79 protein-coding genes and 3 pseudogenes are annotated in these 82,479 nt (G+C 41.2%); 30 read left to right on the top strand and 52 right to left on the bottom strand.

The genetic code is table 11. The annotated features are described in order from the left end of the window. Nucleotides 1–307 precede the first annotated feature (307 nt). Together V7K44_RS24600 and V7K44_RS24595 are read left to right on the top strand one after the other, a co-directional pair. A complete protein-coding gene (locus V7K44_RS24600) occupies nt 308–1,012 on the top strand; it encodes a mobilization protein (RefSeq protein ID WP_322638385.1) in 705 nt (234 codons plus the stop codon). A 155-nt stretch (nt 1,013–1,167) separates the two neighbouring features. Further along, nucleotides 1,168–1,890: a class I SAM-dependent methyltransferase gene (locus V7K44_RS24595; protein ID WP_334935289.1), complete on the top strand. Its 723-nt coding sequence runs from the start codon at nt 1,168–1,170 to the stop codon at nt 1,888–1,890. 112 nt (nt 1,891–2,002) lie between these two features. Here V7K44_RS24595 and V7K44_RS24590 read toward each other — a convergent pair whose 3' ends face one another. The 3 genes from V7K44_RS24590 to V7K44_RS24580 all read right to left on the bottom strand — a co-directional run bounded on the left by V7K44_RS24590 (nt 2,003) and on the right by V7K44_RS24580 (nt 4,206). Next, a complete protein-coding gene (locus V7K44_RS24590; protein ID WP_334935287.1) occupies nt 2,003–2,560 on the bottom strand; it encodes a YidH family protein in 558 nt (185 codons plus the stop codon). Nucleotides 2,561–2,752: 192 nt separating this feature from the next. Further along, nucleotides 2,753–3,415, bottom strand: coding sequence for a hypothetical protein (locus tag V7K44_RS24585; protein ID WP_334935285.1), 663 nt, complete (start codon nt 3,413–3,415; stop codon nt 2,753–2,755). Nucleotides 3,416–3,495: 80 nt separating this feature from the next. Further along, nucleotides 3,496–4,206 (bottom strand): cadmium resistance transporter, encoded by a 711-nt coding sequence (locus tag V7K44_RS24580; protein ID WP_334935283.1) that lies wholly within the window; start codon nt 4,204–4,206, stop codon nt 3,496–3,498. A 192-nt stretch (nt 4,207–4,398) separates the two neighbouring features. On the opposite strand from V7K44_RS24580, the gene V7K44_RS24575 reads away from it, so the two are divergent. Further along, complete coding sequence (locus V7K44_RS24575) at nt 4,399–5,385, top strand: LysR substrate-binding domain-containing protein (RefSeq protein WP_334935281.1); 987 nt, start codon at nt 4,399–4,401, stop codon at nt 5,383–5,385. Nucleotides 5,386–5,458: 73 nt separating this feature from the next. Here V7K44_RS24575 and V7K44_RS24570 read toward each other — a convergent pair whose 3' ends face one another. The 3 genes from V7K44_RS24570 to V7K44_RS24560 all read right to left on the bottom strand — a co-directional run bounded on the left by V7K44_RS24570 (nt 5,459) and on the right by V7K44_RS24560 (nt 6,791). Beyond that, entirely contained in the window at nt 5,459–5,827 is a 369-nt protein-coding gene (locus tag V7K44_RS24570) for a pentapeptide repeat-containing protein (RefSeq protein WP_094350904.1), read from the bottom strand. Next, entirely contained in the window at nt 5,817–6,131 is a 315-nt protein-coding gene (locus tag V7K44_RS24565; RefSeq protein WP_334935279.1) for a hypothetical protein, read from the bottom strand. Before V7K44_RS24565 ends, V7K44_RS24570 begins: the two co-directional genes overlap by 11 nt. 129 nt (nt 6,132–6,260) lie before the next feature. Beyond that, nucleotides 6,261–6,791, bottom strand: a complete 531-nt coding sequence (locus V7K44_RS24560) for a hypothetical protein (protein ID WP_334935277.1) — start codon at nt 6,789–6,791, stop codon at nt 6,261–6,263. Between the two features lie 230 nt (nt 6,792–7,021). Here V7K44_RS24560 and V7K44_RS24555 point away from each other — a divergent pair, with 230 nt between their 5' ends. The 5 genes from V7K44_RS24555 to V7K44_RS24535 all read left to right on the top strand — a co-directional run bounded on the left by V7K44_RS24555 (nt 7,022) and on the right by V7K44_RS24535 (nt 16,333). After that, nucleotides 7,022–7,426 (top strand): hypothetical protein, encoded by a 405-nt coding sequence (locus tag V7K44_RS24555; RefSeq protein WP_334935275.1) that lies wholly within the window; start codon nt 7,022–7,024, stop codon nt 7,424–7,426. 85 nt (nt 7,427–7,511) lie between these two features. Beyond that, nucleotides 7,512–11,114, top strand: a complete 3,603-nt coding sequence (locus V7K44_RS24550) for an AAA-like domain-containing protein (protein ID WP_334935273.1) — start codon at nt 7,512–7,514, stop codon at nt 11,112–11,114. Nucleotides 11,115–11,325: 211 nt separating this feature from the next. After that, complete coding sequence (locus tag V7K44_RS24545; RefSeq protein WP_334935271.1) at nt 11,326–12,303, top strand: ABC transporter substrate-binding protein; 978 nt, start codon at nt 11,326–11,328, stop codon at nt 12,301–12,303. Nucleotides 12,304–12,312: 9 nt separating this feature from the next. Continuing rightward, nucleotides 12,313–14,976 carry a hybrid sensor histidine kinase/response regulator gene (locus V7K44_RS24540; RefSeq protein WP_334935269.1) on the top strand — a complete coding sequence of 888 codons (2,664 nt, stop codon included), beginning with the start codon at nt 12,313–12,315 and terminating at the stop codon, nt 14,974–14,976. Continuing rightward, the gene (locus V7K44_RS24535; protein WP_334935267.1) at nt 14,966–16,333 is read left to right on the top strand and encodes a diguanylate cyclase domain-containing protein; all 1,368 of its coding nucleotides are present in this window, start codon (nt 14,966–14,968) and stop codon (nt 16,331–16,333) included. Before V7K44_RS24540 ends, V7K44_RS24535 begins: the two co-directional genes overlap by 11 nt. A gap of 294 nt (nt 16,334–16,627) precedes the next feature. Here the strand turns inward: V7K44_RS24535 and aat are convergent, their stop codons facing one another. Next, nucleotides 16,628–17,203 carry a leucyl/phenylalanyl-tRNA--protein transferase gene (gene aat / locus V7K44_RS24530; protein WP_334935265.1) on the bottom strand — a complete coding sequence of 192 codons (576 nt, stop codon included), beginning with the start codon at nt 17,201–17,203 and terminating at the stop codon, nt 16,628–16,630. A gap of 101 nt (nt 17,204–17,304) precedes the next feature. Here aat and V7K44_RS24525 point away from each other — a divergent pair, with 101 nt between their 5' ends. Continuing rightward, nucleotides 17,305–17,634, top strand: coding sequence for a hypothetical protein (locus tag V7K44_RS24525; RefSeq protein ID WP_012410384.1), 330 nt, complete (start codon nt 17,305–17,307; stop codon nt 17,632–17,634). Nucleotides 17,635–17,705: 71 nt separating this feature from the next. Here V7K44_RS24525 and rpsN read toward each other — a convergent pair whose 3' ends face one another. From rpsN to V7K44_RS24470, 11 genes are all read right to left on the bottom strand, one after another. After that, complete coding sequence (gene rpsN, locus V7K44_RS24520; protein WP_012410383.1) at nt 17,706–18,008, bottom strand: 30S ribosomal protein S14; 303 nt, start codon at nt 18,006–18,008, stop codon at nt 17,706–17,708. A 76-nt stretch (nt 18,009–18,084) separates the two neighbouring features. Then, entirely contained in the window at nt 18,085–18,774 is a 690-nt protein-coding gene (nth, locus tag V7K44_RS24515; protein WP_334935263.1) for an endonuclease III, read from the bottom strand. Continuing rightward, on the bottom strand, nt 18,750–19,850 hold the full coding sequence (rseP, locus tag V7K44_RS24510) for an RIP metalloprotease RseP (protein WP_334935261.1): 1,101 nt from the start codon (nt 19,848–19,850) through the stop codon (nt 18,750–18,752). The genes nth and rseP overlap by 25 nt, the downstream gene beginning before the upstream one ends. Nucleotides 19,851–19,945: 95 nt before the next feature. After that, nucleotides 19,946–20,077 carry a hypothetical protein gene (locus V7K44_RS24505; protein ID WP_334935259.1) on the bottom strand — a complete coding sequence of 44 codons (132 nt, stop codon included), beginning with the start codon at nt 20,075–20,077 and terminating at the stop codon, nt 19,946–19,948. A 21-nt stretch (nt 20,078–20,098) separates the two neighbouring features. After that, the gene (locus V7K44_RS24500; protein WP_334935257.1) at nt 20,099–21,085 is read right to left on the bottom strand and encodes a hypothetical protein; all 987 of its coding nucleotides are present in this window, start codon (nt 21,083–21,085) and stop codon (nt 20,099–20,101) included. 18 nt (nt 21,086–21,103) lie between these two features. After that, nucleotides 21,104–21,283 (bottom strand): hypothetical protein, encoded by a 180-nt coding sequence (locus V7K44_RS24495; RefSeq protein ID WP_334935255.1) that lies wholly within the window; start codon nt 21,281–21,283, stop codon nt 21,104–21,106. 55 nt (nt 21,284–21,338) lie between these two features. After that, a complete protein-coding gene (locus V7K44_RS24490; RefSeq protein WP_334935252.1) occupies nt 21,339–22,361 on the bottom strand; it encodes a hypothetical protein in 1,023 nt (340 codons plus the stop codon). Then, the gene (locus V7K44_RS24485; RefSeq protein WP_334935250.1) at nt 22,318–24,600 is read right to left on the bottom strand and encodes a hypothetical protein; all 2,283 of its coding nucleotides are present in this window, start codon (nt 24,598–24,600) and stop codon (nt 22,318–22,320) included. The genes V7K44_RS24490 and V7K44_RS24485 overlap by 44 nt, the downstream gene beginning before the upstream one ends. Nucleotides 24,601–24,803: 203 nt before the next feature. After that, the gene (serS, locus tag V7K44_RS24480; protein ID WP_334935248.1) at nt 24,804–26,084 is read right to left on the bottom strand and encodes a serine--tRNA ligase; all 1,281 of its coding nucleotides are present in this window, start codon (nt 26,082–26,084) and stop codon (nt 24,804–24,806) included. 153 nt (nt 26,085–26,237) lie between these two features. Then, on the bottom strand, nt 26,238–26,438 hold the full coding sequence (locus V7K44_RS24475) for a hypothetical protein (protein ID WP_194044275.1): 201 nt from the start codon (nt 26,436–26,438) through the stop codon (nt 26,238–26,240). 234 nt (nt 26,439–26,672) lie between these two features. Continuing rightward, nucleotides 26,673–27,251 (bottom strand): DUF3611 family protein, encoded by a 579-nt coding sequence (locus V7K44_RS24470; protein WP_334839129.1) that lies wholly within the window; start codon nt 27,249–27,251, stop codon nt 26,673–26,675. A 668-nt stretch (nt 27,252–27,919) separates the two neighbouring features. On the opposite strand from V7K44_RS24470, the gene V7K44_RS24465 reads away from it, so the two are divergent. Both V7K44_RS24465 and V7K44_RS24460 read left to right on the top strand, forming a co-directional pair. Next, nucleotides 27,920–28,267, top strand: coding sequence for a PadR family transcriptional regulator (locus V7K44_RS24465; protein ID WP_334935246.1), 348 nt, complete (start codon nt 27,920–27,922; stop codon nt 28,265–28,267). A 52-nt stretch (nt 28,268–28,319) separates the two neighbouring features. Further along, nucleotides 28,320–28,850, top strand: coding sequence for a cofactor assembly of complex C subunit B (locus tag V7K44_RS24460; RefSeq protein ID WP_334935244.1), 531 nt, complete (start codon nt 28,320–28,322; stop codon nt 28,848–28,850). A gap of 451 nt (nt 28,851–29,301) precedes the next feature. Here the strand turns inward: V7K44_RS24460 and V7K44_RS24455 are convergent, their stop codons facing one another. Beyond that, entirely contained in the window at nt 29,302–29,619 is a 318-nt protein-coding gene (locus V7K44_RS24455) for a DUF3155 domain-containing protein (RefSeq protein ID WP_041566316.1), read from the bottom strand. 286 nt (nt 29,620–29,905) lie between these two features. Here V7K44_RS24455 and V7K44_RS24450 point away from each other — a divergent pair, with 286 nt between their 5' ends. Further along, nucleotides 29,906–31,255: a GAF domain-containing sensor histidine kinase gene (locus tag V7K44_RS24450; protein ID WP_334935242.1), complete on the top strand. Its 1,350-nt coding sequence runs from the start codon at nt 29,906–29,908 to the stop codon at nt 31,253–31,255. A 100-nt stretch (nt 31,256–31,355) separates the two neighbouring features. On the opposite strand, the gene V7K44_RS24445 is transcribed toward V7K44_RS24450, so the two are convergent. From V7K44_RS24445 to V7K44_RS24430, 4 genes and pseudogenes are all read right to left on the bottom strand, one after another. Further along, the gene (locus V7K44_RS24445) at nt 31,356–32,597 is read right to left on the bottom strand and encodes an S-layer homology domain-containing protein (RefSeq protein ID WP_334935240.1); all 1,242 of its coding nucleotides are present in this window, start codon (nt 32,595–32,597) and stop codon (nt 31,356–31,358) included. Nucleotides 32,598–33,009: 412 nt separating this feature from the next. Next, nucleotides 33,010–33,639: pseudogene (locus tag V7K44_RS24440) on the bottom strand (S-layer homology domain-containing protein); the annotation flags it as partial. A 1,647-nt stretch (nt 33,640–35,286) separates the two neighbouring features. After that, nucleotides 35,287–36,003 (bottom strand): conjugal transfer protein TrbI, encoded by a 717-nt coding sequence (locus tag V7K44_RS24435; protein WP_334935238.1) that lies wholly within the window; start codon nt 36,001–36,003, stop codon nt 35,287–35,289. Between the two features lie 404 nt (nt 36,004–36,407). Further along, a complete protein-coding gene (locus tag V7K44_RS24430) occupies nt 36,408–38,774 on the bottom strand; it encodes an NACHT domain-containing NTPase (protein WP_334935236.1) in 2,367 nt (788 codons plus the stop codon). Nucleotides 38,775–38,936: 162 nt separating this feature from the next. Between V7K44_RS24430 and V7K44_RS24425 the strand changes: the two genes are divergently transcribed. Beyond that, a complete protein-coding gene (locus V7K44_RS24425; RefSeq protein ID WP_334935234.1) occupies nt 38,937–39,128 on the top strand; it encodes a hypothetical protein in 192 nt (63 codons plus the stop codon). 330 nt (nt 39,129–39,458) lie between these two features. Further along, nucleotides 39,459–42,485 carry an SMC family ATPase gene (locus tag V7K44_RS24420; RefSeq protein ID WP_334935232.1) on the top strand — a complete coding sequence of 1,009 codons (3,027 nt, stop codon included), beginning with the start codon at nt 39,459–39,461 and terminating at the stop codon, nt 42,483–42,485. Here the strand turns inward: V7K44_RS24420 and V7K44_RS24415 are convergent. The 4 genes from V7K44_RS24415 to V7K44_RS24400 all read right to left on the bottom strand — a co-directional run bounded on the left by V7K44_RS24415 (nt 42,482) and on the right by V7K44_RS24400 (nt 46,870). Then, nucleotides 42,482–43,903 (bottom strand): peptidoglycan-binding domain-containing protein, encoded by a 1,422-nt coding sequence (locus V7K44_RS24415; protein ID WP_334935229.1) that lies wholly within the window; start codon nt 43,901–43,903, stop codon nt 42,482–42,484. The genes V7K44_RS24420 and V7K44_RS24415 overlap by 4 nt on opposite strands. 184 nt (nt 43,904–44,087) lie before the next feature. Continuing rightward, a complete protein-coding gene (locus tag V7K44_RS24410; protein ID WP_334935295.1) occupies nt 44,088–44,597 on the bottom strand; it encodes an SH3 domain-containing protein in 510 nt (169 codons plus the stop codon). Nucleotides 44,598–45,055: 458 nt separating this feature from the next. Continuing rightward, nucleotides 45,056–46,567 (bottom strand): AAA family ATPase, encoded by a 1,512-nt coding sequence (locus V7K44_RS24405; RefSeq protein ID WP_334935226.1) that lies wholly within the window; start codon nt 46,565–46,567, stop codon nt 45,056–45,058. 117 nt (nt 46,568–46,684) lie between these two features. Continuing rightward, complete coding sequence (locus V7K44_RS24400; protein ID WP_334935224.1) at nt 46,685–46,870, bottom strand: hypothetical protein; 186 nt, start codon at nt 46,868–46,870, stop codon at nt 46,685–46,687. A gap of 138 nt (nt 46,871–47,008) precedes the next feature. On the opposite strand from V7K44_RS24400, the gene V7K44_RS24395 reads away from it, so the two are divergent. From V7K44_RS24395 to V7K44_RS24385, 3 genes are all read left to right on the top strand, one after another. Beyond that, entirely contained in the window at nt 47,009–48,220 is a 1,212-nt protein-coding gene (locus V7K44_RS24395; RefSeq protein WP_334935222.1) for a protein NO VEIN domain-containing protein, read from the top strand. A gap of 339 nt (nt 48,221–48,559) precedes the next feature. Next, a complete protein-coding gene (locus V7K44_RS24390) occupies nt 48,560–48,781 on the top strand; it encodes an AbrB/MazE/SpoVT family DNA-binding domain-containing protein (protein ID WP_029637898.1) in 222 nt (73 codons plus the stop codon). Then, nucleotides 48,781–49,209, top strand: coding sequence for a putative toxin-antitoxin system toxin component, PIN family (locus tag V7K44_RS24385; RefSeq protein ID WP_334935220.1), 429 nt, complete (start codon nt 48,781–48,783; stop codon nt 49,207–49,209). The genes V7K44_RS24390 and V7K44_RS24385 overlap by 1 nt, the downstream gene beginning before the upstream one ends. On the opposite strand, the pseudogene V7K44_RS24380 reads toward V7K44_RS24385, so the two are convergent. The 8 genes and pseudogenes from V7K44_RS24380 to V7K44_RS24345 all read right to left on the bottom strand — a co-directional run. Then, a pseudogene (locus V7K44_RS24380) lies at nt 49,199–49,330 on the bottom strand (IS982 family transposase); the annotation flags it as partial. The gene V7K44_RS24385 and the pseudogene V7K44_RS24380 overlap by 11 nt on opposite strands. A gap of 145 nt (nt 49,331–49,475) precedes the next feature. Then, entirely contained in the window at nt 49,476–49,994 is a 519-nt protein-coding gene (locus tag V7K44_RS24375; protein ID WP_334935216.1) for a YceD family protein, read from the bottom strand. A gap of 225 nt (nt 49,995–50,219) precedes the next feature. Beyond that, nucleotides 50,220–50,747 (bottom strand): Jag family protein, encoded by a 528-nt coding sequence (locus V7K44_RS24370; protein ID WP_334935214.1) that lies wholly within the window; start codon nt 50,745–50,747, stop codon nt 50,220–50,222. After that, the gene (yidC, locus tag V7K44_RS24365) at nt 50,744–51,895 is read right to left on the bottom strand and encodes a membrane protein insertase YidC (RefSeq protein ID WP_334935212.1); all 1,152 of its coding nucleotides are present in this window, start codon (nt 51,893–51,895) and stop codon (nt 50,744–50,746) included. Before yidC ends, V7K44_RS24370 begins: the two co-directional genes overlap by 4 nt. 151 nt (nt 51,896–52,046) lie before the next feature. After that, complete coding sequence (locus V7K44_RS24360) at nt 52,047–52,439, bottom strand: PH domain-containing protein (protein WP_334935210.1); 393 nt, start codon at nt 52,437–52,439, stop codon at nt 52,047–52,049. Then, entirely contained in the window at nt 52,426–52,848 is a 423-nt protein-coding gene (gene rnpA, locus V7K44_RS24355; protein ID WP_334935208.1) for a ribonuclease P protein component, read from the bottom strand. The genes V7K44_RS24360 and rnpA overlap by 14 nt, the downstream gene beginning before the upstream one ends. A 26-nt stretch (nt 52,849–52,874) precedes the next feature. Then, nucleotides 52,875–53,009 (bottom strand): 50S ribosomal protein L34, encoded by a 135-nt coding sequence (gene rpmH, locus V7K44_RS24350; protein WP_084227158.1) that lies wholly within the window; start codon nt 53,007–53,009, stop codon nt 52,875–52,877. A 113-nt stretch (nt 53,010–53,122) separates the two neighbouring features. After that, nucleotides 53,123–53,635 carry a DUF2808 domain-containing protein gene (locus V7K44_RS24345; protein ID WP_334935205.1) on the bottom strand — a complete coding sequence of 171 codons (513 nt, stop codon included), beginning with the start codon at nt 53,633–53,635 and terminating at the stop codon, nt 53,123–53,125. Nucleotides 53,636–54,401: 766 nt separating this feature from the next. Here V7K44_RS24345 and V7K44_RS24340 point away from each other — a divergent pair. From V7K44_RS24340 to V7K44_RS24330, 3 genes are read left to right on the top strand one after another with little or no spacing between them, the layout of a single operon-like run. Next, a complete protein-coding gene (locus V7K44_RS24340) occupies nt 54,402–55,568 on the top strand; it encodes a Re/Si-specific NAD(P)(+) transhydrogenase subunit alpha (RefSeq protein WP_334935293.1) in 1,167 nt (388 codons plus the stop codon). Nucleotides 55,569–55,599: 31 nt separating this feature from the next. Next, a complete protein-coding gene (locus V7K44_RS24335; protein WP_100900811.1) occupies nt 55,600–55,893 on the top strand; it encodes an NAD(P) transhydrogenase subunit alpha in 294 nt (97 codons plus the stop codon). Next, nucleotides 55,890–57,296 (top strand): NAD(P)(+) transhydrogenase (Re/Si-specific) subunit beta, encoded by a 1,407-nt coding sequence (locus V7K44_RS24330; protein ID WP_334935203.1) that lies wholly within the window; start codon nt 55,890–55,892, stop codon nt 57,294–57,296. Before V7K44_RS24335 ends, V7K44_RS24330 begins: the two co-directional genes overlap by 4 nt. Nucleotides 57,297–57,447: 151 nt before the next feature. On the opposite strand, the gene V7K44_RS24325 is transcribed toward V7K44_RS24330, so the two are convergent. After that, on the bottom strand, nt 57,448–58,170 hold the full coding sequence (locus tag V7K44_RS24325) for an HNH endonuclease (protein ID WP_334935201.1): 723 nt from the start codon (nt 58,168–58,170) through the stop codon (nt 57,448–57,450). A 61-nt stretch (nt 58,171–58,231) separates the two neighbouring features. Further along, nucleotides 58,232–58,534, bottom strand: coding sequence for an HNH endonuclease signature motif containing protein (locus V7K44_RS24320; protein WP_334935199.1), 303 nt, complete (start codon nt 58,532–58,534; stop codon nt 58,232–58,234). A 231-nt stretch (nt 58,535–58,765) separates the two neighbouring features. Here V7K44_RS24320 and V7K44_RS24315 point away from each other — a divergent pair, with 231 nt between their 5' ends. Then, a complete protein-coding gene (locus V7K44_RS24315; RefSeq protein ID WP_334935197.1) occupies nt 58,766–59,665 on the top strand; it encodes a DUF4351 domain-containing protein in 900 nt (299 codons plus the stop codon). Nucleotides 59,666–59,761: 96 nt separating this feature from the next. Here V7K44_RS24315 and V7K44_RS24310 read toward each other — a convergent pair whose 3' ends face one another. The 6 genes from V7K44_RS24310 to petN form a co-directional block, all read right to left on the bottom strand. After that, entirely contained in the window at nt 59,762–60,199 is a 438-nt protein-coding gene (locus V7K44_RS24310) for a type II toxin-antitoxin system VapC family toxin (RefSeq protein WP_334935195.1), read from the bottom strand. A gap of 8 nt (nt 60,200–60,207) precedes the next feature. After that, nucleotides 60,208–60,486: a hypothetical protein gene (locus V7K44_RS24305; RefSeq protein WP_334935193.1), complete on the bottom strand. Its 279-nt coding sequence runs from the start codon at nt 60,484–60,486 to the stop codon at nt 60,208–60,210. A gap of 10 nt (nt 60,487–60,496) precedes the next feature. Next, nucleotides 60,497–60,757, bottom strand: coding sequence for a hypothetical protein (locus tag V7K44_RS24300; RefSeq protein ID WP_334935190.1), 261 nt, complete (start codon nt 60,755–60,757; stop codon nt 60,497–60,499). 140 nt (nt 60,758–60,897) lie between these two features. Continuing rightward, a complete protein-coding gene (locus tag V7K44_RS24295) occupies nt 60,898–64,047 on the bottom strand; it encodes a GAF domain-containing protein (RefSeq protein WP_334935188.1) in 3,150 nt (1,049 codons plus the stop codon). A gap of 152 nt (nt 64,048–64,199) precedes the next feature. Continuing rightward, on the bottom strand, nt 64,200–64,361 hold the full coding sequence (locus V7K44_RS24290) for a hypothetical protein (protein ID WP_094350864.1): 162 nt from the start codon (nt 64,359–64,361) through the stop codon (nt 64,200–64,202). A gap of 7 nt (nt 64,362–64,368) precedes the next feature. After that, complete coding sequence (gene petN / locus V7K44_RS24285; protein ID WP_012408302.1) at nt 64,369–64,458, bottom strand: cytochrome b6-f complex subunit PetN; 90 nt, start codon at nt 64,456–64,458, stop codon at nt 64,369–64,371. A gap of 258 nt (nt 64,459–64,716) precedes the next feature. Between petN and V7K44_RS24280 the strand changes: the two genes are divergently transcribed. The 5 genes from V7K44_RS24280 (at nt 64,717) to V7K44_RS24260 (ending at nt 70,522) form a co-directional block, all read left to right on the top strand. Further along, on the top strand, nt 64,717–66,627 hold the full coding sequence (locus V7K44_RS24280) for an ATP-binding protein (protein WP_334935186.1): 1,911 nt from the start codon (nt 64,717–64,719) through the stop codon (nt 66,625–66,627). A gap of 140 nt (nt 66,628–66,767) precedes the next feature. Beyond that, nucleotides 66,768–68,030, top strand: coding sequence for a sensor histidine kinase (locus V7K44_RS24275; protein WP_334935183.1), 1,263 nt, complete (start codon nt 66,768–66,770; stop codon nt 68,028–68,030). 125 nt (nt 68,031–68,155) lie between these two features. Continuing rightward, entirely contained in the window at nt 68,156–68,590 is a 435-nt protein-coding gene (locus V7K44_RS24270) for a hypothetical protein (protein WP_334935291.1), read from the top strand. Between the two features lie 375 nt (nt 68,591–68,965). Then, nucleotides 68,966–69,529, top strand: coding sequence for a 3'-5' exonuclease (locus V7K44_RS24265; protein WP_334935181.1), 564 nt, complete (start codon nt 68,966–68,968; stop codon nt 69,527–69,529). 735 nt (nt 69,530–70,264) lie between these two features. Next, on the top strand, nt 70,265–70,522 hold the full coding sequence (locus tag V7K44_RS24260; RefSeq protein WP_334935179.1) for a hypothetical protein: 258 nt from the start codon (nt 70,265–70,267) through the stop codon (nt 70,520–70,522). Nucleotides 70,523–70,865: 343 nt separating this feature from the next. Here V7K44_RS24260 and V7K44_RS24255 read toward each other — a convergent pair whose 3' ends face one another. Then, nucleotides 70,866–71,030 carry a hypothetical protein gene (locus tag V7K44_RS24255; protein ID WP_334935177.1) on the bottom strand — a complete coding sequence of 55 codons (165 nt, stop codon included), beginning with the start codon at nt 71,028–71,030 and terminating at the stop codon, nt 70,866–70,868. Nucleotides 71,031–71,482: 452 nt separating this feature from the next. Here V7K44_RS24255 and V7K44_RS24250 point away from each other — a divergent pair. Further along, nucleotides 71,483–71,656 (top strand): annotated as a pseudogene (locus tag V7K44_RS24250) (superoxide dismutase); the annotation flags it as partial. A gap of 110 nt (nt 71,657–71,766) precedes the next feature. Here the strand turns inward: V7K44_RS24250 and V7K44_RS24245 are convergent. The 4 genes from V7K44_RS24245 to V7K44_RS24230 all read right to left on the bottom strand — a co-directional run bounded on the left by V7K44_RS24245 (nt 71,767) and on the right by V7K44_RS24230 (nt 76,520). Beyond that, on the bottom strand, nt 71,767–73,113 hold the full coding sequence (locus tag V7K44_RS24245; protein WP_334935175.1) for a hypothetical protein: 1,347 nt from the start codon (nt 73,111–73,113) through the stop codon (nt 71,767–71,769). Between the two features lie 112 nt (nt 73,114–73,225). Further along, entirely contained in the window at nt 73,226–73,924 is a 699-nt protein-coding gene (locus V7K44_RS24240) for a hypothetical protein (RefSeq protein WP_334935173.1), read from the bottom strand. 1,291 nt (nt 73,925–75,215) lie between these two features. After that, on the bottom strand, nt 75,216–75,488 hold the full coding sequence (locus tag V7K44_RS24235) for a GlsB/YeaQ/YmgE family stress response membrane protein (RefSeq protein WP_104909288.1): 273 nt from the start codon (nt 75,486–75,488) through the stop codon (nt 75,216–75,218). 531 nt (nt 75,489–76,019) lie between these two features. After that, nucleotides 76,020–76,520, bottom strand: a complete 501-nt coding sequence (locus V7K44_RS24230) for a DUF4174 domain-containing protein (RefSeq protein ID WP_334935171.1) — start codon at nt 76,518–76,520, stop codon at nt 76,020–76,022. Nucleotides 76,521–76,551: 31 nt separating this feature from the next. Between V7K44_RS24230 and V7K44_RS24225 the strand changes: the two genes are divergently transcribed. Continuing rightward, nucleotides 76,552–76,749 carry a hypothetical protein gene (locus V7K44_RS24225; protein WP_334935169.1) on the top strand — a complete coding sequence of 66 codons (198 nt, stop codon included), beginning with the start codon at nt 76,552–76,554 and terminating at the stop codon, nt 76,747–76,749. A gap of 172 nt (nt 76,750–76,921) precedes the next feature. On the opposite strand, the gene V7K44_RS24220 is transcribed toward V7K44_RS24225, so the two are convergent. After that, entirely contained in the window at nt 76,922–77,902 is a 981-nt protein-coding gene (locus tag V7K44_RS24220) for an aldo/keto reductase (protein ID WP_334935167.1), read from the bottom strand. An 882-nt stretch (nt 77,903–78,784) separates the two neighbouring features. On the opposite strand from V7K44_RS24220, the gene V7K44_RS24215 reads away from it, so the two are divergent. Beyond that, on the top strand, nt 78,785–78,967 hold the full coding sequence (locus V7K44_RS24215) for a hypothetical protein (RefSeq protein WP_334935165.1): 183 nt from the start codon (nt 78,785–78,787) through the stop codon (nt 78,965–78,967). Nucleotides 78,968–79,051: 84 nt separating this feature from the next. Here the strand turns inward: V7K44_RS24215 and V7K44_RS24210 are convergent, their stop codons facing one another. The 3 genes from V7K44_RS24210 to V7K44_RS24200 all read right to left on the bottom strand — a co-directional run bounded on the left by V7K44_RS24210 (nt 79,052) and on the right by V7K44_RS24200 (nt 80,222). Then, nucleotides 79,052–79,240 carry a hypothetical protein gene (locus tag V7K44_RS24210; RefSeq protein ID WP_334703386.1) on the bottom strand — a complete coding sequence of 63 codons (189 nt, stop codon included), beginning with the start codon at nt 79,238–79,240 and terminating at the stop codon, nt 79,052–79,054. Nucleotides 79,241–79,448: 208 nt separating this feature from the next. Further along, nucleotides 79,449–80,030, bottom strand: a complete 582-nt coding sequence (locus V7K44_RS24205; RefSeq protein WP_334935163.1) for an NADPH-dependent FMN reductase — start codon at nt 80,028–80,030, stop codon at nt 79,449–79,451. A 12-nt stretch (nt 80,031–80,042) separates the two neighbouring features. Further along, on the bottom strand, nt 80,043–80,222 hold the full coding sequence (locus V7K44_RS24200; protein WP_334935161.1) for a hypothetical protein: 180 nt from the start codon (nt 80,220–80,222) through the stop codon (nt 80,043–80,045). Between the two features lie 581 nt (nt 80,223–80,803). Here V7K44_RS24200 and V7K44_RS24195 point away from each other — a divergent pair. Beyond that, the gene (locus V7K44_RS24195) at nt 80,804–82,087 is read left to right on the top strand and encodes an MFS transporter (protein ID WP_334935159.1); all 1,284 of its coding nucleotides are present in this window, start codon (nt 80,804–80,806) and stop codon (nt 82,085–82,087) included. The last annotated feature ends 392 nt before the right edge of the window (nt 82,088–82,479 follow it).

The raw sequence follows: 82,479 nt of genomic DNA, 5'->3' as shown, positions 1-82,479 counted from the left end.
CTAATCTAAGCAATACCGTCTTGGCACGTCTCTTCTTAATAATATATTTGTACTATAAGGTTGCGATCGCACTGTGCCAGTTGCGTAAGTCCTGTCTCAATCAACTTACAACAAGGGGCTTAAGCCTCTTGTTTTGTCTTAGTCCGCGCAGACGGACTTTGCCTGTGTAAAATGAGACTGTTGGAATATATCCAAATCACGGTTATACTTTCTCGTAAAACCACCAAAATACTTGGGGGCAATGGCCAAAAAGTTCTTAGTTTGGGAAAGATATATCAGACTTTAATAACTATTAGAGGTGGCTGTAATGCCGACGATTCATTTTGTGGATGGTGAAAAAGGCGGGGTAGGAAAGTCTCTCTTTGCCAGGACAATGATTCAGTATTGTTTGGATAAGAGAATCCCATTTGTACCAGTGGAAACAGATAGATCGAATCCAGATGTCGCAGGGGTATATAAGGAGATATGTAAATATGCTGTGTTTAGCGAGAATGAACGACAGGCAAATAAGGCAGATAGAATATTTGAGTGGGCGATAGAGAAGCCAGTAATTGTGAATTTAGCCGCACAATCGCATAGAGCAGTACAAGGGTGGATTGAATCTAATCAATTACTTGAACTAGGAAGTTCGCAGGGAGTTCTGTTTTGCAAATGGTTTGTATCGACAGGAGGATACGACAGCATCAACCTGTTTGCTCAGTCAGTGAATACTTACGGTGATAAAATCCCTCATATTCTGGTGAGGAATTTAGGGCTGTGTGATGATTGGGAGCATTTAGAGTCAGACTCCAACTATCAGAACATAGTAAATAAATATCAGATAAAAGTTATAGATTTTCCGAAGTTAGCATACAGAGAAAGAAACATAATTGACCAAAATCGCCTGACTTTTGCAGAGGCTAGAGAGTATAAAGAATTTGGGATAATTGGGAAACAGAGAATAGTGAATTTTCTGAAGCTTGCTTATGGTGCTTTTGAGAAAGTAGGTATCTGGTATGAAAAGGTTGAGTAGTAGTCATTTGTCATTGGTCATTGGTCATTAGTACCAATGACCAATGACAAACCTTAGCAGGAGATTGGATGGGGGTGCGATGGCGTACCCGCCTGCTGTAGGCGATCGCTTTGCGAATTTGACTACAATTCTTAGAAAGAGTAGCAAAAACCTAAATGTCTAAAAAGTCCGATTCTCAGTTTCAAAATCTCTTTAGTTCACCCAAATCAAGCCACTGGGACGAAAGATTAGCCCAAATAGCCTATCGCTTTAACCGAGAGTATCAACGTGAAACCTTTGAACTTCCAGCAGAAGTACAGGCGATGCCGATATTCCACGAGTGGATTGCTGGGAGTTTCTCAGGGAGAATTGCTTCCCCCTTCTGGGAAATTGCTAAACCTCAAAAAAACCAACACTGTATAGATATTGGCTGTGGGATCAGCTTTTTAATCTATCCTTGGCGGGATTGGCAAGCATTTTTTCATGGGCAAGAAATCAGTAATGTGGCACGCGATACCCTGAATTCTCGTGGGCCACAGTTGAATTCTAAGCTGTTCAAAGGGGTTGAGTTGGGAGCAGCTCATCAGTTAAACTATCCATCAGAGCAATTTGATTTAGCGATCGCCACCGGATTTAGCTGCTATTTTCCCCTCGAATATTGGGATGCTGTACTAGCAGAAGTCAAACGGGTGTTAAAGCCAGGTGGACATTTTGTATTTGACGTTCTCAACCCAGAACAGCCCTTAGCAGAAGATTGGGCAGTTCTGGAAACCTATTTAGGGGCTGAGGTGTTTTTAGAGCCTTTGGCTAAGTGGGAAAAAACGATTAAGACCGCTGGTGCTAAAGTCGTAACGCATAAATCAGGGGAATTATTCGAGGTGTATAAGATCCGATTTTAAAAATATTACAGCAGATTTCAAATTGGTGATGTATACAAGCTAAGTCTGTTACCAAGCTGTAAAGCGTGTTTTACTCCTGAATTCTAAATTCTGAATTCTGAATTCTGATGTATTACTCAGGGATAAGTGGACTCATTGGATCTAAAGAAGTTGTAAAAACAAAATAGATTACCCCAGTTCCCAGAATCATCACAGCGAGACTGAACAGCAATACCCATCTGTCTGTTGGTTCGTAAGTATCTTCTTCGATATCACGACGGACAGCAAAATAGTGTGACGTTGAAAGCCACACCGTAATTAAACCCACTAGCGAGAAAACTAAACCTAACTTCCAGCCATTGCCAGGACGGGGTATCAAAGGTACTTGGAAGGCACGCAAACGCACAATAACGACACCAAAACCTAAAAGAGCGATCCCTGTCCGCATCCAAGCGAGGTAGGTACGCTCATTTGCCAAATGATCTCGGATTCTGGATGGATTCAGTCTTCCTGGCTTTTTTTTATCTTTATCTTCTTCTGTAGGTTTCAATTTTAACTGCATCAATAACACCTTTATCCCCAAAGCGGCTCTTATCAAAAAAATGCGGAGGTAGTAGGAAATATCTTTCCAGATTACTTGCACCCAGCGCAATAGTTGCGCTACTGAAATATGCCTGTTGTGATTGTACATTTTTTACAAAATTTATCTTAATGCAGATATGAAAATAAAACAAGCCTAAAATTTAGGATAGATAAACTCAAAAAAAATAGCCAAGATCGGAGAGATGTTTCACCAGTGTTTGTCCTGTTTTTCTCTGATTTTGGCTGTTACCCTATTTAAATTCAGAACAATCATTTCAAAAATAGACTATGCAGTTCTATTTCAAGACTGATTGCTAGGCGCATTAGGAACTCGTGTATTTATCAGATCCTGCGATATATCTGGGATAAACCAGTTAGCCTCTTTGCTGTTAAGAACTTTTACAGTCGGGACATTCAATTCAATCGCAGCAGTATCTAGATTCCTCTTAATTACCAACTGAGTTCCATCAAGGATCTTCAGAGCCGCCGCTCCTGTCAATTCTTCACCTTGCCCATTAGGACTAGAAGTGAAATTTGCTACCTGGGCATCATTCGGTAGATAGATGCCATCACAATCCCAGTTATTTTTTGTGGATTGACCATCAGCTAGAAAATATAGACTATTCTCGTATACGGCATCTTCATCTTCTTCATCATTTGGTCTTTTACCGTATACCGCTATGGTATTACCTGTTTGGTTGTTGCATTGACCCCAATTGATTCCCGTTTCTAAAGCATATTTTTGCAGTGTTAATTCCTCGGTTCTTTTTTTAATTTCTTCTGGTGTCAGGTCTTCAACTTGAGTTTGAGTATCTTTTGTCTGCGAGAGTTGCTGAAGTGCTTTAGTGACTTCGATGTAATCAGGGTTTTTGCTAAATTTCGGTCTATCAGCAAAAGAAGGTTGAGCAAAGGCTAGATTAGTGACAATCATTAAAACAATTAGCAGAGATTTCCAGATTTTCATGTTTTGATTCCTGTTGATGGATAAGATATTTTACCGTTTAGAATTCGTTTTGCTCAGAAAATTGATGATGCACCTCTTTATTAGACACTTAATTTTTCTTGTTCTTCACTCGACGGCTGAGTATTGAAACCTAAAATTAATGAGAATATATAACTAGAAACTACAGATAAAAGAGTCCAGGTAACATTTTCCGTGACAATAAACACGCCCAAACCAATTAATATACAAGGTACAAAAGTGTTACCATTTTCAGTTAAAAAGTTGGCGATCGCAGGTAAGTAGGTTAACTTATAAGCGGTATAACACCATACACCCACCATTGCAAAAAATACACTTAGGATCACCAGCAGACTATCTAATTCTGAGTTGGCAAACAGAGGCACGTAGACGCTGATATTATCACTACCATTGGCAAATGCGATCGCGGCTACATTGCAAGTTTGCGGAGAGAGAAAACTCTTAACGACAGATGGACAAGACGGCTCGGTTTCTTCTTCGGCTTCCTCTGGTGAATCCTCTTCGCGTTTTAGTAAACTGCTCATACCAATGATTATTGGCATTAACCCAAGTAGTCTAATCCAGTCCTGCGGGATGATTAGTCCACCGAAGAAACCAGGAAGACTAGCAACGATCAATGCTGCAAAACCGAGATACTGACCAGCAAGGATGTGACGACTGCGAAACGTTTTGCTTATTTGTGAAAAAAGCAACGTCAGTATGACAATATCATCAATGTTGGTGGCAGTGAATGCGGTAATCCCTGTGGTAATTGCAGTTGCTAAATCGTTCATTTGTGGATGTCCTTATTTTCATGCTTGGGCATTGGGCATTTCCCTCTGCTCTCTACTTGGCCGTTTGAGTCCGTGCCGAAGCCTTGATTTATACTTTAGTCAAATTAACCGATAGAATCAAATGCTTTTATTTGTCAAAATGATAAATGAAAGTGATTAAAATTTTGACATCAAGTTGTAGGGATACGATAAATGGCAGGAATGACGCTTGAGCAGCTAAAAATATTTCTGGCTGTGGCGCACAACTTACACTTTACTCGCGCAGCAGAGGAGCTTTATATTACACAACCTGCCGTCAGTGCAGCGATTCACAACTTAGAGCAAGAATACGGTGTGAAACTATTCCATCGGATTGGTCGCCATATCGAGATTGCTGAGGCAGGTAAATTACTGCAAGTGGAAGCGCAGAAAATTCTCGATCAGGTTTCCTTGACAGAAAGGGGATTGCGAGAATTGAACAATCTGCAACGGGGTGAATTGAAATTAGGGTCAAGTCTGACAATTGGCAACTACTGGCTACCAAGTAAGATTAGTGAGTTTAAGAGCCAATATCCTGGTATCCAGATTGACTGTACCCTAGCCAATGCAGAAACGATTTGTGTCGGTACAGCGATGGGGCAGTTTGATTTAGGTTTGGTGGAAGGAGATGTGAAGCCAGCGCTTCAGAATACTTTAGACTATGAAATAGTAGCTAGCGATCGCTTGCAAATTGTGGTTGGTCAAAAACACCCTTGGTTTGAGTGGGGAGAAGTTGATTTAAGCCAATTAACTCAGACTCCGTGGGTGATGCGAGTGCGGGAATCTGGAACACAACAAAGGTTTGAGGAAGCGTTGCAAAATTGGGGGATCAACCTCAGCGAACTGAATGTAATTTTAGTGTTCACCAGTGGTGAGATGGCAAAAGCCGCTATTGAAAATGGCGTAGGTGCAACTGGAATTTCTGAGTTGATGGTAAAAAAAGAAATCCAGTTAGGGAGTCTGCGGGCAATTCGAGTTATTGATAATCGAGAAAGCAACGGTGTGATACCTACGGCGGGCTACGCCTACGCAGAAATAATTCGACCTTTTTTCAAAATCAAACACCGTCAGCGTTTTCAAACTGCTCTTTCCAAAGTCTTTGAACAAATGTTGATATCGTCTGTGTTGGATGGTTCACATCAACATTTATCAGTTATTTAAAGGAGATTGGGGATTGGGCAGAGGGGCAGAGGGGAAAAACTATACTGCAACTGCTCCCCTGCTCCCCTGCTCCCTACACCTTCCGCATATTTCTACTGATGGGGTCAAAACCTCTAGAAAACCGCGTACTTTCATCATAGTAAGCGCCAGTTAGATTCGCTCCATACAACTTGGCATAGTTGAGTTTTGCTCCCCGGAGATTTGCTTCATTCAGATTGGCACCGCTCAAATTAGCTCTGGTCAAATTCGCTTTGGCTAAATTAGTACTACTCAAATCTGCTCCCCAGAGTTTAGCTTTAGCTAGGTTAACTCCACTTAAGTCAGATCCCCATAAATTAATTCCAGGCAAATCGGCTCCAATCAGCTTGTTACTACTCAAGTTGACGGCTGGAAAATATCTTTCTCCTGCGGCAAAACGCCTTTTTAATTCTTCAGCATTCATGCGTCGCGTTGACCTTCTTTAGCAATACAGAAGTTATTTGTTCCCATTCCTGGCTTAGTTCTCCTGAAAATGCTGGCTGACCACTGCGTTGATACCAGTAATGGGCATTTTTCAAATCGCCTTCTTTGCGGTGCAGATAAGCATGAACCCAGGCACTGTCAGCATCGCTGGCATCTGTAACTATTTCATGAGCTTTGTTCCAATCACCTTTATTGTCATACCACATTGCTTGCAGCCCTTTTGGTAGTGTCTGAGGACATGGGCGCTGCTTTTCGATCAATCGCAGGAATTCCTCTGTATTCACGATCGCCACCTAACAAGAATTAAACTTCTATTTCTAAGATACTCCTCAGTTTTAGGGGAGGATGGGGAGCAGGGGAGAAGTTGCAGTAAGTTTTTCCCCTCTGCCTCTTGTGCCCAATGCCCTTCATCTCTACTTAACTGGAATAACTTCAAACTGGAAAGTACCGATCAAACGGTTATCAATATAGACTTCTATTCTATGCTTACCAACTGGATCGCCAGGGGCGATTGTCCAAAAATTCTCAATTACACCTTCTGGAGCAGACTGTGTGCGTCGTGTTACAGATGTCTTGCCGTCTGCTGATATTGAGAAATCTTCACCATTATCTGTACCCCAAGTTTCTGGAGGTTTTGGTAAATACAAGACTTCACGCCATTTCACTTCACCTTGGTAGTTTTTGAGTTTAATCCGCCACCCGTAGGTGTTTCCTTCCTGAAGTGGCACTCTTGTTGTCTGGAAAATGGTAACGTTTCCTTTGGAGTCAACTCTCTTCAGACCAAACTCGGTGTTACTGACAGTAATCTGTTTTGCATTCGTTGGCGCCGGAGATGATATGGCATTTTCTACCAAAACAGAAGTAGCGTTGATTGGCTTAGAACCGATGACCCCAGATATTAGCCAAAAAGCAGCTAGCACAGCAGTAGTAGTCCAAATTCTCATTAGTATGGTTTTCCTATCAGACTTTTGGTACTTATTCAAGTAATCTGCCATGTTTTCCGGGTCAAGGTTAGCGATGGTTAGACAAAGACGAAATTGCTTTGATAAATTTGGCGGATTTAATCAACCCACTGACCTTGGTCAATATAACCTTGTTCCCAGTCTGAAGACTGGGATACGAGTTCCAAGAGGCTTTGCCTCTGGTCAAGAAAGAGGAGGCGGAGCCTCGCAAAATGGTTTCCCAGCCTGGAGGCTGGGAACGAGGCAATTGGGAAGCCCCGTCCGTCTTACGCCGGGGTAGTTCACAATCAGTAAATCATAATCTTGGCGAAAGGCAAACCATTGCGCCGCTGTTTCTCCATCCGCGCGTAGCCCGCACTTCTCTACGAGACGCTGCGCGTAGCTTGCTTCCACGGAGGGGTACGGCTGCGCCAACGGCTACGTTCAGGACAGGCTCAGTGACCGCCGCATCGCATCTACTACATAGCCAGTCTTCACCGTCTTATACCAATTCAATTAATGATTGCAACACACCCTTGGGTAAAGACGCGATGAATCGCGTCTCTACAAATGGTCTATTTGTCGCATCCTTTTTTCAAATTGGTATTACTCTACAAGACACTTCACGAACGGGATAGTGGGGCATGGATATAGTATTCTGAATCCTGAATTCTGAATTCTGACTCCTTCTTTATCTCTTCCTTTTCTAATCACACTTTGCACATGAGATACCAAGTTGGCGGTAGCCTCCACAGTGACGATCCCACTTATGTTGTGCGTCAAGCAGACGAAAAACTTTATACCAGTCTGAAAAATGGTGATTTTTGCTACGTCTTCAACTCTCGCCAAATGGGTAAATCATCCCTACTACAGCGAATAAGTCGTCGTCTCAAGTCAGAAGACTATAAATGTGTTTACTTAGACGTGACGCAATTAGGTAGCGAGGATACCACATCAGCACAATGGTATAAAGGGATCATTGTCAGCATATTCTACGGGTTAAATCTGGCGGAACACGTTAACTTTAAGCAATGGTGGAATATGCAAACAGGTCTGTCTCCTGTACAAAAGCTACACCAGTTTGTTGAGGAAGTATTGCTGCCAAATGTCAAGAGCGATTCTGAAGGCGGCGGCGAAGCTAAAGGCATTTTCATTTTAATTGATGAAATTGATAGTTTGCTAAGTTTGAATTTTCCGGTCAATGACTTTTTTGCCTGGATTCGTCATTGCTACAATCAGCAGGCACACGATCCTAATTTTCAACGCCTGGGATTTGCATTGTTTGGAGTCGCCAGTCCATCTGACTTAATTGCTGACAAACGCCGAACACCTTTTAACATTGGGACAGCTATAGAGTTATACGGTTTTCGATTGCATGAAGCTAGCCCATTGCTAAACGGGTTACAGGGAGCAATCAGTCAACCAGAAGTCGTGCTGCAAGAAGCGATCTATTGGACAGGGGGACAACCATTTCTCACTCAAAAACTTTGTCAATTAGTTCTCCAAACTGCCTTAAATACATCAGAGCGGAAAATTATCCTATCCCCAAAAACTGAGGCGTATTGGGTAGAAGAATTGGTGCGATCGCACATTATCCAACATTGGGAATCACAAGATGAACCCGAACACCTCCGCACGATTCGCGATCGCCTACTTTTCAACCAACAACAAGCCGGACGGTTATTGAGTCTTTATCAGCAGGTATTGCAAGCAGAGGAAATAGAGGACGCAAAGAATAAAAATACTAACGACTCTTGGTATCCTCTACCTCCAATATCTCCCGTGCCTACCGATGATAGCCAAGAACAGACGGAGCTTTTACTATCGGGATTGGTCGAGAAGCGCAACGGCTATCTCAGAATTAAAAATCCCATCTACCGCAGTATTTTCAATAGTGAATGGGTGTTAAGGCAGTTAGACAATTTGCGCCCTTACTCACAGCCATTCAATGCTTGGGTAGCATCGGGCTTTCAAGATGAGTCACGCCTGCTGCGGGGGAATGCCTTACAAGAAGTTTTGGACTGGACTCAGCGTAAAAGTCTCAGCGATTTGGACTATCGATTTTTAGCAGCCAGCCAAGAATTGGAACGTCGGGAAGTCCAGCAAAAAATGGAAGTAGAACGGCTTAAAGAAATTGAAGCGCGATTGGCGAGCGAACAAAAGAGCGCCCGCCTTCAGCGACGACTCCTGCTAGGGGTAAGTTTGGCCCTACTAGCAGTTATTGTCTTGGGGTTCACAACACTCTACGCCGATCGACAAGCATCACTGAGTGAGGTACGGGCGATCGCATCTGCTTCCAATGGGAGTTTTAATTCCAATCAACGCTTAGATGCACTGGTACAAGCAATCCGAGCCAGAGAGAAATTTCAACGGCTCGATCTGCAAAATTTGGCAGATGCCAATACCCTGGATCTCCAAACTCGCAAAGTATTACAACAAGCTGTCTACGGTGCTGATGAATTCAATCGCCTGTCAGGACATCAAGGGATCGTCTTAGGCGTTGATTTTAGCGCTGATGGTCAGTGGATTGTCTCATCTAGTATCGATCGCACAGTCAAGCTATGGAAGCGAGATGGAACACTGGTGAGAACAATACCACATACTGCAACCATACAAAGCGTTCGCTTCAGCCCCGATAGCCGTCTGATCGTTGCTGCCGGTATTGATGGCGCTATCCGTCTTTGGACGATCGATGGTAAATTGTTGACCATTTTTAAAGGGCATAAATCTGCGGTGTGGCGAGTTGCCTTTAGCCCAGATGGACAAACGATCGCTTCTGCCAGTGGCGATTTTAGCGTTAAGCTTTGGCAACTAAATGGCACTTTAATCAGAACTCTTAAACATGAGCGTGGTGTGTGGGGAATTGCTTTCAGCCCCGATGGTCAAACTCTCGCTTCTTCTATGGTAGGCGGCACTAATCAGCTTTGGCGATTGGATGGAACGCTGCTCAAAACATTCACAGCCGGAAGCGCAACTATTTGGAGTGTTGCTTTTAGCCCTGATGGACAAACTTTAGTATCTGGCGGTGCAGATAAGATAGTGCGACTGTGGAATCGAGAAGGCAATCTCCTGAGAACTTTTAAAGGGCACACTGCTGAAGTATTTGGTGTAGCCTTTAGCCCTGATGGGCAGACTATTGCTTCCGGCGGTTCTGATAAAACCGTGAGACTCTGGCGAATAGATGGTACTTTATTAAGAACTTTGCAGGGGCATACCTCAAATATTCAAACCATCGCCTTCAGTCCCGATGGAGAAACTCTCGCCTCTGCCAGTCACGACAACACCATCAAACTCTGGAGAGTCAACTCACCCTTAATAAAGCTACTCAATGGCCATCAAGAAATGGTCTGGCGGGTGGCATTTAGCCCTGATGGGCAACGGCTAGCTTCCGTTGCTGGCAAAGAAGTCAAACTCTGGAGACGCGATGGTTCTCTCGCCAAAACCATTGTTGAAGAAGATTCTCGAATGCTTAGTCTCGACTTTAGCCCCGATGGGCGAACTTTAGCGATCGTTGGTTCTAAGGGTGTTGTGAGACTGTGGCAACTAGACAGCAATCAGCGAACCATTCTGGAAGGCCCGGGTATCGGTCTTTTAGGTGTTAGCTACAGTCCTGATGGCAATCGGCTAGTGACTGTGGGTTTTGATTACAAGCTGAGACTCTGGCAACGCAACTCCAATGGAGAGTTCCAACTCCAGCAAATTATCCAGGCGCATACAGCCCGGATTTGGGACATTGTTTATAGTCCAGATGGGCAGTTTATCGCTTCTGCTAGTGCTGATGGCACTATCAAACTGTGGATTTCAGAAAATAGCGAACGCCTGTTAGATAAACCTTATCGCACCTTAGAAGGACATAAGAGTGAAGTTTTTGGGGTTGCCATTAGCCCGAATAGTCAATTTATTGCCTCTACAGGTGGAGATGGTCGTCTGCGACTTTGGAAACGTGATGGCACTCTGGTGAGGATCTTTGATGGTAAAAGTATTGGCTTAACGAGGGTAGCATTCAGTCCAGATGGTCAAATGCTGGCAGCCGCAGGTTTTGACAATACGATCAAAGTCTGGAAAATTGATGGTACTTTACTCGTCACCCTGAATGGACATACTTCTAATGTCAGCAGTGTTGCCTTTAGCCCCGATGGCAAAACCCTCGCCTCTGGCGGAGATGACCAACTTGTGATTATGTGGGATTTAGAACAAATTCTCCATCTCAACCTACTGAAATACAGTTGTGATTGGGTGCGGGATTATTTAAAGACTAATATAACAGTGGAAAAGAGCGATCGCTCTCTTTGCAATTACAGGCTTTTTCATTTATTTGAACCATAATACCTTGTTGGAGCGGCCGTAAAACAATACCTGTGAATTAAATTCTTAAGCCGCTCTTGCGGTCAGAATTTATCAATTTTGAAGCAAATCCAACAACCAAAACTCCTTTAATACAATTACTGACGAAATTTACACGGTAATTTAAATTTGAACAATTAGTTTGTTTGGCGGAATCTTTGATTAACAATAATTAAAAAACATCAAAAATTCTATGCTTAAACTACTCAGATACATTAGCATTTTCTTCATTACCGCCTGTTTACTACTTGCTTGTAATACTTCAGTACCAACTGAAGTAAAACGCCCTCCATTGAAAGTGGCATTTGCATCTTTTGTTGGAGAGCTTCCAGGCATCATTGCTCAAGAAAAAGGATTCTTCAAAGCCCAAGGGGTAGATGTGGAACTAATTCATAAACAATACGCCCAATTGGTACAAGCAAACTTCAATGCGGGTAAGTATGATGGGATTACATCGTCTTTGGGAAATTTTATCATCTTGAGTGCCACAAATCCAGATATACAAGGCGCGATCGTTATAGATGAATCAATAGGAGCAGATGTGGTAGTCGCCCAATCAAAAATTAAAACCGTAGCTGACTTGAAAGGGAGAAAGCTGGGTGCAAATCTAGGTGGTTTTAGCGAAGTTTTTGTGACTGAAATGTTAAAAACTGCCAATTTCACTAGTGATGATGTGAATTTAGTTCAATTAGAGGCTTCAGAAATTCCTCAACGCTTGAAAAATAATACTATTCAAGCCGGACACACTTGGCAACCCTATCTCTCTGAAGTGATTAAATTAGGGGGAAATATCCTATTTACTAGCAAACAAACCCCTGGCTTGATTTTAGATTTAATTATCTTTCGCGGTGAGACAATCCGCGATCGCCCCGAAGATATTCGGGCATTTGTGCGAGGATGGCTGCAAGCCTCGACCTACTGGAAAGCAAATGTTGAGGAAGGAAAAGCGATCGTCAGCAAAGCATTAAAAATTCCGATCGATACTCTCTCACTGGAGGGAATAGACCTAACTGATTTAAGTGAAAATCAAAAATATTTTCAATCTAGCAACCCTAACTCCATTTACAAAACTGCCAATATATATGCAGACTTTTTTATTCGCTCTGGAAACATGACGCGTATTCCTGAGCTAAAAAGTTTGTTCAATTCTTCCTTCTTGAATCCCCCCTAGTTTGAAGTTATGCAGCACTCCTTTTTGGGCGGCATCCGTACAAAGTTAATCGCCTCGTTTCTCGTTGTTGCTTTGATTCCGTTGCTGTTATTGGCATTTGTCAACAAACAGACAACCGAAAAAGCACTAACTGACAACGCCCGACAAGCTTTATCTGCGGCGGCTAACGAAACCGCTAACAGAATAGATGCCTTTATTGATGGAAATCTCAATGCCGTGCGCGTAGAGGCGATTTTACCAGGTTTGGCACGCTACCTCAGCCTAACTCCAAAACAGCGAGACGACAGCCCCGAAATGCAATTGGCGACAGAAACATTAATCCGTCTCAGTCGCAAAGATATGCTCAATATTCTCTCTTATGCTTTGCTCGACTTAAACGGGAAAAATGTATTGGATATACGTACACTAAATATTGGCAAAGATGAATCAGTTCAAGATTATTTTAAAAAACCGCTAGAAACTGGTTTCTCGTTTGTTTCTAGTATGAAGCGATCGCCGACAATTCCCGATCTTATTACCCTCTGTTTTAGCAGTCCGGTTCGCAATGCCAAGGGAGATATATTAGGTATATTACGTGTTTCATATAATGCTACTGTTGTTCAGCAGTTAGTAACTCGACAAACTGAACGAGCCGGGGCAAAATCTTTTGCGATTCTTTTAGATGACAATAATATTTATCTGGCACATAGCACTGCACCAGAACTACTTTTTAAATCAGTTGTGCCTCTGCCTGATGATATTGTAACTCAACTGCAATTGGAAGGTCGTTTGCCTAATTCTTCTGCCAAAGAATTGGCAACTAATGAGGCAAAGCTTAAACAAGCATTGGATAATAAACAGTCGTATTTAATTGCATCCTTGGAAGCAACAGGTAATCAGGTTAATCTGATTGCGATCGCTCGTTTGCAATATAAACCTTGGTCTGTATTGTTTGCACGACCCCTTGCTGTTGCCCTAGCACCTGTAGAAAAGCAAATTCGTAACACAATTTTTCTATTTGCATTTATCGCTGGAGTAGTGACAATCATCGCTTTTGCCATTGGGCAACTGCTAACAAAGCCAATAATTCACCTTACCAATATAGTTTCCCAGTTTACCGCAGGTAACTTAGATATCCGCGCCAAAAATAAATCAAAAGACGAAGTAGGTCAACTGGGAAAATCGTTTAACAACATGGCACTTCAGTTACAAACATCTTTGGAAACTTTGGAACAACGGGTACAAGAGAGAACAGCAGAATTAGTCATTGCTAAGGACAATGCCGAAGTAGCAAATCAAGCTAAAAGTTTATTTATTGCTAATATGAGTCATGAGTTGCGATCGCCCCTCAATGCTGTTCTAGGTTTTTCTCAATTAATGTTACGTGCTAACAACTTACCTGCCGAGCATTATGAAAATGCCGGGATCATTTATCATAGTGGTGATTATTTACTAACGCTCATTAATAATATTCTCGATTTATCAAAAATTGAAGCGGGTCAAACTACTCTTAACCCTAGAGACTTTGACCTGTATCGTTTGCTAGACGACTTAGAAGATATGTTACATTTACAGGCAAGTAATCAAGGCTTAAATTTAATATTTCAACGTAGTAAAAATGTTCCATCTTATATTTGCACAGATGAGTTAAAACTCCGGCAAGTATTAATTAATTTGATTGGTAATGCCATTAAGTTTACTCAAAAAGGAACAGTTAGTTTAACAGTAAATAATATTAGTAAAGAAATTGCAGATATTTTAACCCTTGATTTTCAAGTCTATGATACAGGAGTGGGAATTGCAGCCGCAGAATTACCCAAACTATTTAATGCTTTTTCTCAAGCACAAGCTGGAAAAGAGTCCCAAGAAGGAACGGGTTTAGGTTTAGCAATTAGTCACAAGTTTATTCAGTTAATGGGAGGAGCTATTTCTGTTGAAAGTAAATTAGGTGTAGGGACAACTTTTAAATTTTATATTCAAGCAAAATTAGGTCAGCCAACCAATATAAATACTTTAGAAATACATCCAAAAGTATTAGAACTTGCACCAGGACAACCTATATATAAACTATTAATAGTAGATGATAAACCTATTAATCGCCAATTATTAATTAAACTTTTACAACCGTTAGGGTTTGAAATGAAAGAAGCTAGTAATGGCAAAGAAGCGATTGCTATTTGGAATGAATGGGAACCCCACCTGATTTGGATGGATATGCGAATGCCTGTCATGGATGGTTACGAAGCTACAAAATATATCAAGTCCACTACAAAGGGGAATGCTACAGCTATAATTGCTCTGACGGCGAGTGTTTTAGAAGAAGAAAAAGCGATCGTTCTTTCAGCCGGGTGTGATGATTTTCTCCGTAAACCGTTTGCAGAACATACAATTTTTGATGCACTAGCCAAACATCTTGGTGTCAAATATATATTTGCTGAAAATAATTATTCAAATTTTGAAGATACAGAAAAAAATTATTTAACATCTAACAATCTAATGTGTATGTCTCAAGAATGGATTAATCAATTTCATGAAGCTGCTTTAGAAGCAAATACTAATCGTGTCATAGAATTAATTAGAGATATTCCCAAAACAGAAACATTTTTAATTCAATCTTTAACAAAACTTGCTCGTCAATTTGAATTTGAGGAATTGGTTGATTTAGCCGAACCCCTGAGAAGCAATGAATCTTGATTCTGATAAAGAAAATAAAGGTAATATTCTCTTAGTAGACGACAGTCCCAATAATTTACATTTATTAAGTGATTCTCTGGTCAAACTCGGCTACACTGTTCGCAGCGTTACAAGTGGGCGGATGGCACTAAAAACAGTAAAGGCGAAGCGACCAGATATCATTCTTTTAGATATCAAGATGCCAGAAATGGATGGCTATCAAGTTTGTAGAATTCTGAAAGCACATGAAGTTATACGCACCATTCCTGTTATTTTTATTAGTGCTTTAGATGATGTTTTCGATAAAGTGATAGCCTTTGAGTCAGGGGGCATAGATTACATCACCAAACCCTTTCAGATGGAAGAAGTTGTAGCGCGCCTAGAAAATCAGTTAACCATTCAACGCCAGCAAAGGCTTCTAGAACAAGAAAATATTAAGCGTAGGGAAACAGAAGAGATACTATATCAGTCTAGGGCAATGCTAGCCAGTATTTTGAATAGTTCGCTAGATGGTATAGCCGCTATGCAAGCTGTCCGCAACCTTGTAACTGGGGACATTGAGGATTTTCGTTGCTTAGTTATCAATCCTGTCATTGCTAGAGCCTTCGGAAGCAAGTGTGAAGAGATGATTGGCAAATTAGTACTAAAAAAACTCTTAGCCCATCTAGAACCAGAACTCTTTAATCACTTCGTTAATCTTGTTGAAACCGGGGAAGCTTTAAAACGGGATTTTTACCATCCATTAGGCAATTCTTGCTGGTATCACTTTGTTGCAGTCAAACTAGATGATGGTTTTGCTATTACGATACGCGACATCACTGGACGAAAACAAATTGAATTGGCCCTCCAAGATGCAAATCAGAAACTAGAACAACTGGCAAATTTAGATGGCTTGACTCAGGTGGCTAACCGTCGTTGCTTTGATGCACGACTCAAAGCAGAATGGAAACGCCTTGCACGAGAACAACAACCCCTGTCACTGATTATGTTTGACGTTGATAAATTCAAACTTTACAACGATTGCTATGGTCATCTTGCAGGCGATGATTGTCTAATGAGGATAGCGGAAACAGTGCAACAGACAATTCATCGTCCTGCCGATTTAGTAGCGCGTTATGGTGGAGAAGAATTTTTGGTACTCTTGCCCAATACTGACTTAGCGGGAGCGATAAAAGTAGCGCAAAGTATTCAGCAAGCAATTCATGCTCTGGCTATTCCCCATGTACAGTCTGATGTCAAGAATATCATCACCGTTAGTTTAGGAATTACCTCTCGCATACCCATTTGGAACATCAGGCCAGATACACTCATTGCTTCAGCAGATAAAGCACTGTACAATGCTAAACAAAATGGTCGCGATCGCTATTCTAATGATTGAAAGATTTTTATAAGTAGATGGGCGTGAATAAATATAATATGTATGTTCCGTCATTGCGAGCAAAGCGAAGCAATCGCAAAGTCTCTGGGATTGCTTCGCTTTGCTCGCAATGACATCTTATATTTAATTATGCCTACCTACTTAGCAATACCTTTATTATTAATTAAATAGATTGGCGTAAAAATTTGTCGTTGGGATAAGGCAGGAGCCACAATTAAAGAGGGTTATAGCCTCGTTTATCTTTCTTTATATAGTTTGGTTTGATTATGCCAAAATAATTACATCTGTAATTATTTATACTAAAATAGAATTACATTGCAATGCTTGCTTAAGTAGCATTTGATATTCTTCATCCCTAACCCTATAAGCCCCAAACCTCTCTAAATGGGGATTCATCATTTGGGCATCGAAAAACACAAATTTCCTCTGACGCAATCTTTCCACCAACTTAACCATCGCCACCTTTGAACCTTCCGGAATGCGGTAAAACATTGACTCGCCAATAAAAGCCCCACCAATCACAATCCCTAAAATTCCCCCGGCTAATTCGTCACCCTGCCAAGTTTCAAAACTATAAGCATAACCATTCTGGTAAAGTAGCGAATAAATCTCTCGTAATTCCGGTGAAATCCAGGTTGTCTCTCTGTCAGCACAGCCAGCCACCACAGCCTGAAAGTCTTGATTAATCGCCACAGTAAACCGTTCTTGATTCAGAACGCGCTGCAAAGACTTGGGGTAGCGAAACCGCTCATCCAAGGGAATCAAAGTCCGATCGCGACTTCCGTACCAACTCAGGCGATCGCGTTCATCAGCCATGAGAAAATAGCCTTGTGCATAGCCCTCAACAATAGCGGCGATATCATATTGCATAAATAAATAATAAAAAAACACTAGAGAAACGGAATTTGATGCTAACAGTCAACCTCAGCGTTCCTCTGCGTTTCCCTCCGCGTCCCTCTGCGTTTAAAAAAATGACACAACCAATTCCACCCATCACCCTACCACCGCCCGAAAACCCTCTACTCGAAGGTGAATGGTTACGAGAACGCTTACAACGGTGGCTAGATACAGAATTTATCCCCGAAGCAGTAAACCAAAATATTGCCCAACGAGCAGCACAGATTTTTGTGCGTCAACGGATGGAAGGAGAAAACGACCTTGGCTCTCTGGTAATTGCCATTGTCACAGAGATGCAGTCCTATGATTTTTCCAATAGCTTCTACGGAGAGTTTGCGATCGCCAACGCCGTCAGCGATCTACTCTTAGAAAGTCTGGGAATTGATAAGTGTTGTGGTCAATAATATTTTGTCATTTGTCCTTTGTCATTAGTCCTTTGATTATTTACCAATGACTAATGACTAATGACTCTTGACTACCAACTAGACTTAACAACTCCAGGCAAAAGACCTTCATGCGCCCATTCTCGTAGTACGTTCCGAGACAAACCAAAATCGCGGTAAACACCTCTAGAACGACCAGTCAACCAGCAACGGTTGCGGTGGCGAGTGGGCGCACTATTCCGGGGTAGCTGTTGAATCTTCCGGTGGATTTCTAGCTTATCCAAAGGAGATGCTGCACTTCTGAACTCTTCCAAAAGAGCTTCCCGCTTGTCAGCATACTTTTCTATCAACCTAGTGCGCTTTTTCTCGCGCTCAATCATGCTCTTTTTAGCCATATATTCTCTAACTTATTTAAAGACACCGTTTTCCATTCTACAGTCTCTCCATCAATTCTGGGGTTACTTATGTCGCTTATCCTACAACCACTGGCTGATTTGCAGCAGGACATAAATCGGCAAGCTCACAAGCAATGCAGACAGGAGAGCGGGCTTTACAAATAGCACGACCGTGATAAATCAGCCCAATTGACCAATTTTCCCAATCAGGCTGAGGCAATAAACCCATTAAATCTTGCTCAATCCGAACGGGGTCTTTTGCTTCTGTTAAACCCAAACGTCCGCTGAGGCGCTTGACGTGAGTATCTACTGTCACGCCAGCATTAATCCCATAAGCATGAGCTAGGACTACATTTGCTGTCTTGCGCGCCACACCTGGAAGCTTTAATAATTGCTCCATCTGGTTGGGGACAACAGAGTTAAACTCAGTGACAATCATCCGACAGGCGGCTTGAATGTTTTTAGCTTTATTGCGATAAAATCCGGTTGAACGCACCAAACTTTCTAATTCTACCAAGTCAGCGATCGCTAAACTCTCAGCATCAGGAAACCTACCAAATAAAACTGGTGTTACTTTATTCACTCGCTCATCAGTACATTGAGCCGAGAGAATCGTTGCCACCAACAATTGTATTGGCGTTGAGTAGTTCAAAGAGCAAGTAGCATCTGGATAAAGACGCTTCAAACGAGCTAAAATTTCTATTGCCCGTTGCTTTTTAGATAACGATTTGCGGGTAATGCTCACTGGAACAATTTTTGTACCCACTCCAATTGGCTAGTTAATTGAGTAGTTTCTTTGACTATCAGAAAAATTCCTAACCCTAAGAGTAACACCAAACCAGTTTGCATTACACCTTCTTGAATACGGGACGGTACAGGCTTACCGCGTAAACCTTCAATCAATAGAAAAGCGAGTTGTCCGCCATCCAAAGCTGGTAAAGGCAAAATGTTGATAATAGCCAAGTTAATGCTGATAATTGCCGCAAAAGACAATAGATTTACGCTATTATCCTCAGCTAACTTTGCACCTATTTTGACAATATTAACTGGCCCAGAAACTTGTCCAGCAGTTTGTTGAAAGTTGGTAATTAACTGACCAAAACCGCTGAGTGTACCAACAAATAATTGTTGAAATCTGTTAGCAGCAAGACCAAAAATTTCAAAAGGACTATTAGGACGCCGATAAACTGCTGTAGCATTTGGACTAAGTGCTACACCAACTACACCTTTGCCATCAGCTCCCAATTTTGGTGTTAATTTCAGGCTTTGTTGTTGATTTTCACGCAGAATTTTCAGTTCGATTTGCTGATTGGGATGAGTTTGAATTTCTTTAGTCAGCAAAGGAGTTGACTTATCAGAAGCCGGGAGTTCCTGACCGTTAACAGCCAGAATAATATCTCCTTCCCGAATTCCTGCTTGATAGGCAACAGATTCTTGATTAACAGGCTGTACAACGACACCAGCTTGATAGGTTAATTCCTTGGGAATGCCGACAATACCCAATTGCAGAGCCAACACCAAGTAGGCAAATATTAAATTGGCGATTACTCCTGCACTGATAACTATCGCCCGGTCTAAAACTGGACGGTTACGCAGCAGATTTGGGTCATTGGGTGGAACATCGCTATCGGGGTCATCATCGGGAAAGCCCACAAAACCGCCCAAAGGAAAGGCGCGGACAGCATATTCGGTTTGTGAACCTTGGTACTTTAAAAGCACTGGGCCAAAACCCAAAGAAAAACGGTTAACGAGAATGCCTTGAGAACGTGCTGCAACAAAATGCCCCAACTCGTGTACCAAGATCAAAACAGCCAAGACTGCGATCGCTGCTAAAACTGACATAGAGTAAATTTAGTGAAGATATTAAGATACGGTTATCTCCATTCTAATTGGGTATTGGGTATTGGGCATGGGGCTTAGGCATTGGGCATGGGGCATTATTTCAAGTCAAAAGATGCATTAACAGTTAGCCAGGTAACTGCTTGCGATCGTGGTGGCAATGATGGAAGGAAGTTGGTCAACTGCTTCACAGGCGAAAAAAGTGGCGGCAACACTAATCCAAGCTGCATCAAAATCTATAGACGATAGAGTTAAGGATTGTAGATAAACTGACTGTGAATAGCAACTCCGACCCAGGAAGCGGAACTATCCTGTTGGGAATTGTCTGTCTCTCCTAAAATATAAAGATGTTCGTAATCCCAAAAACAAAAGCGATAAAGTAACAATTTAGGAAACATAGTATTTAACAACTTGATTAAGTTAGTAACATTATCTTTATCAAAATCTCTATCATGAACAGAAAAGCCCCAACCTCCATTTCCTTGAATCATAAATTTTTTAACTTTATAAATTTCAACTAAGCCAGATTTCAACAAAGCATTGCTAATTGCTTCTTCTTGACTATTTTCTGATGCCAAAACGATACTGTGATGATGAAAATGATGATATCCACCATCATAGTAGCCATATATTCTGATATTGCCTAACTCTTTAATAATGTTATTAATTTTCCTCTCAATTTTTGACAATTTTTCTACTTCTAAATTAGATTGTTTTTCTTCTTTGTATGGTGAACAGTGAATCAGGTTATTAATAAATTTAGGTGTTTCTTGGGGAACAGTTGAAGAAAGACAAATCCAGCGTTGACTATCAGGTACTCTTCCCACAACCACAGATAGTGAATAATGAGAATTATAGCTGAAAGTAAAAGCCTGTAAATCATTAATTCTCTCTTCTAATAAACGTAGTAACTTAAAATATCGTTGATATCTTTTATTTTTACTAGGTTCATCCAGTAGAAATTTTTCTGGATCTTTATGGTAAACATAAATAAGACTCGATGCTAAACCATTCTGTTCTGGCAACAGCCAATTTGCCAAAGCAACTTCTGGGTCAATTTCTATTATCCAACCTTCAGATTTAATCAGATTTAAGGGTGTAAATTCACCTTTTATCGTTGCATCCCACGCATAGGGTTTTAAAGTTGCACCATCTTCATGACATGGAAGAGAGTAGCGTATTTCTTCCTCCAAAAGGACTTCCAGTATCCCTAAGCATTGCTCGGTTTCAGGTTTCATGAATTTTTTCTCCTATACTTAATTTAAACTTGCGATCGCTACTGCTCTGACAATTTGATTACTATCTTCGGTAAGCTGTTGTTTAATTTCTGTTGGTGTGGCGGGATTATCAGCCACTGCGTAACGTTCTAGCCAAGATGCTGATTGCGCCCCCTGTTGCAACACCTCAGCAGGGGTGAGAGGGTGCAGCAATGCCACCAAACGTACAAAAGGAACATCTGACTCGACATACTCCGATAATACTGTCTCTAAGTCATCTGTTTGGGGGTTGATTTACAACCGATTTGACTAAATCTTGCAGGGAAGCACGCACCGCAGCCGGGGTATGAGGATTTTTCGCTACAGCACGACGCACTTCTACTTTTTCATCACGGGCAAGTTGTTCGAGTTGAGCCGATGGTAAGTTAGGATTAGTCGCCACCGCAGCACGAATGGTTAAATCTTCATCTTGCGTCAAAGCTACTAATGCACTTGCTGGAGTCCGAGAATTTGTTACTACTTTCAGCCGCACTTCTACTTTTTCATCCCTTGATAAAAGCTCTAAAACCTGAGCCGGCACATTCCCACTAGCAGCAACAGCTTCGCGGACTGGTAAGGCTCTATCTCGGGCTAATTGTTGCCAATGAGCTTCGGTTAAGTTGGGATAGCGGACTAAAACAATACGCACATTTGCATTAGAATGCTGGATAAATTGAGTTAATAGTTCTGATGTTAGATTCGGGTTACGAGCAAGAGAAATTAAGACAGGTTCTTCTGATTCTGTAGCAATTATTTTTGCCATCAATTCTGGAGTGAGATTGAGACTTAATGCTACAACTTCACGAACATATTGGGACTTATCTTCTAACAACCTTTCCATTAAATTGACAGGGATTTCATTTCTTTCTACCATTGCACCAGCAACTTCTTCATCATTTTTATTCAGCAATTTCTCTAGCAATTGTGGTGAGCTATTAGGATTTCTGGCTATACCCCAAAGAACAGGTTCATAAGTATCATCTATCATTCTTTCCAATGCAGACAACGGAGTATTGCGATGATGGGCAACGTCTGATCTAATCCATGAAGTTGTGTTTGTTGCTAGTTTTTCGAGGGTACTGGCAGGCATTTGAGAGCCTTCCAGATTTCTGAGCAAATACTCGAAAACTTCCTTTTGTGTACGACTATCTCTTTTTAAAGTGTCCTCTACTACTGCGGCTAAGGCATTTCCTGGAGTTTTACGATTGTAAGCACTAGCAACTTTCTTTTCTACTCCCAAAAATTCGATTGTAAGCACTAGCAACTTTCTTTTCTACTCCCAAAAATTCGAGAACTTCTACAGGTGTATTCTGATTTCCAGTTAGTTTCTCCCACACTTTTCTACTGGAATCTTGAGCAAGTTGAGTTAATATTTCTACAGGAGTGTTTTTATTTCCTGCAACTTCTGCTCTAACCCAATCTGATTCGTCGTGAGCTAATCGTTCTAAAATTTCTATTTGATTGGAACGATGACGCACCAAGTTCAGGCGCACGTTTAGATTCTCATCTTGGGTGAGTTTCAAGAGAGCAGAAAGCGGTAAGTTACGATTTTGGGAGACAACTTGACGAATGGTTGCATCACTATCTTCTGCTAGTTGTTCAAGGATAGGAATTGGAGTTTTCTTGCTACCGGCTGCGATGAGTTTAGTATTTTGATCTCCAGTTTCAACAATTTGTGCTAAACCATAGGAACTGTTAAGACGATTGGCAAGGAGTTGATTTGCTTCTGCTATTTCCTGCTCTTGCTCAAGAACAACTAATAACCGATAGCGTTCTAAAGTAGGTAAGCTGGGATTATTTAAAACTATTTGACGCACTACTACTGGTTTAACTGGTTTAACTGGTTTAGCTGGTTTAACATTATTAATCGGTTTTTCAACAGGCTGTCTAGCAAGCTGAACTAATATCTCAGGTGGAGTGGCAGGATTTTTTGCTAAATGTGCATTTTGTGTTCCTAATGCTGCGATTTGCTCTAGAATATATATAGGAGAATATAAACTTCCAGCTATTGTATCTATATCTCTTGAGTTAATTTTATAAAAAAAGTCTCTTCGTTTATTTTCCTGCACAATGGGAATATCTTCATTAATTTTTAGAGCTATACATAGTTCTAAATTTCTATCATAATCTAAGTTGAGCAGATTGAAATGTTCTATGATTGTTGATTTTAAATCAATTGGAGTTTTAATATTACCAATTAATGCGGCACAGACTAAAATATCAGGTTCAGATTTAGATAATATATCTGATCCGATCTGTTCTATTAAATGAAGAGGAGTTTTACTCCAACCTGCAACTGCTGCCTGAATCATTGTCAACTCATCTGTTGCTAATTCCTCTAATAACTTTTCTCTCAAGCTAGTAGAAATATAAAAGCTTTGAGCAGCAGCTAACCTTACTCTAGAACTAGAATCTTCTGCAAGTTTTTCTAAAGTGTTGGTCGAAACATTTGGATGTTTTGCGATTTCTTTTTTCTGGTGATTATGTGATCTATTAACAATTTTTTCGAGAATTTCTCCAGGAGTTGCACGTTGTTGAATAATAAGATCAATATTTGATTCTGGTTTTCTTCTAGCAGCCAACTGCACATTTGTATTAGGATACTGTGGGAGCTTTTCTAAAATCTCTTCAGTAGCATTGTTATGTGCCGCCACCACAGCTTGAATTTCCTGATCAGAGTCTGCTAATACCGCCAAAACCTGGGCTGAGGTAACAGAATTTTTCGCCACAGCCAACCGAATTTTAAAGACTTTATCCGCTGCCAAAGCCAGCAGGGTTTCTTGAGAAGTTGAGGGATTTTTTGCCACTGCTAAACGTATGCAATCCCAACGGCTTTGTGCTAAATTTGCTAACTGTTCTGCATCAGTATCGCAATTACGCGCTATCTCATGCTGTCCTTGCACTAAGCGCACTAACTCCGGCGGACAACTGGGATTATATGACACAGAGAGACGAATAGCTAACTCCAAATCTCCCGCTAAGGATTCTAATAACGCCAAGGGGGTTTGAGGATCTTCTGCGACTTGTAAACGCGGTTCTAGGCTGGGTTCTTTTGCTAACCGTTCCAGTAACTGGAGATGATATCGTGGCGGTAAATAGGTATTGCTGAGGGCTTGAATGAGATATTGGCTAGGAACCCACTCACTGAGGAAGCAGGGGGGAACAGGGGCAATTTTGATCAGTTCGACTGCTAATTTGTCATTTTGCCCCAGATAGCGCGATTTTAAGACTTCCTCAACGGCATTCTGCCCATTTTCACTGAGTTCTCCTGCCCAGTTGATGTGCAATTGTGCGGCTTCGGAAATGGGCGTATGGGGGCTATGAACTAAGACTTCTAGCAAGGGGCGTGGGGTTTGGGAATAACTCGTCACTGCTAGTTGTAAGGCAACGGGTTGATTGTTAAGCTGTGTCGGTTCAGCTAGAAACGGTTCTAAATCTGAAATAGTGAGCGATCGCAATAATTCCATTATCCCACCCCAATCCTCATTGAAGGTCAACAGAATCTTATCCTGTTTGTTATTCCTTTAGGGTGTCCGCTTCGCCCTGGATAATCTATTTTCAAAAATTATTTATTACATTTACCTATGTATTGTTACATCAACACCCACCCAAAGTACTGGCTCGCCTTTGCATAAGACAAAAAATTATTTATGCAAGAAGCTATTGGTCAAATGACAAATGACAAATGACCAATGACTAATTACAAAACTTCACGCCCCAAGTAAGGTTGCAATACTTCTGGTATCTTCACCGTTCCATCAGGCTGCTGATAATTCTCCAAAATTGCTGCCATCGTCCGTCCCACCGCCAAACCCGAACCATTGAGGGTATGTACGAACTGAGTGCCTTTCTTCCCCGCCTCTTTGAAGCGAATATCAGCCCGTCGCGCCTGGAAATCTATAGTATTGGAACAACTAGAAATTTCGCGGTATTTGCCAGAAGAGGGCAACCAAACCTCTAAATCATAAGTTTTGGTAGAAGCAAATCCCAAATCTCCAGTACTTAGATTTACTACTCGGTAAGGCAACTTCAATGCCTGTAAAATTGCTTCTGCATTCCCTACCAATTTCTCCAATTCATCAAAAGAGGTGCTGGGTTCGACAAACTTCACCATTTCCACCTTGTTAAATTGATGCAGGCGAATTAATCCCCGCATATCGCGCCCATAGCTACCAGCTTCGCGGCGAAAACAGGGAGTAAAGGCACAGTGGTAAATAGGCAAATCTTCAGCAGCGAGAATTTCACCCCGGTAGAGATTTGTAACTGGAACTTCAGCTGTCGGAATCAGCCATAAGTCATCATCAGCGCATTTAAAGCTTTCTTCCGCAAACTTGGGTAACTGACCGGTCGCCGTCAAAGACTCGGTATTCACTAACAGCGGCGGACTAACTTCTACATATCCAGCCTGAGTATGGAGACTCAGCATAAATTGAATTAATGCCCTTTCCAATGCAGCACCAGCGCCTATCAATGTCACGAAGCGACTTTGGGCAACTTTTACAGCTCGTTCAACATTGAGAATACCCAGCTTTTCGCCAATTTCCCAGTGAGGGAGAATATTCGGATTTTGGGGAATGTACTCATCACCCCAACGGCGCACTTCTACGTTATCTTCTTCATTCTTGCCAAGGGGTGTAGAGTCACTTGGCAAATTGGGAAGTGCCAACACAAGTTGGGAAATTTGAGCTTTGAGTTCTTTTTCTTGGGGTTCCAGTTGACTCAACGTCGCTTTGACAGAGTTACCTTCATCCCGCAAAGCTTGAATTTCTGGGTCTTGAGGATTGATCCCAGATTTAATCTTCTGCCCGACAATTTTACCAATTTCGTTGCTCCGGGCTTGGAGTTGACTACGCGTCCCCTCAAGTTCCCGTTGTTGCCGATCTAACAGTAATATCGGTTCGATGTCGTATTTACCACTACGACTATTCAATCGTTCTTGAACTAATTGCGGATTTTCCCGTATTTGCTTGATATCCAGCACAGATTTTTCTCAGTTTTTAGCCTATTATCTACCTGCCAACACATCAGCATATACTGATTTTGGCTTTGTATGAGCAGAAAAGCAACCATTTAAATTTTTCTAGCCCTGGCAGGATTGGCAGGTCTAGAAAAATTTAAAACCCAAAATTTGGGATTAATCTTCAGATTTTCTGGACTCCTGAGTGTTTGCAGGTGAGGGTAGCCAGTAGGCAAGTACACCTGATAAACCACTCCAGTAGACTGCCTGGTTTTGGCTATTATCGCGTTCCATAAAGATTAGGGAACTACATAATCCAATCATCAATGTGCTAAAAAGTACTTGTATCCCAAACTTCCATATCTCTAGTTTTTTCATAGTGTCAGACCTCCAATAAAGATTAATTCACCCTGATAACGGTTTTAATATCACTCTTTAGATGGGTGTTAATATAAGTAACTCGTATTAGTCTTCACGCTGTAATTTGATAATTTCGGAAAAGTACAATCAACATATTTGAGTTATTGCCATATAACCTCTGAAAAAGAGGGGAAAAGAAGTCAAAAGAATTGCTGATTTTTGACTTTGTAGCTTTTCTTCCAACTTCCCTTTCTAAGGTCGGTTAATGCGATTGAGTAACCAAAGTGACGCCACCAGCCCTGCAAAGTGGGCTGAGACGGTGTTGGTGTTTGCCTGTACTACAAGCATATCTAGACCGCTAATAATCCGGGTAGGGTCAAAAAATTGGGTAGTTATCGCTTGCGGAGATATGGATCGTGCTACGAGTGTTCCAACGATCGCTTGCGCCCCCAAAAGAGTCACTAGCGTTCCCCCTAAATTCACCCACACCCCTAAGCGTAATACTTGCACAGTCTCGCTTTTCCGAGGGCGGTTACTGGGATTGGAGGATTCCAATTGCTTGCCAATCCTTGTGTAACGGTAAGCTAAATAAATCCCCCCACCTAAAACAACCAGTCCACAAATTGCTAAAAATACACCAAAGCCAGTCCCAGGATTATTACTAGAACTGCCAGTTCTTTGATTAAAGATGGCGAACAGCAGCACAATTATGCTAGAAACAACGCCTAGTACTAGCTGAATCCAGAAGCTAATCCAACCTGTAAGGCGAAAAGTTTGGGCAATTGCCCTAAGAGTTGAGGAAGATGATGGGGCATCGGGAGTTTGTGACATAGCGATCGCTAATATGCTGAGTGCTTGATAAAAGAAGGCGAGGACGAGAGGACGAAGGGATGCGAGGACACGGAGAGTTCTTTCCCTACGTCTCCCCTCTCCTGTCTTTTTTCCCCTAGTATTTAGCGCCTTCTTTGATAAATTTACTATTACACTTGCCAAATAAGACAAGAAATTCTGCGATCGAGGAAATCAGAAATGGTTACTGCTTAAGTGTGTCCACTGACATAGCAGATCGATCCCAGATATATCCCTTAGCTTAAGCTTTTAGAATTTGCATTGGGAAAATCACTGTAAAAAAAAGTGTTTATTAAGTTTTACAGACAAAACAGCATTTTACCTGTAAAATTTCTTCGATGGCATTTTATTGCTTAAGCAGTTCTAAGCAGCTCGGCATCAGTTAGCACCAAGATAGTGACTCTCTCACTGTCTGTTCGCTCCTCACCACACCGTATCGAGCTTGAGTGGGGGTACATTGTTTTGTACTCTTAAAACTCGCAAACTCGCCCCACAACTTCACAGGCGTGGGTAACTGTTTGATGTTTACGCAATGGATATCTAGTCTAAGTAGCTTTATATGTATTACTCACGTAGTAGTAGCACTGTATACTGACTACAAGGATTATAGAATTTACCCTAATGCATTTTTTTTAGCCATTCACCTAACCATGAAACTTGAGGATATATATCAATTTTTTGAGAATCCTCCGCCAACTTACCTTTGTCAGGAACTAGCAGTTTGTTACATACTGTCTGTTTTATTACAAGGTGAATCCTACGGAACCGAGTTGATTGAGCAATTAGAAACTGAGTATCCCGTCTATCGGCTTTCAGATACCGTACTTTACAGTGCAATCAAATTTCTGGAAGACCAAAGGGCAATCACTGGATATTGGAAGAAACTCGAAGGACGGGGACGCCCCAGGCGGATGTACCAAGTTTCTCCCGAATGGCAAGTTCAAGCTCAGGATTTAGCTTTTCAATGGCTTCACTATATCAACGGGAGGAAAAAGTAACGAATCATTGATAATGAATAAGTCTCCTCCAGTCAAACACTAACAATTAGTTATGGATACTGCTATTCTGCCATCTACGTTCCTGCTAACCTTGTTGTTATCGGTTGGGCTGTTTTTCTTTATTCGTGCCTCGACTAAAGACCGCATAGAAATGGCGCAACTGGTATCTGAGCAAGATGAAGCTGTTTTAATGTCTCAATTAAAAGAGTACTTTCGATCGCGGTCTTACCGAGTGGCAGCGGTAGACCGAGAACAAAATCAGGTAATTTTTGAAGGTAATGTTCGTCCCAGCTGGTTCTTAGCTATATTTCTAACTTTACTGGCAGCGACTGGGATTGTTTGTCTATCTCTAGTTACATACCTGCTTTTTCCTAGCCTCAGTACCCTTGTTCTGGCGATGGTACTGCTGTCGCCTTTAAGTGGTCTATTTTATTGGAAAAAATCTGGAAGACTTGAGAAGGTGTCGCTCAAAGTCGAAACAACTCAGAGCGAACAAACCTCCTCAAGTAAGATAACTGTAGTCGCCCATCGAGATGAACTCAGTGAGTTGCAGAGGACTCTACAGCTCAAGCCTGGGAAATAATTGTTGATTTTTGCGACCATCTCTTAACTATGATATGCAGACTTCTGACCTAACCTACTCTTTAGGCAATGGAAAGTAGTCAGGAGAAAATCAAGATTGCTGCTTTGTCACTTTTCCCCACGACTTTAGTCGTGGGGAAAAAATTTAAATTCATTAACTTAAATTCATTGACAGAGCAAACTTTAACCATCTACGGCATAAGAGCGCAACTTCACTCTTCCTTTTAGACGCGCTTGGCTCTATACCCACTCCCTTCTGCATCATCAAATTAGTATCAACCCATGCAATCTAGCGTGGTTTGAAACAAGTTCACTTTCCAACTACCTGGACTAGATTTACTGGCAAATCAGCTACAAACTAAAAAAAAATTAAATTTTGCATAAACTTAGCAATTTTGCCAGTTAATAATAGTCAGGAGCCACATTCAATGCTCAAGATGACCATCTATGGTTTACCGACTAGCTAAAGCAAGAGGTTCTTGACCTGGTGAAGGTTCTAACACCCTCAAACTAGGAAACAAGAAATGGTTTTCCTCTACGTATTGAGCACCAAACAGTCCCTTTTCTGCCCAGAAATAACGATCTGTAGTGTGTTCATTTCGCTTTACAAGTAGCAACGCTGGTGGCAAAATTCCTTCAGCTTGAATGAATCTTCTAGCTGCTGTTACAGGCTTTTCTTCGCCACTTTCGATGCTATATTGAGGCACGTGCTCCAAAATGCGCCGTCCTTCCTGACGACGACGACTCTTCCTTTTGCGTCTCCTTGCCAATCTATTGTCCTCCTCTTTCAAGCTATAGATTGTAGTAATAGCTACAAAATCCGTCGTCATTATATAGGTTCTAGTTCAGAATATCAATAGTTTTTAACCTTTTAATATAAGAAAGTTAATATCTTTGAAACATCGAGAAAATAAAATCACGTAAGAATATAATCCCCTAGTAGAAACCATCTCTAAGAAAATTTTAGTTAAGCTTTATGAAATGAGTGAGGTAAAAATTAAGTATCCTCTCTTACATCATGCCTCAAAATCTATAATCTTGAGCAAGAGCTAAAAAATGTTAATGTCTGCCAGTTCTGATTTTCTTGCTCTGTGTCGAGAGCAAATAGCGCTACTAACCCAAGGGCTAGGAGCAACTTTAAGTATTGTGTACCTAACACAAGAATTGGTAGATACTCCTTCTGGCGATGCCAAACTTATTCCTGTGGTGATTTACCCAGAAACAGCATTATTGCTACCAGGAGAGGAAACTATTGAAGCGACGGCATATAAGCAACTTCAAGTTGGAAATGCGTTTATATTACACAATCATCAGGGAAGGTTATTGACAGCAGGTTCAGAATCTCCAACTTCCTCACGGGAGTCTGAGATACCAAATGCGTCTCAACCCGATCTTAAAGAGGAATACCTACTTAGTGGCAACCAAATTGTTTTACCTCTGATTTATGAGGGTGTGATGATGGGGTTACTAGTGACACGCAGGAAAGATCGGGCATGGAATGAACACGAGCAAAATCAAATTCAACGGATAGCGCAAACATTAGCGATCGCTTGTATTTTAGATCAGCGGCGAGCATGGTTTGAGCAACAGTTACGCGAGCAACAAATTCTTCAAGAAAAACAGCGGGATTTGCTAGATAATCTATTGCATCAGTTTCGTAACCCATTAACGGCATTGCGGACTTTTGGCAAACTGCTATTGAAACGACTACGACCAGCAGATGCTAACCGGGATGTGGCAAATAGTATTGTCAGAGAAAGCGATCGCCTTCAAGAATTACTGCAACAATTTGAACAAGTAATTGACTTGACAGAGGCAGATTTAGCACCACTACATCTGCCTGAAGATGAAGTATTTGTAGAAGCAACTATCCAAAAAGACGCTAAACCGCCGCTATTATTGCCGGGAACGGGAGATAAAGCAGTTGACTGCTCCCTAGCAGATATATTAGAACCATTATTAATATCAGCCAAAGCGATCGCCCAAGAGCGAAAGCTAAAACTAATAACTGAAATTAAACAGAATTCATCCTTAGTACGTGCCAACGTCAAAGCATTACGAGAGGTGTTAACTAACATTATTGATAACGCTTTGAAATATACTCCCACTGGTGGCAAAATTTTGATTCAGGCGGGACAAGAAAAAGCTAATTTTCAGGGAATAGTTATTAGTGATAACGGGCCTGGCATTCCACCCCAGGATTTAGAACATCTTGGAGAACGGCATTATCGAGGTGTACAAGCGCAAACAGAAATTCCGGGCACAGGTTTGGGGTTAGCGATCGCTAAACAATTAATAGAGCAAATGCAGGGCGAAATCGAGGTTTTCAGCCCTGCAATCAACTCTAAATTAACTTCACCCAATGCACCGGGGACTACGTTTATTATTTGGTTGCCGGAAGTTTAGAAGTAGTTAGGAGTTAGGAGTTAGGAGTTTGAAATTAAAAACTGGCTTCAATTCATAACTCCTAACTTATAACTCTTCACTTCTAACTTCTCACTCCTAACTATCTTAGTGAAACCAACAAATTTTGATTGATTGTCATTTGTAAATCGGTATTCGGGTCAATGGCGATTAAGTCAACACTATTCTTACCAAAGAACAGACCAACTAACGCACCGATACCAGCACCACCCAAGACTTCTTCTGTGGCAATGGCGCGATCGCCTGTGACAACAGATACCGCAGTTGCCGCACCTGCGCCCAATACAGTATTCTTGATAATTGAACCAAGACTAGTACCCTTCTTGACGGTTTCAGTTTTGGTAATAACGTCAGAACTAGCGTTCAGCTGATACTCTTGACCATTGGTCAAAACTAGTTTCTCGGCAACGAATTGAGAACCGCCTGTAGCAGGTTTTAGTTGACCAACAACTTGACTCCCAGCAGGAATCACTACAGCTCCGTCTTGCGTAACCACGTTTTGGGATACTGTCAATGTCAAGGGCGATGTTTCATCCTTGGTAACTAGAATTTTTTCTGCCTTGTCATACTTCACAGGAATAGCAGTCCCTTGAGCAATTGTCACTGATGTAGGTGTTGGGGTAGTAGATCCGACAGCCACAACATAGGGCGAGTTAATTGCTGAGGCCTGATTAGAACTAACCAATGCTTGGTAGATAAAAGCTGCTACCTGGGCGCGAGTGGCTGTTGCAGTTGGATTCAGGAAGTTCACATTCGGATAGTTAACCACAATTTGCTTTTGGGTTGCGGCTGCGATCGGGCTACGGGCATAGCTAGCGATGTTAGAGGCATCGTTGAAGTATTGCAGAGTACTTTCAGTATTGCCACTGGGACTATATTCCAAACCGTTAGCGAGGGAAACTAAAACCTGTTCGCGAGGAATAGCTTGATTAGGCTCAAAGCGATTTCCAGGATAACCAGATAAGAAACCAATGGTATAAGCTTGCTGAATCGCGCTGGATGCCCAATAGTTGCTAGGTACATCAGCAAAACTGATCGGCTGCCGTTGTTGTGCTTTTTGGAAAGCTTTGTTGACCATCGCAGCAAATTGAGCGCGTGTCACCGGTTCTTCTGGGCGGAAGCTACCATCAGGAAATCCGGCAATTACACCTCGTTGAGATAATTGTTGAATAAATTGTGCTGCCCAATAGTTAGATGAAACATCAGAAAAAGTCGTTTGAGCTAAAGATGGTGAAGATGTAATGAAAGGCGCTACAGTACCTACTGTGACGCTCAAAGCCATGAATGCAGCTGTTCTAGATTGCCAACGATTTAAGTTAAACATTATTTTTTTGCTCCAGTCCTATTATTTTTTTACTGTTAATTAGTTAGACATTTACTAAAGTACAAGGTTCCTATTTTTTTTGCTTTTGGTAAAAACCATTACTTTAGTCATACAGTCATCATAAAAAAAATCTATGCCAAAGGAACTAGCTAATAGAAGTAGTGCAATCACAGAATTACCTATTAGCAAATTTTCAAAAATATAGATACTGAGGGAGACGATATAGAGAAAGAATAGTTGCTGTTAAATAGAAAATTTTATGGTTAAAAGTGAAGGCGATCGCACACTCTCGTTAAAGTGGCGATCGCCTATGGAATAACTATTTCAGTCAACAGATTATAATTGTGACTTATACAGGTGTTGAAGTAGTAGACCCGACATTGTATAGGGCGAGTTAATTGCTAAGTCTTAACACAACATAAGGCGAGTTAATTGCTGAGGCTTGATTAGAACTAACCAATGCTTGGTAGATAAAAGCTGCTACTTGCGCCCGTGTAGCAGTTGCAGTTGGATTCAGTAATTTCACATTCGGATAGTTAACCACAATTTGCTTTTGGGTTGCAGCTGCAATTGGGCTACGGGCATAGCTAGCGATGTTAGGAGCATCGTTGAAGTATTGCAGAGTGCTTTCAGTATTGCCACTAGGACTATATTTCAAACCGTTAGCGAGGGCAACTAAAACCTGTTCGCGGGGAATAGCTTGGTTAGGTTCAAAGCGATTTCCAGGATAACCAGATAAGAAACCAATGCTATAAGCTTGCCCAATCGCACTGGATGCCCAATAGTTGCTGGGTACATCAGTAAAATTAATTGCCTGCCGTTGTTGGGCTTTTTGAAAAGCTTTATCAACCATTGCGGCAAATTGAGCGCGTGTCACTGGTTCTTCTGGTCGGAAGCTACCATCAGGAAATCCGGCAATTACACCTTGCTGAGACAATTGTTGAATAAATTGTGCTGCCCAATAGTTAGATGAAACATCAGAAAAAGCAGTTTGAGTTGAAGATAGGGGGGAGCATCCCACTGTGATCTGATTGCCTTGCAAAGGATAATTCACTGGATCGCAAACAAAACCTGCCGAATTAGCCTGTATAGAAGTCCGGGTTGGCGGATTTTGTTTCTCTGGCTGTGATTTCCAATCGTCAGATATTTTTTCGAGAGTGGGATGCTTACTTAAAAACTCTGAGTCTGCAACAATATCATGAGGCCCCTTGACACTTATCTTGGAACTATTGAGATAGATATTGTAATCATAAACAACGTTTTCATTTTTAGTGTTATTATTAATATTTTTTCCAGGAAAAGCATAGAGAATGTTCCTGAGAATTCTGACATCGGATGAGGTATGAGCAAATATTTGCCCACCATTAAGTTCTGGACTCTGATTATTCAAAAAAGCTGTGTTATTTACAATATCAACATGGTCGCTTAAAAATGCATGAATCCCTGAACCACCGTTATTAAATGCAAGATTATTTTTAACTAAAGTACGTCCTTTATATGCACCCAATTTTGAGCTGTCTTGATTTCTTGTACTATCGATAATAATGCCATTACCGTCTGTGATCTTTCCAACTGCAATCCAAGGGATGTACATACGATTGTTGTAGGTCTTGTTGTTAGTAACAAACATCTTGTATCCCTGGTTGTTGTCAGAATTCCAATTACTCAACATTGAAATGCCACTGCAACCATAAACACTGTACCAGGCATTATTAAATACCACATTATTATCTATTGTCACATAGTCTGCTTGAATCGCAGAAATACCTGCTCCTCCACAGTCATGCACTTTGTTGTTCAGAATACGGATGTGATGAACATGACCATTAGTTCGTCCATCAACGCTTATACAGTTTCCATTTGTCAGTGGGTTTACTTTGTTAGTCTTCTCTTTCATCGCATAATCAAGGGTGATATTGGCATTGTTTCCTATAACCTCTAGCCCGTTGATCTCGATATATGAAGCTTTATTTGAAATCGTTATACCATTCCATGTATTGTGCTGAATTTTTGGTAAATGCCCAGGATATGCTTTATACCTAATCCATGCATTTGCAGTTCCAGAACGTCTAATACTTACTACACTCCCAGCTTTGCCTATATTTGTGTATACTCCATTCATTATCAATACTGTATCGCCAGGGTTGGTAAGGTCTGCTGCCTTTTGAATTGTTTTAAAGGCAGATGAAGTAGAAAGTCCGCTATTATTGTCGTTTCCACTACCACTAACATAGTATGTTCTCGGTGTTGAATTCGCGCTCATTAGCTCACGGCTAGATAGGCTAACTTCCTTATTCGTGGATACTTGACGGACGTTTTCAACTAAAGATACTTGTATATTGTCTCCCGGAACCAAAAGACTTAATACTACGGGAATTGCAAGATATGTGCTTAAACCGAAACCTTGAATTACCACAAGAAAAAGCTCCTCGATCGCTACTACTTAATAAAAGTATCAGGATATTCCATAATTTTGAATACTCTTTTAGATACAGAATACAATAGAGCCAACTTTTAAATAAGTATTACAATAAATATCGATACTGATTAAGACGAGATAAAGGTGGAATAGTTGCTGTTCAATAGAAGTTTTTAGGGTTAAAAATAAAGGCGATCGCACACTCATAGTCAAAGTGGCGATCGCATATAAGGGATAATTAAATTCACAACTTGAATGAAGTTAAATTTATTAGCGCGATCTTGGTACTAAATTCAAGTTAGAATCCAGTGTAAGCCTTAAATCCTGTGCAGGTCTGAGTACAAAGGCATTTCCTTCTTTTTTCCGCAACAGCACGCTAGCACCGGCACCCGCAGCCGCACCAATAACAGGTTTTAAATCGTCAATTCTGCGATTACCAGTAATTAATGAACCTAAAAGACCAGCACCCCCACCAATAGCTGCGTCAGTTAAAACCTGACTTGTGTTGGGCTTCTGTGAAACTCTTTCAGTTGTGGTGTATGTCCGAGAAGTTGCATTAATCGACTGACGCTGGCCGTTAGAAAATTCTAATTCTTGAGCGACAAACTTTACACCTTTTCCTTGATTATCATCATCTCTTGTATCTCTGGAATAACTATCTAAGTCAACAGATTCTAGCCGTCCATGTACTTTAGTACCAGCAGGAATCAAGACGTTTCTATTTCTGTCGATAATGTCGTTGGCTATTCTCAAGGTTAGAGATTTACTTTCCCCAGGAGCAATAGTAATTGTCTCTTTTTCGTAGGTGACAGGAAGAGCAACTCCAGAAGGAATGGTAGCGTTTCCGTATTGTCCAGTTCTGTTTTGCCCAATGTTGTATTGAGCATTAGCAGGAGCCAAGCTAAATAGGGGGCTAATGACGGTTGTAGTAACTGCTATTGCCATAAGTGCAGCAGTTCCAGATTTCCATTGATGTAAGCGAGTCATAAGAGGGTTATCCTTTGTATATGTGATGTATTTAATGACGAGGATTCACTGAGTTTGTTTCTGACTGTTTTGGAACCTGTCTATGGGCATATATAAGTACTTATTATGATGGGAAGAGTGTGCGATGATCGCGCAGGCATAGCCCGTCGTAGACATCGCTGTTCAGAATTTGTATTCTAATGTGCGTTACTAAAATTAGAAGCGAGACACTCATTAAGACGCAAAATGAGTATTATTTTGTTTCTAAATGCTGTTTTATTTTTTATGTCCACATATCTTTAGCCATTGAATAGAGGCGAACAGGCTGACTGCGAACTCTTACTTTTATTCTAGATTGATTTGCTAGAACTGGAGAAATATTTTCGTTTTCTTAACGAATTATTTACTATCTGTTATGTGGGTATTTAAGATTGCTGCTGACGCTGTTTAATCTCTGCGATCGGTAATAATAAAGTATCTTCTATTTGCTGTCGCACCTCACGGCTGACATAACAATCACTATTTAGACAATCTACTAGTAATTTATTGGCATCATAATACTTCTGAAGCAATTCCTTTTGCTCGTTACTGAGTTGCCAATCATGACCGATATTTCGATATTCAATCATTACTTCTCTAAATTCTTCACACCAAGCCTTCTCATTAGCTAACCACCATTTTCTAAATTCTTGCCTGTCTTGTCTGCTTGGTAGTTGCTCTCGAAGTTTTTGCAGCAAATTCTTGATTTTTGGGTCGAGGTCGAGGTCGAGGGAGAGGTAGAGGGATCGCTCGAGGTCGAGGGAGCGGTCGAGGGAGCGGAATCGGTCGAGGGAGCGGGAGCGGGAGCGGGAGAGGGAGCGGGAGAGGGAGCGGGAGAGGGAGCGGGAGAGGGAGCGGGAGAGGGAGAGGTCGAGGTCGAGGTCGAGGTCGAGGTCGAGGGAGAGGGATCGGTCGAGGGATCGGTCGAGGGATCGGGAGAGGGATCGGGAGAGGTCGAGGTCGAGGTCGAGGTCGAGGTCGAGGTCGAGGTCGAGGTCGAGGTCGAGGTCGAGGTCGAGGTCGAGGTAAAAGGCCCTAACTGCTGCTGGTTTGTAAGAAAACTTAACGGAAAGAGATTTTTCTCTTACCCACAGAAGAAACTGCTGCAACCTCTGATCATCAGCCACTATAAAATCAATTTTCTCTTTGATCAACAACAATAACTGATCTGCATTTGGCGACATTCCTACCGCAAGTAAAAAGACTTCCCGCCAGCGTTTCTCAGTGATGTGGCTAACAAGATTTTGCAACGCTTCCTCTGATGACTGTCTCACAACCACAAATTCTCTAGCTGTGAAATACTCATGAAATGTGAGGTGAGAAAATGAGTAAATCCCTTTTGCCCTTGCTACAACTAGTCCATGATGATGTTCAATTGAACGCAAAACTTGCTCACTGTCAACTTGCAATGCTTCTTCGTCAGTATTAGCACCGGGTAAATTGCGGATGTATTGTGTAATGTATTGTTCTGCTACTTTCTGCTTGAAGAAATATTCACTCCCCTCAAAGGTAGTTAACGCCATTTTGCTGAGTAAATCTTCTTTGCGTTGAACTGATAGCTTTTTGTAAATCTGATCGCGTTGAATTCCCCGCTTGGCATCCCATTTTTTCAATAACGCATCCAGTCCTTCTTTGTATAACTCAGAACGATTTGCAGGAAAATCCCCTGACTCTTCAAATGCTAAACAAAGTAACGTCAGCAGCAGCGGACTTGCTGCAAGTTCTTTGATGCGGTTATTCTCTTCGAGACGTTTGATAAAATTCTCTGGTTTTACAGCTTTATCCTTAAACCAGTTATTGGTAAAGTTGAAAATTTGATCATCGTCAAAATCAGCAACTTCCACCTCTGTAAACTTCTCAAAAGTATACTCCTTTGCTGCAATCCGGCAGGTAATGACAAACTGATTTTTTGGGAAACGATCGGAAAACTCACGAATTTCTTTTAATACACGGTTACTATCCTCTTCTCTAACCTCATCCAACCCATCGAGTAAAACTAATGCCTTGCCATAGGTTAGTACATCTTGGATAGAAGAGATAGGATTTATTGTCTCTTCAGTGATGTGTTGCAATAATCCAGGTTTGTTTGCAGCTTCCGCAAAGTTTTTGAGGGTGACAAAAATAGGTACACGTTCAGCCTGAAATTTACCTCCAATACACTGAATCGCTAAATACTTCAGAAATGTCGTTTTACCTGCTCCTAGTTTACCCAATATCATCAGCTTGGAATATTTCTTAACCGCCTCCAGTCCTGGCACTCGTTTTGCAGCGATCCTCGTCAGTGTAAAGCGGCCAAAATCCTCGTTTGTACATTCTTGCAATAATTCATTAATTCCTAACCGTTGCTGTCCAGTGATTGTCTCTAATATATTGACGCTGGTGTAAATGTCATTCAACCCAATGGGCTGAGTCATATCTAGCACTCGCATTGTGCCGCAGCGTTCTTGAATGAGGGGTTTTATCTTTTCGCGTACTTCTTGGACTAAGGCATCAATATCAATGCTGTTATCTTGATTTACCTCTGGTTCACTAGCTGGTTCAGCAATTATTTCTTCCCACTCTAGGTTTAGCCTGTCGCAAATCTGCACAAAGAGATTGCGGTCAACAGGTTTACCTGTAAAGAACTTTCCGATCGGCTGGCGAGTAATTCTTAAATCTTCAGCTAATGCCTTTTGAGTTAAGGAACAGCGGATCAAAGCTCTATTTGCTTTTTGGATACCTTCTGGAGAACACGAAAGCGATCGCCCGGACATAAGCTAACCACTACACTTTTGCTGATTCTAACTGTCTATTTGGCAATTCATGCTCATCGCATACACAACTCACTCATATCACAAACCTGTATTTAAGCCTAGAACAAACACTCACCTGTCAAAGTATGAATGTAGTGGTTCAAACGATTTGGGAGTGAGTCAATGTTATCCAAGAAATTTCCTTCAAGAGATGAAGTGCTGGCTGTTGTAACGCTGATTATGGTGATTGGTTCTCTCACTCTTGCAGTTATCGATGAAAAGAGTCGCCCTCCATTTCTAGATTTAACAAAATTTGCTGTCGGTACATACATTGGATTGTTGATACCTCGGTCAAGGTCAAATGATCGCAACTAGCCAATAACAATCCTAAATAATTCCTAAGAGACAAGATCCCCGACTTCTTTGAAAAGTCAGGGATCTGTAACTTTCAATTCTCACAAATCAAAAAAGAATGTTTTCTTCTCAGATAACAGAAAGAAATAACAAAAGCCTCCTGGAGAGTTTCATTTTTCTCCGAAGACAGTAAAACTTTTTCATGCAACAAGAAAAATTCACTCATAGCATTGTAAATTTTTGTAAAATTGATGTCTTCAAGACTAGAAACCTGATATCTAGATAGCTAAACTAACAAACAGTGCATCTGTACTGTTAATGATTAAAAGTAGATGTGGCGCTATAGGGTGAATGATCCCAGTACAACTTATCCTCAAAAACTTCCTCAGTTACCGTGATGCAACTTTAGATTTTGGCGGTTTGCATACGGCTTGTATTTGTGGTTCCAATGGTGCGGGTAAATCTTCTCTTTTAGAAGCAATCACTTGGGCAATTTGGGGTGAAAGCCGTGCCACTGTTGAAGATGATGTCATCTATTCTGGTGCGAAAGAAGTTCGGGTTGATTTTACTTTCCAAAGTAACCAGCAAAAATATCGGGTGATTCGTACCCGAATTCGGGGAGGTACTAGCGTCCTCGAATTTCAAATAGAAATACCTTCTGGATTTCGTTCACTCACAGGCAAAGGGGTAAGAGCAACACAGGATTTGATTTTAGAACATATCAAGCTTGATTATGATACTTTTATTAATTCTGCCTACTTACGTCAAGGTCGTGCAGATGAATTCATGCTCAAGCGTCCAACGGAACGCAAAGAAATTTTAGCGGAGTTGTTAAAACTCAATCAGTATGATGATTTAGAAGAACGAGCAAAGGAATCTTCTCGTCAATTTAAAGCAAGAGCAGTAGAGTTAGAGCGTTCTTTGGAGTCGATAAAAATTCAGCTGCAACAACGCGAAATCACCCAAGCGCAAAGAGTAGAGTTAGAAGCCGAACTCAACCAATTGCAACAGGTGCAAGCTTTTGATAATATTCAATTACAAAGTTTGCAAGTTGTCCAGCATCAGCGCCAAAATTGGGAACAACAACTAAATTTTGTAAAGCAGCAATACCAAAATCTTACCCAAGATTGCGATCGTCTCCAACAAGAACAATCAGCTATTGGCTCTCAGCTATCAGATTTAGAAAAAATATTACGCCAAGAAGCTGAGATTAAAGCTGGATATGCTCAATATCAAAGTCTCCAATCTCAAGAAGAAGCTTTTGCTGTCAAATTTGAAGAACACACCCGCGCCGGGCAGAATCGCCAACAAAAGCAACAACAGCTTACCAAACAAATTCACGAAATTGAACGGCAACTGCAACAAGCCCAAGCGCAGCTAGAAGCTTTACAGCAACAAGAGCGAGACATTCAACAAACTCTCACCAAATCGGGTGAAGTAGAAGCCGCTTTGTCACAACTAACCGCAGCCCGTCACCATGTTGCTCGTCTAGATCAATTGCAAATGCAAGTGACTCCCTTGTTGCAACAACGAGCAACTTTACAAAGTCAACTCGATCGCACTCATGCTGGTTTAGTAGCGCGACTCGAACAACTCCAAAATACTGAGAACCAATTGCAACGCCAGCATGGCCGCCAACCACAACTAAAACAAGCGGTAATGGATGTAGCAATCCAGATCGAGGAACTGGAGAAAAAGCGGGTTTATCTGCAACGAGTCCAAGAAAAGGGGCAAGAAAGGCGGCACTTTATCGAACGTCTGCAAGCTCATCAACGGGATTATGAAAAATTGCTGGGAGAATTAGAGCAGAAATTACAAATGCTCCAAAATCCTGAAGCACTTTGTCCATTATGTGAGCGTCCTTTAGACGAACATCACTGGAGTCGAGTAGTAGAAAAAACCCAAAGTGAGTTAGAGGATACTCAAGGGCAGTTTTGGGTAGTGCGAGAACAAATGGCTGTGTCTGACCGAGAAATTCAGGTACTTAGGCAGGAATATCGGGATATATCCCAACAATTGGCTGGCTACGACGGTTTACGCGAACACCGGGGACAGTTGGCAGCACAATTAGAAGCGACAACTGATGTGCAACAACAGTTACAACAAATTGCTGCTGAAAAACAGCATTTAGAGCGATCGCTCCAAGCTGGTGATTACGCTCCCGATAAACAAGCCGAACTCCGGCAGCTAGACCAATATCTGCAACAAGTTAATTATAGTGAACAAGATCACGCCCTCGCTCGGAGCGAAGTTGAGCGGTGGCGATGGGCAGAAATTAAACAAGGACAAATTAAAGATGCTACTAAGCGACAAGCGCAACTATTAGCTCGAAAACCAGAACTTCAAGCTAGTATTGCTCAATTACAAGCCAGAATCCAGCAAGATCAGATTGATTCTGAATGTGCTAAACAAATCGCCGCTCTTGAACGTCACATTACTGAAATTGGCTACAGTTCCGAGCAGCACAACAATTTGCGTATGGCTGCAAAGAAAGCTCAATCTTGGCATTTGCGTTATCAACAACTGCTATCAGCCCAGCAGCAGTATCCGCAACTCCAGACGAGATTGCAAGAGTTAGAGGAGTCTAGAAGCGCCAGAGTAACGGAGCGGCAAAAACTTGGCGGACAGATTGAAAGCATTATCCAACAATTACAAGCAACAGCTAACCCATCTGCCCAAATTCAAGCTTTAGAGCAGCAGTTAGCCATACGCAGACGGCAACTTGATGAGCAAATAGCTAAGTTGGGGCGTTTGGAACAGCTGGCGCTTCAACTAGAAACGCTGCAAATTCAGTATGAACAACAGCAGCAGCAACTACAATCTTGCAAGCAGGAATATCGGGTTTATCAGGAATTAGCGCAAGCTTTTGGTAAAAATGGTATCCAAGCACTGATGATTGAGAATGTGTTACCGCAACTTGAAGCCGAGACAAATAAACTACTTTCGCGGTTGAGTGGGAATCAATTTCATGTACAATTTATTACTCAAAAAGCTGGGCGTAGTGCTAAATCAACCAAGAAAAATGCCAAGCTGATAGACACCTTAGATATTTTAATCGCTGATTCTAGAGGAACACGAGCTTATGAAACTTACTCTGGTGGAGAAGCCTTCAGAATTAACTTTGCCATCCGTTTGGCTTTGGCGAAATTATTAGCGCAACGGGCGGGAGCGGCGTTGCAATTGTTGATTGTGGATGAAGGTTTTGGTACACAGGATGCTGAAGGATGCGATCGCTTGATTGCGGCGATTAATGCGATCGCTTCCGATTTTGCTTGCATCCTCACCGTTACCCACATGCCCCACCTCAAAGAAGCCTTCCAAGCCAGGATTGAAGTGAATAAAACTCAGGAAGGTTCCCAGTTGAGTTTGTCAATTTAATTGTATTTTACCCGTGCATCCAGACCTAATGAACGGAGCTTTTTCGTGAGGGTTTCTGCTTGGGTGCGATCGCTAAATGCTCCAGCATTCACATAATCCCCTAGATTGGATTGCTCCGCGACAGCATTGGGTATATATTGTTGCACTTTGCTCAGAGTATCATTATTAGAAATTGGAATTATTACTCTGTAAGGATTATTAGCAACTAATGTGTTGCCATTGGTAACAGGTGCTACATTGTCATTGGCAGGAGGTAATGCATAGCGATTAGTGTCAGCTAATACATAATCATTATTTTGAGTATAATTGTCCGTAGTTGAACCATTTAACCCCAATGCTTCCCAAGTTTGCCAATCTACATTTCCAGTAGAATTAATTCGAGAATGTTGCTGGAATGCAATCACAGATTGTCTGGTGTAATCGTTAAAAAGTCCATCAGGATTAGTATTAGAGAAACCCAATTGCGCTAAACGTTCTTGAACTAATCTGACATTTTCTCCGCGATCCCCTACAGTGAGATAATTTCTACCTGGTTGTTGAATGCCACCAGTGGAGACTCTACGCACTGAGTCCAAAACTTGGGCATTAGCAATGCCATCAACAGGTAGTCCATTATTTCGCTGGAATGCAATTACAGCTTCTCTAGTCATTGGGCCAACATTCCCAGTGGCATCAGCATTTAAATAACCTAGCTGCCGCAAACGCACTTGGAGTTCTCTGACTTGTTGAGTGGAAAGACTCGATCTTCCTGGAGTCGGAGAGGAACCCATTAGTGCGTTCCAAGTTTGTTGATTCACAATCCCGTTAGCAGTTATGCGATAACTTCGCTGGAATGCAATTACAGCATCTTTAGTAATTCGTCCAAAATTCCCCGTGGGATTAGTATTAAAGTAGCCTAATTGCCGTAGACGCTGTTGTAATCTTGTGACGGCTGCACCAGTTTTGCCTTGAGAAAGAGTAGGATATTGACCAACTGGCGCTCGCGATGTGCTACCGATATTTCTACTAGAACTTCTACTTTGACACGCTCGTTGCAAGGCTCGTTGAGTAGTAATACCTACAACTCCATCAGCCGATATTTTATTGGCTTGCTGGAATTTGATCGTAGCATTTTGAGTCAAGCTAGCAAACTTACCTGTCACTGGGCCGTTAAAATAGCCTAACTTTTTTAAACATCTCTGGCTACTGCTAACTTCAGGCCCATTACTTCCTATTTTCTGAAGTGCTAAAGCTTCTCCAGCAATACTCAGAAGCCCCGTAATCAGAGCCACAGACAAAAGAGGCATTGCAGCACCAGTCGATAACTTTTTCCAATTTAAAAATTTAAAATTAACTACGATAGGAACAACCTTGATGCTTTCGGATGCCTCGTAGACTGAGGCAAGCTTGATTAAATGGCTAGCTACCCCTGTTTTCACTTGCTTTTTTAAAGTTAATGACTATAAAAAACTATACCACTTAGCTATATGTAAGAATAACTTTTCGTATGATTCTTTACAAGTAAGTGCCCTGGGGAGTGGGGGACAAGGGGATAAACAAAACTCAGCACGGGCTAAACGCCCCGCTTCCGCTAACAGCACTCTTTTGCCCCATGCCCTGTACCTATTGTTCATCAACTTTTTCAGTATTACCTGCTTTCACCCAACCTTCTTGTTCGCTACCTTCCAAACGGATCTTTTGCCAAGTTTTATCCTCACTTTCTGACAAAATAATAATTTTTTGATTAAAAGCAACTCCACCAATCTTTTCAGCTTCTTGATTTGGTTGCGATCGCAAACTCAAGCCTTCAGCCCAACTAACACGCCCTTGGTAAGCTCCTGCTGGTAATGGTTGTGATGATGGGGTAGCCTTTGGTGATTCTGTAGGAGTAGAGGTTGAGCTTGAAGACGATTGAGTAGATGTTCCAGGTGTAAGAGCGGGCTTACTTTCTCCAGGCTCAGTTTTTTTAGGAGCTTGGGCTTTCACCGAAGGACTATCATTGGAATAAATGTGTTTGGCAGGGGCTATGCCAGTACGATTCATAAAATAGAGTGCAATTGCAACACCGCCACCTATTAGCACAGCGATCGCTAAGAAAAACCCCAGTAGAAACTTTGTTAAGCCAGACAACATAATTAAAACCTGATTATCAAGAGTCAAGGGTGAAGGTGAGCCAGTCATGTGCGTATTTTCCCCATTGAGGAGAGTGCTGTTTAACTGGCTCTCAAGGGTTATACCATTTTTGATTTTAGACTTTCCTGCGGAACGCTACGCGTAGCTTGCTTCCCCGGAGGGGTACGGCTACGCTCAGTCGAACGATTTTAGATTTTGGATTGTGAAACATCCATTAGATAAGTGTTTCAGTTTTCCATCTGTCGCAATCATTTTTCAAATTGGTATTACAAGTAAAGAAGCAAGTAATCCATCAGTATAAGAATCAATAGTCCATAATAATTCATCATTAACTATTGACTTTTGACTAACTGATTATTGTAGCCATGCTGAATAGACATCTGGTGAAATTAAATATGCGTTATCTAGAACCCTTGTAGAGACATAGGAGTACTACGTCTCTACATTTAATTTTGGCTTCACGTAGTGCGCCGGAGGCGTTCGCTCAAAGGACTGTGTTTAGATGCTAAACGCGCTCTCCCAGCAGCAGCCCATTCTTGGAGTTGCTGAATTTGCTCTACGGCAGTTCGTGCTAAGGGGATGATTTGACTAGCTGCTTCTAAAATATCGTCGGTAGCAAAGTCGCGGTTTTGGCTAAATCCAATATGCATCGCTTCAATTAAAGTTTGCTCAATTTCGGCCCCAGAAAAATCAGGCGTCTCATAAGCTAACCTTTCGATGTCATAACTTTTCAAGTTATGGGGGCGCAATCGGGATAAATGAACATCATAAATTGCTTTTCTCTCTTCTTGAGTGGGCAATCCCACAAAGAAAATTTCGTCAAATCGCCCCTTGCGGAGCATTTCTGGCGGTAAAGCTTGGATGTCGTTGGCGGTGGCGACGACAAACACGGGTGAGCTTTTTTCGGCTAGCCAGGTAATAAAAGTGCCAAACACACGGCTAGCTGTTCCTGCATCACCTTTACTACCAAGTCCGGCAAAGGCTTTATCTATTTCATCAATCCATAAAATACAGGGAGCGAGGGCTTCAGCTACTTGGATCATTTGGCGAGTGCGAGATTCTGATTCACCCACCAAACCACCAAATAACCTTCCTACATCCAAACGTAGCAGGGGTAAATGCCAGTGATGAGCGATCGCTTTTGCCGTTAACGATTTACCAGTTCCCTGAATACCCACCAACATTAAACCACGGGGGTGCGGTAATCCGTACTGTCGCGCCTTATCTGTAAATGAGCCTCCCCGGCGAATCAGCCAGTCTTTCAAGTTATCCAGTCCGCCTATATCAGAAATTTGCTCAGTGGCGGGGTAAAAGTCCAGGATTTGGGTTTGGCGGATAGTTTGGCGTTTTTCTTCCAAAACTAGATCCACGTCTTCTGGTCGCAATTCACCGTGAGTTGCGATCGCTCTTGCCAAAACCCGGCGAATCCGTTCCATTGAAAGTCCTTGACAAGATAGCACCAAGTCATCTAAAACTTTGCCAGAAAGGGAGTTAGCAGTACTTTGCAGTAAGCGTTCCACCTCAGTTTTAATTTCTGGGGCGGCGGGTAAGGGAAACTCGACGACTGTCAGCACTTCGGTTAAATCATCAGGGATGGCAATGCGTGGTGACAGTAGAACAATATTTTTTGGTTGCGACTTGAGAAGTCTCGACAGGTTGCGGAGTTTGCGAGCGATCGCTACATCATCTAAAAAGCGATGATAATCTCGTAAAATCAATACCGCAGGTGCGGAAGCTGGTAATTTTTCGATAAATTCTAAAGCTTGCAACGGGTTACGTCGCCCAAAACCAACATCATTGGGGTTTCCTTGATAGCCATCGACAAAATCCCAAGTATATACTGGGCGATTACCCTGGTTGGTTGCTTCTTCCCGGATAGCTGCTTCTACCCGTTCTTCCTCATAAGTGGGAATATAAATCAAAGGGTAGCGGGCGCGTAGCAGCAGTTTAAACTCTTCACGGAAGTTCATATTTAGCTATGGTTATTTGTTCTTCTCTCATTGTTCAGTAAAATATTAGGCGAATAGAATTCACTGCTATACAAACTGAGTCCACACTTCGACAAGCTCAGTGACCGCCTCCGTGGACTAACGAAAAATAAAGATTTTTATAATACACTTAGACGTAAACATTTCTGAATTACCTTTTTCGTTCATATCTCGGCTCAATACCTCTATGGGATGCAACGCCCCGTGCAACGAAGAAATACCAAAGTGCGATCGCACAGTTTGAGGAATTAACCAAAGAGTCGGTTTATGGGCGGCAGGAGTCACCCACGTTTTTTATAAACTTCCGAAAACTGAAAGCCGTTTATCAAGTCTTTATTAATTTGTGATGTAATTACTGATGCCTGACTAAAAACAGAAAGGTCAAGCTGAAAACAGCCAACATCAAAATTATATTTATCAAAAATGAAAACGTTGATATTTCTGTGCAATGACAATTCTGAAATTGACATCCGTGATGACATAAAAGATGCAAAGAAAGAAATTACTGCCGGAGAATTTTATTATACTACGTGGAGTTGCGGAAATAATACTAAGATTGAAGTTGGAGATAAAGCTTATTTTAAACGAACAGGCAGTAGACCGCATGGCTTTTTTGCTGCTGGTAAAGTTGTTCCTGCACTTAAAGAATACCAACTAAACAAACAAAAAGAATATGAACATCTAAGTGAAGCCTATTTAAATAGCTTCTATGGAAACAGCTTTATGGTAGTTGTTCAAATAGATTCTGTTGTTGATTTTGATCAGCCTTTAGAGCAAGAAAAATTAAGGTGTATGCCTCAGTTCATGGGAGCTAATTTCACATTTATGCAGGGAGGATGTAAGTTTGATGAAAGATTTTGTGAAAGTTTAGATTCGGCTTGGGAAGACCATTCGATGCCTCTTTCGAGGAGAGGATATGGTAAGCGTTTAGTTGATATTTTCTGCGACAAGGGCAAGAAGCACAAGGATGAGATGAACTATCAAGATGCTATTGATGCATACAATCAGGCACTTGACATTCAGCCCGGATATTCAAAAGCCGTTAATGCCTTGAACTTGTGTGAAAGTCTACTAAAGAAGCAAATTGCTAAAAAAATATCTGAAACTGAAGAAATAAAACCTGATAACACCTCTGAGGAATCAGAATCTTCAAACATTTCAGACTCTAGTAATGAAAGCGAAACTATTCAAGCCACAAGTATAGTTCAACTTCAAAAGGAAGAAGAACAAAAAGATGAAACGACTTCTCTAGCTGCTGGTTTTGGCAATTATCAAAAAAATAAAGAAGTTGAGAAAGCCGCAATTGATTTTGTACAAAAACAGTATAATGGCTGGAATATTCAATCTGTTGAAAGAGATAAATTCGGTTACGACTTAATTTGTACTAAAGATTCCATAGTCAAAAATGTTGAAGTAAAGGGTGTTTCTGGAAGGGAACCAGCTTTTATAATTACTGCTAACGAAGTTGAGCAGGCAAATAAAAATCCTAATTTTGTGCTTTGGGTTGTGACTTCAGCACTTAATAGCCCAAAAGGATACTGTTGGACTGGATGTGAAATGTTGTCTCAGTTTGAGCTAAAACCAATTCAATACATGGCTAGATTACGTCCAATATTTAGAGTTGAAAAGGAGTGAGGTTGTTATGTTTAATTATGACCACCTGCATTAATTGGGGCAAGTTATACCTGCAAGTGGTCATCACGCTGCAACAATAAGCAGATTTTATCACCCAACGGGATCATGCGGGTTGTAGCGATGTCTACGACGGGCTATTCGGCGTCGCAATTGATAAGTTGGAATTGATGAAGTGCGATCGCCATCGCGTCGCCAACTGACTTACAATACTTTGGGTCAATAGTTACACGTTTGTCAGAAAAGCTGTTTGTGTGATTGAGTTTTAGATTTAGTAAGGTAGGATGTATATACTCAAGTAAGGAATCCTTACATTTGATAGCAAAGGCTAGGAGGCAAGTCATGCTCGCCAAGTTAACTTCTAAAAATCAACTAACGCTGCCTAAAAGTATTACTCGTGAAATCGGTGAGGCTGAGTATTTTGAGGTAAAGGTGGAGGGGGGGCAAATTATTCTGACTCCAGTAAAAATTCAGCGGGCTGATGCAGTTCGATCTAAGCTGGCGGATTTAGGACTGAGTGAGCAGGATGTGGCTGATGCAGTGGCTTGGGCGCGTCAATCTTAATGGTTTGTCCACGGATAGTAATCGATACTAAAAATATCATCTCGGCGCTGATATTTGGGGGCAGAGTATCTAGGCTTCGTTTGGCATGGCAGGACGATCTCTTCACTCCGCTGGTTTCTAAAGCGACAACAACTGAGTTAATCCGAGTGCTGGCTTATCCAAAGTTTAAGCTCACGCCAACTGAGCAAGAAGATTTACTATCGGATTACATACTCTTTTGTGAAGCTGTAGCAATGCCCGGCCGCTTGCCTGTAATTCCTGAATGTCGCGATCCGTTTGATGTGCCTTTTTTACTTTTGGCTATGGTAAGTGAGGCTGATTATCTCGTGACGGGCGATCGCGATTTACTCAGTCTAAAAGATAATTTTTCTTGCCCGATTATCACGGCTGAAGATTTTCTAAATGTTATTGATGGTCAGTCACCCTAATTTTTCCGGTGATGCCTTGTAAAAGTGGTATTTGTTGCCATAAGTTTTCCCACTGCTTACAGAAGTCATCTACATCGCAGAATATTTGTGTAATGTAGAGCCGAGATACAATAGTAGACATAAACTTTCCGATCGCATCTTACAAGCCTCGTATATTTGCCACCCATGCTGTCTCTGTCGAGTTAATATTCCCGAAAGCGATGCCTACGGCGGTAAACTACGCACGGGCGGGAAATCACAGAATTTTAGGCATAAGCAATAAGCTATTAGCTCGGAAGTTTCTTTTTCAGTGCTTCCAGAGAAGCCCAGCGGTTATCAACTGGAGTTTCAGGACTATCAGAACTCTCAACAGTACTACTTACAGGAATACCTGGACAATTGCGATCGCACAGTTGCCGTTGTGGTACTGCCAAGCACATCTGCTCATACAGCCATTCGTTTGGATAAAAATAACCATCGGGCGGTAAACTTTCCAGCAACTCTTCCATAACTACTTCCCTTTCTAAGGGCAAGTCATTTGCCTGATTTGCAGTTTCGTCTAACCAGATGATTTCTTTCGTATCAAGCCCTAAACGTCGATTGTATTGCTGCAAGCAGCGGTTGCAGGTACAAGTAATAATTGTTTCTGCCTGACTAGACACTTGCAAGTAATTACCATGATGCTGTACGCGCACGTAGCCGCGAACTGGTGTCAAAGTTTCCAGACCAGGCAGAAATTCATTAACCTGAACTTCCTCTGTCCGCTCCGGGGCTTGAGTTAGCTGCGGAATATAAATTGCGTCCATAGGATTCGTGAGATATCCTCACTAAAATTTATCTCGATTACCAGCAATTATACTGATACTGAATCTTTATTTTATCCCTTAAGAACAAGAGAAATTTTGAAATTATATATGGTTATGAGTTTTCAATTAACTCCTAACTCTGACAATTTTAGATTTTGAATTTTGGATTTTGGATTGAATAAAAAATCTAAAATCTAAAATCTAAAATCCAAAATTGAACGACTCCTAACTCCCAACTCCTTCCAACGAAGCTGGACAGACAACCAGATGACGATGTGGCTCTTTACCGCGACTGAAGGTTTCTAAATCTCCAAATTCCTTCAAGAAGGTATGAACTTGACGCCGTTCAGCAGAACTAAGAGATTTGATTTCCACTTCTCTACCAGAAAAGCGCACTTCATCGGCTGCTGCTTCTGCCAAGGCGCGAATTTCGGCTTCTCTTTTGACCCGGTAGCCATTTAACTCAATGGTGTAAGAGGCTTGTTCTTCTGTGGGTTGGCTAAGGTTTAGAACCGAATTTGCTAGATACTGAATCGCATCTAACACAGAACCATCAGCACCAATTAACACCTGGATTTGTTCTGATGTCAAATTGGTTTGGTCAATAGTCAACCAGTAGTTATCTGGTTCTGGAGAATCTCCGTCTTGAGATTGGGCAGTTTCTAAATGACCCTGAATCTCAGCAGGTATTCCAGTGAGTTCCAGCAGGGTTTTTAACCACTGCTGACCTCGCTGCATCGCAATGTCGCTCATGATCCCCCTGTCGCCTTTTTCTTAGGACTTTTTGGTTCAAATGGTAATGCTTTTTGTTCTACGACTGCTGCTTCTTTCTCCTGGGTTTCTACAATTTTTTGTAGTTCCTCCGGTAGAGGTTCGCGGGAGAGAAGATAAGTTTGAGCGGTTTGGAAAATATTACCAATCACCATATACATCAGCACCCCAGCTGGTAGGGGGAAGAACAAGAACATCCCAGAAAAGATGACGGGGGTGATTTTGTTAACTGTATCCTGCTGCGGATTGCCACCGCTGGAATTTTGCCCGGAAAGCATTTGGCTAACATAAAGGCTGATCCCAAAGAAGACAATCATGGCGACGATATCCCAGTGGATTGTGCCATCTGGATCTTGTGCGCCAACTCTGCCTAAAGCATCAATAAATAGAAAGCCTTTTTCTGCTGCTAATCCAGGAATTGTTCCTTGAATGGTGACATCTCCTGGTTGCAAGGCTTCTACATTGCCCTCGGCATCAATTTTTATCCTATCTTCACCCTTGGTAATTTTCCAATCAGGAATCAGCTTATTTTCTGGGTGTTCTGCTAAGAGTACCTGAAATGGTTTACCTTCAACAGTCTGATACTGTATCTTGGTTTGTTCTCCCACCGCTAATTTACTTCCGCTAGGAAGAATGGCAGCTACTTTAACGTGTTCCCCATCTGCAACGTAAATATTTTGCGGAGCAGTGGCAAAGGCTTGCGGTTGAATTTGTTCGATTTGTTCTGCGGGAAGAATTTGCAGGTTAACGCTGTAGTTCGCACTTGCAAAAGGTGAACCCCGCAAGGTGGCAAACAGCGCTAACAAGACTGGCATTTGCACTAGTAATGGAAAACAGCCTGCCAAAGGGTTGCCAAATTCTTTTTGGACATTAACCATTTCCTCTTGCTGCTTTTGCGGTTCATCCTTATAGCGCTCTTTGATTTCTGCCATCCGCTTCTGCATCAGAGGTTGTACAATTCGCATTTTCCGCATATTGCGAATTGAGCCAGCACTCAGGGGATAGAGCGCGAAGCGGACTATCAAGGTCAAAGCAACGATCGCTAATCCGTAGCTAGGCACTATACCATAGAAGAAATCTATGATTGGCAGCATCACGTTGTTCGAGAGAAAGCCGATACCAAAATCCATTATTCTGAATTCAACCTGAGGTACTGTAAACTGAATCTAATTTATCTAAATCATGATTTGTCGGCGACTATCTTTCGCTACGGATAGCCGCACATTTAAATTGGGGACTGGGCATTGATTCTTCCATCTCCCTAATCTGCCCCTACTATCATCACTTGTTGGCAGCGGCGATATATTCGGGATTTTTGGCGGCAATTCTTTCGTTGATGTAGTCATAGACTTCCCGAAAATTGGGAATTGCACGCAATTCGAGACGGTTGCCGTTTTTTAGAGTAATCGCCATATCTCCCCAAAAGCCAATGCCACGGGGAACTTTGACGATTTTGACGATTTCTGAGTAAATTACGTCAGTGCGATCGCGTCCCTGCCAACCTCCGATCACAGTAATTCGGCGATCGGTGATGCGGAAACGCAGCCACAATGCCCTAACAATTGCCCCGACTGCTAATGGTAGCCCGACAATGGTTAGCCCAATCAGCAGGTTGACAATTAAATCCCCAATATGGGGGCCACCTTCATAATAAACATCTTCACGAATTCCCATCGAACACCTCAGCTTGTGCCAACAACTGCTCTAATTCTTGCAGAAATTGTGGGCTTACGCACTTAGATTCTGCTGCTGTAGGTTTGACAATGAAGACTAGCCGCCATCCTGGTGATAATTTTGGCAGCAGGTTATATAAAGCAGCAGTAATTTGCCGTTTAATTCGGTTGCGAACCACTGCCCTTTTGCTGACTTTTGTGCTAATCGAAATACCAATCCGCGTGCTGGCAAGGAGCTTTGATTCAGCTGCTTGTGTAGTTTGAGTGGCAGTGTCCAAAGAAGGTTTCGTTGAATATAAGGGCTTTAAGGCTCTCAATGTTAAATAAGAGCCATGACGCCGAATTCCTTCTCGGAAAACTGCCTGGAAATCCTTTCGGGATTTTAGCCGATTTGTTTTGGGCAAAGCCACAGATGCTCTTTATCGCTCGATCTGTCCTAAACAGCCAGACGGTGACGGCCTTTTTTTCTTCTGGCGCTAATCACGTTTCTGCCGTCTGGTGTCCGCATCCTGGCGCGAAAACCAGAGGTTCTTTTTCTCTTACGGCTAGTACCGCCAAGTGTTCTTTTCATACTCTTCTCCTCTTAGGTGATTTTTATAAAAACTCACAATCTCTAATTGTATCACTTTTTTAGGGAATTGGGAATCGCCGATTGGTTATATCCCTACTCCCTATTCTCTATTCTTAATTAATGCTCAAAATCCATGTTCCCATGTAGCGTAGTAGTGGCACATCGCCAGGGGAGAGTACTTGACAGTTAAAATAGTAAACTCCACCGAAGGATGGGTTTTTCACGTTAGATAACACCACCTCGACTGCACTACCTGCTGGCACTGGCTCTTGAGGAAAAATATTAATCAGTTTACCTTCTTTGTCCCACTTCACCTCAGAAAGCGGAACAGCTTTGCCTTTGACTCGGACTTCAATTTTTTTCTGGTCAAAAGTTCCTTTGTAATAATCAGGGTAGTTAATCGCAAATTGACCAACTGCCAATTTCATTCTTTTGGCTGGAATTTTCAATATGTATCGATCCCAACCATTAGCTTGTCCCCCAAAATCTAACCGGAAGGGTAGCTGATTTTCGGCTTTGACGCCGCTAAACAGCGTAAATCCAGGTAAGCTTTGCGCCCAACTCAAGGCTGGTAATCCAGTAACCAAAAGGCTAGTCACGGCTAAAGCAGAAAGTAAACGTCGCATAATCGGGCTTCCTCTACCAAAATATAAATCTGTTATCTAAAAATGACTGTGTGTTAGTATTCTTTACTAAACTTTACTACTGGCTTCCTGACAATGGACGTTTAATTTCCAAAAAAAGTGTCATTCTATCTGAATTTTAGGCAACAGTACAATTACTTAGTGTTAAAAAAACGGATATTGAATTTACTTCATTAACCTTATATAGCCCTGATTTGATTACTAAGTTGGTCAAATTTGAACTAGATATAAACACAGTTGAGGGTTGGATTGTGTTTCCAAATATGTATAAGTGTATCTAAATTTGAGAATTTTGTTATAAAAATTGATCCATGTCATCAGCGATCGCCAGTTAAGTTGGGCTAAATTGATTAAAATAAGTTGGATTGGAATCGAAGTCGTAATCATTAAAATTTGATTGGGAAATTATCAAGCTTTCAAAATTCGGTCAATATTACTCTATAAGAAAGGAATACCAAAATTTCTCAATCCCGAAAACAAGCTAAAGATAAAGATGCAAAATTTGGGAATCAATTTAGGATGTGCAATACGTAACCCTGTTTGCAACTATCTGAAAATATGACATCTGCGAGCGGCAAAGTGAGGCTTTGCCTGGAGAGCTTAGAGTGGGAGAGGAAAGATTCAAGGTTCAATCTACAAGTAAAATTCATGGCTGATGTTCCTGCCTAAGTACTATGAGTGCGGGACACGCATCATCTGGACAATCGCTTACTTGGCAGAGATTAAGTATTTATCTTCAGGAGATTTCATGAGAATAGCAGTTGCTAAAGAAATTGAAGTTTGTGAACGCCGTGTGGCATTAATTCCTGACACAGTTGCCCGATTGGTAAAACAAGGTTTGGAAGTGTGGGTAGAAGCAGGTGCAGGAGAGCGATCTTTTTTTAGCGATCCTGACTATGAAGCCGTAGGAGCTACAATAATCAGCGATACTGCCAAATTATGGGGCGAAACAGATATTCTGTTGAAAGTCAGTCCACCGCAAGAACGAGAAGATGGACGCTCAGAAATTGATTTGTTAAAGGAAGGGGCTGTTTTAGTCAGTTTCCTCAATCCTTTGGGAAATCCTGTTGTAGCGCAGCAATTGGCAAATCGGAAAGTCACAGCTTTGAGTATGGAGATGATCCCCCGTACCACCAGAGCGCAAAGTATGGATGCTTTGTCCTCGCAAGCTTCATTAGCAGGTTACAAAGCAGTATTAATTGCGGCAGCTGCATTACCGAAATACTTTCCGATGTTAACCACAGCCGCAGGTACGATCGCTCCAGCGAAAGTATTTATTATGGGCGCTGGTGTAGCGGGCTTGCAAGCGATCGCTACCGCCAGACGTTTGGGAGCAGTAGTAGAAGCCTTTGATATCCGTCCCGCCGTCAAAGAAGAAGTGCAAAGCTTAGGGGCAAAATTCGTTGAAGTTAAATTAGACGAAGAAACCGTTGCCGCTGGCGGTTACGCCAAGGAAATTTCTGAGGCTAGCAAACAACGTACCCAAGAAGTTGTCGCCGAACACGTCAAAAATTCTGATGTTGTAATTACTACCGCCCAAGTACCTGGAAGACAAGCACCACGGCTAGTTACAGAAGAAATGGTGGCACAAATGAAACCAGGTTCAGTAATTGTGGATTTGGCTGCCGATCAGGGTGGTAACTGCGCCTGTACCGAACCCGGTAAAGATATTGTGTGGAACGGCGTGACAATTATCGGCCCCATCAATCTCCCATCATCAATGCCAATTCACGCCAGCCAATTGTATGCCAAGAACGTAACATCGTTGATGCAACTGCTAATTAAAGACAAAGCTTTACAAGTAGACTTTAGCGACGACATCGTTGATGCAGCTTGCGTTACCCACGCTGGTGAAATTCGCAATCAGCGAGTCCGCGATGCACTACAAGCTTTGAGCGGCGTTGGAGCAGGTTAATAGCCAAATTACCATAAGGAGTTTTGATTTCATGACAGAGGCATTACTTGCTGCTTTGTTTGTATTTGTGTTGGCATCTTTTATCGGTTTTGAAGTCATCAACAAAATCCCACCGACTCTACACACGCCCTTGATGTCAGGCTCAAATGCGATTTCTGGCATTGCAGTACTGGGAGCAATAGTTGCTGCTGGTGCGAGAGATACTAGTGTGTCAGTAATTCTTGGTTTGATTGCTGTGGTATTGGCAACAGTCAACGTTGTGGGTGGATTTTTAGTGACAGACAGAATGTTGCAAATGTTCAAGAAGAAGGAGATTAAGGCGTGAGCGACTTTTTACCAACTGGCATTCAGCTGACGTACTTAGTCGCTGCATCGTTATTCATTCTGGGCTTAAAAAAGCTGGGATCGCCCGCTACAGCGAGAAACGGTAATATTGTAGCGGCTGTGGGGATGTTGCTGGCGATCGCAGCGACAATGTTAGATCAACATGTGTTGAACTACGAGATGATATTGTTGGGCTTGGCCATTGGATCGGGAATTGGTGCGATCGTTGCCTACAAAGTCCAAATGACCGAAATGCCCCAAATGGTGGGTTTACTCAACGGTTTGGGTGGTGCGGCTTCAGCACTAGTAGCCGTTGCCGAATTCTGGCGGTTACTGGATAATTCTCAGACAATACCCCTAGATGTGAACATTTCCATGCTATTGGACGTGTTAATCGGTGGTGTTACCTTCACAGGTAGTTTTCTCGCTTTTGCCAAATTGCAAGGTTTAATTAGCGGTTCCCCGATTACATTTCCATTCCAGCAACCATTTAACCTCTTGCTTCTGGGTGCTTATCTAGTAGGTAGTGCCTACTTAATCATCACACCAGATAGCTTACCCATATTCTTGGGAGTGGTTGGCGTTTCATTGGTGCTGGGTGTGATGTTCGTCATCCCCATTGGTGGCGGCGATATGCCAGTGGTAATCTCGCTGTTGAACTCGTTGTCAGGTGTGGCGGCGGCGGCGGCTGGATTCGTGGTGATGAACAATATGTTAATCATCGCTGGTGCTTTGGTAGGAGCATCTGGCTTAATCCTCACCGAAATTATGTGTAAGGCGATGAACCGCTCCTTATTTAGTGTGCTGTTCAGCGCTTTTGGTACAGGTTCAAGTTCTGGTGGTGGTGCTGCTAGTGGTGGTGCAACCGATCAAAGCGTCCGCAGCATCGATCCTGAAGAAGGCGCAATGATGTTGGGTTATGCTCGTTCTGTGGTAATTGTGCCCGGTTATGGTATGGCAGTTGCCCAAGCGCAACATAGCGTCCGGGAATTGTCAGATCAGTTGGAAAAAATGGGTGTTGATGTCAAGTATGCTATTCACCCTGTTGCTGGTAGAATGCCGGGGCACATGAATGTGTTGCTTGCAGAGGCAAATGTGCCTTATACGCAGTTGTACGATATGGATGATATTAATCCCCAGTTTGAGCAAGCGGATGTGGCTTTAGTAATTGGGGCAAATGATGTGGTAAATCCGGCGGCGCGGAGTGATACAAGTAGCCCGATTTATGGTATGCCGATTTTGGAAGTAGATCGGGCGAAGCAGACGATTGTGATTAAGCGCGGGATGAGTACAGGTTTTGCCGGTGTAGATAATGAGTTGTTCTACAAGGATAAAACGACGATGCTTTTTGGTAGCGCGAAGGATATGGTAGCGAAGTTGGTTTCGGAAGTGAAGCAACTTTAACGAACCGCAAAAGGCGCGAAGTAAAGAAGTAATTTAGAGAGTTGGCTTGCTTTGGGGGTGTGATGCTTCTAAAGCAAGTTTTTTAGTCAAATGAAGTGAGTTTTGCAAATTTTGATTTTGGTGTTTATCTTGCAGAAACTGTTTATAGCATTCAGGATGACAATTCTTTTGGCTTTACTACGGCGTACATTTTTAATCTGCCCCATATTTCTATGGCATAAAAACCAGCATCGGGATTGTCACTTGTAATAGCACGTACTACTTTAATCCCTGGACGCTCGTATATCTCCAAAAATTGTTGATATTTTTTTAGTATGGGTTGAGCAGCTTTATCATCTACAGTAAAAAATTGAATCTCAAAATCGTTTTCTATAAAAGTCTGATCAACAAAATAAGTTATACCGCGAACTATCTTATGACACAAACGTTCTAACTTATCGGCTGATATTGGAATAGATGGATATTCTGGATAGTAAACATTGCTTTCTACTCCAAAATTTGGATGTAAACCTATAGGTGGAATTGCTTCCCATTTAACTATTTCTTGTTTTATCTTCTCTCTTTTTCTTTCTCTTATTCGTTTTTCTCTTCTATCATTTGCATAGTCTGGATCTATTGAACGTAATACCTTATCTGTAATTCCGCTTGACTTTGCATCTTCAGGATCAATACACAAACCTAGTCTCAAGAGTAGATCCTCTTCCAATCTACCATATTGCTCGTTGCATTTTTTGCATGATGGAATTGTCCATCTTTGCAAATTTTCAGGAGTATTATCTGGATACCAAGCAAAGGGGAATATATGATCTCGTGTCAAATATTCCACATTTTGTAAACAATGTACACATCTTCCTGACTTAGATCGTTTAGCCATTGTTTGCCTTGTTGCAGTTAAAATTTATTGTAGGTGGGGTAGAGCAACAGAGGAATCTAACCTATTGTCTGACAATATTGATGTACCATTGTAGGGCGCGTAACTTGGAAATATAATCGCTGCCCCCTTGAGATTTTGGTATTATATGGTCAATCTCCCATCCATAAGTAGATTGACGCTTTCCATAGTTATATCTATTTATCAATCTTCCAAACTGATCTTTCCGCCAGATCCTTGGATCACAGTCTGGAAGAATAAAACCCTTTTCCCATACTGCTTGAATTTTAGTTAATTGGGCTGCATTTTGAGCCGTTTGATAGGCCAGCGCCAATGAATAATAATTAGGACTTACATTACCGAACATATTGTGGTTTCTCCTTATTAGAGTTAAATTATAGTACATTTGTGCTAATAGATGTTGCTAGAAAAGGCGCTCGCCTCCAAAATCTCTACAGTGCGTAGGCAAAGCCCGTCAAAGGCATCGCTCCTCTCCTTGCTCTGTGTTCCTCTGCGCCTAGAAAGGTTCGTTAAAAGAGCGATCGCCTGCCAAATCTTCAGCGTGCGATCGCCCATCAAAACATGATATAAATTTTAGATGATAGACCACGATCGCCTATTCAAAGAACTGTTAACTACCTTCTTCTGGGAGTTCATTGAGTTATTTTTTCCAGAGATAACAGCTTATCTGGAACGGGATACGATCTCTTTTATTGATAAGGAGATATTTACAGATGTTACTGCTGGAGAAAAATATGAAACTGACTTACTAGTAAAAGCAAGATTTAGAGGTCAAGAATCGTTTTTCCTAGTACATCTAGAACATCAAGCTTATTATCAAGAAGCTTTTGATTTGCGGATGTATCGCTACTTCGCTAGATTGTATGAAAAATACGCCTTACCAGTGTATCCTATCGCTTTATTTTCTTACGATAGCCCCAAAAAAGCTGAAACAAATTTTCATCAAGTAGCATTTCCTCATAAAATTGTCTTGCAGTTCAACTATGATGTCATCCAGTTAAATCGCCTGAATTGGCGAGAATATCTGCAACAGCAAAATCCCGTAGCTAGTGCGCTCATGGCTAAAATGAACATAGCGCCAAAAGACAGGCCCAGAGTAAAATCTGAGTGTCTGCGCCTGTTAGCTACCTTACAGCTAGATCCAGTGCGAATACAATTGATTTCCGGGTTTATTGATACTTATCTGCGACTAAATGCCCAAGAGGAAGAAATTTTCCAGACTGAAATTGCTCAATTTGAACCAACTCAACAGGAGGTAGTTATGCAAATCGTCACCAGTTGGATGGAGTCAGGGATACAACAAGGAGAGTTGAAAATAATCCAGCGTCTATTAACAAAGCGAATTGGTGTAATTACTGCTGAATTACAAGAGCGGCTGCGCGGGTTATCGTTAACTCAGTTAGAGGATTTAGCGGAAGCCTTACTAGATTTTTCTACTGAAGCTGATTTAGTGGCTTGGTTGCAACAGCAGCAATAAGATATGTATTCCACATGTGCGATCGCTCCTCTTCTTCCTCTGTGTTCTCTGCGTCTCTGTGGTTCGTTAAAAAGAGCGATCGCTCTGACAATATAATTAAGACTGCGGTGTAACACTGCGCGGATCAACAACTACAATTGCAGAAAAACGTTTAAAGTCATCAATATTAAATGTAAGTAAATGTGTAATTTGGTGTGTTATCATCGCCGCAACTAAACGTGTATCATGCACCTGTTTTCCCATCACTTGATATTTAACAATTAAAGATTCCCACTCACCAAAAATTGCAGGTGTATCAAGGTGTAGTATAAATATCTTCTTGAGTTTCTCAGTTTCTTCAACTGCTTGAGCTGTAGATAAACCTAAACCATTACTATTAATTTGTCTTGTAGCAACAGCCCAAAACTCAATGAGATTCTGTGGAATTATATATAATAATTCCCCTTGTCTCTTGAGCATCAATATCGCTCTTTGAGTATCAAAGTGCATTGGGCTATTCTTCTGCACCAAACGCAGCAAAATATTAGTATCCACCAAATAGCTCATAACATTTCATCTTCTCTGGTGTAAATACTCTCTCGACTAATCGCTTCATCTGAAAGCGCTGGTGCTAATGAAAAAGCAGGACTATTTATTAAATCTGTTAATATAGCTTCCCATTCTTCCTGAGTTGATTCTTGATAAAAAAAACTTTCTTTATGGGTGGTTAAACTGTTTTCAATCAGAGATGCAAGATAAGCTTCTACCGATAAACCTTGTGCAGCAGCTTCAGCAATGAGACGAGCCTCTATTTCTGGTTTCAATTGTAATTGTATGGTCATTTGTTGTCTCCTAATTCCCTGAGTTGTCGAAGTCTTCATCTGGATAATGGCAAAAGTCTTCTCCCTGTAAGTCAGAGAATATATCTAATTCACTACCAGGTGCATAATCTGCAATAACTGTCATTGCGGCTAGTGTGAATTGGCATTTTTGCTCATCTTTGGTAAGTGAGTGTTTTTCTTGAAGAACTAATTGGAGGGCTGATTCAGCTATCTTCAGACGATCGCTTATGCTCAAACTTGGGAGTGCTTGGAGAATTTCTTTAGTTTCCATATTAATTCATAGAGCAACTTATATTACTAATGTTAGTGAAATTATGATAAGCGATCGCCTGCAAAAATCTCCACATTTTTTCTCCTTCCTCTGTGTCCTCTGACGTAGCCTCTCGTAGAGAATACATCACCTATTTTTTCCTAACTAATTGTCCGTTTCATCGGAATTTGTATCCAGAACTCACAGCCGTTACCGGGTTCAGAAACACATTTGATAGTACCGCCGTGTTTTTCTACAATAATTTGGTAACTAATAGATAACCCCAAACCAGTACCTTGTCCTGGTTGTTTGGTGGTAAAGAAAGGTTCAAAAATGCGCGATCGCACAATATCGGGAATCCCACAACCATTGTCAGCAATCCAAATCAATATAGTATTCTCTTCTATGACTTCTGTACGTATCCAAATTTTAGGATTGTCAATTCCTTTTCCACTAATTGCTGAGTTTTCCAGTGCATCAATCGCGTTGTTGAGAATATTCATAAACACCTGATTCATCTGGGCTGCGTAGCAGACTACTGGAGGCAATTCACCATATTGCTTAACTACCTCAATAGCAAAAGAATTAGTTTGTGGTTGCAGTCGATGTTGTAAAATTAGCAAAGTACTGTCGATACCTTCATGAAGGTCAACGGGCTTCATTCCTGATTCGTCAAGCCGAGAAAAACTTCGTAACGACAAGACTAATTGAGAGATCCGATCTGCCCCCATCTTCATTGAAGCAAGAATTTTTGGCAAGTCATCATTAATGAAATCTAAATCTAATGCTGCTACTTGCTTTTTAATTTCCTCTGTTGTCTTAGGATATTGTTTCTGATAAAGGCGCAGTAATTTAAATAAATTTTCGGTATGTTCAGTCACATAAGTGATATTCCCATAGATGAAACTAATCGGGTTATTAATTTCATGTGCTACGCCAGCAACTAACTGTCCTAAGCCTGCCATTTTTTCACTTTGAATTAACTGGCTCTGAGTGTCCTGCAATTCTTTAAGAGTCTGGGTGATTTCTTCTTTTTGACGTTGAGTCTGTTCGAGTAATTCCGCTTGCTGAAGTCCTACTCCTAACTGAGTACCAATCTGCATCAGCAAATCTACCTCATCTTCTTGCCAATCACGGGGTTTGGTCTTTTGATAAGCTGCTAGCAATCCCCAAAGTTTCTCACCCTGAAAAATCGGCACAATCATATATGCCCTAGCCTCCATGAGTTCCATCAGAGCAATATAAGGAATAGAATCATCAGTGCTATAAATATCCTTAATCACAAGAGTTTTTCCATTCGCAAAATCCCCACCTTGGGTTTCTTGCAAGTAATTACTTGCGTAGGCGTAGCCCGTCGTAGACATCGCAGGTACAATTCCTTTTACTGATGTCCAACCTTCGGCTAAAGACTCAGCAACAAATTCGCCACTCCAATCAGTCCCGAATCGATAGATTGTCACTCGGTCAACTTCCAATAGCCGTCGGACTTCTTCTGTACTGGTCGCAAAAATGGTGTCAATATCAAGAGAGTGGCGAATTTTCTCTACCGTTGCAGCCAGCGCCTTCTCTCTTTCGGCTGCTTTGCGTTCTCGTTCGGCGGCTTTAGCAAGTTTTTCGGCTTGCACCTGCATCTGTTTCAAGGATTCAGCTTGCTGTAATGCTACCCCCAATTGAACGCCAACTTGGGCTAGCAAGTTGATTTCTTCATCTTGCCAATAACGGGGCTGGGAGTTTTGATAAGCTACTAGCAATCCCCACAGCTTTTCACCCTGAGAAATGGGTACAAAAGCTTCATTACGTGCATACTTACCCGCTTGTTTTCCTTGCACAAGAACGCGTTCCGTCACTGGCTGCGGCTTAACCATTGGTGTCCAGCCATCAACGATGGAATCAGCCACAAATTCCCCACTCCAATCAGGATAGAAGCGATAAATTGCGACTCGTTCCACTTCTAATAACCGACGAACTTCTTGAGTAGTGGTTTTAAATATGGCTTCGATTTCAAGTGACTGACGAATTTTTTCTACAGTGTGCGCCAACGCCCTTTGCCTTTCAGCAGCTTTGCTGATGTCTGCTGCTTGAATCTGCATTTGTTGGATAAATTCCGCTTGCTGCAAAGCCACACCTAGTTGGGTGCCAACTTGGGTAAGCAAGTAAATCTCATCTTTTTGCCAATCACGGGTTCCAGCATTTTGGTATGCTGCTAGCAAACCCCAGAGCTTCTGACCGTGATAAATGGCAACGATCGCATAAGCTCTTGCTTGATATATCTCTAAAATTTTAATGTAGCAGTCACTAAAGCCTGAATTGTAAATATCATTACAAATCCGGTACACTTCACACCGACTGAAGCTACCACCTTCAGTATCTTGTAAGTAGGTATCAGCAACTGGGGGGTTAGCTAAATCTTTGGCGCTACATTCGCTGACGTTCTCTTTCAATTCCGGCCGTTGCGACTGTTGATCTATAAGGGAAATCCAAGCCTCTGCCACTGATTCAAACACGAATTCACCACTCCAATCGGGATTGAAGCGATAAATAGCAACGCGATCGGCATTTAGTAGCTGCCTAAGTTCTGCGGTGCTTGTGTGGAAAATATTTTCCAAATCTAGGGACTGACGAATTTTCTCAATGGTGATGGCTATGGTTTTCTGCCATTGGGCTGCTTTTTCTCTGGCTTTTGCTTGTGCTAGTTCTGCTGATTGTAGTTTTACTTGTTCTAGGTAGTCTGCTTGCTGTAAAGCAACCCCTAGATGTTCAGCGATTAATTGCACAAACTCAACTTCTGATGCTTCCCATTGTCGAGGATTACCACACTGATGAATACACAACAATCCCCATAAATCTTTACCTTTGATCAAGGGGGCAATTATACTGGCACGTACTTGGAATTTTTCCAGAATTTGGATGTAGCAATTACTAGCATTAACTTCATAAATATCAGTTATTGCTCTAATTCGACCTTGCTGATAAAGTCCTGCGAACTCCTCACTAAAGCAGTGGTCGCGTAGTTTGGCTGCTAATGCCGAATCCCATTCTGTTGCCACATCTTCATAGATAAATTCTCCTTCCCATGCCAAATCAGGATAAAAACGAAACACGCCAACCCGATCGCTTTTTAAAAGTTGGCGAACTTCAGTGACTGTAATTTTGAAGATAGTTTCTATGTCTAGAGACTCCCGAATACGGGCAATAACTCCAGATAAGGCTTTTTGTTGCTCATTCTGACGCAAGGAGCATGTTACATCTGAATGAGATTCTTGGTGTTCTGAATTTGGTTGTATGGGTTGAGTAGTAGAGGAGTTTTCCATTCCCAGTGGGACTTTAAATATTGAAAGTCTTCTATCTCATGATTCCCGTTGCGATCGCAAAGGTAACAGTTACTTCCTGAGAATGTCATAAAAACAATGTAGGGACACGATTGTATCGCGTCCCTACAAAAAGATTTTCAATCACGAAAAAATTACCGCCGCTTGGGAGTGGCGCTGCGGGTGGTGCGTTTTTCTTCATCTCGACGACGGCGATCGCGCCAATCTGCCAAGGTCAAATAACCAATACCACCAGTGACTACTACAAGCAGCACTACAGCAAATAAAGCCAAAATACTCAAGAATGGACTTTCCACAATGCCTCTACAGTCCGTTACGTCCCCACACTACCATTGCAATTGACCAAGTGAACACAACTAACAACGATACCCAACCTAGTGTCAAAATCTCCATAGTCCCATTTTTCAAATAATTACAAAAGGTTTCTAATATTTATCATACAGGGATTGGGCAGGCTGAGATTTTTTTATCAATGACATTGTAAGTTTTGCGTGCAGCCGTAAACCAGATACTATCTTTTTTTGATACTTCAGTGATGTACGTAATAATGAAAACTAATATAAATAAAGTAGCGATCGCGCTTTCTGATTTACTGCTTTGGGAATACTAGGGCTATGGGTATATATTTCCAATCCAGCAACCCCTAATATCATGCCGACATTTTTCAACTATCCCTTCCACTCCAACGGTTTTATTCCCCACGGACATTGTTATCTCTGGCAAACTGGATTAGTTTGGCTGCACATTATTTCTGATGCCACGATCGCTCTAGCCTATTATTCTATTCCTTTCCTACTGATTTACTTTATTTCTAAGCGTAAAGACCTTCCTTTCAATGGAGTCTTTTTGTTATTTGGTGCTTTTATCATTGCCTGCGGTACTGGACACTTGATGGATATTTGGACGCTTTGGCATCCAGACTATTGGATTGCAGGGAGTTTAAAAGCTCTAACTGCCATTATTTCGATATACACGGCATTTGCGTTATTTTACCTCATGCCTCAAGCTCTAACACTACCTAGTCCAACCCAGTTAGAAGTTATCAATCGAGCGCTTTCAACTGAAATTGTCGAGCGCAAGCGCATCGAAAAAGAATTACGCCTTGCAGAAGAAGTTGCTCAAAACTCTAGCCAAGCCAAGAGTGAATTTCTTGCTAATATGAGTCATGAACTACGCACACCTCTTAACGGTATTCTAGGCTATACACAAATTCTTCAACGCACAGAATCTTTGAGTGAGAAAGGACGCAAAGGAGTCAGCATCATTTATCAATGTGGTTCTCATCTTTTAACCCTAATTAATGATGTTCTGGATCTCTCCAAAATAGAAGCCCGGAAACTAGAATTGTATCCTGTTGATTTCTATTTACCTGCCTTTATAGATAGCGTGACTGAAATTTCCCGCATCCGAGCAGAACAAAAAGTGATCGCATTTCATGTCCAACTCGATTCAGATTTACCAATCGGTATTCATACTGATGAAAAACGCTTGCGACAAGTACTGATTAACTTGCTTAGTAATGCAATTAAATTTACTAATGAAGGTAGTGTCACCTTCAAAGTTAAGGTCATTGAGCAACAATTAAATACTAATGGAAAAACTAACTACAAAATTCGTTTTGAGGTAATAGATACTGGTGCGGGGATAATCCCTGAACAAGCCCAGAAAATTTTCCAACCCTTTGAACAAGTAGGAAATCAAAAACGACAATCTGAAGGTACAGGCTTGGGATTAGCAATCAGCCAAAACATTGTTTTGTTAATGGGTGGTCAAATTCAAGTACAAAGTGAATTTGGCAAAGGAAGTACTTTCTGGTTTGAGGCAGAATTCCCAGAATCTAAAGACTGGGCAAAGGTTTCTAGAGTGGTTGAGCAAGGAACTATTATTGGTTATCAAGGACAAAACCGTACTATTTTGATTGCGGATGACAAATGGGAAAATCGATCGGTAATTGTAAATTTACTAGAGCCAGTTGGGTTTATTGTTGTAGAAGCTAGTCAGGGTCAAGAAGGATGGGAAAAGACTCTAGCCCACAAACCAGACTTGATTATCACTGACTTAGTGATGCCTATATTGAATGGATTTGAGTTGATCGAACGTTTACGTCAGTCTGAGCAATTTAAAGAGATTGCTGTCATCGCTTCCTCAGCCAGTGTATTTGCAGCCGACCAATACAAGAGTATTGATGTAGGTGCAAATGCATTTCTACCAAAGCCTGTAGAAGCTGAAGCGCTGCTGGAAATGCTACGACAATTTTTGCACCTGGAATGGGTTTTTGACGTGAAGGTAGATGAAATCAAAACAACCAATATAGATGTTTTGGATCGACCAAATGAGATGATTTATCCTGCGCAAGAGGTTTTACAAGATTTACTCGAACTAACGCAAGACGGTGATATTCAAAAAGTTTTGGAACTGGCCGAGGAACTTTCTAAATCTGATGAGTATTTAAGCATTTTTGTCCAGCAAGTTGTCCAGCTAGCTAGTAATTTCCAACTCAAACGTTTGGAAACTTTTATTGTAAGTATTCAAGAGTCAGAACTCAGGAGTCAGAATAAATGAGACGACCTGTAAAAGCATTTCAAGACTAGTTACTAACTAGCTATGCTAATTCCATTTTGAATTCTGAATTCTGGCTCCTGAATTCTTTTATTCAACAATATATCAATTAATTTGAGTTAAAATTCAATTGTTAATTCATCATGCTTAAGACCTCAGATACCGGATTTATTTTGATTGTAGATGATAATCCAACAAATTTATCTCTCCTGTGTGAAGCACTCAATAGTAAGGGTTTTCGTTTTCGGGTTGCAGTCGATGGAGAAAGTGCGATCGCTCAAGTCAAACGCAATCAACCAGAGTTGATTTTGCTGGATGTACAAATGCCCGGTATTGACGGATTTGAAACTTGTCGCCGTCTCAAAGATAATCCTGTTACCCAAAACATTCCGATTATTTTTACTACTGCCTTAGCAGATACAGAGAGCAAAACGAAGGGATTTTCCCTTGGGGCAGTTGACTATATCCCGAAACCATTTGCCCAAGAAGAAGTGATTGCGAGAGTACGCGTACATTTACAACTCAAACAATTGACTGAATCTTTGGAACAACAAGTTAGCGATCGCACCAAGGCTTTGCAAAAAGCCCAAGTCCAACTAGTACAGCAAGAGAAACTATCAACACTCGGAGAGCTAATCGCTGGTATTGGCCATGAAATCAATAACCCGATCAACTTTATTTCCAGCAATATTCCACCCTTGGAAGAACATATTACAGCAGTAACCGAGTTGCTTCGACTATATGAACAAGAGTATCCCAACCCAACAGCTAAAATTACCAATACTATTGAGAACTTGGATCTAAACTTTGTTCTCGAAGATATGGGAAAAATCTTGAACTCACTCCACATAGGAAGCGAACGAATTCAGAATCTTTCTAATTCACTCCGTACCTTCTCTCGCTCGGATAGTGATGCCAAAATATCTGCTGATTTGCACCAAGGAATAGATAGTACACTAATGATTTTGCAACACCGCCTCAAGGCTAATGGCGATCGTCCCGGTATTGAAGTTATTAAAAATTATGGAATATTACCAGAGGTAAATTGCTATCTAGGGCAAATGAATCAAGTATTTATGAACATTCTCGCAAATGCAATTGATGCCCTTGATGAAGCTATAATGGAAGGGAAAATGAGCAATCTAATTCCTCAGATTAAAATTGCCACAGAAATATATTCTGAACAATCGGTTATAATTCGGATTGCTGACAATGGGATTGGTATTCCTGAACGGCTTAAAAAACGCTTGTTTGAGCCGTTGTTTACGACAAAAACTGTTGGCAAAGGTACTGGACTTGGCTTGTCTATTGCATATCAAATTGTTGTAGAGAAACACAAAGGTGTATTAGAAGTGAATTCTCAACCTGGTATGGGAACCGAATTTATCATCAAAATTCCCACTTGAGAGCGGTATTTAATTAATGACAAAGCTGCTCAAGCATTTATCATACTGGAGAGTAAGGAAAAATTTCCCTAATACCTAATTCTTAACTTCTATATAAAGTGAACTCAACTTTAGATCCTCAATTAATGGCAGAACGCATAGAATCCCTCAAGGCTGGAATAGTTGGGGGACTATGTGTGTGTTTTAGCTTCGCGATTGCTAGCCTGTTGAATACTTTCGTATTAGCAAAGTATTTTCAGATACTCGCATGTCTGCAATGTGATGTTAACTGGCGTTTGTTGGTGAGTGGTGCGATCGCAGCTTTTACTGGTTTTTTATTTGGTGTCACTTACCGTTATATCATCCGCTCCGATCAAAATCCCCAACTCAAAGCTGGTGGCGTGTTAGCCTTTGGCTTGGTGCGCGGATTAACTCAGATAGAACTTGGGTGGAATTCCCACATCACAATTTGGCCTTTTTTAGTGTTGGCGGCAGAAAGTTTGCTGTGGTTTGCGCTGGCTGCGTTGGCTCTTGATCTCGCTATCCAATTCCGTTGGGTTAAACCTTTTTCATCAATCTAAATTCCTTTTGCCTAAGTTGCGAAGTTGTGGTCTTACAGCTAGCTGTAGTTCAAATAAATCAAAAAGGCTGTAAGCATGACGTTTTTGTAGTATGATAAATACAATAAGATTACAAAATTAGTTGTGCAATTATTTAAAATCGTGTATAAATAATGACTAACCTTAATTATTATCGAACAGAATTCAGGAGTCAGAATTCAGTTCGGTATTCTGTACAACTGGCGGATAGCGACGCGGAAAGCGAGTCTTCTCCCAAGGGAGAAGGGGAGACGGCAAGGGCGAACGAGCGTCACGAGCGTCTTGATTCTGACCAGAGGCGGAGCGTCTCCGGCTCCGCTCCTGAATTCTGAATTCTTCTTCAATCTATTACATAATATGAATACTAAAATATCTGACTATTATCTGATAGTCGATTTGGAAGCTACGTGCTGTAACAATAAAACTATTCCCCGTCACCAAATGGAAATCATTGAAATCGGTGCAGTGATGCTCAATCGAGCAACGTGGGAAATTGATTCCGAGTTTCAGCAATTCATCCAACCTGTGAGACACCCGCAACTGACAGATTTTTGCACAGAATTGACTAGTATTCAGCAGCAAGATGTTGACGAAGCACCCAAATTTTTCGAGGCAATTTCTCGCTTCAAAGAATGGATTAGTTTATTTTCCAACTATATTTTTTGTTCTTGGGGTAATTACGACAAAAAGCAATTTATTCAAGATTGTGCGTTTCACAATTTTACTTATCCTTTTACTTCAGAACACATAAATATCAAAGAGGAATTTTCAGAATATCTTGGCATATCTAAAAAGTTTGGCATGGCGCAGGCTCTCAATGAGTTGGGGATAGAATTAAAAGGCACACACCATCGTGGCATTGATGATGCCCGCAATATTGCAGCTATCTACAGACAGATTAGAAGCAAAAAAATCAGCTGAATAAATAATATAAAAATTGTAGTAGCGTCGCCTAGCTAAAATAGTGGATAAAATCTAGCTATTATGCTGTAAACAATATGTTCATACAAGCAAATGAGACTTACATAACATAATAAAATTAGGAGTTGTATGAATAATTATTATTCTTAGTCCAAGATATTTATTATTTACAAGGTTTGAATTATAGCTTTAAAAAATAAATTTTTAGCTATATCTATTTTTGTTTGAATTAACTGACAACTAAGGTAATATATATAATATTTGGCTTAGTGTAACTGCAAAATAACAGTCCACGATCGGGTTATAAGCCAATAATATTGATTTTGAGGCTACAATTTATGATCGGATTTTGGCGAAAAAAAATAGTTTTTTTCTTCACAAAATTGTGTTGACAATTCTGCTAATTTCTCACGAATCAGTACCAATAGCTGAGGCACAAACTTCTACACCATCACCTACTAGACCGAATGGCACGCTTGTTAAGGGTAAATCCATTATCTATTAAGTAATAAGTAATAAGTATCCCTCTTCTGTCACTTCCCGGCAGGGCGATCGCTCCCTTCGTCCTGCCACACCCACTCCGACATCTACCGAATTGCATGGGGACGGACCAAGGGCGATCGCTCTCCTCACCCTGTCACTGCTAACTTGACTACAAAAAACAAACTCCGTGCTACGCGAGGTAATACGGGGTGTTATTTGGGAGTGTGAGAGAATGGTTTTATAGGTCGTCGTTTGGCAAACCTGACTCGTTTAAAGTGTCTCTCATCTCGTTCTAAGTTATCAGCGATGGGTAGGGTTTATGGAAAACTTTTCGGTCTAGTAGCAGCCGGCGTTGGTTCTGCACGGATCAGGCGGTCTTCTGGGTATGACACCAGTCTCAACCTGATTAAATTTCTGTTGAGTATTGTCAAAATTTTTGCCTTGGAGATTCGTTATCGATTCGGCTCCAACTTGATGCGGGTTCACAAAGTCGAACAGAGTGAGCATTGATAAGACACAAATCGTAACGGTGGCAATAGTCTTATGATTTTTCATTCTAAAAAATCTGTTTGGAGGTACATAAAGTTTTTACCACACTTTTACGCGTACAATTTATTAAGGTTTTTGACTATGGCCAATTGTTTTATAAGTTTACCGTCTCCTGCAAGTCCTCTGTAAGAGAAAATGTTAGGAAATATGAGTATCCCTACATTGGGTGTTAAATGATGATATTGTTTGTGAGAAATCCGGGTTTAAAGGCTGTGAATACCCACAAACAGAGAAATACCCCTAGAACAGGTTAGATGGGTTCTAAGGGTGGTTTTATTGTTTATTAAATTCTAAAAATATACTACTATTCTAATCTTTTACTTTCAATATCAATTATTTGCTTTTTTAGCATTTCTTCCTCTGGTGTTTTATCATCTTTAAAATCAATAATCATTCTTATTTTATTATCTTCATCATTTATTAAATAATTTCTATCTACTATCCCTCTTATGTCACTCTCCGAAAACATTTGCCTTTTCTAAAATCTAGAGCTTTTGTATAGCAAGCGATTGCACGATTCTTTTCTAATAACAAATACAAGACCAACTTTTTTTTAATAGTATAGCTTGTATTGGTTGCCTCATGAGGCTTCTAGCGATCGCCCTCGCGGAGAGTGACAGAAGAGGGATAATAAGTAGTGAGTAAGAAAAAAGGACAATAACTTCGCCACTCATTACTCATTACTCATTACTCCTTACTCATTACTCATTACTCCTCACTCATTACTCATTACTCATTACTTATGACCAACAAAGGCTTTAGGGTGTAGGGTATCGGGTGTGGGGTGTAGGGAATGAAGAATAAGTAATCTCTGTTTCACCTCGTGAGCTTGAATGATGTTTATTAACACTACCCCCTACCCCCAACAAGATAGCCCAGACGAGGTTTCACGTTTTCTTAGTGCCATTCCCTACTAGACCGTTTGCCACTGTAGCTTATCCTAATAGGTCATTAAGTGCTTCTCCCGCACAACTAGCACCATTGCCTTATGCTTATGGGGCACTAGGAAAAGCTATTGATGCTGTAACGATGAAGTTGCATCATAATGCACATCATGCTAGCTACGTCAAGAACTTAAAGTTTAGGGTAGCACAGCTAGCTGTGCTACCCTACGTGGTTAATTATTTCTTTCTAAGCCTGATGCTCGTAGACATCGCTGGAAACTAGCGCTCTAACTTTTCCCTAAATCCCCTTATGTAAAATAATTACGAATGACGGATTTTGAAAGTTCGGTGTTTGTTACGGACTATCCATAGTAGAACAATTAGCAATACAAGCGCTTTGATCGTTGATGGCTCCATTACCTTTTTCACTTGTGTGGGGGTTTGAGGAGTAACATTACACGGAACCTCAACGATCTGTGTGTGATTAGAACCATTACCACTAGGAGTCAGATCGCATTCGCCTTTACTGGTGAGAGACAAAGGTGCATTTTCTGGAGTAACAGGTACAGGTGGTTGAGCTGAAGAAACAGGTATAGGTGGTTGAGCTGAAGAAACAGATGGTTGAGCTGAAGAACTATCGCCACTCAGTAGTAGAAGCAGAATTAAACCAAGACCCCCAACGCCGATTATTGGCCAAAGTGGAAAGGAATTAGGACTGTCGGGTACCAAGACATCTCCTGTAGAGCCAGGGAAAGCATCAAAAGCTATTGTTTCTCCATCCAAGGCTAGTGGATTGTCACTCAGCAAAGTATCTCCTGCGATATCTTCTCCTAAGAGCTGATTAAATTCCGCTGGAATCGCATTGTTGGGGCGTCCAAGTTCCCCACCATCTTCGGAGTATGGAAAGGATAGTACTTCAAAAATCTTCTGTTGGAGTTGGTTCTGATCTCCAGTACTCAACGCATCCAAACCTGTAGAGATTTTATTTAAATAGAAATTTGTCATCTCTGGCGACAGACCTAGAGACTGAATCTGCTCTTGAATGTTAGAAATTTTTGAGGCCTCTTCAAACAGCAGTCGTCCGTATGACAATTTCAGGTCTAGTAATCCATTACGAAGGCTAACAGAGTCATTGACTCCTGAGTATGGTGCCCAGTAGAAGTGCTTGGTTACAAGTCCGAGTCCTTCTACTGGATTGCGACCAAAAGGTTGTCCTAGAAGGTATTGAGATCCATCCATGATTGTGGGAGATGCGTTTCTCCAAAATGAGGCGTAAGGCACCGCAGAGAGATTGGGATTATTGCCGTAGAAGCTAGCGAAATTCTGGAAGTTTTTCTCCCCACCGGCTGCTCGGATCAGAAGGTTTTGATAACTAGTTCCATTGTTTAACTCCACTAATCGTTGGATTACCGATCCAGTCTTATTGCAGGCCAGACCAAATCCCACATCACATCCAGGAATGACTCGCATCTGGCTCAAATTCTGGTTCTTAATTTGGTACTGAAGATACTCAGACTCCAGCCCTTGTTGGATGCCATAGCGTCCAACATTTAGCTGTGCAAAAGCAGACTGACACGTAGTAAGTACTACTGCAACAGATGAAAATGCGATCGCTGCAAAGCGAACTACCTTCGGCATCGCAATTCTTTGAACAATTGATTTAGACAAGATGCACCTCCACTAAACGACAGCAATTTAATTGGGGATTGGGCACAAGAGGCAGAGGGGAAAGACTTACTGCTACTTCTCCTCTGCTTCCCTGTTCCCCTACTTCCCCAATTCAACTCTTAGGTAAATAAATGTTGATCGTGATTCCCGTACCTTTAAGGTTTCCTGATGAGAGTGTGTGATATAAGACCATAGCCCGGTTTGGTTGGTCAAAAAGATACCCACGACGTGTAGGTTTGATCTTCCCTTCCTTGACTAAGGAAACGAAGGCTTGTAGATATCTACGGATACCTTGACGGTTCTCTTTAGTAGTACTCGTATGATGCTCAATCAGCATCATAAAGAAGTCCAAGCTACGATTTTCCTGACCTTGAATTAGACTGCCTTCATCTAGGAAAGAACTTGCTATGAGCCTGCTATTAACTTGTTTGACCTTAAATAAAGTAAAGTAACGTCCTTCTTTTTTAGGATCGTTGGCATAACAGACCCAGGAACCTTCTTTATTTTGTGTAAAACCCTGTTCAGCAAGGTAAGAAAGCAAAGAATTACTTGTCTTAGTTTGTGGTGGAGGTAATAAATCTTCAATGGGATCTAAAGAGCAAATCCTCTGTGTTGTTTTCCGTGGATAAACAGCAGGAGTCTGCTGAGTATTGACGCGAAAGGGCTGTGTTGTTTTTCGTGGATAAACAGCAGGTGTCTGTTGGGTATTGACGCTAAAGGGCTTGTCATCAGACATTGCCATGCTAGACATTGCAGCCAACGCAGATACTTGGAGAACGATCGCTCCAAACAAACGAACTATGATATTCATGTTTTTCCTGTTACTCTTACTGACTTTGTGAATAATCGAATTTTTACTAGATCGAGATTATCTAGCAGTCCTAAATTATTTATTAAATTTAAGTGTTTGCCTGATTTGATCGAGTAGCTTAAGTTTTCACTAATCAAATAGGACTTTTATATATAGGTAACAAGCACAAAGAGAATCAATAGACCTCTTGCAAAAGTCCCTAACACCCCACCCCGACCCCTCCCCGCTCTTCGGGAGGGGAGACAAAGCGTAGCTTTGGCGGGGTGGGGTTCTTTCTTATTTTTGATTTATGCAAGAGGTCTAATATCTAAATAAAACACACAATGCTAATGTCTTCTTGACAAGAAAAATTAGGCTTTTTGATATTTTTACATATACAAAAAACTATTGACATTGTGTCAAAACTTCTCTATTTACTCTTGTATAATTTTTTGCCATCTTAAGAGGGTTTTATGCCTTTCTCGCTGGCTATGATGATTCCTAAAAAAGAGCTTTAGTTAGCTCTTCAGTACCTTATATAAGCAGAGTTTAAAAAGCTCTGTGCTTTGCACGTTAGGGCTTTTGTTGATTTCCTGGGTAGGTTGAATAATTTTTTGTTTTTTGGAGGTAGCGCACCTAACTAACTCTTTCAGCATGGTTATAAATTGATGTATAAATAATATCTCCCTGACAGTAAGATAATATTACCATGAGCTTGAGACGTGCAACAGTATTGTGGACAGTTGTCAAAGTTGTACACTGGGAATCGTAACTACCTCTTCATTAAATTCCATAGCAAATAGGTGAGAGGCAAGCTTAATCTATTTACACATTACTAGTATTTAAGAACTTAATACTATTGTTAGTAAACCACTACTTATACGTATTAAATATAACTTTAATTGAGATAAAACACGTATAATTAATAGATTGCGATCGCTAATCCAAGTTTTTAATTATGCTGCCAGACGATATCTATGATGGGCTACGCTTATGCACCAAACCAAGTTAAGTTAGATTACAAGTATAAAATTTGCGGTTTAGAACGCTGTTGCTGTTGTTGCCACAGACCTTATAAGCCTGTAAGGCAGGTATTTACGACTTCTCTCATACCAAATTCAAAAAATGTTTGCAACAGATAGGGCATCTAAAATAAAATCATAGCCTCAACATTATTCAGGTTGATAATGTTGAGGCTATTAGTATGACAAGCGGCAAATTATGTCAATAATTGTTGATAAACAGAACTTACGCATTGACAGGTAAGACAAAAAGTGCATAAGTTCTAAATTAGTTAATTCAATTTAATTTATTACAAAGCACTGCGGCTAGTTAACGCGTTCCACAAGAAGACTGCAACAATTGCACCCAGAACTGCTACTGCAATACCGGGAATACTCAAAGAGGGAGCCGCTAGAGCAAAGCTTCCTGTACTGAAGAATACACCCAAACTACCACCAATAAAAGCACCAACGATTCCTAATAAAATTGTTGCTAAAATTCCGCCGCCTTGATGACCTGGGTAGATAGCCTTTGCGATCGCACCAGCAATTAGACCTAAAACAATCCAAGCAAGAATATTCATTGTTTTTATTTGATAAACGTTTTTTAGTGACAAATACACAATAGCAATCCAAATATTGACATTCAATCTACCAACAGAAGCAATTGCTAATAGCCTTGAGGATGAACGCTATTACTTCTCATGATGAACTCCCTTTATTGAGATGGATAATAAAAAAAAGCTCCTAGTAAGTCTAAAACCAGGAGCTAATAAATTCATTGCTTGATAATTGCAGTATATGCATTTTTAATGATTGTTCTCATCTACTTGAAGCATTGAACTCAGGTTTCAAAGCAGATACTCTTGTAGGTTCACACTTAAGTTTACCCAACTTGTAAAATTCTGGTGCTGTAAGAGGTTTGCGCTTAGGGATTGGCGTAGCATTTGGAGTGAGCTAATCAGCATTAAAGTTGCATAATTAGGGCGGGCAAGATGCCCACGCCACAAGACATTGAAAAAATTTTAATATGCAAATTTAATGTGTTTTAGCTTAAAGGGCAATTGCCTGTACTTGCATTAGTGTTAAACAATAAAACCAACTGCTTTGCCAATTCATCGTTCTTGCATTTCTTGCTGACGCATAGGCATAGCGTCAATTTGCTCAAAAATTGCTGTCGCTTGTACTGGTGTAGTTTCTTGGCGCTTAATACCACCATCTTTGCCAATCAAAATGACGCGAAAGTTTTCTTTATCAACCCCAAAGCGATTTCGCAAATTGGCAGCAGAAGACTCATCTATTAACTGTCCGTTGGCATAGCTTTTATCTGTTGCTAAGACTTTAACCAGAACTAAATCCCGATCTTTAAAATCGTTTTGGCGCTGGTTAAATACCTGCATCTGTTGCTGATAGTTATGGTTATCAACAGACGGTGCAAAGATTAGCAGCACACGGTTTTGCCATTTTTGAGAATTGAGGTTAAATGAAGACATTTTGATAGTATGGGTTGAACCTTGGACAGTACCAGCAATGGTGACGGGCGATAGGGCTATAGATGTGGCGATCGTCAGGGCGATTAATACTGAGTTATTCACTTTGGAGGTTGTTAGGCTCATAATGACAATGACATGAACGAGGTTTGATGAAATGTCAGAAGCTTGGACAGACTCTTCTCAACTACAACAGTGGCATCAAGGTATTGAGATGGCTAACCGCAATAACATTTTCTGTCATTGTCGTAGTTGCAGCGATGAATGGGTGGACTCTGTGATGGATGCAGTCTGTAGCAAATGCGGCAGCAAAGATGTTGAATATATCTCGTGCTGGCAGTTTCCAGACGATTGAATGAGTATCGAGAATGTAGTCGATAAAATAGCGATGTCTACGACGGGCTGCGCCTACGCTACTTTTGACATTTCCTCAGAGAATTCTGGGTGATTACTTTGTTAAGCTGCGGTAATGTCTGCTTGTGCATCTAAAGCGGAATTTGAAAAAATACTCCAGCTTTTCAGATAGATCAACGGTTAACAGTACTCATGTCAGGATAGCGATCGCCAGCTGCCACATTTTTTGGTGCAACTGTTTCCAGTCGATTCAAATCTTGTTCAGTCAGGACAATTTCGGTAGCTGCAACATTCTCCTCCAAGTAAGTACGGCGTTTTGTACCAGGGATTGGGACAATATCTTCTCCTTGAGCGAATAGCCATGCTAAAGCAAGCTGACTAGAAGTTACTCCTTTTTCGCTGGCGATCGCTTTGACTTGCTCTACTAATTGCAGGTTTTTATAAAAATTCTCACCTTGAAACCGAGGAGAATTTCTTCGATAGTCATCAGGTGCAAGATCGTCAGGGCTAGCGATCGCACCTGATAAAAATCCTCTTCCTAATGGGCTATAGGGAACAAACCCAATTCCTAATTCCCGCACAGTAGGTAAAATTTCATCCTCTGGCTCTCGACTCCAAAGAGAGTATTCTGTTTGCAGTGCAGTAATGGGGTGAACTGCTACAGCTCGTCGAATCGTCGCGGGGGCAGCTTCTGAAAGCCCCAAATAACGTACTTTTCCCAGCTTGACTAACTCTGCCATTGCCCCAACAGTATCTTCAATGGGGACAGTTGGATCTACGCGATGTTGATAATAGAGGTCAATCACTTCCACTCCCAGACGTTTTAGTGAGGCATCACAAGCTTGATGGACATATTCTGGTCTACCATCAACCCCTTTAAAACCACCATCTTCAGTACGGACATTGCCAAATTTAGTTGCTAAAACTACTCGATCTCGGCGATCTTTAATTGCTCTGCCTACTAGTTGCTCGTTGGTAAACGGCCCATACATATCAGCAGTATCAAGAAAATTAACTCCAAGTTCTAATGCTCGATGAATTGTCGCGATCGCCTCAATTTCATCACGACCACTATAGAACTCAGACATTCCCATGCAACCAAGTCCGATAGTTGAAACTTCTAACCCAAGTTTCCCTAGCTTTCTGTTTTTCATAAAATAATTTCCTACTCAGTAATTGGTCTTAGAATATGACACGAATGGCACTAAGAAAAGCCCAGAGGCTTGGGTCGTCTTTTTCCCAGCCTCCAGGCTGGGAATGTATTTAAAGTGGGCTTCTGCCTTTTGTCAAGAAGATCGGAGGTGGAGCCTCCTAGAATGGGTTTCCAGCATAGAGGCTGGGAAGCAGTCAGAGCAAGGGCTGTATCTTTTCTTAGTGCCATTTGAATATGACACCTTTCAGCATTATCCCTTTCCCTTCCACCAAGTCATCTATTATTAGAAGTATTTACTGATATACAGTAGAATTCAGAATTCAGAATTCAGGAGTAAAACACGCTTTATACCTGGGTAACAGACTTAGCCTGTGTACCTCACCAACTTGAAATCGGCTGTAAGTACGTTGATTTGCGGGTACTTCACATTTATTTTACCAGCCGTGTTAAGACAGCTTTCTAGTCTACACACTTTTACTATGGGTTTTTTAGTGAATTACTAGCCAGTTGTAGAGAAGCGATGACCAAAAGCTGTAAATTGGCTGCTGAGTTATTTTTACAGCGTTGGGTCAACAACTGGCGATTTGTGGTTGTTCTGTTCTGTATCTCATTTAAACTGCAAAATACAGAGTTGTGATGCCAAATTGCCAGAACCTTTGAATATGGTATCCTCACTTCAACTTGTTCTTAGAGGAGACGTGGAAAGAGTTGATGGCAGTTTGGTCAAATACCTCTACCAATTAAAAAGACAACTTTTAGCAAGCGTTCGTTAAGCACGCCTAATAATGGTCGGTTGTTACACACACGAGTCTGATTGTTATTCGTCAGAATGTAGTGGTGCAATCTATTGCACTCTTACAAAAGCTAAATTCAGAGGTAAACTATGTTTCCTTTTTGGGGTAATCCATGTTATGGAAGCGAACCCATTTCGCACAAAGCTAGCTTAGAACGGAAATTAAAATTCTTAATTTGGCTGCGAGATGATTTAGAGTCCAAACTGGCTGGTATTAATGCTTCTATTGAGACTATTCGTCAGCAAATAGAACGTTCAGACTCATCTATTTAGAACTTAGCTGATATAGCAATTCATCTCATCACCTACCCAATAAGCAGGTGATGAGATGAATTGCAAGTGAATTGACGACTACTATTAACCAGTCAACTTAATGACGCCTTGGCTAACTAGAGATTCAAGCTGAGAATGATGCTGTGTTTGCTCTCGTAGCAACTTGAGTTGCTCGTAACTGAGAATGTGTAATCCTGGCCGGACAACATAACCTTCAATGGTAATGCTTTGTGGCTGCTGGCTGTCGGTGCGGTTGTAGCTAATTGAAGGCATATTTACAAAGGGTAAGTCAGAACTGATTAGTAGAGAGTTTGATTCTTCACTCTCTTACAGCTTCACACAAGTTTCTCTTAAAGGGTGACTAAGGGTTGAGTTTGTCCCTCAATATCGAAAGAACCTATGGCAGTTTTCGCCAAAGATATATAATAAACTTTAGTTAATTAATCAGTCCGTTATAACTAATAATTGATTGCTGACTCGATTAGAAGGGGTTTCCTTTTTCTTTTCTTTGTCGTTGTAATGCTTCTTCGTACCACTCTAATTCATCTAAAAATTGACCGACTCTTTTGGTCAAAGCAGTTTCCTGTGAAGTACCGGCTTCATCCAGAGAGTTTTCAATTTTAGAAATAGCAAAAATGCTTGAAATAGTAGGCATTCCCATCTCTGACAGAAAAGCGCGTAACTGAATGGCTGCCCGTACTCCTCCAAAGCTACCAGATGAGTAACAAACAATACCAGCAGGACGGAAAAAATATTCTTCTAGATAGTGATCCATCAGATTACTCAATCCTGGTTGAATGGAATGGTTGTACTCTCCTGCAACAACTACAAAACCGTCTGCTGTTCGGATATGTTCTGCCAGTTCTTCCATCTTTGCAGGAGCCTGACCTTTGCCATATTCTTTATACATCCGGTCTAAGATACCAAAGTCATACTCCTTTGCGTCCGCAAAAATCACCTCATGGTTTCTTTGGTTAAGCTGGTTAATCATGAATCTAGCAGCTTTGATGCCCTGGCGATCGCTCCTGTAGGAACCATAGAAGACTATTGTTTTAAATTTCACGATCGATGATTTTTAATAACTAAATAGTTTTAAGTCTAGGGATACCACCAGCAAGCAATCACCCACCCCCAATCTTTTCCAGCCTTGGGTAGCACCAGTTTTCACAACCTTTTGCAATTTTTGGAGAATGGCTTTTGTGGTGGTGTCAGTGACTGGTGTATACACATCTATATTATTATCGGTGACTGACACCAAAATCAGCGAACAGTAAAAAGTTTACACTCAACACAAAGTCTCAAGCTCTGACTCTCCAGTGATAACTGATAACTGATTTACCCACTGCCCCAAAATTAACTCACGACAATCCTGTAGGTCAACAGACTAATAGACACACTTCCGATTTTCCTTCGACCCAAATAGTCCAATTTCAAATCAAACTTTATCAATAACTTTTGGGCGATGTCTACAACGATCTACGCCTATGCTTTAGCTATTTTATTATCAAGTCAATTTCTGTGATTAATAGGTGTGAGCTTTGTGAGCGCATAATCTACACCCTTTGGCAATCACTCACCACTTCAAGGTTAACCTACACCAACCACTGACCCAAACTCCGTTGCAGTAAGGCTCACCATCAAAAATTGGGAGATTTTAGAAAAATATTTTTCAAGGGTGATTTAAGTACAGCATTTGGGAACAATTTATGGAACTCAGGTTTTTGTAGGTACTTAGATGATTTCTCAGTACCTACAAAAAGAAGATAAACCTGTTCAAAATACAGCCTGAGTTTGCCCAAAAGGAAATAAATCACCGAACTTGCAATATCTATAAAAATGCTTAATTCTGAAATTCAAAAAGACTTTCGCCATAACTTTACTGTCAATATTATTGAAAGTGGATTTTTTGGTTTTGGGAGTGGTTTTGCTTCATTTTTCACGATTCTTCCGCTATTTGTTAGCACTCTTATCGATTCTCCATTGCTCATCGGCCTGATCCCAGCTATTCCACGCTTAGGCTGGCAATTACCTCAGCTATTAACAGCTAATAAAGTAGCTCGTCTACAGTGTTACAAACCAACTGTAATGTTGTTGACAATTCATCAGAAGCTTCCTTTTTTGGTATTAGCACTGATAGCTTTGTTACAACTAAAACTCAATCACCAAACTATCTTACTGTTGACATTTGCCATACTGATTTGGCAAGGGCTAGGTGGTGGGGTTAGCGCCACTGCTTGGCAAAGCATGATTGCTAAAATTGTTCCCTCCAGAAAGCTTGGTATTTTTTACGGTACTTTAGCAGCATCTGGTAATTTTATGAGTATTTGTGGTGCTGCGATCGCTGGTTTACTACTTAAGGAAATTGCTCAACCATTTAACTTTGCTCTGTGTTTTTTGTGTGCCAGTTTGGCAATGGCTCTATCTTGGTTTTTTATGTCTAGGACGCGAGAGCCAGTAAACACCACATCATCAGCCTTTGAAACTAGACGTGAATTTTGGGACAGTCTGGGTGTAATTCTCCGGTGCGATGAGAATTTTCGTTGCTTTGTGATTGCACGTATGATCTCACAGTTAGCACTGATGCCGCTTCCCTTCTATACACTCTATGCCGTACATCAATATGGGATGGGAGAAGCATCTGTTGGGCTAATTACTACTCTATTGATGGTTACACAAACTATTGCTGGATTAATTATGGGTTGGTTAGGCGATCGCACGGGTCGTAAGTTAGTCTTGGAAACTGGTTGTATTGCCTGTGCATTCAGTTCGGTTTTAGCTTGTCTAGCACCCAATGCAAACTGGTTTTACTTGGTATTTATAGGAGCGGGAATAGGTATGATGGCTCTGCAAAACATTGCTGCGGTAATGACTTTAGAATTTGGCAACCAGTACCAACGACCAGCCTATATTGGTCTTGGTAATACTCTTGTTGCCCCTGCCACCATCCTTGCTCCCCTACTAGGTGGATGGATAGTGGAGAATATTGACTATAGAACTACCTTCTTGGTAGCAGCTATCGGTGCATTAGCTACAGCAGCGCTTTTGCACGTAGGAGTAAGCGATCCACACTATCTTGAAGAAAATTTTAGTAACGATTCAGTTAATGTTTTGCCTGAGTAGTAAGCATTTGATATTAATTCGTCATCCCTAATCCGAATGCGCTAGCTTGCTGTAGGCTCATACACCTGTCACTAACACACCCCTACTAAAGAGTTATTAATTAATCAAAAGCAGGAGGCAGAGGGAATATTTTTTATTATTTTATTAATAGTTATTTTTGCTTATCTACATTATTGATCAACTAACCTAGCATTTTTATCACCCCCATAACACTGTAGAAATCATTCTTGGGAGTGAAAGTTGGATGATTCTAACTATGGTATGAACCTAAAAGCAGTTAACAAAGTATTGCAAGGTTTAGGGCGTGTCATCAATTAAGCCAAATGACAGAAGCAGCCAGATAAATTGCACCCAAAAAGTTAGTAGCGCGTTTATCGTAGCGCGTCGCAATC

The organism is Nostoc sp. (assembly GCF_036917235.1).
Classification (GTDB): domain Bacteria; phylum Cyanobacteriota; class Cyanobacteriia; order Cyanobacteriales; family Nostocaceae; genus Nostoc.
Note: the sequence above shows the minus strand (reverse complement) of the source record. Positions and strands in the feature narration are given on the sequence as shown.

Excerpts from the sequence above, each read along its gene's own strand:
- V7K44_RS24600 (WP_322638385.1), top strand. The coding sequence starts at position 308 with ATGCCGACGATTCATTTTGTGGATGGTGAAAAAGGCGGGGTAGGAAAG.
- V7K44_RS24595 (WP_334935289.1), top strand. The coding sequence starts at position 1,168 with ATGTCTAAAAAGTCCGATTCTCAGTTTCAAAATCTCTTTAGTTCACCC.
- V7K44_RS24590 (WP_334935287.1), bottom strand. The coding sequence starts at position 2,560 with ATGTACAATCACAACAGGCATATTTCAGTAGCGCAACTATTGCGCTGG.
- V7K44_RS24585 (WP_334935285.1), bottom strand. The coding sequence starts at position 3,415 with ATGAAAATCTGGAAATCTCTGCTAATTGTTTTAATGATTGTCACTAAT.
- V7K44_RS24580 (WP_334935283.1), bottom strand. The coding sequence starts at position 4,206 with ATGAACGATTTAGCAACTGCAATTACCACAGGGATTACCGCATTCACT.
- V7K44_RS24575 (WP_334935281.1), top strand. The coding sequence starts at position 4,399 with ATGGCAGGAATGACGCTTGAGCAGCTAAAAATATTTCTGGCTGTGGCG.
- V7K44_RS24570 (WP_094350904.1), bottom strand. The coding sequence starts at position 5,827 with ATGAATGCTGAAGAATTAAAAAGGCGTTTTGCCGCAGGAGAAAGATAT.
- V7K44_RS24560 (WP_334935277.1), bottom strand. The coding sequence starts at position 6,791 with ATGAGAATTTGGACTACTACTGCTGTGCTAGCTGCTTTTTGGCTAATA.
- V7K44_RS24555 (WP_334935275.1), top strand. The coding sequence starts at position 7,022 with ATGGTTTCCCAGCCTGGAGGCTGGGAACGAGGCAATTGGGAAGCCCCG.
- V7K44_RS24550 (WP_334935273.1), top strand. The coding sequence starts at position 7,512 with ATGAGATACCAAGTTGGCGGTAGCCTCCACAGTGACGATCCCACTTAT.
- V7K44_RS24545 (WP_334935271.1), top strand. The coding sequence starts at position 11,326 with ATGCTTAAACTACTCAGATACATTAGCATTTTCTTCATTACCGCCTGT.
- V7K44_RS24540 (WP_334935269.1), top strand. The coding sequence starts at position 12,313 with ATGCAGCACTCCTTTTTGGGCGGCATCCGTACAAAGTTAATCGCCTCG.
- V7K44_RS24535 (WP_334935267.1), top strand. The coding sequence starts at position 14,966 with ATGAATCTTGATTCTGATAAAGAAAATAAAGGTAATATTCTCTTAGTA.
- aat (WP_334935265.1), bottom strand. The coding sequence starts at position 17,203 with ATGCAATATGATATCGCCGCTATTGTTGAGGGCTATGCACAAGGCTAT.
- V7K44_RS24525 (WP_012410384.1), top strand. The coding sequence starts at position 17,305 with ATGACACAACCAATTCCACCCATCACCCTACCACCGCCCGAAAACCCT.
- rpsN (WP_012410383.1), bottom strand. The coding sequence starts at position 18,008 with ATGGCTAAAAAGAGCATGATTGAGCGCGAGAAAAAGCGCACTAGGTTG.
- rseP (WP_334935261.1), bottom strand. The coding sequence starts at position 19,850 with ATGTCAGTTTTAGCAGCGATCGCAGTCTTGGCTGTTTTGATCTTGGTA.
- V7K44_RS24505 (WP_334935259.1), bottom strand. The coding sequence starts at position 20,077 with ATGCAGCTTGGATTAGTGTTGCCGCCACTTTTTTCGCCTGTGAAGCAG.
- V7K44_RS24500 (WP_334935257.1), bottom strand. The coding sequence starts at position 21,085 with ATGAAACCTGAAACCGAGCAATGCTTAGGGATACTGGAAGTCCTTTTG.
- V7K44_RS24475 (WP_194044275.1), bottom strand. The coding sequence starts at position 26,438 with ATGAAAAAACTAGAGATATGGAAGTTTGGGATACAAGTACTTTTTAGC.
- V7K44_RS24470 (WP_334839129.1), bottom strand. The coding sequence starts at position 27,251 with ATGTCACAAACTCCCGATGCCCCATCATCTTCCTCAACTCTTAGGGCA.
- V7K44_RS24465 (WP_334935246.1), top strand. The coding sequence starts at position 27,920 with ATGAAACTTGAGGATATATATCAATTTTTTGAGAATCCTCCGCCAACT.
- V7K44_RS24460 (WP_334935244.1), top strand. The coding sequence starts at position 28,320 with ATGGATACTGCTATTCTGCCATCTACGTTCCTGCTAACCTTGTTGTTA.
- V7K44_RS24450 (WP_334935242.1), top strand. The coding sequence starts at position 29,906 with ATGTTAATGTCTGCCAGTTCTGATTTTCTTGCTCTGTGTCGAGAGCAA.
- V7K44_RS24445 (WP_334935240.1), bottom strand. The coding sequence starts at position 32,597 with ATGTTTAACTTAAATCGTTGGCAATCTAGAACAGCTGCATTCATGGCT.
- V7K44_RS24435 (WP_334935238.1), bottom strand. The coding sequence starts at position 36,003 with ATGACTCGCTTACATCAATGGAAATCTGGAACTGCTGCACTTATGGCA.
- V7K44_RS24430 (WP_334935236.1), bottom strand. The coding sequence starts at position 38,774 with ATGTCCGGGCGATCGCTTTCGTGTTCTCCAGAAGGTATCCAAAAAGCA.
- V7K44_RS24425 (WP_334935234.1), top strand. The coding sequence starts at position 38,937 with ATGTTATCCAAGAAATTTCCTTCAAGAGATGAAGTGCTGGCTGTTGTA.
- V7K44_RS24420 (WP_334935232.1), top strand. The coding sequence starts at position 39,459 with ATGATCCCAGTACAACTTATCCTCAAAAACTTCCTCAGTTACCGTGAT.
- V7K44_RS24410 (WP_334935295.1), bottom strand. The coding sequence starts at position 44,597 with ATGTTGTCTGGCTTAACAAAGTTTCTACTGGGGTTTTTCTTAGCGATC.
- V7K44_RS24405 (WP_334935226.1), bottom strand. The coding sequence starts at position 46,567 with ATGAACTTCCGTGAAGAGTTTAAACTGCTGCTACGCGCCCGCTACCCT.
- V7K44_RS24395 (WP_334935222.1), top strand. The coding sequence starts at position 47,009 with ATGAAAACGTTGATATTTCTGTGCAATGACAATTCTGAAATTGACATC.
- V7K44_RS24390 (WP_029637898.1), top strand. The coding sequence starts at position 48,560 with ATGCTCGCCAAGTTAACTTCTAAAAATCAACTAACGCTGCCTAAAAGT.
- V7K44_RS24385 (WP_334935220.1), top strand. The coding sequence starts at position 48,781 with ATGGTTTGTCCACGGATAGTAATCGATACTAAAAATATCATCTCGGCG.
- V7K44_RS24375 (WP_334935216.1), bottom strand. The coding sequence starts at position 49,994 with ATGGACGCAATTTATATTCCGCAGCTAACTCAAGCCCCGGAGCGGACA.
- V7K44_RS24370 (WP_334935214.1), bottom strand. The coding sequence starts at position 50,747 with ATGAGCGACATTGCGATGCAGCGAGGTCAGCAGTGGTTAAAAACCCTG.
- yidC (WP_334935212.1), bottom strand. The coding sequence starts at position 51,895 with ATGGATTTTGGTATCGGCTTTCTCTCGAACAACGTGATGCTGCCAATC.
- V7K44_RS24360 (WP_334935210.1), bottom strand. The coding sequence starts at position 52,439 with ATGGGAATTCGTGAAGATGTTTATTATGAAGGTGGCCCCCATATTGGG.
- rpmH (WP_084227158.1), bottom strand. The coding sequence starts at position 53,009 with ATGAAAAGAACACTTGGCGGTACTAGCCGTAAGAGAAAAAGAACCTCT.
- V7K44_RS24345 (WP_334935205.1), bottom strand. The coding sequence starts at position 53,635 with ATGCGACGTTTACTTTCTGCTTTAGCCGTGACTAGCCTTTTGGTTACT.
- V7K44_RS24340 (WP_334935293.1), top strand. The coding sequence starts at position 54,402 with ATGAGAATAGCAGTTGCTAAAGAAATTGAAGTTTGTGAACGCCGTGTG.
- V7K44_RS24335 (WP_100900811.1), top strand. The coding sequence starts at position 55,600 with ATGACAGAGGCATTACTTGCTGCTTTGTTTGTATTTGTGTTGGCATCT.
- V7K44_RS24325 (WP_334935201.1), bottom strand. The coding sequence starts at position 58,170 with ATGGCTAAACGATCTAAGTCAGGAAGATGTGTACATTGTTTACAAAAT.
- V7K44_RS24320 (WP_334935199.1), bottom strand. The coding sequence starts at position 58,534 with ATGTTCGGTAATGTAAGTCCTAATTATTATTCATTGGCGCTGGCCTAT.
- V7K44_RS24315 (WP_334935197.1), top strand. The coding sequence starts at position 58,766 with ATGATAGACCACGATCGCCTATTCAAAGAACTGTTAACTACCTTCTTC.
- V7K44_RS24305 (WP_334935193.1), bottom strand. The coding sequence starts at position 60,486 with ATGACCATACAATTACAATTGAAACCAGAAATAGAGGCTCGTCTCATT.
- V7K44_RS24300 (WP_334935190.1), bottom strand. The coding sequence starts at position 60,757 with ATGGAAACTAAAGAAATTCTCCAAGCACTCCCAAGTTTGAGCATAAGC.
- V7K44_RS24295 (WP_334935188.1), bottom strand. The coding sequence starts at position 64,047 with ATGGAAAACTCCTCTACTACTCAACCCATACAACCAAATTCAGAACAC.
- petN (WP_012408302.1), bottom strand. The coding sequence starts at position 64,458 with ATGGAGATTTTGACACTAGGTTGGGTATCGTTGTTAGTTGTGTTCACT.
- V7K44_RS24280 (WP_334935186.1), top strand. The coding sequence starts at position 64,717 with ATGCCGACATTTTTCAACTATCCCTTCCACTCCAACGGTTTTATTCCC.
- V7K44_RS24275 (WP_334935183.1), top strand. The coding sequence starts at position 66,768 with ATGCTTAAGACCTCAGATACCGGATTTATTTTGATTGTAGATGATAAT.
- V7K44_RS24270 (WP_334935291.1), top strand. The coding sequence starts at position 68,156 with ATGGCAGAACGCATAGAATCCCTCAAGGCTGGAATAGTTGGGGGACTA.
- V7K44_RS24265 (WP_334935181.1), top strand. The coding sequence starts at position 68,966 with ATGAATACTAAAATATCTGACTATTATCTGATAGTCGATTTGGAAGCT.
- V7K44_RS24255 (WP_334935177.1), bottom strand. The coding sequence starts at position 71,030 with ATGTTTTCGGAGAGTGACATAAGAGGGATAGTAGATAGAAATTATTTA.
- V7K44_RS24240 (WP_334935173.1), bottom strand. The coding sequence starts at position 73,924 with ATGAATATCATAGTTCGTTTGTTTGGAGCGATCGTTCTCCAAGTATCT.
- V7K44_RS24235 (WP_104909288.1), bottom strand. The coding sequence starts at position 75,488 with ATGAATATTCTTGCTTGGATTGTTTTAGGTCTAATTGCTGGTGCGATC.
- V7K44_RS24230 (WP_334935171.1), bottom strand. The coding sequence starts at position 76,520 with ATGAGCCTAACAACCTCCAAAGTGAATAACTCAGTATTAATCGCCCTG.
- V7K44_RS24225 (WP_334935169.1), top strand. The coding sequence starts at position 76,552 with ATGTCAGAAGCTTGGACAGACTCTTCTCAACTACAACAGTGGCATCAA.
- V7K44_RS24220 (WP_334935167.1), bottom strand. The coding sequence starts at position 77,902 with ATGAAAAACAGAAAGCTAGGGAAACTTGGGTTAGAAGTTTCAACTATC.
- V7K44_RS24215 (WP_334935165.1), top strand. The coding sequence starts at position 78,785 with ATGTTTCCTTTTTGGGGTAATCCATGTTATGGAAGCGAACCCATTTCG.
- V7K44_RS24210 (WP_334703386.1), bottom strand. The coding sequence starts at position 79,240 with ATGCCTTCAATTAGCTACAACCGCACCGACAGCCAGCAGCCACAAAGC.
- V7K44_RS24195 (WP_334935159.1), top strand. The coding sequence starts at position 80,804 with ATGCTTAATTCTGAAATTCAAAAAGACTTTCGCCATAACTTTACTGTC.